Raw genomic sequence first — 114,561 nt, forward strand, 5'->3', positions numbered from 1 at the left:
GCCGCCCGCCGCGCCGACCTGCGCGGCGGACGCCGCGCCGGGCACCGCCCCCGCGGCCCGCGCATCCTGGTCCGCGCGGTCCGCCCTGGCGATCACGACGGCCGGGTCGCCGGCGCCGCCGGGGAAGTGCTCGCTCAGCGCCCGCTGCGCCTGCACCGAGGGCGCGTCGTTGACGAACGTCTCGTCCATCGGCAGGCCCTCGGCCCGCAGCGTCGGCATGAACGCGGCGAGCACCACCAGGGGAAGCAGGCTCAGCAGCCAGATGCGGCGCGGGTGCCGGTCCACCGCCGCGGCGACCTTCTGCCACACGGCGTGCCCCTCGGCCTTCTGCCGCGGCTTGGCGGGCCAGTAGGCGACGCGGCCGAAGACCACCAGCAGCGCGGGCAGGAAGGTGAGCGTGCCCAGCACGGCGCAGGCGATGCCGATGGCGCCGACGGGGCCGAGCGCCCGCGTGTTGGTCAGGTCGCTGAGCAGCAGCGCGAGCAGTCCGAGCGCCACGGTGGCGGCGCTGGCGACGATCGCCCCCGCCGAGCGGCGCAGCGCGGCCCGGATCGCCGCGAACCGGTCGCCCCGGCGGCCCAGCTCCTCCCGGAAGCGCGCGGTGAGCAGCAGGGCGTAGTCGGTCGCCGCGCCGATCACCAGGATCGACAGCATGCCCTGCACCTGGCCGTCCACCGTGACCGCTCCGCGGTCGGCCAGGACGTACACGACCGCGCAGGCCAGCGCGAGCGCGAACACCGCGCTGACGATGATGACGAACGGGAGCAGGACGCTGCGGTAGACCAGCAGCAGGATCAGCAGGACGACGCCGAGCGCCACGCCCAGCAGCAGCCCGTCGATCCCCGCGAAGGCGTCCTTGAGGTCGGCCTGCGTCGCGGCGGGGCCGCCGACGTGGACGCTGGTCCCGGGCACCCCCGCCACGGCCTTGCGCACCTTCTCGACGCTCGGCGCCATCTGCTCGCCGAGGTCGGAGCGCAGCGGCACGACGCCCTGGAGGGCGCGGCCGTCCTTTGAGACGACGGCGGGGGAGACCTGCCCGGCGAGCTCGGGGGCGCCGTTCAGCGCGGCCAGGGCCCTGGTCGCGGCGGCCTGCGTCTGCGGCGTCACCCGGCCGTCCCGGGCCTCCCAGACGACGATCGCGGGCAGCGACCTGGTGTCCTGGAAGGCCCGCTGCGCCTCGATCACCCGGGTCGACTCGGCGCTCTGGGGCAGGAACGACGACGGGTCGTTGACCGCGACCTCGCCGAGCCTGCCCGCGTACGGCCCCAGCGCGCCGCCGATCCCCAGCCAGACGACGATCAGCAGGACCGGGACGGCCCACCGGGCGCCTCGCAGCGTGTTCGCCACCGGCTTCCACCCTCCGGCATCTCAATGACCAAGTATCTTTATCGTTGAGATACCAACCCTAGCCGGAGGTGCGCGCTGGACGGCAACGCCCCCCAGGGCATCGGCCTGCACGACTTCGCGGTCCAGCTGCGGCGCATGAACGCCGAGTTCAACCGCATCACGCAGGAGTTCGCCCGGGCGCAGAACCTGCACGAGACCGACGTCCTGGCCCTCGTCGCGATCCTGGACGGCGACGAGCACGGCGGCCCGATGACGCCGGGCCGCCTGCGGGAGCGCCTCAACCTCACCTCCGGTGCGGTGAGCGCCTGCCTGGACCGCCTGGAGCGCAGCGGGCACATCCGCCGCACCCGCGACGCCGCCGACCGCCGCGTGGTGCACCTGCACTACGCGCCGCACGGCACCGCGGTCGCCCGCAAGTTCTTCCGCCCGCTGGCCGAGGGCACCGGCGCCGCCTGCGCCCGCTTCGACGAGGCCGAACTGAGGACGGTCATGCGGTGGCTGCTCGCGCTGAACGAGGAACTGGCCGCCCTGCGCGGCACGGCGCCCGACCTGTGACCGCGGCCGCCGGCCGGTGCCCTTCCCGCGGCGCCGCGCGCATCGCCGTCCCCGCCGACGCGCGGCGTGCTGCCCGCCCCCGGTGTCAGGCGCCGGCCGCCTGGCCGCAGTTGCGCAGGAGCTCCGCGGCGGCCCACCGGACGGACGGGTTCTCGTCGTCCCGCAGATGCAGCAGGGAGGGGAGGGCCTCCGTGACGGCGTCGTGCGCCTTGCCGGGGCCGTCGGCGATGTCGGCGATGAGGAGCAGCAGCGTGTTGCGCGCCCGGTTCGTCGGGATGAGCATGCGTTCCACCAGGAACGGCACCGCGCGGACGGCCGCGCTCGGCGAGGCGCTGCCCCGGTAGGCGAGCAGTGCGTACAGCCTCTTGACGGCGGCCTGCGCCGTGTCCTCGTCGTCGGACGCCAGCTTGGCGATCCGGCCCGGGACCTCGTGGGCCGGGCCGCGCGCCGCCCACAGCGACCCCCAGTCGACCTCGGCCAGGCGCAGCCGCAGCGACCGGGCGGGCCACAGCCGCTCCAGGTCGAGCCGCAGCTCGGCGGTGCCGTGCGCGGTGGTCACGCGCAGCGCGCCCCGCGGTGTCAGGGCCAGGGCCTCGATGCCGGTGCCGAGCCGCAGGTCGGCGGTCTCACCGGAGGTCAGGTCCCAGACGCGCACCAGACCGTCGGCCCAGGCGGCGGCCAGCGCCGGGCCGGTCTCCAGGGACGCGGAGGCCAGGGCGGTGACGGGCGACCCGCGCTTGGCGAGCGGCACGCGCGGGAGCACGCCCCGCACCGGCCACCACCGGACCACCCCGTGGGCGTCGCCGCCGGCGACCATGCGGGCGCCGTCGGGGGCGGGGTGGCAGGTGACGGCGGTGACCGGGGCGCGGTGCGGCTCCCGGACGTCGAGTTCGGCGCCGTCGGCCGCCCACACGTGCACGCGGCCGGCCGAGTCCCCCGCCACGACCGTCGTCGCGTCCGGGTCGGCGGCCGCCGCCGTACGGTCCGCGAGCCCCCGCAGCGCGGGCACGTCGGGGACGTCGGGAACCCCCGGCGCGGCGGCCGGCGACGCCACGGCCCAGCGCAGCCGGCCGTCGGCGTCCCCCTCGGCGAACGACGCCGGTTCCAGGTCCTCGACGGGGAGGGGCACCTCCTGCGGCGCCGAGACGCCCTCCTCGGCCCACGCGACCCCCAGCGTGTCCAGGGCCTGCACGAGCGCCTCGCGGGTCCGCGCCTGGACCACGACGGCGAAGTCGGCCCCGGGCCCGCGGCCGTGCCGGACGAGCACGTCCGGGCCGCCGTAGGTGAGCGCGTCGGTGCCGGCCTCCCGCCAGGGCAGCAGGCCGATGTCCCGGTACGCGGTGCGCAGCCGCTCGACGATCGCCGGGTCGGCCTCGACCTCGGCGCGGCGCACCCGGAAGGACCAGCCGAAGACCGCCGGCAGCCGCTCCATCGCCAGCTGCAGGAAGAACTCCGACACCGACCGGCTCTGCACCACCCAGCCGCCGGACGAGTCGACCAGCACCTTCGGGTCGGGCAGGTGGGCTTCGGAGGCGAGATACCCCCACTGGTTGACGTACTGGTACTCGGCCATGAACACCCGTATCTCGTCACCGGGCGGGTCGGCGATCGAGTCCGGCCCGGACGGCGGCCACACCGGGTGCGTCCAGTACAGCCGCGGTCGGAACGCGAAGGAGTTGACGGGGGAGTCCACCACTCGACCAGCGCCGCGGGGACGGGGGCGGACTCGTCCGGCTCGTGGCCGGGCGCCTCGCCCTCCCTGGTCACGAGGGGCTCGCCGCCCGGGTCCTCATAGCCCCACTCGCGCTGCACCTCGTCGAGCAGCCGCAGCAGCGGCCGGTCCGCGGCGAGTCGTTCCGCGAACCGGCCGTAGTCGATGATCGCCTCCGTCATGCACCGATCCCAGGGGCACCGTGACCGACCGAAACCCCTGTTCCGGTCGTCCCAGAGTCGCGGTCGACGGCGCCGCCGGTGCGCTCACCCGGGGCGGTGCTCCCAGCCGCGGCGCGGAGCCCGGGTGCCGAGCCGCGCGTCGCGGCTGCGGTAGACGATGTAGGGCCGGGTGAGGTAGCCGATGGGCGCGGTCAGCATGTGCACCAGGCGGGTGAACGGCCAGACGCAGAACAGCAGCAGCGCGCTGAGGGCGTGCAGCTTGAACAGGATCGGGACGTCCACCATCAGGTCCGCGTCCGGCTGCAGGTAGAAGACCGACCGGAACCAGGGGGAGACCGTCTCGCGGTAGTTGTAGCCGCCGCCGGCGATGTTGGCGACGACGGTCGCCGACAGCCCCAGCACGATCACCAGGGTGAGCACCGCGTACATCAGCTTGTCGTTGCGGGTGGTGGCGGAGAAGACCGGGCCGACGGTCCGGCGCCGGTAGATCAGGATCGCCAGCCCCGCCAGCGTGCAGACCCCCGCGAAGGTGCCCAGGGACACGGCCACCACGTGGTAGGCGTGCTCGCTGATCCCGACCGCCTCGGTCCACCGGTCGGGGATGACGAGCCCGCCGACGTGGCCCATCAGCACCAGCAGGATGCCGAAGTGGAACAGCGGGCTGCCGATGCGCAGCAGGCGGCTCTCGTACAGCTGGGACGAGCGGGTCGTCCAGCCGAACTTGTCGTAGCGGTACCGCCAGATGTGGCCCAGTACGAACACCGCGATGGTGACGTACGGCAGGACCACCCACAGCAGGACGTCGACGACCCCCGCCGACGTGTCCGCGGAAGGCGCGACGGTGGACAGGACCGTGCCGCCGGTCATCGGTGGGCTCCTTGCACATGAGGTGGGGACGGTGGGCGAAGCTGCGGATCCGGGAGGAAGACCGGGCCGCCGGAAGCGGGGCCGTAGGGGGCGAGACCGACCTCCTCTTCCGGCGGCCCTTGCTCGGCCAGACGCTGGACGGCCTCCCGGAGGTCGCCGTCCAGCCGGGGCAGTGTGGCCGAGACGGTGTCGAGCACCGCAGCCCACGGCGAACCGGACTCCTGCAGCGCCAGCCGCAGCAGCTCCAGGCCGGCGCGGTGCTCGTTGAGCAGGCGGGCGCCGGCGGCGGGCTCGGCGGCGGCGAACTCCAGCACGACGGCCAGGTGGTCGGGCAGCTCGTCGTCGCCGAGGGCGAGCCCCGCGCTCTGGTAGACCTGCTTGAACCGCAGGAGGGCCATGCCGCGCTTGCGCGTGTTGCCGCAGGTGTAGTACGTCAGGTACAGGCAGCAGCGTTTGCGGTGGTCGAACGTCGCGACGTAGTCGGCGGCCAGCTCCTGCAGCGGCGTCGCGTCGACGTGGTCGAGGAAGCGCCCCAGCGGCCCGGCCAGCTCCGCGGGCAGCGCGGCGGCGGCCCGGCGGAGCAGGGGGCGGCGGCCGAGCAGACGCTCGTCGGGGTAGTCGAGCAGGAGCGAGGTTGCCTGCCAGGCCGCCGCCAGCTGGGTGTCGTCCAGCGCGGGGGTCCGCGTCCTTGTGCTCATCGCTCGGGCTCCCCGGAGGCCGTCGTCGCCGTCCCGTCGGCGGAGTCCTCCGCGTCCGCGGCGGGGCCGGACGCCTCGCGCCGGGGCGGGAAGAGCCCGGCGGGCCTGCCCTTGCCGTCCCAGTTGAGCAGGTTGACGCGGGCGTGCTTGTCGGCCGGGTCGACGGGGCTGTCGGCCGTCTGCCGCTGCTTGAGCATGTGGAAGTTCTCCACCGCGATGGGCGCCGCGCCGCCGGAGGTCTCCCCGAACGGACCCCAGCCGCCCATGCCCGGGCCGCCCTCGTAGTTCAGGCTGCACTCGGTGGCGATCTCCTCCAGCTTGTGCGCCTGCTCGGTGTGCGCGGACGGGATGACGTACCGCTCGTCGTACTTGGCGAGGGCCAGCAGCCGGTACATGTCGTACATCTGCTCGCCGGTCATGTCCACCTTGGCGGGGATGCCCTCGTCCGGTTCGCGGCCCAGGTTGATGTCGCGCATGTAGGAGCGCATCGCCGCCAGGCGGCGCAGGACGGCGTCCACGGGCGCCGGGTCGCCCGCGGTGAACAGCTGGGCCAGGTAGTCGACCGGGATGCGCAGCGCCTCGATGGCGGCGAACAGGTTGCCGGAGTCCTCCGCGTCGTGGCCGGTGTCGCGGACGACGTCCACCACGGGCGACAGCGGCGGGATGTACCAGACCATCGGCATCGTGCGGTACTCGGGATGCAGCGGCAGCGCCACCCGGTAGGTGTTGATCAGCGCGTAGACGGGGGAGCGCTGGGCCGCCTCGATCCAGTCGCGGGGGATGCCCGCCTGCCCGGCGGCCGCGATGACCTCCGGGTCGAACGGGTCCAGGAACACCTGCCGCTGCGCCTCGTACAGGTCCTTCTCGTCGGGCGTGGACGCGGCTTCGAGCACCTTGTCGGCGTCGTACAGCATCAGGCCGATGTAGCGCAGCCGCCCCACGCACGTCTCCGCGCAGACGGTGGGGATGCCGACCTCCACGCGCGGGAAGCAGAAGGTGCACTTCTCGGCCTTGCCGGTGCGGTGGTTGAAGTAGACCTTCTTGTACGGGCAGCCGGTGACGCACATCCGCCAGCCCCGGCAGCGGTCCTGGTCGACCAGCACGATGCCGTCCTCGGCGCGCTTGTAGATCGCGCCGGACGGGCAGGACGCCGCGCACGACGGGTTGAGGCAGTGCTCGCAGATGCGCGGCAGGTAGAACATGAAGGTCTTCTCGAACTCCAGTTTCACCTTGTCCGACACCTGCCCGAGCACCACGTCCCGGTCCTCCAGGCCGGGGGAGCCGCCCAGGTCGTCGTCCCAGTTCGCCGACCAGGAGATCTTCATGTCCTCGCCGGAGATCAGCGACTTGGGGCGCGCGACCGGGGTGTGCTCCTGCAGCGGCGCGTTGGTGAGCGTGTCGTAGTCGTAGGTCCAGGGCTCGTAGTAGTCGTCGATGGACGGCAGCTTCGGATTGGCGAAGATCGTCATCAGCTTGTGCAGCCGCCCGCCGGCCTTCAGCTCCAGCCGCCCCCGCCGGTTCAGCTTCCAGCCGCCGCGCCACTTGTCCTGGTCCTCGTAGCGGCGCGGGTACCCCTGCCCGGGACGGGTCTCGACGTTGTTGAACCAGACGTACTCGACGCCGCTGCGGTTCGTCCACGCCTGCTTGCAGGTCACCGAGCAGGTGTGGCAGCCGATGCACTTGTCCAGGTTCATGACCATGGCCATCTGGGCCATCACGCGCATCAGTACGTCACCTCCTGGGAGCGGCGGCGGATCACGGTGATCTCGTCGCGCTGGTTGCCGGTGGGGCCCAGGTAGTTGAAGGCGAACGACAGCTGGGCGTAACCGCCGATCAGATGGCTCGGTTTGATCAGCAGCCGGGTCAGCGAGTTGTGGATGCCGCCGCGCCGCCCGGTGGTCTCGCTGCGCGGCACGTCGATCAGCCGGTCCTGGGCGTGGTGCATGTACACCGTGCCCTCCGGCATGCGGTGCGAGACGATCGCCCGGGCGACGACCACGCCGTTGCGGTTGACCGCCTCCACCCAGTCGTTGTCGGCCACGCCGATCTTGGCGGCGTCCCGGTCGCTGATCCAGATGGTGGGGCCGCCGCGCGACAGCGACAGCATGAACAGGTTGTCCTGGTACTCGGAGTGGATCGACCACTTGTTGTGCGGCGTCAGGTACCGCACCGTCAGGCCCAGCGCGCCCTGCTCGCCCACCCGCGGCTCGTCGAACAGCGCGTGCATGTTCAGCGGCGGGCGGTAGACGGGCAGCTGCTCGCCGAGCTCGGCCATCCAGTCGTGGTCGAGGTAGAAGTGCTGGCGCCCGGTGAGGGTGTGCCACGGCTTGAGCCGCTCGACGTTGATGGTGAACGGCGAGTAGCGGCGCCCCCCGCTCTCCGAGCCCGACCACTCCGGCGAAGTGATCACCGGGACCGGCCGGGACTGCGTGTCGGCGAAGGTGATCTGCTTGCCCTCGCTCTCGGCGGCCAGGTCGGCCAGGGGCGTCCCGGTGCGCCTCTCCAGGGCGTGGAACCCCTGGACGGCCAGCTGCCCGTTGGTGGTGCCCGACAGCGCCAGGATCGTCTCGCAGGCGTGCACGTCGCGCACCAGCGACGGGCGTCCGTCGGCCGGGCCGCCGCGGATCGTGCCGTTGCGGTGCCGCAGGTAGTCGACCTGGGCGGCCAGGTCGAACGTGATGCCCTTGACGGGGGCGCCGAGCGACTCGGCCAGCGGGCCGAGGGCGCGCATCCGGTCGACGATCGCCCCGTAGTCGCGCTCGACGACCACCAGCTTCGGCATCGTCACGCCCGGCACCGGCTCGCACTCCCCGGCCTTCCAGTCGCGGACGCGCCCGTGCGGGGTGGCCAGCTCGTCGGGGGTGTCGTGCATCAGCGGCGCCGCCACCACGTCCTTGCGGACGCCCAGGTGCTTCGCGGCCAGGCGGCTGAACGCGGCGGCGATCGTCAGAAAGGCGTCCCAGTCGGTGCGGGTCTGCCACGGCGGCGCGATCGCCGGGTTGAACGAGTGCACGAACGGATGCATGTCCGTGGTGTTCAGGTCGTGCTTCTCGTACCAGGTCGCCGCCGGCAGCACGATGTCGGAGTAGACCGTCGTGCTGGTCATCCGGAAGTCCAGCGACAGCAGCAGGTCGAGCTTGCCGGTGGGGGCCTCCTCGCGCCACACGACGTCCTTCGGCCGCGCCCCCGGCGGCGCCTCCTCCGCGCGCAGCTGCGAGTCGGCGCCCAGCAGGTACTTGAGGAAGTACTCGTTGCCCTTGGCCGAGGACCCCAGCAGGTTCGCCCGCCACACCGTCAGGATCCGCGGGTGGTTCTCCGGCGCGTCGGGGTCCTCGCACGCGAACCGCAGCCGCCCCTCCTTCAGCTGGGACACCACGTACTCGCCGACCGGCATCCCCGCCGCCTCGGCCTCGTCGGCCAGGTCCAGGGGGTTGCGGTCGAACGTCGGGTACGACGGCATCCAGCCCAGCCGGGCCGCCTGCGCGATGACGTCCGCGGTGGTCTTGCCGGCCAGCAGCCCGCCCGCCCGCGCGGAGGCGAGGGTGTCGGCGCCGAAGCGGTCGTAGCGGAACTGGTCGGTGTGCAGGTACCAGAACGCCGTGCCGATCATCTGCCGGGGCGGCCGCGACCAGTCCAGCCCGAACGCCAGCTGCGCCCAGCCGGTGAACGGGCGGCACTTCTCCTGGCCCACGTAGTGCGCCCAGCCGCCGCCGTTGACGCCCTGGCAGCCGGTCAGCGTGGTCAGCGCCAGGAACGACCGGTAGATGGTGTCGGAGTGGAACCAGTGGTTCGTCCCCGCCCCCATGATGATCATGGAGCGGCCGCGGGTCTGCTCGGCGTTGGCGGCGAACTCCCGGCCGATCCGCGCCGCGGCCGCCGCCGGGACACCGGTGATCTCCTCCTGCCAGGCGGGCGTGCACGGCTCCGACGCGTCGTCGTACCCCGACGGCCACGTCCCCGGCAGGCCCGCGCGCCGCACCCCGTACTGGGCGAGCAGCAGGTCGAACACGGTCGTGACCAGATGGCCGCCGACCCGCCGCACCGGCACGCCCCGGCGCAGCACCCCCGGCGCCCCGTCCGCGGTGTCGAACCGCGGCAGCTCCACCGCCACCGGCGGCTCGGCGTCCGGGTCCTCCTGCAGCGTCAGCAGCGGGTCGGCGTCCCCCAGGTCCAGGTTCCAGCGGCCCGCGCCCTGCTCCCCGTACCGGAAGCCCAGCGACCCGCCCGGCACCAGCGGACGGCCGGTGGCGCCGTCCAGCAGGACGGTCTTGAACTCGGCGTTCTCGCTGTGCGCCTCCGTGCCCGGCAGGTCGGCGGCGGTGAGGAACTTGCCCGGCACGTACGCGTCGCCGGTGGCGTTCGGCTCCAGCCGCACCAGGAACGGCAGGTCGGTGTACCGCTTGGCGTAACCGGTGAAGTAGTCCACCCGGCGGTCGACGAAGAACTCCTTGAGGATGACGTGCCCCATCGCCAGCGCCAGCGCCCCGTCCGTGCCCGGCCGGGCGGCCAGCCACTCGTCGGCGAACTTGACGTTGTCGGCGTAGTCGGGGGAGACCGCCACCACCTTCTGCCCCCGGTAGCGGGCCTCGGCCATCCAGTGCGCGTCCGGGGTCCGCGTCACCGGCAGGTTCGAGCCCCACATGATCAGGTACCCGGCGTCCCACCAGTCCCCGGACTCCGGCACGTCGGTCTGGTCGCCGAACACCTGCGGGGACGCCACCGGCAGGTCGGCGTACCAGTCGTAGAACGACAGCATCGTCCCGCCCAGCAGCGACACGAACCGGGCGCCCGAGGCGTGCGACACCATCGACATCGCCGGGATCGGGGAGAAGCCCGCCACCCGGTCCGGCCCGTAGGTCTTCACCGTGTGCACGTGCGCGGCGGCGATCATCTCGACCGCCTCGTCCCAGCTCGCCCGGACCAGGCCGCCCCGGCCGCGCGCCGACTTGTACCGCCGCGCCCGCTCGGGATCCGACACGATCTCCGCCCACGCCGCCACCGGGTCCCCGGTGCGGGCCCGGGCCTCCCGGTACATCTCCAGCAGCACCCCGCGCACGTAGGGGTACCGCACCCGCGTCGGCGAGTAGGTGTACCAGGAGAACGACGCGCCCCGCGGGCAGCCCCTCGGCTCGTAGTCCGGCCGGTCCGGCCCCGCCGACGGGTAGTCGGTCTGCTGGGTCTCCCAGGTGATGATGCCGTCTTTGACGTACACCTTCCACGAGCACGAGCCCGTGCAGTTCACCCCGTGCGTGGACCGCACCACCTTGTCGTGCGCCCACCGGTCGCGGTAGAACCCGTCCGCCTGCCGCCCGCCGACCCGGTGCAGCGTCCGCAGGTCGTCCGACACCTCCGCGCGGGTGAAGAACCGTCGCGTCCCCACCAGCGCGTCCATCACCGGACTGTCCAGACCCGCCCGGCCCGGTGGCCGCTTCCCGTTCTCACCCAACGTCGCGTCCTTCGGGTTCGATGTCATCTCGGTCACTACCTCAAGCGGTCCGCGCCACACGTCCGCCGACGCCGCCTCCGCGCACCGTCCGCTGGACGGCGATGATCGTGAAGGCCGCGGACGCGGCGGCGACCATCGCCAGCAGCGCCAGGCCCAGCGCGTAGGAGCCGCTGCTTCCGTAGATCGCCCCCATGACCAGCGGGGGCACGAAGCCGCCCACGCCGCCGGCGGCGCCGACGACACCGGTGACCGCGCCGACCCGGTTCGCCGGCGCCAGCAGCGCCACCAGTGCGAACGTGGCGCCGCTGCCCGCGCCCAGCGCCGCCGCCATGGACAGGCACGCGATCGTCCCCACCGGCGCCAGCGGCGGCGTGAACGCCTGCACGGTCGCGCCCGCGGTCACCACGACCAGCGTCGCGGCCAGCACCCGCGCCGCTCCCAGCCGGTCGGACAACCAGCCCCCGACGGGCCGCATCGCGACGGCCAGGACGACGAATCCGGCCATGCGGTTCGCCGCGTCCGCCTGCTCCAGTCCGTAGCCGGTCCGCAGGTAGGTCGGCAGATACACGGAGAACGCCACGTACCCGCCGAACGCCACCGCGTACAGGGCCGAGGCCTGCCAGGTGACCTTCAGCCGCGCCGTCGCCGCCAGCCGCCGCCCCAGCGACTCCGCGGGCACCGTGCGCTCAGGGGCCTCCCGCAGCACCGCCAGCGCCACCACGGCGTACACCGCCAGCAGCGCGGCGGTCACCAGGTACGGCGTGCTCATGCCGCCGGCGTCCACCAGCTTGACCGTGGTCAGGGCGCTGATCGCGGTGCCGCCCATGCCCATGCCGAACACCCCGATCGCCAGGCCCCTGCGCTCCGGCGGGTACCAGGCGTTGACGAACGGCACCCCGACGGCGAAGGCCGTGCCGCCGATGCCCAGGAAGAACCCGCCGACCAGCAGCGCCGTCAGCGACGACTCCCCGGCCCACCCCAGATACAGCACCGGGACGATCGTGGCGGCCGACACCAGCGGGAACATCACCCGTCCGCCGAACCGGTCGGTCAGCGCCCCCACCGGGATCCGCCCGAGCGATCCGACCAGCACCGGCACCGCCACCAGCAGCGCCTGCTGGAACGCCGTCAGGTTCAGCGACTCCTTCAGACGGGGCGCCAGCGGGCTCAGCAACGCCCACGCCCAGAAATTCAACGCGAACCCCGCGGTGGCCATCGCGAGCATCACCGCCGGACGATTCGCGGGTTCGTCCCGCACCGGTCCTGCCGCCGCACGGCGGCCGCGCGCACGCCGCTGCTCACTCATCTTTCAGCACCATCGCCTCGCCCCATCCGGGCTGATCGCAGATCGTCTCGTCCAGGCGGGCACGGGAGGCCGCACCCGCCGAGCAGAACCAGCATGTCCCTCGGCGGGATGGGCAGAGGCGGTTCGTCCGACCCTTCCCAAGGAGAGATCAGCCCCAAGATCTAGGACTTAGGTCCCTTGCGCCGCCGCCGCAGGACGGAGCCGCCCTGCTCACGGACGCTCGCCGGGCCGGTCGTGCGATCGAGAGGCGTTCGCCGCGCTCCGGGCGGGGAAGGCGGGCAGCGGTCGGGCTCGTCCGATGTGCGGCGCCGGTATCAGTGCGTCCAGGGCATCGCTGACGCGTCGTCCGACGCGGTGCCACGGGACGCGCGGGCATGCGCATTCCGCGGGGCCGTCCGGCGCATCGCCGCAGGCCGCGTCATCCGCGCGGTGATCGGTGCCGTGCCGCCGGGCGCATGGGACGTGCGCTTTCCTGCGGGCTGCAGGGCCTGGGCTGCGGTGCGCCGCCGGCGGTGGCCTTCCCCTCCGAGGGCGGCCGCGGCGGCTATCGGTCTGCTGGAGATCCCGCCGACCGGTGCTCCCCGGGGACGTCGACGTAGCGCCCACCGCACTGGGGGCAGCCCCACCGCTCGGAGGCGAGCTCGCATCCGCCCAACACGATCTCGCCGGCGTCGAGGGCTCGCTCGAGCTCCTCGGAGAAGTCGGGGAGGCCGTACCTGATCGGCGCGAGGCGGCCGCCGCAGTGCGGGCACGGCGGGCGCTCTTCCTCGGCCCTCTTGCCGTCCATCGTTCCTCCTCACGTCCGAAGATCTCGGCTCTCCCTCTGAAGAGAGGGCCGAAAGGGCGCACTTGTTCGCCTCCGGGACGCCCGAATCAAGAAAGCGGAATGCGCGTCCCCCTTCGGGGCTCGGTTCCGCTGCAGTTGATCTTGAGTGGGGGACGTGGCCTATCAAATAGACAAGGCCGTTTGTACCATCGTCGGGTGGCGGAGGAGACGCGGCCGGGGCGGGTGATCGGTGGTCGCTACCGGTTGACCGGCGAACTGGCGGCGGGCGGCTTCGGGCGCGTCTGGCGGGCGTGGGACACGGTGCTCGACGTCGAGGTGGCGGTCAAGGAGGTGTGGCTGCACCCGGGGATCAGCGGCCCCGCGCGGGAGGAGATGCTCCGGCGTGCCACGCGCGAGGCGCGGAACGCGGCCCGGCTGCGCAACCACCCGAACATCGTCACGGTGCACGACGTGGTGATCGAAGACGGTGCCCCCTGGACGGTGATGCAGCTCGTTTCCGGTCGCTCCCTGCACGAACACGTCAGCGAACAGGGGCCGCTCGAGCCGGAGACCGCGCAGAAGGCGGCCCGGGCACTGCTGAGCGCCCTGGCGAAGGCGCACGAGGCGGGCATCGTGCACCGCGACGTCAAGCCCGCGAACGTCATGCTGGCCGCGGACGGCGACGTCCTGCTCACCGACTTCGGCATCGCGGTGCAGCAGGGCGAGACACGTCTCACGGCGCCCGGAACGTTCATCGGAACGGCCGACTACCTCGCGCCGGAGCGGATCCGCGGGCGGGACGAGCGGCCCGCGAGCGACCTGTTCTCGCTCGGGGCGACCCTGTACTTCGCCGTCGAGGGCGTTCCTCCCTTCCACCGCGGCACACCGGACGAGACGTACGGCGCGATCCTCATGGAGGACCCGCCCTGGCCGCAGCGGGCGGGCGGCCTCGCGCCGCTGATCGAGCGTCTGCTGCGGAAGGACCCCGACCGGCGGCCGACGGCGGCCCGGGCGCTGGAACTGCTCGACCTGCCGCCGACGAAGGCCGTCACGGCACCCGGCCGGCGGGAGCCGAAGAAGGCAGAGGCGGACAAGCCGAAGAAGGCAGAGGCGGACAAGCCGAAGAAATCGGGAGCGGACCGACCGAAGCAGGGCAAGTCTTCGAACGCTCCCAAGGGGCAGCACAAACCCGAGTCGAAGTACCCGCCGAAGCCTCAGTCGAAGAAGCCCCAGCCCGCGACCGCCTCGTCGGCGGCGAAGAGCACCCGGCCGGCGCGGTCGCAGACCCGGGCGAAGCAGCAGCCGGAGAGTTCCGACCACACGTGGTTGTGGGTGGTCGGCATCGCCGCCGCCGTCAGCGGTCTGCTGTACGCCGAGCACCCCGGCTTCGCCGAGGCCGTCACCGACTCGGGGTTCGCCTGGAAGGTGGGGCTCTCGGGGGAACTGGGGTCCGCGGCCGAAGGCGACTGCCTGCACCGGGAGGAGAACGAGGTGTGGGTCAGGGTGCCGTGCTGGTCGGCTGTGGCCGACCGCACCGTGACCAGGACGTATTCCCTGTCCGAATATTCCACTGCCATCCGCGGCGGTTCCGGAAGGATCACCGGTGGCTCGCCATGCCGGTCGTACGGCGGAAGGGAATACCAGCTCCAGGAGCGCAGTACCGGCCGGACTCTGTGCACCCGGCCGAAGGAATGACGGCCGGGCAGGGGCGGTGATCCGGCGGCCGTGCGCTACCGTCCTGCGCCGCCTTGCGCCTCCTCGGAGGCCAGGCCGAACAGTTCTGCCGCATTGTCGTGGCATACGGCCCGCAGCCACTCCCGTCCGAGCCCCAGCGCCTCCAGGGCCTGGAGCTGCTGCACATACGGATAGGGAATGTTGGGGAAGTCGGAGCCGAGCAGGACGCGGTCGCCGAGCCCGGCGAGCCGGGGCAGGGCCCGGCGGGGGAACGGCATCAGCTGCTCGGTGAAGCCGGTGAACGCCATCGTCGTGTCCAGCCGCACCTGCTCGTACCGCTCGGCGAGGTCGAGGAACTCCTCGTACTCGGGCATCCCCAGGTGCGCGATGATCAGCCGCAGCCGGGGATGGCGCGCCAGCACCCGGGCGATCGGCTCGGGGCCGGTGTGCTTGCCGGGCACGGGCCCGGAGCCGCAGTGGATCACCACGGGGATCCGCGCCTCGGCCAGCATCCCCCATACCCGCTGGAGCAGCTCGTCGGTCGGGTCGTACGCCCCCACCTGCACGTGCGCCTTGAACACGCGCGCGCCCGCTTCGACGGCCTCGCGGACGTAGGCCGCGACGTCCGGCTCGGGGTAGAAGGTGGCGGTGTGCAGGCAGTCGGGGGTGCGGCGGGCGAAGTCGGCCGCCCATCCGTTCAGCCAGCGGGCCATGCCGGGCTTGTGCGGGTAGAGCATCGCGGTGAAGGCCCGGACGCCGAACCCCCGGAGCAGGGCCGTCCGTTCCGCCTCTTGCTTCCGGTAGGTGATCGGCCAATCGAGCCCGCCGATCAGCTCGCCGTTGCTGTCGAAGTAGTGCCACACCTTGTGCAGGACACGCTCGGGCATGAAGTGCGTGTGCACGTCGACCAGCCCGGGAAGACCGAGCCGCTCCCAGAAACGGCGGACCTCGCCGGCCTCCTCGGCCGAGGCCGCGTCGCTCGCGGCCTGTCGCGGCGGGGCGGAAGGGGGCATGCACTGATCACTCATGTTGCCAACGATCGGCCCTGACGAGGGGAAGAGTCCACCCCCTCCCCGCGGGACGCGTGACGAATCCGCCGCCTCGACCGCGGTCACCGTCGGCCGCCGCCCTGAGACGGCCGGTGCGGGTCGGCGCGCACATGCACGCGCATCCCCTCCAGACCGAACAGGATGAGGAGCTCGACCGCGCCGCCGTCGGCGCTGCCCAGCCAGTGCGGCAGGGACGTGTCGAACTCGGCGGCCTCGCCGGGCGGCAGCGTCAGGTCGCGGTCGCCGAGCACCAGGCGCAGACGTCCGCTGAGCACGTACAGCCACTCGTAGCCGGCATGGGTCTGCGGGGTCGGTCCGAGCGGCTCCGGCCGGGCGTGGATGAGCAACTTGAACGCGTGCACCCCGCCCGGCCGCCGGGACAGCGGCACGAAGGTCATCCCGAACCGCCGGATCGGCTTGAGGTGGACCCGGGGGTCGCCGGTGCGCGGGGCGCCGACGAGATCGTCCAGCGGAACGTCGTAGGCGCGGGCCAGCGGCAGCAGCAGCTCCAGCGTCGCCCGGCGCCGCCCGCTCTCCAGCCGGGACAGGGTGCTCTGCGACACGCCGGTCCTCGCCGCGACGTCGGCCAGGGTGAGGCCGCGGTCGCGGCGCAGCGCACGCAGCCGCGGCCCGACCGCGTTGAGGACGTCCTCCGTCGTGCGGTCCACGGGGGCATCTTGCCGGAACGGCAAGATGCCGTGCCAGACGGCGGGGGGATCTGGCGGCGGGAGATCGACCCCGGCGGGGTCTTCGGCCTCGCCCTCCCGTTGAACCGGGCCGACGGGGCCTACAGGGCCATGGGCGAACGCCGCGCCGTCAAGGTGCTTCTGACGCGCTGACCGGGGCGCCCGCCTGGAGTCCCTGGGGCGTCTGCGAGCGCGGCGGCGTCGTCGCGAGGCGCCCCCGAAAGAAGCCGGCGCTCTCGCGGACACCGCCGGCGCGGGTGCGCCGCGGCTTCGGAATTGGTGCGGGGACGGGTGGGGAAGTCACCCTCGTCGAGAAGGCCATCCCGTCGGGCGGTAGGGCTGCATCGCGACCATTGACAGCGTTCATGTGATGCGTTACTCTCTCCCCGAATTAACGATCGGCTTTGAATATATAGTCATCACCCCGCGGCGGCTTTCGCCGCCGACCCGGTGGCGGGCGCCGCGGAAAACCCCACCCCCATTCCTTCTGCCTTCGTGTCGAAATCTTTCCCTGCCGGCCTGCGGATGGTCGGCAGAAACATCCGCAACGCCTGCGGATGATGTTCCGTTGCGCCGATTCGGCGCATCGAGAAGGGATGTATGACGTATGAGGAAAGCCGTGGCATCGCCGGGCGCGCCGCTGGTCAAGGCGGCGGCGTCGGCCCTGGTGGCAGCCGTCGCCGGCAGCCTGCTGGCCGCCTCTCCGGCGGCGGGGGAGGCGGCCGGCACGGCCGGGCACTCCCCGGGCGTCCGGTCGGACGGGCAGCGCAAGCCGCGCGTCATCCTGATGCACGACCCCGAACTGGACGACCAGAACACGCTCATCCGCTACCTGCTCTACAGCAACCAGTTCGAGACCGAAGGGCTGGTGTACGCCAGCAGCGGCGTGCACTGGGCCGGTGACGGAAAAGGTACGAAATGGTATGTGGAGGGACGGGAGTACACCAGGTTCGGGCTGAATCTCTGCCCGTGTGAGTCCTGGCGCTGGAAGCCCGGAGAACGGTTCATCCACGAGGCCGTCGATATCTACGAGAAGGTGTATCCGAACCTGCGGGTGCACGCCCAGGGATATCCGCGGCCGCAGGAGCTGAGGTCGCGGATCCTCAACGGCAACATCGAGTTCGACGGGGACATCTCCACGGACTCGCCCGGATCCGATCTGATCAAGAAGGCGCTGCTGGACGACCGGCCCGGCCCGGTCTACCTGCTCACCGGCGCGGGCCAGAGCACGATCGCCCGGGCGCTCAAGTCCATCAAGGACCGGTACGAGGGCACGCCGCAGTGGCCCGCCATCTACCGGAAGGTGTCCCGGAAGGCCGTCATCCAGTCGTTCGGCGACCAGGACGACACCTACGCCAAGTACATCAAGCCGAACTGGCCGGACATCGAGTTCCGCGAGATGGCCACCACCATCTGGGGGTACGGGGCGCGCAACGCCGTGCTCCCCGAGGACGCCGTGTACCTGTCCGCCGAATGGACGAAGGCCAATGTGTCGGACGTCGGCCCGCTCGGCGCGTTCTACCGGGTCTGGGGCGACGGAAGGCAGATGGTCCCCGGCGACATCTTCGACTACTTCCACCATTCCGGTCTGACGGCCGAGCAGCTCAGGGCCATGGGCTACATCGTGTGGACCCCGCCGCAGGAGAAGGGATCGTGGATCTCCGAAGGGGACACCTCGATCTTCATGAACCTCGTCGACAACGGCCTGCGCGGGAACGTCGACGCGAGCTACGGCGGCTGGGGCGGCCGGAACGGAACCGACATCGACCCCAGCGGGCAGCCGTCGGCGAACTACGCCTCGTCCCGCTGGTTCGGCGCCGCCCAGCGCGACTTCGCCGCCCGGCTGAAGTGGACGGTCACCTCGCGCTACTCCGCCGCCGACCACCCGCCCGCCGTCGAGGTGAACGGGCAGCCGGACCGCAGTGTCCGCCGGGGCCAGACGGTGACGCTCACCGGCCGGGTGACCGACCCCGATCGCGACAAGACGGCCGGCCGGTGGTGGCGGTACGCCGACGCGGACACCTACCAGGGCGACCTGTCCATCGCCCAGAAGGCGCTGGGCGGCAACGTGGTGCAGGTACGGTTCCGGGTACCCGGTGACGCCAAGCCCGGCCAGACCATCCACCTGATCCTCCAGGGCACCGAAGACGGATCGCAGGGCCTCACCGCGTACCAGCGCGTGGTGCTGACCGTCCGAGGCTGAACCGCCGCCCGGTCCGGCCGGGCGGGCCGGGGGCCTGTCGCCCCAGGTCAGCCCGCCGGGCCGGGCTCGTCGCAGATAGTCCAAAAGAGAACCTTGACGTCGATTCGGTCCTCCCCTTAGCGTGCTTGCATGTCTGATCGAGAGCGCATAAAAATTCACGGCGCGGACGGGCCCGTCTTCGGGGCGGGCATCTGGCACTTCGCCACCTACGTCGACCGGTACGCCACCGACGGCTACGGCGAACCGCGCACGGTGCTGGACGCCATCGAGCTGGCCGGCCAGGTCGAGGACCTGTCGGTCGTCGACCTCAACTGGCCCTTCCCGCCCGGCGGCATCAGCACCGCGGAGGTGAAGGACGCGCTCGCGGCGCGGAACCTGCGCGCCATCGCGGTCACGCCGGAGTTCTACACCGGCAGGTTCGCCAAGGGCGGCTTCACCAACCCCGACCCCGAGGTGCGGCGCGCGGCCATCGACCTGGTCGCCGCCTCGGCCGAGGTCGGCCGCGAGCTCGGCGTCGACTACGTCAAGCTCTGGCCGGGCCAGGACGGCTACGACTACCCCTTCCAGGCCGACTACGCCGACCTGTGGGACAGGTCGGTCGACGCCGTCCGGGAGCTGGCCCAGGCGTTTCCCGACCTGAAGTTCGCGATCGAGTACAAGCCGCGTGAGCCGCGCAACCGGATGGTGTTCTCCTCGGTCGCGCGCACGCTGCTGGCGATCCAGGACATGGGCGTCGACAACGTGGGCGTGCTGCTGGACTTCGGCCACTCGCTGTACGGCGGGGAGACGCCGGCGGAGGCGGCGCGGATGGCGATCGCGCGCGGCAAGCTGTTCGCGATCGACGTCAACGACAACTTCCGCGGCTGGGACGACGACATGGTCGTCGGCTCGGTGCACCTGCTGGAGACCTTCGAGTTCTTCTTCGCGCTCCACGACGCGGGCTGGGACGGCGTATGGCAGCTCGACCAGTTCCCCTTCCGCGAGAACCCCGTCGAGGCGGCGCGCACCGGGATCGGCACCATGAAGGCGTTCCACCGGGCGCTCGGCTACCTCGACCGCAAGGAGCTCGCCGAGGCGCAGGCGGCGCAGGACGCCCTGGCCGCCCAGCGCATCGCCAAGCGCGCCCTGTTCCGGGCGCTCGCCGAAAGCGAGGCGCGGTGACGGCAGTGCAGACCCCGCTGCGGGTGGACGAGGCGGCGGCCGCCGCCTACCTCGAGCAGAGCGCGCGGCTGCGGGCGGCGACGCCCGAGCAGGCCGCGCCGGAACTGGCGAGGATCGCCACCGGCATCCGCCGGGACGTCCTCACCACCATCCAGGCGGCGCGGATGGGGCATGTCGGCGGCGACCTGTCGGTCACCGACCTGCTGGTGACCGCGATGTGGGCCACGCTGCGGCTCGACCCGCGCGACCCGTCCGACCCGCAGCGCGACCGCTTCGTGCTGAGCAAGGGACACTGCGCCGCGGCCCTGTACGCGACGCTGGCGTCCTGCGGCTTCTTCCCCCGCGAGCGGCTCACCGACTTCATGGCGCCGCTGTCACCGCTCAACGGCCACCCCAACCGGGTGAAAGTGCCCGGGGTGGAGACCAACACCGGCCCCCTCGGCCACGGCTTCCCCGTCGCCACCGGCTGCGCGCTGGGCGCCAAGCTGCGCGGGGAGGACTGGCGCACGATCGTCGTGCTCGGCGACGGCGAGATGCAGGAGGGCAGCAACTGGGAGGCGGCGATGACCGCCGCCCACCACGAGCTGGGCAACCTCACGGCCGTGGTCGACCGCAACCGGCTGCAGCAGGGCGCCCGCACCGAGGACACCAAGGCGCTGGAGCCGCTGGACGCCAAGTGGGCGAGCTTCGGCTGGGAGACGCGGGTCATCGACGGCCACGACCACGCGGCGATCAAGCAGGCGCTGGAACCGTCGACGACGGGCCGCCCGGTCGCCGTCGTGGCCAACACGATCAAGGGCAAGGGAGTGTCGTTCATGGAAGACCGGGTCGAATGGCACCACAAGGTGCCCACCGACGAGCAGTTCCGGCTGGCCCTGGCGGAGCTGGCCGGATGACCGCCGTCGCCGAACAGGCCCCCACGTTCGACTGCCGCGCCGACTTCGCCGACGAGCTGGCGGCCCTGGCCCGGGCCGACGAACGCGTGGTGGCGGTGTGCAACGACTCGGTCGGGTCCAGCAATCTGGTGAAGTTCCGCGAGGAGTTCCCCGACCGGCTCATCAACGTCGGCATCGCCGAGCAGGACATGGTCGGCGTGGCGGCCGGGCTGGCCAACGCCGGATTCATCCCGTTCGCGTCGGCCGCCGCGCCCTTCCTCACCGGCCGCGCCCTGGAGCAGATCAAGGCCGACGTCGCCTACAGCGAACGGCACGTCGTCCTGTGCGGGCAGAGCCCGGGGATGGCCTACGGCGAGCTCGGCCCGACCCACCACTCCATCGAGGACATCTCGTGGATGCGGGCCGTCCCGGGCCTGCGGATCGTCGTGCCCGCCGACCCCCGGCAGACCCGCGACGCCGTCCGCTGGGCCGCCGAGTGCGGGCGCCCCTCCTACATCCGCATCCCGCGGTTCAAGGTGCCCGAGGTGACGCCCGCCGACGCGCCGTTCCGCGAGGGCCGGGCCGTCCGGCTCCGCGACGGCGGCGACGTCACCCTGATCGCGATCGGCACGATGGTCTCCCGCGCCCTGGAGGCCGCCGAGCTGCTGGCCGCGGGCGGGGTGGCCGCCCGCGTGGTGAACATGACCTTCGTCGAGCCGCTGGACGTCGCCGAGGTGGTGGCCGCCGCCGAGGAGACCGGCACCATCGTCACGGCGGAGGAGGGCCTGGTCTCCGGCGGGCTGGGCGCCGCGGTCGCCAAGGTCGTCGCCGAGCACCGCCCCGTGCCGGTGCGGATGCTGGGGGTCCCCGCGTTCGCGCCGACGGGCGGCACCGCGTTCCTGCTCGACCACTTCGGTCTCAACGCGACCGGGATCGCCGCGGCCGCGCGCGAGGCGCTGGGACGGGCCTGATGGGACCGTTCGTGCTGGCGATCGACCAGGGCACCAGCTCCACCAAGGCGCTGCTGGTGGACTCGGCCGGGAACATCGCCGCGCAGGCGAGCGCCCCGGTGTCGGTGCGCCATCCGGGCCCGGGGCTGGTGGAGCAGGACGCCGCGCAAGTGCTGGCCAGTGTCCGCGCCGCCGTCGCCGCCTGCACGGACGGGGTCGATCCGGCAGCGGTCGCCGGGATCGGGCTGAGCACGCAGCGCGAGTCGGTGGTGCTGTGGGAGGCCGCGACCGGACGGCCGGTCGCCCCGCTGGTCAGCTGGCAGGACCGGCGGGGCGCCCCCCGGGCGGCCGAACTGGCCCGCGCCGGGCACGCCGACCTCGTCCGGCGGCGGACCGGGCTGCCCCTCGACCCGATGTTCTCGGCGCTGAAGATGGCGGCGCTGCTCGACGAGCACGACCCCGGACGGGACCGTTCCCGGCGGGGCGAGCTGCGGCTCGGCACCGTGGACGCGTGGCTGCTGACCTCGCTGACCGGCGCCTTCGTCACCGAGATCGGCAACGCCTCCCGCACCCAGCTGCTGGACCTGCGCGGCGGGGACTGGGACGCCGAGCTGCTGGAGCTGTTCGACGTGCCGCGGGCGGCGCTGCCGGACGTCGTCTCCTCCACCGGCCCGTTCGGGGCGGCCCGCGACCTGTCCCCGCTGCCCGCGGGCGTGCCGGTGCTGGCCGTGCTGGGCGACTCCCACGCCGCGCTGTTCGCGCACGCCGGCTGGCGGCGCGGCGTCGTCAAGGTCACCTACGGCACCGGCTCGTCCGTCATGACCGCAGCCGACGCCCCCGGGGCGGACGGGGCGGTGTGCGACACCATCGCCTGGTCGGTCAAGGAGGTGACGTTCGCGCACGAGGCCAACATCCGCTCCAGCGGACGCACCCTGACCTGGCTGGCCGAACTGCTCGACGTCCCCGCCGACCGGGTCGTGGAGATGGCGGCGGAGGCCGACGCGGGCGGCGTCACGCTCGTCCCCGCGTTCGGCGGGCTCGGCGCGCCCTGGTGGGACCCCCGGGCCGTGCCGGTGCTGGCCGGATTCGACTTCGGCACCGGCCGCGCGCAGCTCGCCCGCGCCGCGCTGGAATCGGTCGCCCACCAGGTCGACGACGTGCTCGCCGCGATGCCGAGGGTGCGCCGCGTCGTCGCCGACGGCGGCCTGGCCCGCAGCACCGCCCTCATGCGGCTGCAGGCCGACCTCGCCGGCGTCGAGGTCGCCCGCAGCCGCCACCACCAGCTGTCCGCGGGCGGCGCGGCCGACCTCGCCGGACTGGTCCTGAACTGGTGGACCATGCCGGACCTGGAACGCCGCGCCGACACCGGCCTGGAGGTCTTCACCCCCTCCTGGAGCGAGGAGCAACGCGGCCGCGCCGTGGCCCTGTGGCGGCGGCGTCTCGCGGCCGCCCGAGAACTCGGCGCACGCCCACCGGAGAGAACGTCATGACAACAATCGGACAAGCACGGCGGGCCGGCGGGAGCGCCGCGCGCCGCCACGGCCCGTTCACGCTCGGCCGCATCTGCCTGGTCGCGCTGATCGTGCTGATCGGTGCGATCCTGCTGGACACGACCTACCGTTCGGACGACGCCGAGCCCGCGGGCCGGGCCCAGAAGTTCGACGCGGCCGAGTTCGGCGCGGAGAACTACGAGTCCAAGGTCGTGCCCGCGATCCAGCAGAAGGCCGTCGACATCGTCACCCTGCACAAGGCCATCGCCGCCGACTCCGACGCGGCGGGCCAGAAGTACGGCAACCGGGAGGGCACCGGCCCCTACAGCTACGCCGTCTCCCTCACCGGAACCGCCAAGGAGGCCGAGAACGGACTCCTGCGGGTCGACGTGCCCGACCTGGACGACGCCCGGGTCTCGGTCCAGATCGGCCCGGCCGTCAACGGCACCGCCCTGCGCGACGCCGTCGGGTTCATCAAGTTCGGCCAGTTCACCAACCAGGTGGAGTACGCCGACGCCGGCACCGCCCTCAACAACCAGGTCAAGGCCAAGGTGCTGGCCTCGCTCGACGTCGAGGCCCTCAAGGACAAGAAGGTCACCGTGGTGGGCGCGATGACCCCGCTCACCCCGGACGTCCTCACCGTCACCCCGGTCTCCATCAAGGCGGCGTCATGACCACCGCACCCGAACGGCCCGCGGCCGCCGCCACCGCACCGGCCCCGCCCGTGCTGCGCGCCGTGGACGTCACCAAGGTCTACGGCGGGACGCAGGCGCTCAAGGGCGTCTCCCTCGACATCGCCCCCGGACGCGTCACCGTGCTGTTCGGGGAGAACGGCGCCGGCAAGTCGACCCTGATGAAGATCCTCAGCGGGGTCGAGCAGCCCACCACCGGGCGGGTCGAGCTCGACGGCCGGCCGGTCGTCTTCGGCAGCGCCCGGGAGGCGGCCGACCAGGGCGTCTCGATCATCCATCAGGAACTGAGCCTCTGCCCGAACCTGAACATCCAGGACAACCTGTTCCTGGGCCGGGAGCGCACCCGCGGCGGCGTCCTGCTCGACGGGTCCGCCGAGCGGTCGCTGGCCGCCGCCGTGCTGCGCCGCCTGGACGGCACCCTCGCCCCCGGCCGGCCGGTCGGCGACCTGCGGCTGGGGCAGCAGCAGCTGGTCGAGATCGCCCGCGCGCTGCTCCAGGACGCCCGCATCCTGATCATGGACGAGCCGACCTCGGCGCTGAGCGCCCCCGAGGTCGAGGTGCTCTTCCAGGTCATCCGCGAGCTGACCGCCGAGGGCGTGGCGGTCATCTACATCTCCCACCACCTGGAGGAGGCGCTCGACATCGCCGACGACGTCGCCGTCCTGCGCGACGGCTCCCTGGTCGCCACCGCGACCGCCGCCGACGTGGACCTGGCGTGGGTCGTGCGCACCATGGTCGGACGCGAACAGGACGACCTGTTCCCCGAGCGGGACCCGCACCCGGGCCCGGTCGCCCTGGAGGTCGACGGCCTGTCGGTGGCCGACCCCGGCAACCCCGACCGGCTCGCCGTCGACGACGTGTCGTTCACCATCCGCGCGGGGGAGACCGTCGGCATCTACGGGCTGATGGGCAGCGGCCGCACCGAACTGCTGGAATGCCTGGCCGGGCGGCTGCCCGCCGCCGCCGGGCAGGTGCGCCTGCACGGCGAGCCGGTCACCGGGTCGATCCGGCAGCGCATCGGCGCGGGGCTGGTGCTGGTCCCCGAGGACCGCCAGCGCGACGGCCTCGTCCAGACGATGAGCGTCGGCCAGAACCTGTCCCTGGCGGCGCTGACCCGGTTCCTGCGCGGGCTGCTGGTGAACCGCGGCGCCGAACGCGCCGCCGTCACCTCGATGATCGGCGACGTCACCGTCAAGGCCGCCGGGCCGGACGCGCCGATCGGCTCGCTCAGCGGCGGCAACCAGCAGAAGGTCGTCATCGGCCGGGCCCTGATGACCGACCCCCGCGTGCTGCTGCTGGACGAACCGTCCCGCGGCGTGGACGTGGCCGCCAAGGCCGACGTCTTCGAGCTGATGGCCCGCCAGGCCGAACGCGGCCTGGCCGTCCTGTTCACCACATCCGAGACCGAAGAGGCGCTGAACATCCCCGACCGCCTGCTCGTCCTGGTCCGCGGCCGCCTGGTCGCCGACCTGCGCGCGGGCGAGATCACCCGCGACCGGCTGATGAGCCTGGCCGACGGCGCCGACCTCCAGCAGGGGGCGTGACATGACCGACACCCTGACCCACGACCACGCGACCGCCGCCCGGCGGCACCGCCGGGCCGCCGCCGAGGCCCGCCGGCTCAAGACGCTGAACGCGGTCTTCGAACTCCGGGCGTTCATCGCGCTCGGCGTGCTGATCGTCGTGTTCAGCCTGCTGTCCGACTCCTTCCTCACCGTCGACAACCTCATCACGATGACCAAGCACGTGGCCATCAACGCCGTGCTGGCGCTGGGCATGCTGCTGGTCATCCTCAAGGGCGGCATCGACCTGTCCGTCGGCTCGATCGTCGGCCTGTCGGGCGTCGTGGCCGGCGAACTGCTGCAGGGCGTGCACCTGGGGTTCTTCGGCGTCATCGCCTACCCGCCGGTGTGGGCCGTGGTGGTGCTGTGCATCGCCGTCGGCACGCTCGTCGGCACGGTCAACGGCATCCTGGTGACCCGGTTCAACGTGGCGCCGTTCATCGCGACGCTCGGCATGCTGTACGTGGCCCGCGGCGCCGCCCTGCTCATCTCCAACGGCACCACCTACCCCGACCTGGCCGGGGACCCCGCCACCGGCAACACCGGCTTCGGCTGGATCGGCAGCGGACGCCCCCTCGGGCTGCCGGTGGCCATCTGGATCATGGTCATCCTGGCGGCCGCCGTCGCGCTCCTGCTGCGCTCCACCCCGTTCGGCCGCTGGCTGTACGCCACCGGAGGCAACGAGCGGGCCACCGAGCTGACCGGCGTGCCCGTCCGCAGGGTCAAGACCGTCGTCTACATGGTCTCCGGCGCCTGCGCCGCCATGGCCGGCGTCATCATCGCCTCCGAGCTGACCTCCGCCGCCCCGCAGGCCGGGGACAGCTACGAACTCAACGCCATCGCGGCCGTCGTCATCGGCGGCGCCGCCCTGTCCGGCGGCCGCGGCAACGTCCGCGGCACCCTCGTCGGCGCGTTCGTCATCGGCTTCCTCGCCGACGGCCTGGTCATCCTCGGCGTCTCCACCTTCTGGCAGATCTTCATCAAGGGCACCGTGATCGTCGTCGCGGTCATCCTCGACCAGAGCCAGCAGCGCTTCCAGCGCCGCCGCGCCACCGTCTCGGCCGTCGCCGTCGCCACGACGGACGACGACGCCGCGGCGGGCAAGCCCGCCGCGGCCGAGGCGGACGACCCCGCCGACGCCGCGGCGAAGACCACCTGAGTCCCGCTTCACCCGCCCCGTGCGGGAAACCCACCCCAACGGCCCAGCGGCCATGTGATTAGGAGCAGCAATGTCCCACCCCAACCGTCGCCTGGTGATCCGGGCCGCCGCGGTCCTCGCCGCCGGCGCCCTGAGCCTGACCGCCTGCGGGTCGTCCGACGACTCCGGATCGGCCGAGGCGTCCGGCGGCAAGTCCGGCGGCAACCTCATCGCGATCATCACGCCGTCGCACGACAACCCCTTCTTCAAGGCCGAGGCCGAAGCGGCGAAGAAGAAGGCCGAGAGCCTCGGCTACCAGACCTCGGTCGCCTCGCACGACGACGACCCGAACAAGCAGAGCGAGCTGATCGACGCCGCCATCTCCCGCAAGGCCGCCGCGATCATCCTCGACAACGCCGGCGCCGACGCCTCGATCGGCCCCGTGCAGAAGGCCACCGACGCCGGCGTCCCGGTCTTCCTGATCGACCGTGAGATCAACAAGACCGGCATCGCCAAGGCCCAGATCGTCTCCAACAACGCCCAGGGCGCCCAGCTCGCCGCGCAGGCGTTCGTCAAGGCGATGAAGGGCAAGGGCAACTACGTCGAGCTGACCGGCAAGGAGTCCGACACCAACGCCGGCGTCCGCTCCAAGGGCTTCAACGACGTCATCTCCCAGTACCCCGACATGAAGCGCGTCGCCCAGCAGACCGCCAACTGGGACCAGCAGGAGGCCTTCTCCAAGATGGAGACCATCCTGCAGCGCAACCCCGACATCCAGGGCGTGATCGCCGGCAATGACACCATGGCCGTGGGCGCGGTCGCCGCGCTGAAGGCCGCGAAGAAGACCGACGTGGTCGTGGTCGGCTTCGACGGCAGCCCCGACGCCATCGCGCAGATCAAGGCGGGGGCCATGTACGCCACCGCGCTGCAGCCCGCCGCGCTCGGCGCCCAGCGGGCCGTCGAGCAGGCCGACAGGTTCATCAAGACCGGCTCGACCGGGCAGCCGGAGAAGCAGTCGATCGACTGCGAACTCGTCGACAGGTCCAACGCCGATCAGTTCGGCGTCTTTGCCAGACTCTGACGCGAAAACCGGCCGGGGGCGGGCGCGCCCGCCGGGCCCTCGCCCCCGGCCGTCCCAGTGTCTACCATGCCAACTGAGCGCCCCCCGGCGCCCGCGTGAGGAGCTGCCAACCCGTGGTGACCGCATCGACGCCCAGCCCCGACCACCTTCGGCTGCTGGTCAAGGTGGCGCGCATGTACCACGAGCGAGGGCTCCGGCAACCCGAGATCGCCGAGCGGCTCAACATGTCGCAGGCGCGGGTGTCCCGCCTGCTGAAGGAGGCGGCCGACCGCTCCGTCGTCCGCACGGTCGTGGTGTCGCCCGAGGGCGTGCACGCCGAGCTGGAAGAGGCCCTCGTCAAGGAGTACGGGCTGCGCGACGCGGTCGTCGCCGACGCCGGCGGCGCCGGAACCGACGTCATCCCCGCGCTCGCGGCCGCCACCGCCACCTATCTCGACGCCACCCTCAAGGGCGGCGACGTCATCGGGATCTCCTCCTGGAGCGCCACCCTCCTGGAGGCGGTCAACGTCATGCCCGCCAAGACCAACTCCGTCGCCCACGAGGTCGTCCAGATCGTCGGCGGATCGGGCAGCCCCGAGGTGCAGCTGCACGCCACCCGGCTGACCAGCCGGCTCGCCGAGCTCACCGGGGCCCGGCCGGTCTTCGCCCCCTGCGCCGCGCTCGTGCACAGCCGCGAGCTGCGCGACCTGCTGTCGAAGGAGCCGGACGTCGCCGAGGTCATGCAGTCGTGGGGGCGGCTCACCCTCGCCCTCGTCGGCATCGGCACCCTGGAGCCGTCGCCGCTGCTGCGCCGGTCGGGCAACGCGATAACGCCGGAGGACAAGCGCCAGCTCGAGGAGCTCGGCGCCGTCGGGGACGTCTGCACCCGCTACTTCGACGCCGAGGGCCGTCCCGTCAACGCCGACTTCGACGACCGCATCATCGGCATCGAACCCGACCAGCTGCGCGCGGTGGACCGCCGGATCGGCGTCGCCGGAGGCGAGGCCAAGGTCGCCGCCATCCGCGGGGCGGCCCGCGGCGCCTGGATCAACATCCTCATCACCGACGCCGACACCGCCAAGGCGCTCCTGAAGAACCCGTGACGCTGAAGAACCCGTGACGCTGAAGAACCCGTGACGCTGAAGAACCCGTGACGCCCCGCCCAGGGCGGTCCCGGTTCAGCGCTGGGCGGTCATCATCCCTTCGAGCATCAAATGCAGATGGGCCCGGAAATCGCGCACCACCTTCGGATGGTCGGTGCGCAGCATTCCGCTGCGCCGGGCGAGCACGCCGGACCCGAGGAAGCCGTGCACGGTCCACACCATCATGCCCAGCATCCAATAGACGTTGACGCCGTCGGGGACCGCGTCCCGGGTCCGCTTCGCCACCAGCCGGAACAGCGGCCGGGGATAGCGGTCCTCCAGGTCCACGATGTCGGCGGCGTCGGCCACCCAGCGGTGCGCCCACAGCGCCCGGACGTAGGGATGGGCGACGTGGAAGTCGAGATAGGCGTCGGCGATGTGGTGCACGCAGCGGCGGTCCGACGGGCAGGTGTCCACCGCCGCCTTCAGGGTCGCCCACTCGGCCTCGAAGGCGCGCCGCATCACCGTCAGATACAGTTGCCGCTTGGTCCCGGCCGCCGCGGTGACCGCCGAGACCGGGACGCCCAGCGCGTCGGCGACCATTCCGAGTGACGTGCCGTCATACCCCATTTCCGCGAACAACTTCGTCGCCATATCGACGATCCGCTCTATTTCAACGTTATTTTCCACCCTTTCATCCTAGATAGCGCCGGGTATGGGGTCATTATGGGCTTGTCAAGAGATGATCTACCTTTCATGTGATTCAACGAACAATCAGGCGCCGTGTCCCGCGCGGCCGGGGCGGTCCGGCGCGGCCGCCGCCGCGCCGGTCAGCCGCGCCGGTCAGCCGCGCCGGTCAGCCGTGCCGGTCAGCCGCGCCGGTCAGAAATAGTGGCGGTAGACGGTGCGGGCGACGCAGGCGGGCTTGTCCGAGCCCTCGATCTCGACGGTGAAGTCGCACAGCATCTGCACCCCGTTGCCGGGCACGCCCTCGACGGAGGCGACCTTGGCGCCCAGCCGGATCCGTGACCCGACGCGCACCGGGGCGGGGAAGCGGACCTTCTCCAGGCCGTAGTTGATGCTCATCGCCGTGCCCCGGATGTCGAGCAGGGCGCCGAACAGGGGGATGACGAGCGAGAGGGTCAGGTAGCCGTGGGCGATGGTGCCGCCGAACGGCCCCTGCGCGGCCTTCTCGGCGTCCACGTGGATCCACTGGTGGTCGTCGGTGGCGTCGGCGAAGGTGTCCACCCGCTCCTGGGTGATCTCCAGCCAGTCGCTGTGCCCGAGGTCCTTGCCCGCCAGGGCCTTGATCTCGTCGAGTCCGTTGACGGTGAGCATGGGGTCTCCTTCAGTGCGTGGTCAGGCCGAGCAGCCGGGCGGCGTTGTCCTTGAGGATCTTTGGGCGGACCTCGGGCTTGATGTCGAGCTTGTCGAAGTCGGCCAGCCAGCGGTCGGGGGTGATGACGGGGTAGTCCGAGCCGAACAGCACCTTGTCCTTGAGCAGGCTGTTGGCGTACCGCACCAGCTGCGGCGGGAAGTACTTGGGCGACCAGCCCGACAGGTCGATGTGGACGGTGGGCTTGTGGACGGCGACCGCCAGCGCCTCGTCCTGCCAGGGGAACGACGGGTGCGCCAGGATGATCCGCAGTCCGGGGAAGTCGGCGGCGACGTCGTCGACGAGCATCGGGTCGGAGTACTTGAGCCGGATGCCGCCGCCCCCCGGCACCCCGGCGCCGATGCCGGTCTGCCCGGTGTGGAACAGCGCGATCGCGCCCAGCTCCTCGATGGCCTCGTACAGGGGATAGGCCATCGGGTCGTTGGGGGAGAAGCCCTGGATGCTGGGGTGGAACTTGAACCCCCGCACCCCGTACCGCTCGACCAGCCGGCGGGCCTCCTGCACGCCCGCCTTTCCCTTCCAGGGGTCGATGCCGGCGAACGGGATCAGCACGTCGGGATGCTCGGCGCAGCTCTCGGCGACCTCCTCGTTGGAGATCCGCGGCCACCCGGTGGCGTGCTCGGCGTCCACGGTGAACACCACCGCCGCCATCTTCCGCTCGCGGTAGTAGGCGGCCATCTCCGCGATGGTGGGCTGGCGGTGCCCCTGCGCCTTGAAGTACTCGGCGGAGGCGCCGAACAGCTCCGGGCTCAGCGACCGGTGGCCGTCCCCGGAGATCTCGGCGTGGGTGTGCACGTCGATGGCGACCAGCGCGTCGACGTCGATCGCGGACCCGCTCACTTCGCGGCCTCCGGGACGTCGGGGGCGGGGATGCCGTAGGTCTCCGGCTCGGCGCCCACGCCCGTGTGCCACTGCGCGGCGATCGCCTCGGCGCTCCAGCCGCCGTCGGCGAACGCCACCGCCTTCTCCTTCGGGTGCGCCCACAGCGCCAGCCGGTCCCCGCCGATGCCGATCGCCTGCCCGGTCACGTCCTTGGCGGCGTCGGAGGCCAGGAACGTGATCAGCCCGGCGACGTCCTCGACCGTGCCCAGGCCCTCGTCCCTGCGCAGCCACTTCGGCAGCGGCGCGCCGGTGCGCTCGGACTCGGCGATGAACGGGGCGAACGCCGGGATGGTCTTGGTCATCTCGGTGGCCGCGACCGGCACCACGGCGTTGACGGTGATGCCCGACCTGGCCAGCTCCAGCGCCCACGTGCGGGCCATCGCGGCGATGCCGGCCTTGGCCGCCGCGTAGTTGGTCTGGCCGAAGTTGCCGCGCTGCCCGGCGGGGGAGCCGATGAGGATGATCCGCCCGCCCTCGCCCTGCTCGCGCATCCGCACCGCCGCCGCCCGGGCGCAGGTGAACGTGCCGCGCAGGTGCACCTTGACGACCGCGTCGAAGTCCTCGTCGGTCATCTTCCACAGCACCCGGTCGCGCAGGATGCCGGCGTTGGTGACCAGCACGTCCAGCCGTCCGAACGCGCGCACCGCCGTCGCGACCAGCTCCTCGGCCGCCGCCGTCTCGCCGACCGCGGCCACCGCGCCGGCCGCCCGGCCGCCCGCCGCGGTGATCTGCTCCACCGCGGCGTCCACCGCCTGCGCGTCCACGTCGTTGACCACCACCGCCGCGCCCGCGGCGGCCAGCGCCCGCGCGTAGGCCAGGCCGAGGCCGCGCCCGCTCCCGGTGACGATCGCGACCTTGCCGTTCAGCTCCATGTCTCCGTCCTTCTCCCGATGAAAAATCGACAGGAATCCTGCCGATTGACAGTGTTGTGTCCGACAGGTTTCCTGTCAATCGTCGATTCGTGGTCGGTGGCAGGATCCTGATAGCGGCAGCACCGCGCACCGACCGGCGCGACCAGGGAGCACACCGAAGATGACCACCACCCCGGCAGACCAGCACCGCACGTCCGGCGCCGAGGCGCACCAGACGCCCGTCAAGGCGCCGCCCTCGCTGCTCTACATGGTCAAACGGCTGGAACTGGCGGTCCGCTCGGGCCTGGAGGAGCTGGTGCGGCCCGCGGGCGTCACCGCGCTGCAGTACACCGCGCTGACCGTGCTGGACCGGCACGACGGCCTGTCGGCGGCCCAGCTCGCCCGCGACTCGTTCGTCACCGCCCAGTCCATGGCCGACATGGTGCGCGCGCTGGAGGGCCGCGGCCTGATCCGCCGCGAGCGCAACCCCGCCAACCGCCGGGAACTGCTCATCCACCTCACCGACGCCGGACGGGACCTGCTGGCCGACCTCGCCGAGCCGGTCCGCCGCCTGGAGGAGCGCATGCTCGGCGACCTCACCCCCCGGCAGGTGGAGCAGTTCCGGCAGGCCCTGTCCAACGCCTGGCACGCCCTGTCCTGAGCGTCACCCGCCGGCCGCGGCGAGGCGCAGCGGCACCGACCTCGGGCCGAACTCCAGCCAGTTGAACATCGTCACCTCGCCGTCGAGGGCGAAGCCGGTCGTGCCGCCCAGCAGGGCCCGCAGCGCGGCGGCCATCTCCAGCCTGGCCATGGCCGCGCCGGGGCAGCGGTGGGCGCCCCGGCCGAACGCCAGGTGGCGGTTGGGCCGCCGGTCCAGGTCGAGCCGGTCGGGGTCGGCGAAGACGGCCTCGTCCCGGTTGGCCGAGGGGAACAGCATGGTGACCGGCTCGCCGGCGCGGATCGTCCGGCCGCCGAGCTCGACGTCGCGGGTGGCGGTGCGGGCGAACACCCGGTACGGGGCGTACAGCCGCAGCAGCTCCTCGACGGCGCCCGGCAGCAGGTCGGGCCGCTCCCGCAGCCGCCGCTGCAGGTCCGGGTCGCGGGCCAGGTGCACGGCGGCGCTGCCGAGCACGGCGTGCGGGGCGCCGATGCCCGCGACGATGGTCTGCCGGACCGTCCCGACCACGAGGTCGTCGGGGATCGGGCGGTCCGGGTCGCGGGCGGCCTCCAGCAGGCTGGTGACCATGTCGGTGTCCGGGTCGCCGGGGTCGCGGCGGCGCTCGTCGACGATCCGGCGGGCGATGCCGTACAGCTCGTCGCTGGCCGCCCTGATGCGGGGCCGGTCCATGTCCTGGATGGCGAAGCTGTACTCCACCCCGATGCGGCGGATCTCCAGCACCCGCTCGACCGGCAGGCCCAGGAACAGCGCGAAGCAGTGGGCGGCGAACGGCAGCGCGAACTCGGCGGAGTAGTCGCCGCCGCCGCGCTCCAGCATCGGACGCAGCAGCTCGCGCGCCGCCTCGGCGAAGGCGGGCGCCAGGCGGCGCACCGCGGCCCGCCGCATCACCCGGTCCAGCGGGGCCCGGTAGACCCCGTGCTCGGGCGGGTCGAAGTGCAGCGGGGGCCGGCGGGCGCTGCGCGGCACGTGCGGGACGACGTTCTGCACGGCGGTGCTGAACGTGCCGCTGTCGCGGGCGACCCGCACGACGTCGTCGTAGCGGGTCACCGCCCAGAAGCCGCCGAAGGCGTCGCTCCACGGCACCGGGCAGCGCCGCCGCAGGTCGGCGTAGACCTCGTGGGAGCTGTCGAAGGTCTCCGGGAGGCGGGGATCCCAGTCGGACGGGCGTTCGGCGCGCATCGCTTCCTTCCTCGGGCTTCCTTCTTGCGGCGGGGGTCACAGCAGGTGGCGGCGGGCGAGGCGGGCGAGCGCCTCGATGCCGTAGACGACGACGGCGATCGCGATGACGATGGCGCAGGTGACGTCGTAGCGCAGGGTGGCGATGGACTCCTGCATCAGGTAGCCGACGCCGCCCGCGCCGACGATGCCCAGCACGATCGACTCGCGCAGCGCCAGATCGGCGACGAACAGGCCGTTGCCGGTGAACGACGGCACGAACTGCGGCCAGATCCCGGCGGTGAACGCCTGCGGCCGACTGGCGCCGACCGAGGTCAGCGCCTCGTGCGGGACCGGGTCGAGCCGCTCCAGGGCGTCGGTGAAGAACTTGGCGGCCAGCGCGGTGCAGGAGATCCACAGGGCCAGGAACCCGGCGAACGGGCCGAGCCCCAGCGCCGCCACGAACAGCAGCGCGTACACCAGGTCGGGGATGCCCCGCATGACCACCACCAGGGCGCGGACCACCGCCGCCAGCGGGCGCCAGGGGGCGACGCCGGTCGCGGTGAGCAGGGCCGCCGCCAGCCCGCCCACCGCGCCGACGGACGCGGCGCCCAGCGCCATGAGCAGGCTCTCCAGCACCCCCATGAGGATCTCGCCGGAGAACGCCGGCGGCCACATCCCGGTGAGCATCGCGCGCACGTTCGGCCAGGCGCCGGCCAGCCGGTCCAGGCTGAGGTCCAGCGACCACAGCGAGGCCAGGAAGACCGCCGCGGCGGTGCCCGACCCGGCGAACCGCAGCACCCGGTCGCGGTCCCAGCCGACGTCGTGGGCGCGCCGCCCGGCGGGCAGCGCCGCGGACCCGGCCGGCCGGTCCTGCCCGCCGCGCCGGCGGATCGCCACCGACAGCAGCTCCAGCAGCAGGATCAGCACGATGATCACGCAGATGACGCCCGCCGCGCGCCGGTAGGCCAGGCTGCCCAGCGCGGTCTGCAGCGCCACCCCGATGCCGCCGGCGCCGACCACGCCGAGCACCGCCGACGCCCGGATGTTGATGTCGAGCCGGTACAGGACGACGGCGACGAGTGCGGGCAGCACGCGCGGCAGCACGTTGGACAGGGCCACCTGCGACTCGCGGGCCCCGCAGGCGCGGACCGCCTCGGCCGGGACCGGGTCGGCCTCCTCGATCGCGTCGGCCAGCAGCTTGGCGATCATGCCGACCGAGTGCACCGCGACCGCCAGCGCCCCGGCCAGCGGCCCCAGACCGAACGCCCGGACGAACAGGATCGCGAACACCAGCGTCGGCACCGCCCGGGTCAGCACGATGACCAGCCGGGCGATCCGCCGGGCCGCGCCGCGGCCGGGCCGGGTGTGCGCGGCGGCGAAGGCCAGCGGCACCGAGGCCAGCGCCGCCAGCCCGGTGCCCGCCACCGCGATCAGCAGGGTCTCGACGACCAGCGAGACGATGTCGCCGGCGGCCGGGAACTCCGGCGGCAGCATCCGCTCCAGCAGCCGCCGCGTGTCGCCGAGCCCGGCGGCCAGCGTCAGCGGCGACAGGCCGATCCACCAGAACGTCACGCAGGTGACGGCCGCGGCGGCGGCGAGCAGCCCGGCCGCGACGACGGTGCGGGCGCCCAGCGGCGGGCGCAGCGGCCCCGGCCCCGCGGCCTTCCGCTCGGCCCGCACGGCCTGTCCGGTGCTAGTCGGCACGGGCGCCCGCCTTCCGGTAGACGGCCCGCAGCCGCTCCTCCGACAGGGCGGCGGCGGGCTCGTCCAGCACGATCCGCCCCGACCGCAGCGCCACCACCCGGTCGGCCGTGGACAGCGCCAGGTCGATCTGGTGGAGGCTGCACACGACGGAGATGCCGTCCTCGGCGCTGATCCGCTTGAGGGTGTCGAGCACCAGCACGCTGGCGGCCGGATCCAGCGAGGCGACCGGCTCGTCGGCCAGGATCAGCTCCGGGCTCTGCAGCAGCGTCCGGGCCACGGCGACCCGCTGCTGCTGCCCGCCCGACAGCGTGTCGCAGCGCTGGAAGCGCTTGTCGGCCAGGCCGACCCGGTCCAGCTGCTCCACCGCGCGTTCCCGCAGGGCGCGCGGGTAGGTCATCACGCCGTAGCGGGGCCAGCGCAGCGTGGCCAGCGCCCCCATGAGCACGTTCTCCAGCGCCGACAGCCGGCCGACCAGGCCGAACTGCTGGAAGACGAACCCCACCCGGGCGCGCAGCGCCCGCAGTTCGCGGCGCGAGCAGCCGGCGGGGTCGGCGCCGAGCGTGCGGACGGTGCCGCGGTCGGGCAGGTGCATCCCGTTGACCAGCCGCAGCAGGGTCGACTTGCCGGCGCCCGACGGGCCGACCAGCGCGACGAACTGGCCCCGCGGAACGGTCAGGTCGATGCCGTCGAGCACGGCGCCGCCGCCGAAGCCTTTGACGATCCCGGCGAGGTCGAGCACCGCCCCGCCACCGGTGTTGGTCATGTCGGCCTCCTCAGTCGCCGGAAGTGCAGACGTCGGCCTTGGTGACCTCGCAGATCCGGGCGATCGGCCGGTAGGTGCCGTCGTCGGCCGCGACGAAGGTCCAGGCGTTGGACGAACCGAGCGGGCAGGCCGTGGCGCCGGCCTGGTCGCCCCAGGACGCCGGGCCCTTGATCTCCTTGCCCTTGCACAGTCCGGCGGAGGCCGCGCCGGTGGCGGTCAGCCCGGTCACCGTCTTGGCGATCTTGTCGCGCATGTCCTGCGGCAGCCAGGTGCCGACCACGACGGGCGGCCCCGGGATGAGCGGCGAGGTCCACACCTTGCGGACCTGGCCGGGCTTGAGCTGGCCGCGGGCCGGCAGCAGGGTGTCGATGAACACGTCGCCGACGAACGCGATGTCGCAGTCGCCGGCCAGCAGCGAGGCGACCGCGGTGTCATGGCCCTTGGTGAACACGGTCCTGGCGTCCTTGGTCGCGTCCACCCCGGCCTCCTTCATCGAGGCCAGCGGCTGGAGGTAGCCGGTGGTGGAGCCGGGGTCGGTGAAGCAGACGTCCTTGCCCTTGACGTCCGCGAGCGACGTGATCGAGGTGTCGTCGCCGCGGGTCACGCCGTAGGCGTAGGCGCCGGGTGCGCCCTTGGGCGCCTGGAGGGGCACGGCAACCGGCCGCACGTCGGCGCGGCTGCGGGCCAGGTAGTAGCTGAAGGCCCCGTAGACGGCGACGTCCACGCGCTTGGCGACCTGCGCCTCGACCACGGCGGCGTTGCTGGCCACGGCCTGGAACTCGACCGGGACGCCCAGGTTCTTCTGCAGGGCGGTGACGATCGGGGCGAAGGCCGCCTGCAGGTTGTCGGTCTGCTCGGAGGGGATGGCGGCGAACACCAGCTGGTCGGGGCGGCCATTGCCCGCGGCGCCGCGCGCCCCGGGGCCGGTGCCGCAGGCGGAGACGAGGCCGGCCGCGGCGGTGACCGCGATCACGCTCATGGCTGTCTTCCGGAACATCGGCGACTCCCTCGCTACGGGGTGGTCGGCTCAAAGTAAGCAGGTGAAGAGGCATTGTCAACAGTTATGTGACGGCCGTAGGATTCCTGCCGAACATCACGTGCTGCTCTTAACGGACGATCGTCCGATCAGCGTCTCCTTAAACCCCCTGGGAGCCGGACATGCCCACCCCCTTCCGGAGAGCCGCCGGAGCCGCCGCCGCAGCCGCCGCGCTCGCCCTCGTCCCCGCCCCGCCCGCCGCCGCGAAGGACGGCCCGATCGGCCTCCGCGGCGTCCACCCCACCGGCGCGACCTACGCCATCGAGGTCCCCGCCGACTGGAACGGCACCGTCCTGTCGTTCAGCCCCGGCTACGGCCAGGGCGCCGGGCCGCAGCAGCGGCCCGCCGAGCTCGGCGGCAACCCCGCCGCGCGGGAATGGCTGCTGGAGCACGGCTACGCCCTGGCCGGCACACGTCCGTACGGCGACGGCTGGGCCGTCGAGGAGACCCTGCGGGACTCCGCCTCCACGCTGGCCGTCCTCGCCGAGGCCGTCGGAACGCCGGAGACCACGCTGGCGTGGGGCTCGTCGATGGGCGGCAACATCGCCGCCGGCCTGGCCGAACGCCGACCCGACCTGGTCGACGGCGCGCTGCCCTACTGCGCCTCGGTCGCCGGCCCGGTCGCCATGCTCAACCAGGCGCTCGACGCGGCGTTCGCGTTCAAGACCCTGCTGGCGCCCGGCGACACCGGCCTCAAGCTGACCCGGCTGGCGTCGGCCGAGGAGGAGACGCGCAGCACCGCAGCCGCCCGCGCCGTCCTCGACGCCGCCCAGCAGACCCCGGCGGGCCGGGCGCGCATCGCCCTGGCCGCCGCCTTCGCCCAGATCTCGCCCTGGTCGGTGCCCGGGACGCCCGAACCCGCCGCCGACGACTGGGCCGGCCGGCAGGCCCAGCAGTACGCCGCGTTCATGCCGACCGTGTTCTCCCCGCGCTACCCGCTGGAGCAGCGCGCGGGAGGCAGCATGTCCTGGAACACCGGCGTCGACTACCGCAAGCTGCTCAAGGCATCCGGCCGTACCGAACAGGTGAGGGCCCTCTACAGGCAGGCCGGGCTCGACCTGGACGCCGACCTGGCCCGCCTCGACCGGGCCCCGCGCGTCTCCGCCGACCCGCAGGCGGTCGCCTACATGGAACGCAACTTCACCCCCAGCGGCGAACTGGACGTTCCCGTCCTGACCCTGCACGAGCGCGGCGACAACTACCCCACCGTCACGCAGGCCCGCGCCTACTCCGACGCCGTCAGGCGCGCCGGAGACGGGCGGATGCTCCGGCAGGCGTTCATCGACAGGCCGGGGCACTGCCAGTACACCGGAGCCGAACTCGTCGCCACCGCGCTGACACTGGAACGCCGCGTCAAGACCGGCCGGTGGAGCGACGACGCCGACGCCCGCGAACTGGGCCGCCTCGCCGAACGCCTCGCCGCCGAGGACCCGGACCTGGGCACCGCCCAGTTCATCCGCTACACCCCCGACCGCTTCCTGCGCCCGCACGTCCCCGGAGGCATCCGATGAGGCTCCGCGCGACCACCGCCGCCCTCGCCGCGGTCACCGCCCTGCTGGCGCCGGGCACCGCCGTCGCGGGCACCGCGACGCCGCGGGAACTGACCGGCGAGCACGCCGACGGCACCGCCTACGTCATCACCGTCCCGCCCAAGTGGGACGGCACCCTGCTGCTGCTCGCCAACCGGGGGCGCCTCGACGAGCCGTTCCAGCAGTGGGTGACCCGCCAGGGGTTCGCGGTCGCCGGAACCGACTCGCGGCCCGGCTGGCAGCTCAGCACCGACCTGCGCAACATCGCCGCGACCCGTGCGGTGTTCGCCGACAAGGTGGGCGCGCCGGCCCGCACCGTGGCGCTGGGCGACTCCCAGGGCGGGCTGCTGACCCGCGGCTTCGTCCAGTACTACGGCCACCTCGTGGACGGCGCGATGCCCGCGTGCGGCGGCGGCGCCGGCACCGTGGGCATGTGGAACGCCAAGCTCGACGCCGCGTGGGCGCTCAAGACGCTCGTCGACCCCGGCGCGCCGCTGTCGCTGGTGCGCATCGCCGACCCCGCCGCCGAGCAGGCCGCCCTGACCGACCTGATCGGCCGCGCCGGGGCCACCCCGCAGGGCCGGGCCCGGCTCGCGCTGGCCGCCGCGTTCGCGCAGGTGCCCGCGTGGAACGACGCGGCGTCGCCCGAACCCGGCCCGGGCGACCTGGACGCGCTGATCGACGGGTGGAGCGCCGGGCTGCCGTTCGCCGTCGGCGCCCACGTCCGCGCCCCCTACGAGCAGTTCCTCGGCGGCAACCCCTCGTGGAACACCGGCGTGGACTACCGGCGGCAGCTGCGCGCCTCCGGCCGGGAGAAGACGATCAAGGCCGTCTACCGGCGGGCCGGGGCCGACCTGGACGCCGACCTCGACCGGCTCGCCCGCGCCCCCCAGATCGCCGCCGACCCCCGCGCCCTGGCCCGCGCCGAACGGTTCATCACCTACGACGGGAGGCTGCGCGACCCGGTGCTCACCCTGCACACCGTCGGCGACCCGGCCGGGCCGGTATCCGACGAACGCGCCTACCGGGAGACGGCGACGCGGGCCGGGTCCGGGGCGCTGCTGCGGCAGGCGTTCGTGAACCGGGCCGGGCACTGCACGTTCAGCACCGCCGAACGCGCCACCGCGCTGTCGGTGCTGCTGGAGCGCATCGACACCGGCCGCTGGCCCGCGGTGACGCCGCAGGCCCTGCGCCGCCGGGCCGAACAGGCCCCGGACCCGGCGCCCGGCGACGTACTGTTCACCCGAGTCGCTTCACCGGCGCCCGCCCGGACATGGGACGCCGGAGACTGGGGCACCTACACCGACTGAGGGGACCGACGATGAGGGGCGCCGGGTGACCGCGCCGACGACGACCGGCTCCCTGCCTCGGGGCAGGCAGGGAGCCGAGCCGCAGCGCCTGCTGACGACGCTGCTGGGCGACTACTGGTTCTGGCGGCAGGAGCACATCCCGTCGGCGGCGCTGGTCCGGCTGCTCGCCGAGTTCGACATCACCGAGGCCGGCGCCCGCGCGGCCCTGCGCCGGGTCGCCTCGCGGGGGCTGCTGACCAGCTCCCGCGTCGGCCGCACCACCGCCTACGGGCTGCCGCCCCGCGCCCACGACGTGATCGTGGCGCACATGCTGCGGCTGCTGACGTTCGGCGCGGCCACGCCGTCGTGGGACGGCCGGTGGACCGTGGTGATGTTCTCGGTGCCCGAGGACCGGCGCGACACCCGGCGGGCCCTGCGCGACGGGCTGCGCCTGATGCACTTCGGCGTGCTCTTCGACGCCGTCTGGGTCAGCCCCCACGACCGGACCGCCGACGTCGCCGCGCTCGTCCGCAGGCTCGGGGTGCGCGGGGTCACCGTGTTCCGGGCCGACGAGGTCGCCGACGAGGGCTTCGACCGGGTGCTGGAGCGCGCCTTCGACGTCAGCGCCCTGCGGGACCGGTACCTGCGGTTCATCCGCAGATACCGCAAGGAGGCCGAACGCGTCACCCGGCCCGGCATCTCGCCCGCCGACGCCCTGCGGCTGCGCACCGCGGTCATGACGGACTGGCGCGCGTTCCCCACCCTCGACCCCGACCTGCCCGCCGAACTGCTGCCGCCCGACTGGCCGCGCGCCGAGGCCCGGCGGCTGTGCGTGACCATCTACGACTCGCTCGGCGAGCTCGCCGAGCAGCGGTTCCGGGAGATCCTGGCCGGTCACGCCCCCGAGCTGGCGGACCTGGCCTCCCACCACACCTTCGCCCAGGCGTCCACCCTGCGCGCCGGCCACGAGCGGCGCTGGACCGAGTTCGACGAGACCACCGACCGGGACCGCTTGAGCATGCTCACCCATCCCCCCGACACGCCGGCCTGAACGCCCCTCCTCCGGCCGCGGTTCGCGCGCCGGGGCCGCACCGGCGGAGCCGTCGCCTCAGATCGTCCCGGCGGCGGCCAGGGCCTCGATCTCCTCATCGGTCAGGCCGAGCGCCCCGTAGACCTCGGCGTTGTGCTGCCCGAGGGACGGGCCGACCGAGCGCACCGCGCCGGGGGTGTCGGACAGCTTGGGGAAGACGCCCTGCATCGGGAAGTCGCCGAAGTCCGGATGCGCCATCCTGATGATCGCCTCGCGGGCCTTGAAGTGCGGGTCGGCGAGCATGTCCCGGGCCCGGTAGGTCAGGCCCGCCGGGATGCCGTTGTCGTGGAGCAGCTCCAGCAGCGCGGACGACTCCTGCTCGGCCGTCCAGGCGGCGATGAGGCCGTCCAGCTCGGCGGCGTTGGCGCCGCGGGCGCCGTGCGTGGCGAAGCGCTCGTCGTCGGCGAGTTCCGGACGGCCCATGAGGGCGGCCAGCCGCCGCCAGACCGTGTCGCGGTTCGCGGCGATGAGGACGGGGCCGTCCTTGGTCGGGTACACGTTGCTGGGCGCGACGTTCGGCAGCACCGAGCCGGTGCGCTCCCGCTGGTAGCCGGCGATCTCCCACTCCGGGATCAGCGACTCCATCATCGCCAGCACCGCCTCGTACAGCGCCGAGTCGACGATCTGCCCGCGTCCGGTCCGCTGCCGGGCGTGCAGGGCGACGAGCGTGCCGAGCGCGGCGAACGTCCCGGCGAGCTCGTCGCCCAGGGAGATCCCGGCGCGCGACGGCGGCCGGTCCGGGTCGCCGGTGACGTACCGGATGCCGCCCATCGCCTCGCCGATCGAGCCGAACCCGGCCCGGGGCGCGTAGGGGCCGTCCTGCCCGTACCCGGTGACCCGCGTGATGATCAGCCGCGGGTTGTCGGCGTGCAGGACCTCGGGCGCCAGGCCCCAGCGCTCCAGGGTGCCGGGGCGGAAGTTCTCCACCAGGACGTCGGCGCCCGCGATGAGGCGCCGCGCCAGCGCCTGCCCCTCGGGGGTGCGCAGGTCGAGCGTGACCGACTTCTTGTTGCGGGCGAGGATCGGCCACCACAGCGACAGCCCGTGCGGCTTCTCCCGGCCCCACTCGCGCATCGGGTCGCCGGTGCCCGGCGGCTCCACCTTGACGACCTCGGCGCCGAAGTCGCCGAGCAGCTGCCCGCAGAACGGCCCGGCCAGCAGCTGCCCCATCTCCACGACCCGCAGGTCGCCGAGGGGGCCGGGGGCCGCGCCGCCGGGTCCGGAGGGCGCCTCGCCGGGGCGGGGGGATGCGTCGTCGCTCAAGTCTCCTCGCTCTCGTCCGCGGTGAGCTCGGCCGCCGCCGCGCGGATGTGCGACCGCATCACCGACTCGGCCCACGCGGGGTCGCCCGCGGCGACGGCGGCGACCAGCTCCCGGTGGTGGTTCATGCTCCGGGCCAGCGCGTCCGCGCCGTACCGGCGGAACGTGCCGAGGATCAGCGGCGCGTGCATCACCGAGGTCAGCATCGCCGGCAGCCGCCGGTTCCCGGACGCCTCGATCAGCGCGGCGTGGAAGCGGGAGTTGAGCCGCGCGACCTCGGCCAGGTCGCCGTCCGCCGCCGCCCGCTCCATCTGCGCGCACAGGCGGTGCAGGTCGGCCAGGACGGCCTCGCCGGGCCGGCGGCGGGCGGCGCGCGCCGCCGCGTACGGCTCCAGCAGGGCGCGCAGCTCGAAGATCTCCTCCAGGTCCGCGCGGCTCCACCGGACCACGCGGGCGCCGCGGTGGGGGAGGACCTCCACCAGGCCGTCCGACCCGAGCCGCTGCAGCGCCTCCCGCACGGGGGTGCGCGACAGGCCCAGCGACTCGGCCAGCTCGGCCTCGCCGAGCCGGCTGCCGGCCGCGGCCTCCCCCGAGAGGATCATCTGGCGGACCGCCTCGTAGGCGGTGTCGGCGGCGCGGGGCATGAACCCTCCTTGCGGTATTGCATGCAATATAGTCGCGATTACGCGCACAGCTCCGGCTTGGGGGGCAGATTGCATACAACAGTCCTGGAAGTGGGCCCGCGCGACGGCCTCCAGAACGAACCGCGCACCCTCTCCCCCGAGGACAGGATCGCGTTCATCACCCGCTGCGTGGACGCCGGAACCCGCCGGATCGAGGCCGTCTCCTTCGTGAACCCGCGGCGCGTCCCGCAGATGGCGGGCGCGGAGGAGGTCATGGCGGGGGTCCCGCGCCGCGACGGCGTCCGCTACAGCGGGCTCGTCCTCAACCGGCGCGGCCTCGACCGGGCCCTCGCCGCCGGGGTGGACGAGGTCAACGTGGTCGTCGTCGCGTCGGACACCTTCTCGGTCCGCAACCAGGGCCGCACGACCGCGCGGATGCTGGACGCCTGGGACGAGATCGCCGCGGCCGCCGCCGACGCGGGCGTCCCGGCCGCAATGACGATCGCGACCGCGTTCGGCTGCCCCTTCGAGGGCGAGACGCCGCCCGAGCGCGTCGCGGAGATCGCCCGCCGCGCGCACGCCGCCGGGGCCTTCGAGATCGCGCTCGCCGACACGATCGGGGTCGGCGTCCCCGCGCAGGTCCGCGACCTGGCCCGCCGGACGCGGGAGGCGGCCCCCGGCACCCCGCTGCGCTTCCACTTCCACAACACCCGCAACACCGGCTACGCCAACGCGCTCACCGCGCTCGACGAGGGTGCCGCGACCCTGGACGCCAGCACCGGCGGCTTCGGCGGCTGCCCGTTCGCCCCGGCCGCCACCGGCAACCTCGCCACCGAGGACCTCCTCTACGCCCTGCACCGCAGCGGCGTCGAGACCGGCATCGACATGGCGGCGGTGGCCGCGACCGGCGCCTGGCTCGGCGGGCTGCTCGGCGCGCGGCCGCCCGCGCTGCTCGGCCGCGCGGGCCCGTTCCCGCGCTAGCGGGTGTTCAGGTAGGCGGGGTTGGCGACCAGCAGCTTGTCCCGCACGGACGCGCGGACCGCCGCGACCACCTCGTCCCGGCGCCCGTCCAGAGTGCCGTCGCGGATGGCCGCGGCCAGGGCGGCGTCGTCGGCGCAGCCCAGGGCGCGGAGCCGGGCGCGGTGCGCTTCCCGGTGCCCGTCCGCCAGCAGCAGCTCGCGGCGGGCGATGCGCAGCGCGCCCGCCGCCACGCGCGCGTGGAAGCGCAGCCGGTCGTCCGGCTGCTCGGCCGACAGCAGGAACCCGGTCACGGCGTCGATCAGCGCGTGCGCCGACGGCCGGTCGTGCGGTGCGGGCGCCTCCGCCGCCGCGCCGGACGCGTCCAGCGGATCGGCGGCCTTCTCCGGCTCGGTCAGCCCCAGCGCCAGCAGCAGGTCGTGCTCCTGCTCGCAGACCTTCCGGCCGAGCACCGCGTACTCGACCGACGGATCGGACCCGCTCAGGAAGCGCTCGGCCTGGTGCCGGCACAGCACCGCCCAGCGGAGCGTGCCGTACACCTCCCACCAGCGCAGCTCCTGCGGCGTGGGCGGGACGCCGCCCGCCGCCGCGTAGCCGTCCAGCAGGTCCTCGCGGGTGCCGAAGCCGCCGGCCGGCAGCGGCGAGCCGAACCGCCACGCCTTCACGCACAGCCAGCCGAGGTCCTCGGCGGGGTCGCCGGCGTGGGCGAGCTCCCAGTCCAGGACGCCGCGCACCCCCGACTCGTCGATCATCAGGTTGCCGTTGCGGAAGTCGCCGTGCACCAGCGCGCGGCGCCCGGACGACGGCGGACGGTGCTCCTCCAGCCAGCGCAGGGCCAGCTCGACGGCGGGCCGCGGCTCCCCGAACCCCCGGTGGTGCGCGGCGAGCTCGGCGAGCGGGTCGCCGGACGGCGGACCGGGGATCCGCTCCGGCGGGATCGTGTGGATCCGGGCGAGGACGCCGCCGAGCTCCCGGGCGAGGCGCGGCCTGACCCCGGCGAACCGGTCGTCGCGCAGCAGGCGGCGCGGGATGGTCTCGCCGTCCAGCCGCTCCATGACCAGATACGGGGTGCCGAGCAGCGCGTCGCCGTGCGCCACCAGGCGGGGGACCGGCACGCCGGCCTCCGCGGCGGCGGCGAGCAGGGCGGCCTCGCGCGCCATGCCGCCGGGGGGCGGGGCGGACGGGCCGGGGGAGGACGGGGGCTCGCGGCGCAGGATGAGGGCGCGGCCGTCCGCCTCGAACGACCACGTCTCGCGGCTCGCCCCGCCCGACAGGCGGCGCAGGCCCGTCACCTCGGCGGACAGCACCCCGGCGAGCGCCTCGCCCAGGCCGTTCGCGTCCGCGCCGCTCATGCCGGGGCCGCCCGTCGCGCGTCCGCGTGCTTTGCGGCGGGGCCGGTGCCGTCCGGAATCTGGTCCCCCGCGGTGATGCAACGGTCGGTGAGTGCCAAGGGGGCTCCTTCGGGGGTGCGGGCCCTCAGGCCGGGAGGCCGAGGGCGCGGATGCTGAGGGCGTCCAGGGTGTCCAGGAGGCGCTCGGTGTCGGGGGTGTCGTCGCCCTGGACGAACCAGAGGTACAGGGAGTGGTCCACCATTGCGGCCAGGGCGCGGGCGGCCATCTCGGCGTCGAGGTCGGCGCCGACCAGCCCGGCGCGCTGCCACCGCCGGATCACCTCCGCCAGCCGTCCGATCGCCCCGGCGCGGTGCTTGCGCCGCATCTCCTGGAACTCGACGTTGAACGTCGCGACCTGCTCGATGATCGCCATCATCCGCGCGTTGCGCCGGTACGCCTCGTAGTAGGCCCGGTTGGCGCGGCGGACGCAGGCGGCCGGCGACGGGCCCTCGGACGGGACGAGGGCGTGCTCGGTCATGTCCTGGAAGAGCCGGTCGGCGACCTCCAGGAACACCGCCTCCTTGGACGGGAAGTAGGTGTAGAAGGACCCGTAGGCGACGGCGGCGCGGCGGGTGATGTGGGCGACCCGCGTGTCGAGGAACCCGCGCTCCTCGAACACCTCGCGGGCGGCGCGCAGGATGCGCTCGCGCGTCCGGGCGCCCCGCTCGGTCAGCGGTGCCTGCCCGGCCGCCTCCTCGCCCGGCCCGGCCTTGCTGCGCATGCCCCGTGCCCCTCCTCAGCGGCGCCCGTGCGGGGGTTGACAACCGATGTGCCCAGGATCAGGATCCCGAGCATCGGGCAGAGCTGACATGACTGTCAAGTCAACTCCGAGGAGGAGCCCGTGCCGCGGCGGCCGTGCCGGTCGGCGGCATCGGCGGCGGGCGCCTCCTTGCCGCCGCACGCGCCAGGTACAGGGAGGTCTCATGACGGGCCCGAAGAACACCGAATTCGAACTGGGCGGCATCAACCACCTCGCGCTCGTGTCGTCCGACATGAAGCGCACCGTCGACTTCTACAGCGGCGTGCTGGGCATGCCGCTGATCAAGACCATCGAACTGCCGGCCGGCATGGGCCAGCACTTCTTCTTCGACTGCGGCGGCGGCGACTGCGTCGCGTTCTTCTGGTTCCCCGACGCCCCGGACGGCGTGCCCGGCCTGTCCGCGCCCGCCAACCGCCCCGAGCAGGGCGACCTGGTCAGCGCGGTCGGGTCGATGAACCACGTCGCCTTCCACGTCCCGCCGGACAAGTTCGAGGAGTACTGGCGGCGGCTGCAGGACAAGGGCGTCACCGTCAGCCCGATCATCAACCACGACGACAGCCCGCTGGGCATCGCACGCGAGTTCGACGAGGGCGTGTTCGTCCGCTCCTTCTACTTCCAGGACCCGGACGGCATCCTGCTGGAGTTCGCCTGCTGGACGCGCACGTTCACCGACGCCGACGTCTCCCACGAACCGAAGACCGCCGCCGACCGCACCGCCCCCAAGGCCGTCCCCGTGCCCGCGGCCGCGGTGAACGAGAAGGAGCAGCATGCCCCGACTGCGTGAGGTCCCCCGCGCCGAGGTCACCGACGAGCGCATCCGCTTCTTCTACGACCGCCTCTTCGGCCCCGACCGCGACCCCGCCGTCGACCACGGCACCGCCACCGGCTCCCCGGGCGACTGGTGGACGGTCTTCGCCCAGTCGCCCGACGTGTTCCGGCACGCCGTCCGCGGCTTCGCGCTCTACCGCAACGCCAGCCTCGACCCGGTGCTGCGCGAGCTCGGCCAGTGCCGGGCCGGCTGGGCGCGCGGCAGCCAGTTCGTGTTCTCCCAGCACTGCAAGCAGATGCGGGCGCTCGGCGTGCCGGAGGAGAAGATCAAGGCGATCCCGCACTGGCAGACCGCCGACTGCTACACGCGGCTGGAACGCGCCGTCCTCGCCTACACCGACGGGCTCGTGCTGGACGGCGGCCGCGTCCCCGACGAGGTGTTCGACGTCCTCAAAGAGCACCTGCCCGACAGGGAGATCCTCCAACTCACCTACATCACCTGCATGTACGACATGCACGCGACGATGGCGAAGGCGCTGCGCGTGGAGTTCGACGACCGGCCCGAGCCGGTGGTGGAGGTCCCCGCGCCGGACGGCTACGGCAGCCGCGACATCGCCGCCGACCTGACCGGGGAGGCGTGATGCTGTTCCCCGTGCCGGACCGCGTCCGGGACGTCCGCGACGCCCTCCACGCCTTCATGACCCAGCGCGTCGAGCCCGCCGAGCCGGTGCTGAACGCGGGCGGCCGGCAGTCCCGCGACCTGCTGGCCGACCTGCAGCGGCAGGCGAAGAAGGAGGGCCTGTGGGCGCTCGGGCACCCCGAGGAGCTGGGCGGCGGCGGCATGCCGTTCCTCGACTACGTCTACGTCAACGAGGTGCAGGGCCGCAGCGAATGGGGCCAGCTCGCGCTCGGCACGTTCACGCTCCAGGACTCGCTGATGCTGCACAAGTACGCCGGCCCGCGCTGGCGTGAGCGCTACCTCGCCCCGCTGGTGGCGGGGGAGGTGTCGCCGAGCTTCGCGATGACCGAGCCGTCCGTCGCCGGATCCGACCCGACCGGCATCCAGACCACCGCCGAACTCGACGGCGACGAATGGGTCATCCGCGGACGCAAGTGGTTCACCACGGGAGCCGCCGACGCCGCGTACACCACCGTCATGTGCCGCACCGAGAAGGACCCGCCGAGCCCGCACCGCGCCTTCAGCATGATCATCGTGCCGACGGACACGCCGGGGTACCGCATCGTCCGCGAGACACCGGTCCTCGGCCTGCACGGCGGCCACTACGAGGTGGCGTACGAGGACGTCCGCGTCCCGGCCGACAACCTCCTCGGCCCGCGCGGCCACGGCTTCGTCATCGCCCAGGACCGGCTCGGCCCCGGCCGCGTCTTCCACTGCATGCGCTGGCTCGGCCAGGCGCAGCGCGCGTTCGAGCTGATGTGCGACCGCCTCGGCGTCCGCACCGCGTTCGGGGAGCCGCTGTCGGACAAGCAGCTGATGCAAAAGCACGTGTTCGACTCCTACACCGAGATCCAGGCGGCCCGGCTGCTCACCCTCCAGGCCGCCGAGCGGATCGACGCCGGGGACCAGGCGCGCATCGAGATCGGCGCCATCAAGGTCGTCGGCGCCCGGATGCTGCACAATGTCATCGACCGCGCCATCCAGGTGTACGGCGCGGCCGGCCTGACCGACGACCTCCCCCTGTCGCGGATGTACCGGCACGCCCGCGAGGGCCGCATCTACGACGGCCCGGACGAGGTCCACATCCAGAGCACCGCCCGCCGCATCCTCAAGGCGGCGGCCCGCTGACCGGCGGTGCGCCGCCCTCCTCGCCGCGCCGGCGGAGGGCGGCGCACCGCGGCACCGACGCGCGGCCCGCAGGTCGCCGGAACCTGCGGACGACGGCGCGCGCGTGACCGGATGCGGCCGTCGCGGGGCGGGGCGGTCCGGAATGGGCGGCCCGCATCCGTTAACGCGTGTTCATGACGGGATTGAGCGGAAGCATCGAGAAAGTGTCGCGCCGCGTACGACTTGCCGCTGCGGTCGCCGAATCCCCGGGGCGTCACACGATGCGATTAACCGATTGCGCAATCACGTCATTCCGGTGGGAAAATCGCTATGATCGCCTAGATATCGACCTATCCCGGGAGCGGTCACAGTGCAACCCCCACAACCACCGCATGGCGGCTATCCGCCCGGCTACGGGCCCCCGGCCGGCCCGCCTGCGCCGCCCGGATCACCGGGATGGGGGCCGCCCGGCCCGCAGCCGCCCAACAACAACCCGGCCATCGTCATCATCGTGGTCTTCGCGGCCTTCGTGCTCCTGGTCGGAGGCGGGGCCGTGCTGTGGCTGCTGGTCGGTTCCGACGATTCGTCCAGCACGCCGACGGCCGCGAGGTCCACGCTGCGGATCCCGACCTACAGTCCACCGACGTACAGTCCTCCCACGTACAGCACGCCCACCTACGACCCGCCGACCTACACCCCCAGGGCGGCGCCGTCCACGGAGAGCACGTACGCCCCGCCGCGGCTGTACTACGGGGCCATCGCCGTGGCGCCCAACGGCGCCGTCGGTAAGTCCTGGGACTACAGTTCCGCGGCCGCCGCGAGGCGGCGGGCGCTGAACGAGTGCCCCGCCTCCGGCTGCAAGGTGCTCACGACCTTCGTCAACGGCTGCGGCGCGGTCGCCTACAACCCCAAGACCAACAAGTACTGGGGCGGCAGCGGCAAGACGCGGAGCGCAGCCCAGAAGGACGCGATCTCCAACGCGGGCGGCGGCCGCTGGATCACCTGGGTGTGCACCACGCGGTACTGAGCGGCCCAGGGCCCCGACCGCCAGAGGCCGTTCTGCTGCACCGGTAGGCGGGACGCCTCGCCCGCATCGGCGGAGTCGGCTGAGACGGCGGCGGACGGCGCGTGCGGTCACCGAGCGAGTCCGCCCCGTCCAGAACGGCGGCGATGAGCCATGCGTACAGTGCGTTCCGTGGGTGTCGGGCTGAGCGCCCCGGACACCCTTTCGCGTTCCGCGGCCGCCCGTCGCATCGTGGCCGGACGGGTGCGAGCGCCGCGTAGAGAGGACTGTCGGCCAGTGAAGACGTTCACCCTGCCCGGGACGGACATCTCCGCCCCGAATGTCGTGCTCGGTCTCATGCGCATCGCGGACAAGAGCGACGAGGAGATCCGCGCGCTCGTGCGCACCGCCCGGGAAGCCGGCATCGACTTCTTCGACCACGCCGACATCTACGGCCGGACGACGCACGAGTGCGAGCGGCGCTTCGCCGAGGCGATGCGGTTCACCCCCTCCGAACGCGACGCCGTCACCATCCAGACGAAGGTCGGCATCGTCCGGGAGGGCCCCTACTACGACCACTCCTACGAGCACATCGTCGCAACGGTCGAGGAGTCGCTGCGCGCCCTGGACACCGACCGCATCGACATCCTGCTGCTGCACCGGCCCGACGCGCTCGTCGAACCCGAGGAGGTCGCCCGCGCCTTCGACGAGCTGGAGGCGGCCGGGAAGGTGCGGGCGTTCGGGGTGTCCAACCACACCCCGGGTCAGATCGAGCTGCTGCGCCGCCATGTGCGCCAGTCCATCGTCGTCAACCAGCTCCAGCTGTCGATCACCCACGCCCCGATCATCGCCCAGGGCCTGACGGCCAACATGATGGGCGAACCGGAGGCGGCGACCCGGGACGGCGGCGGGATCGTCGACTACTGCCGACTCCACGACATCACCGTCCAGGCCTGGTCGCCGTTCCAGTCCGGACTCGTCGACGGCGTCTTCCTCGGCGCCCCCGAGCACGCCGAGCTCAACGCGGTCATCGACCGGCTCGCCGCGAAGTACGGGGTGCCGCCCATCGCGATCGCCACCGCGTGGATCACCCGGCATCCCGCCCGCATGCAGGTCGTCCTCGGCACCACCACCCCCGACCGCGTGGCCGGGGCGGCCCAGGGGTCCGACCTCCCCCTCACCCGCGCCGAGTGGTACGAGCTCTACCGGGCCGCCGGTCACCGCATTCCGTGACCGTTCGCCGTCCGCCGGCCGGGCGGCGGGCCCGACCGGCAGGGCAGGTCATTCGCCGGGGTAGACCACGCCCAGTTCGCGGCGGATCTCGTCGAGGACGCGCATGATCCGCAACGTCTCGTCGAGCGGGAGCAGGCCCGACTCCAGGCGCCCGGCGGCGACGCACCGCGCCGCCTCGGCGGCCTCGTAGCACAGCCCGCCGTCACGCTGGGCCGGGGCGAACGTGTCCAGCAACTCGCCCTCGCGGCCGACCAGCCGGACCGCCGCCGGCGCGTAGAACGGCCCCTCGATCTCCAGGCGCGCCAGCGTTCCCGACACCGACGCCGTCGTCGGCGTGCGGGTGAACAGCGTTGTGTTCAGCACACCGTGCGCCCCGGCCGCATTGGTCACCACGATCGACGCCTGCCCGTCGACCCCGGTGAACGCCTTGGTGCCGACGGCGGTGATCGACGTGAAGGGGCCCAGCACCATCGACGCGAACGACACCGGGTAGACCCCGAGGTCCAGCAGGGCCCCGCCCGCCAGTTCCGGCGCGAACAGGCGGGACGTCGCGTCGGGCTTCATGTACTGGCCGTGGTCGGCGACGACGGTCCGCACCTCGCCGAGCATCCCGGATTCGAGCACCTGCCGGACCACGTCGATGTGGGGCAGGAACCGCGTCCACATCGCCTCCATCAGGAACACGCCCCGCCGGCGGGCGGCCTCGATGAGCCGCTCGGCCTCGCGGGCGTTGCGGGTGAACGCCTTCTCCACCAGCACATGCCGGCCGGCCTGGATCGCCTGCATGGCATGGGCGAAGTGCTCCGAATGCGGCGACGCCACGTACACGATGTCCACGCGATCGTCAGCGAGAAGCTCGGCGTAGCCGCCGTACGACGCCGCTATGCCGAACCGGTCGGCGAACGCCCGGGCCCGGCCCGCGTCACGCGAACCCACCGCCACCACGCGCTGCTCGGTGTAGGTGTGCAGAGCGCGGGTGAAAGTCGCCGCGATCCCTCCGGGGGCGATCACCCCCCACTTCAGGGCCGGTGCCTCACGCGGAGACGGCGTGCGCGGCGCGGGCAGCACACCCGCGGGTGAGGCTTCACGCTCGTGCCCGTCAGCCGGAAGGGTCTGCGACATGTAACTCCCATCAGCCAATCGCGTGTCGTCGCGGGTCAGGGCGCCGCCCGGCTCTCGTCGTCGGGGCGGCCGCGGGGCGCTGGCATCCAATCAGGCGACGGGGCGGCGACACAACCGGCATTTCACACTCGCGACGCCGACGGCGCGCCATCGAGCGGCGCGGACATATCCGCGCCCGCCCCCTTCTTCAAATAGTCATCAATCAGTGATTGACTCAAGGTGCGCCGCGCGGCCCGCGCACCGCCGGACCCGTCCCGAGGAGACCCCCGCATGGACCCCACGGACAGCAGCGACACCGTCCCCGACGTGTTCGGACCGGCCCGGCTCGGTCCGCTCACCCTGCGCAACCGCGTCATCAAGGCCGCGACGTTCGAGCACAGGAGCAGGGGCGCGCTGGTCACCGACGACCTGATCGAGTTCCACCGGCGGCACGCCGCGGGCGGGGTCGGCATGACGACCGTCGCCTACTGCGCGGTGTCCCCGGAGGGCCGCACCGAGCGCGACCAGATCTGGATGCGGCCCGAGATCCTGCCCGGCCTGCGCCGGCTGGCCGACGCGGTGCACGCCGAGGGGGCCGCCGTCTCGGCGCAGATCGGGCATGCCGGCCCGGTCGCCAACGCCGCGTCCACCGGCCTGCCCGCCCTGGCCCCGTCCGGCGCGATCAGCCCGCTCAGCCTGCGCCGGACCCGCGCGGCCACCGCCGCCGACATCGAACGGATCACCCGCGCGCACGCCGCCGCCGCGCTGCTGGCCGCCGAGGCGGGCTTCGACGCGGTGGAGATCCACATGGGGCACAACTACTTCACCAGCGCGTTCCTCAGCCCGCGGCTCAACCGGCGCCGGGACGGCCACGGCGGGTCGCTGGCCAACCGCGCCAAGGTCGCCCGCGGCATCGCCCGCGCCGTCCGCGACGCGGTCGGCGACCGCATCGCCGTCCTGGCCAAGCTCAACATGGACGACGGCGTCCCCGGCGGATTCCGGCTCGACGAAAGCCTGCAGGTCGCCCGGTGGCTGGAACAGGACGGCAACCTGGACGCCCTCGAACTGACCGCCGGAAGCTCACTGCTCAACCCGATGTACCTGTTCCGCGGGGACGCGCCGGTGCGCGAGTTCGCCGCGGCCCTCCCGCAGCCGCAGCGGCTGGCCGTCCGGCTGGTGGGCGGCAGGTTCCTCCGCGCCTACCCCTATCGGGAGGCGTTCCTGCTGGACGGCGCCCGCCGGTTCCGGGCCGCCCTGACGATGCCGCTCGTCCTGCTGGGCGGCATCACCCGGCGCGCCACGATGGACCGGGCGATGGCCGAGGGGTTCCAGTTCGTCGCCATGGCCCGCGCCCTGCTGCGCGAACCCGACCTGGTCGACCGCATCCGGACAGAGCCCGCCACCCGGTCGCTGTGCATCCACTGCAACAAGTGCATGCCGACGATCTTCAGCGGAACCCGCTGCGTCCTCGCCTGACGGCGGCCACCCGCCCGCCGCGGCCGGCGGCGCGGGCCACACGGAGGAGGAAGGGAATGAACGGACGGCTGGCCGGGCGTGTGGCGCTCATCAGCGGAGCCGCATCGGGCATGGGCGCCGCGCACGCCCGCGCGTTCGTCGAGCACGGCGCGCGGGTCGTGCTGGGCGACATCGCCGACGAGGCGGGCCGCGGGCTGGCGGAGGAACTCGGCGACGCCGCGGCCTACGTGCACCTGGACGTCACCCGGGCGCGCGACTGGGAGGCGGCCGTCGCCGCGACCGTGCAGCGGTTCGGCCGCCTCAACGTGCTGGTCAACAACGCCGGCATCCTGGACGGCGGCCCGCTCGGCACCTACACCGAACAGCAGTGGCGGCGGATCCTGGACGTCAACCTCACCGGCCCCTTCCTGGGCCTGACGGCCGCCCGCGACGCGCTGGCGGCGGCCCGCCCCTCCTCGGTCATCAACATCTCCTCGGCCGCCGGCCTGCGGGGCGTGGCCGGCATGCACGGCTACACCGCCTCCAAGTTCGGGCTGCGCGGCCTCACCAAGTCCGCCGCCCTGGAACTGGCCGCCGACGGCGTGCGGGTGAACTCCGTCCACCCCGGTGCCGTGCTGACCCCGATGATCGCCGGTTCGGCCGCCGAGGACGCGGCGCGCGAGGTGGACCGCACCCAGAGCACGCTGACCCGCCTGGCGCTGCCCGAGGAGGTCACCGCACTCGTGGTGTACCTGGCCAGTGAGGAGTCCGGCTTCTGCACCGGCGCCGAATTCCTCGTCGACGGAGGCATCACCGCGGGCATCGGCAACACCTGACGTCCCGGCGCGGATGCCGGCCAACCCCTGGTCAGATGCCCTGTCCGGCCGAGGTGACTAGGCTTGCGGCCATGCCGGACACACAGTACGAAGACCTGCTCCGCCATGTGCTCGACACCGGCGTCCGCAAGAAGGACCGGACCGGCACGGGCACCCGGTCGGTCTTCGGCCACCAGCTGCGCTACCGGCTGTCCGACGGCTTCCCGCTGATCACGACGAAGAAGGTGCACTTCCGCTCGATCGCCTACGAGCTGCTGTGGTTCCTGCGCGGCGACTCCAACGTCGCATGGCTGCGCGAGAACGGCGTCACGATCTGGGACGAGTGGGCCGCGCCGGACGGCGACCTCGGCCCGGTCTACGGCGTGCAGTGGCGGTCGTGGCCGACCCCGGACGGCGAACACATCGACCAGATCAGCGAGGTGCTGCGCACGCTCCGCGAGGACCCCGACTCCCGGCGGATCATCGTGTCCGCGTGGAACGTCGCCGACATCCCGCGCATGGCGCTGCCGCCCTGCCACGCGCTCTTCCAGTTCTACGTCGCCGACGGCGAACTGTCCTGCCAGCTCTACCAGCGCAGCGCGGACCTGTTCCTCGGCGTGCCGTTCAACATCGCCGGCTACGCGCTGCTCACGCACATGATCGCCCAGCAGGTCGGCCTCGGCGTCGGCGACTTCATCTGGACCGGCGGCGACTGCCACATCTACGACAACCATGAAGAGCAGGTCCGTACGCAGCTCGCACGGGACGCGCGGCCCTTCCCCACGCTGCGCCTGAAGCCGGCGGACGGCCTGTTCGACTACACCTACGAGCATTTCGCGCTCGAGGGCTACGACCCGCACCCCGCCATCAAGGCCCCGGTGGCGGTGTGATCGGTCTCGTCTGGGCGCAGTCGGCCAACGGCGTCATCGGCCGCGACGGCGCGCTGCCGTGGCACCTGCCGGAAGACCTCAAGCACTTCCGCGCCCTGACCGCGGGCGCCGCGGTGCTCATGGGCCGCCGCACATGGCAGTCGCTGCCGCCGCGGTACCGGCCGCTGCCGGGCAGACGCAACCTCGTCCTCTCCCGCACGCCGCAGGAGGGGGTGGAGACGTTCCCCAGCCTGCGGCAGGCGCTCGACGCGGTGTCCGGAGACGTGTGGGTGATCGGCGGCGCGGCCGTGTACAAGGCGGCGCTGCCGCTGGCCGACCGGATCGTGGTGACCGAGATCCGGGAGCTGTTCGAAGGCGACACCTACGCGCCGACCGTGGGGCGCCCGCCGGACTCGGTGGGGCCCTGGCAGGAGTCCTCGACCGGCCTGCACTACCGCTTCCTGACCTGGGGCTGACCCCGCCACCGCCGCTCCACCCTGCCACCTCCATCTGCCCGCGCCCCCTCGCCGCAGGAAGCGTCCGTGGGCAGGCGGCAAGTCGAGCGCCTGGTAGACCCTGCCCAGCGCCTTATGTCCTGCTCGGCTGTCACGCCCAGAGGTTTCGGGCTGATGGCCGTACACCTCTAAGGCGCGTCCGGTGGATCATGGTGGACCCGCAGCGACGCCAAAGGCTGGGGTGCTCCGGCTCGATGGCGACGGGCAAGCCCGGCCTGACGGGGGGCGATGCTGTGCCTCAGTTCGGGTCGATCGGTGCGGTGTTCGACCACGTTGCGGTGTTCGACCACGTTGCGGTGTTCGACCACGTTGCGGTGTCGGCAGGGCGGCTGCATCGGAGACGGGCGCGCAGCCGCCAAGATCCGCCGGACACAACCAGGGTGTGTCCGGCGGTCCATAGCGGACCCGCAGGGACAAGGCTGATCACGGCCTCTGCGGCGGGCCTGCTCGGCCCGGCGAAGCCACGGGCCGCAACACACAGGGACGACCCGGCTGCTGCCCGCAGACTCACGGTCAATCACCGTAGCCGTATCCGCTGTATCCCGGCGTTCCACTGTCGTCAGTGCGAGTTCGGCGGCAGCCGGGTCGTCCGCCTGCCGCGAGTCCGCGGTGCCCCTGCCATCTGCGAACGCGCCGGTCAGCAGACGGGACGGGCCTTGCCGCGGACCAGAGAAGCCGCCCGCCCGTTCCGCGATGCGGCTTCCCTAGTTCGTATCTATTGGATCCTGGCGGCCCTGCTCGCCTCCGATGCAGCCGCCCCGGCCGACACCGCAGAATGGTCGAACACCGCACCAACCGCCTCGAAGTGACGAGCGACCTCGCCACGTCACGCCAGGCCCGGCCTGTCACCACCGCGCCGGAGCGCTCCGGCCACCGCACTGCTTGCGGACCCGCCATGATCCACCGGACACGCCCTGGCGGCGCCGTCACGTGGTCGGATGCCGCGTCGACCGGTTCCGGTGGCGGCGGGGTGTCGCTCCCGCCATGCCAGGCTCGCCTACTACGACCGGCCCTCATCACTGCGCTGCTGCTGCGCTGCCGCAATCTGCGAGCATGTCCGGCGGGTTCACCGTGGGCCGGGGCGGTGGCCGCTCATCTCCGATGCGCTGCCTTGACGGCGCAGCATCATGGTCGGACGCGGCATCGACCGGGTTCAGCGACGGCGCGGTACCGCCACCCGCTTTGACAGGCTCACCGCTGGTACCGGGACGGGATCGTCCCGGCCATCGCACTGCTGCGGACTCGCCATGATCCACCGGACACGTCCTGGCGGTGCCCCGCCTCGCCGCCGCAGCAAGTGAATGCCGTACGTTTCGGCGGTCTGCGGGCCGGGACTCGGGGCCGCCCGTTGCGGCCGGCCCCGAGTCCCGGCATTCGCACCGTCGTCTAGACGGTCGTGGGGTACTACGGTCTGCGCCTTCGGTGATCTGCACGTCGATTTCCGGCGTGCTGACACCGAGCCGCAGGGCGTTGCGTCAGCGCTGGAGCGTCAGCAGACCCGGACGGTAGGGCAGAAGGCCGTAGTCGCCGCCGGAGTTGGGGCTGCGCCCCTGGTAGAGCAGCTGGAGATTGCACGGGTCGACGGTGAAGGTCTGATCCGGGCTGGTGCGGATCAGTTCGCCGTGGCTGATGTCGTTGGTCCAGGTGGCGCCGCTGTTGGCCTTGCCGGCGAACGGGTTGCTCTCGGTCGCGGCCTGCGGCGTCCACGTCCCGTTCAGGCTGGTGGCCGTGAACGAGCGGAAGTAGCGTCCCTGCGAGCCGATCGCCTCGACGATCATCAGGTAGCGGTTCTGCCCCTGCAGCCGGTAGACCTGGACGGCCTCGAACAGGTTGTTCGTCGTATCGCTCATGATCACTGCCGAGTTCGTGCCGAAGCTCCCCGGGAAGTTGCCGATCGGCATGCTGGCCCGGTAGATCTTGCCGTTGTCGCCCGCGAAGAACAGGTACATGTTCGTGCTGTCCGCGATGAGCGTCTGGTCGATGGGCCCTGTTGCGGATCCGGTGATGCTTCCGGAGAAGAGCTCCTGCTCAGCGGACCAGCCGTTCGGGTTGGTGGGGTCGGTCGACGTCCGGTAGGAGAACGCGGTCCTGCCCCATTGGTAGGCGAGCACCCAGATGTTCTTCGGCGCGAAGTAGAAGAGCGTGGGCGCGACGGCGGCGTTCGACATCGCGTTCTGGCTGGCCGAGGCCATCTCCGACCAGTTGGTGAACAGGCCGAAGTTCATCGAGCCCCACCTGGTCCCCGTGTCGTGCGTGGTCGCGTAGACGAGATGCTGGCCGTTGTAGGGGGCGACGGTGAAGTCCTTGAGCGAGACCCACCCCGACTTGGGCTGCGCCAGCGGGCCCGTTGACGTCCAGCGGTATGTCGACGGCAGATCGCACGGCGCACCGGGATCACTGCCGACCGGGATCAGCTGCCACTGCTGGTTGGCACCGCCCCAGTCGTCGTACTGGACGATGTTCGCGTTGTCGGCGGTAGAGCCGCCTTGCACCTCAAGGGCCTTGTTGCTGTGTCGCGCGACGAACCTGACGTAGCCATCCGGGCTGTCGACCAGCCGCCACTGCTGGTTGGTGCCGTTCAGGTCCGTCCACTGGACGATCGGGCCGCCGTTGGCGGTGGAGTAGTTGTAGACGTCCAGCACCTTTCCGGAGTGGCGGGACTTGATGCGGTAGTAACCGCCGCCGGAGTCGACGAACTGCCACTGCTGCTGATACTGATCATTTCTCGTCCACTGGGTGATGCGGGCGCCGTCGTTGGTCGCCAGGTTGTAGACGTCCAGGGCCTTGCCGCTGTTGCGGTTGACCAGGACGTACCACTTGTTCACATCCACTGTCGCGGCCTGCGCGGGCTGTGGGTTCGTCACGCACAGGAGCGCCGACAGCAGCAGCGATGCCAGCACCGCACCGATCCTCAACATGACCTCTTCCTTTCGGTCGGCGTCAGTGTTAGCGCTAACATTCCGTGTCGAAGGGGACTGGGTGATCAGGGGGGTAGCGGTAGCCGGAGTACATACGAGGCGCAGCAGCACGTCAAGGGTCCCGGACCTTCGAAAATCTTTCGGGCGCAAGCCCGCTGCTAGAGCGCGCACGCACACCTGATCGACTGGATGCCCCCTGAAATATTCCGTAGCTGCGAAAGACCCACACTGAGTTCGTGGACGCCTTGCTGGTATGTGCGTGCCCGCGGTTGAAGCGCGGCGCCTGCTGCACGCGCTGTGCCCCGTACTGGCGAGCGGCAGGCCGGGCGGCTGTCCGTGAGCACTCGGCGGACGAGGCTCTCGATGTCGCGAAGAAAGAGACACGGCGACGCTCTCCGTGCGCAGGCGGCAAGACCCCAGTGAAGGCCATGAGCCGCAGGACATCGAGGACTGCTCGGACGGCGACCTCGAAGCGGCCCGCCGGACCTCACGGGACTTCCGGCGCGGGCACGGCCGTCCGTGCCGTCGACGACGTCAGGACCTTGACGTCGCCGTGTGCCGAACCCAGACGTTCGGCTCGACGTAGACGGCGTGGTCGTGCGCGGTGTCGCAGTGCACCGGCACCAGCGCGCCGGGGACCTCCACCTCGCCCTTTCGATCGAACGGAAGGCCGGTCCACTGCCGCCATTCGGCCGGCGATCCGCTGATGGTCATCGAAGCCGGGGCGACCTTCTCGATGACGCCGCCGGCCTTGACGTGCACGTCCAGCCATGGGTCGGCCGGCAGGCCGTCGTCCCGCCGCCGACGGATGTAGTCGTCCATGGGCACGCGGGGTTCTCGATGCTTCGCCGTGGGGCGGACCGGGGCGAGCAGCGTGCCGCACCCCTGCCGGCCGGCCGCGTCGCGCAGTGCGGCGAGCATGTGGTGAGACAGCCCGCGGCCGAGGTGGTCGGCGTCGATGGTGATGTCCAGGGCGCTCGCCGCGGTTGTGGGACGACGGTGGCGGTGGTCGTCGAACGCCCGCACCGGCACCGCGTCCCAGCCCCGGTCCGGTGCTTCCTCACGGCCGGGCGACTCGGCGTCGAAGGGCACGCTCTGACCACGGGCCACGACACGGCCGCCGTCGGTCGCCATGACGCAGTATTGCGGGAATTCCTCGGGGACCCGCCCGAGCAGGGCTTCGCCGATCGGATCGTGCGTCATGAAGGCAGGCCAGGTCTCGTGCATCTCGTAGAGGCGCGGAACGAGCTCGGACGTTCGGCGCACGTCGTGATGGTGATGCCCGCGATCTCGTCCATGGCTCCGCAGCCTGCCAGGAGCCTGAATCGGGCTCAATCGTATTAAGGGGCCTGCTGCCGACGGACGATGTGGAGCCGATAGCGGCGTTTGAATCGGCAGGTCCCGGCGCCCTCGCCCTGTTGCATCCATAGTCCGGATACGCCCGGCCTCCCGGCTGGAAGCAACGGGTGAGAGGCAAAAGCAACGGGTGAGAGGCAATATGTCAAAGCTGACCAAGCGCGGGCTTTGAGCACGGATGTCCGACGCCGTGACCGTGACCTCCAGCTCCCGGACCGTGCCGCAGCGCGGGGAGCGACACCGCGGCGCGACAGCGCACGCCGCGCCCTACTAGGCCGTGGTCGGCGGATCATGAGGATCCGCGGCTGTGGGATGACCAGGGTGATCCCGGACTGGCAAGTGTGGTGTGGCGGGTGGTGCCCCAGCGTCGTCGCTTGAGCCGCTTGACACGTGGCGGCGTCGGCAGGGGGCCGCGTCGGCCGCGGACCGCCTGCCTTGCCCGCTTATCGGCGCGTTCGCCAATGACGGTGGCGAATCCACAGGCTCGCAGCAGGCGACGGACGGCCCGGCTGCCCCCAACTCACACCTCGAGATCAATCACGGCGGAACGCCGAGATCTGCAGCGGTGCGGTGGCAGGATGCTTCCGTTTTTGGTGCCTGCCTGCAGGTTTGCGGGCGACTGTGTCTTGGTGGCGCTGTTGACCGTCTGCAGAGGTTTGGGTGATCAAGTGGGGGATCGCAATGCATGCGTCCTGAGGGGCGCGCGAATGGCATGTCCCGGTCTTATTGGAGTAAAGGCAGGGCAAAGAGAGTATGGGGGACGTGGTCTGCGCGGTAGCTTGTGCGGCGAGTTTTGAAAAAATCGCCGATTTCGGGGTCTTTCGTATGTCGGATGACTTTGCGCTGTGCAGCCTCCTGAGAAATCCTGCGATTTCGCGGCTGTTCGCGGCGCGGGTGATGGGGAATGCCGGCGATGGTTTCGGCATGCTGGCGTTGTCCTTCGGGGCTCTTCACATGGGGTATGGGGCTGCCGGGTTGTCGGTGGTCGTGGCGGCGAAGGCGGCTCCGGCGTTGCTGGTGCCGGCCGGTGGGATCGTGGGGGATCGGTTTCGTCGTCACCGGGTCATGGCCGGTGCCGAGGTGCTGGCGGCGGGGGCGTGGTGTGGGCTTGCGGTGTGCTTCTTTGCCGGGGGCGCGCCGCTGGTGGTGGTGTGCGGTCTTGCGGTGCTGGCGGGGCTGGTCCGTGCGCTGCTGATCCCTGCCGAGCGCGGTATCGCCGCTGATCTGGTGGAGGGGCGGGCGCGGCAGGTGGCCAATGCGCTGCTCGGGCAGTCGGTGGCGGTGGGGCTGCTGGTCGGGCTTGCGGTGTCGGGGGTGCTCGTGGCGGCGGTCGGTGCGTGGGCGGCGGCCGCGGTGAAGGCGGGGACGTCCGTGGCGGGGGCGGCGCTGCTGGTGCGGGTGCGCACCCCTGCAAGGCGTCGGGAGGGCTCGGGCGTGTTCGCCGAGCTGCGCGGTGGTTGGCGGGAGTTCACCTCCGTGCAGTGGACGTGGGCGCTCACCGGGCAGTTCACCGCCGTGGCGGTCGCGGTCAGTGCGTTCTCCTCTGTTGTCGGGCCCTTGTACATGGCGCAGGGGCACGGCGGCCCGGGCGGCTGGGGGATGGTGGCGGCGATGGAGGCGGGTGGAGCGTGGGCGGGGGCTGTGGTGGCGGCGCGGTGGCGTCCGGTCCGGCCGGTGCTGGTGGCGGCGTTGCTGCCGGTGACGGCTGCGGGGCCGATGCTGCTCGCCGGGGCGGGGGCGGACTGGTGGCTGCTCGCTGCGGCCATGGTGGCGCCGGGCGCGAGCCAGACGGTCTACGGGGTGCTGTGGTCGACCACGGTGCAGGCGACGTTCCCGCCGGACGTGCTGGCCCGGGTCAACAGCTGGAACCTGCTGGGCGGGTTCGCGCTGACCCCCGTGGCGGTGCTGGTGGCAGGTCCGCTCACCAGCAGGTACGGCGTCTCTGTCGTGGCGACGGGAGCGGCAGTGCTGATCGTCGCGGCGACATTGACGGTGCTTCTTGCCGCGCAGGTCCGTCGGTTCGGCGTCCAGGCCGAGCACGCTGAGCTGGTCCGGACCGGCTGACGGCGCGACGAACGCCGCCGGTGAGATCGAGCACGCCTACCGGCAGCCGCAGCGGGGCGTGTGCGCGGCCCTCGTCGCGTGCGACGGGTGCCGTTCGGTCGGTGGGCGGTGGTTGGATGCAGCCATGATCGTTCGTGAGGTACGTCCCGGAGAGATGGGCGCGGTCGGTGAGCTGCGCGTAGAGGCTTACCAGGCCCAGGATCTCCTGGCGGTGAAGCCGGACTATGCGGACACTTTGCGTGTTCTCGGTGCCGATGGTCCCGGCAAGGTCCTGGTCGCCGTTGAGGACGGCCGGACGGCTCCGATACTGGGGACGGTCATGCTGGAGCGCTGGCATGCCGACAGCGAGGTCGCCCGAGGTGAGGACGAAGCCGAGATCCGAGCGCTCGCCGTGGCACCGCAGGCGCAGGGCCGCGGAGTCGGGCGCGCTTTGGTGCGAGCGGCCATCGACCAGGCGGCCGCGTGGGGGATACGGCAGCTGTTGCTGTCGACTCAACCGGCGATGACGGCCGCCCAGCGGCTCTATCGCGCCGAAGGCTTCGTCCGACTTCCTGACCGCGATTGGATGCCCGGCCCCGGGCTCACGCTTATGGTGTTCGGGCGCCTGCTCGCTGATTAGCCCGGCCGGACGGACGCGATCACACCTGCCCGGTTTGTTGACGAGTGGACGGTCGCACCTGTTGGTCATGAGCCTGTACGCCTGCCCCCTGCATGCGGCTCGACCGTCTCAACAAGGGCTCCGTTCGTGGCCGGCTGCGCGATCGCGGGGCGGCACCACCATCGGGACAGCGCGGAGTCTCGTTGCGTCCACCCGAAGTGATCGGCCTCTCAGCCCGGGCGGTTACCGCCCGGGCTGAATGATTCATCGGCTTTACACGGGCATGACGGCTCTGAAGACGCGCGGTTCCCCGGCCGCTGTCCGCGGGTTACGACCGAAGGCCGCGCAGCAGGACGTCCAGGTAGCGGTCTATCGCGGTGCCGTCCTCGTCGCCGCTGCGGATCGCATGCTGCAGCCCGCAGGTCAGGCGGCGCACGTCGTCCGGGACGATATCCGCGCGGATGACCCCCGCCTTGCGGGCGCGGTCCAGCACGCGCATCGTCAGCGCGCCCAGTTCGCGGCTCAAGGCCAGGGTCTCGTCGCACTGGCACTCGGGCGTCGACAGGACCGCGGCGAGCGCGGGATCGGCGAGCTGGCGGCGCAGCGCGGCGCGCAGCAGGTTGCGCAGACCGTCAGCGATGTCCGGGTTGTCGGCGGCGGCCGCGGCCTCTGCGATCAGCTCCCGGTAGCTGTCCGCCGCCAGCGACTCCAGCAGCGCCTGCCGACCGGCGAAATGCCGGTACACCGTGCCGACGCCGACGCCGGCGTCCTTGGCGATGGCGTTGAGCGGCAGTTCCATGTCACCGGCCGCGAGGCGCGCCCGCGCGGCGGCCAGCATCCGTGCTCGCACACGGGCGGAGTCGGCACGCAATGTCACACGGAGAGGATAAATCATCCGCTGCCGTGGTAGCGTGGCCCCGAACGGATAAATTATCCCCTCGCGGAGGCGGAGGACGCGGACATGGCACTGGCATGGTCCTACGACGACATCCCCGACCAGACCGGCCGGACGGCACTGATCACCGGTGCGAGCAGCGGGCTCGGCCTCGTGGTCGCCGACCGGCTCGCCCGCCGCGGCGCGGGCGTCATCATGGCCGTACGCGACACCGACAAGGGCGAACGCGTCCGGGCCGAGCTGCAGGGCGACCTCGAGGTCCGCCAGGTCGACCTGTCGGACCTCGACTCGGTGCGGCGCTTCGCCGACCGCATGCACGCCGACGGGCGTCGCATCGACGTGCTCGTCAACAACGCGGGAACCGGCCCGCGGGCACGTGCCCTGACACCGCAGGGGTACGAGCGGATCTTCGCCACCAACCACCTGGGCCCCTTCGCGCTCACCGGCCTGCTGCTGGAGCTGTTCCGCCCGGACCGCGACCCGCGGGTGGTCACCGTCGGCTCCAATTTCTACCGACGCACCCGCCCCCGCACCGACTTCGAGGACCTCGCCGCCGAGCGTTCGTTCGCACCCGGTGCCGCCTACGTGAAATCCAAGACCGCGAACCTCCTCTTCGGTGCTGAACTGGACCGCAGGCTGCGGCGGGCGGGCAGTCCCGTGCGCAGCTTCCTGGTCCACCCGGGCATGGCATCCACACCGATGCTTGACAGCGCCCGGGGGTTCACGCAGAGGGCCCTGCTCGCGGTCGGCAAGGCGCTGCTCAGCCGTCCGATGGAGCAGGGCGCGCTGCCGTTGGCGTTCGCCGCCACGAGCCCGGCGGCGGAGACCGGGTACCTGCTCGGCTTCTCCCCTCGCCGCAAGGACGTCCGCATTCATTTCGACGAACTCGTGCGACCCGCCGACGACCTCGCCCTGGCCGAGCGCCTCTGGCGGCTGTCCCAGGACGCGACCGGTGTCCGCTACCTGGACGGTGACCGCGCCGAGCGCACCTGACGACCGCGACCACGCTGACGGCATCGGTCCGCAAGGAGAACCTCGCCCGGTGGTAGAGACTCCGGCTGCACAACAATGCTTCTGCGGCAATAGCAGCGTGCAGCGCTTCATTCGGCCCGAGTGTTCGAGGGTGTCGAACGCGACCGACACTGCACGCTCCAGTTGGTCGCGCTTCTCGTCTCCGTGCCGGGCGGCCTTCGCTCGAACGTCAACATCCACATGTCATGACGGGCCTGCGAAGCGGGATCCGATGCTGTTGGTCGAACAGGACTGCATCTGATGCGCACTCGGAGCCGTTGGACGTTGCCTCCGTTACGGTGAACTCGGCGTCCACGTGCCTGACGTGGCGTGGCCGGTAGTACTGCGCGGGCCCTGGACCGTGCCCGGTGGACCATGGTGGATCCGCATCGGCGGTGGCCATGATGTTCCGGACCGGTGGTGGCAGGCACCTGGCGCGGCGGGTGGCGATGCCGTGCCGTCGCCTGAGCCGGTTGAGGCAGCATTCGACCGCGTTGCGGCGTCGGAGATACGGCGGGGCCGAGGGGCGGCGGGCCCGTCCGGCCTGTAGATCAACGCGTTCAGGATGCGTCTGTGCCTCTATGGCTTGTGTTCGAGGGGCTCCTACTGTGCCGAGCAGGGGTCCTTTCTGCCGAGGGCCCCTGCTCGGCGTTCGGTCTGGGGGCTTACGGCAAGGTGAGAGGTTCGTTCTGGTAGGCGCGGTGGAGCAGCTCCAGGAAGGAGGGCGCCTCGGGCAGCGGCACATCGCCGATCTGGTGGACCGCCACACCCGGTGTCCAGGAGTTCATGACCACGGCGCCCGCCAAGGCCGGGAGGTCGCCGAGGGTGATCTCTTGGACGCGTTGGGGGACGCCGAGGCGCTCCAGCTGGCGACGCAGGATGCTCATCGTGATCCCGGTGAGCATCTCGGCCTGCGGCCACACCACCGCGGTCCCGTCCCAGAACGCCAGGTTCCAGATCGTCGCCTCGCTGAGGCGGCCCCGGCGGTCGAGGAACGCGGCGTCGTCGAAACCCTGTGCCACGGCTTGGCGCAGGAAGTAGGTCTTGGCCACTTCCCCGACGTGCTTGACGGCCGGCAACACGCGTTCGTACTCGACCGTCGCCAGGGTCAGCGGGCCCTGCGGGCCGGACGCGGCCGGGCCGGTGCGGATCAGCACCTCCGGCTCCCCGTCGGTTCCGGACGCGGTGAATTCACCGGCGGGGGAGTAGACCGTGGCCGTCAACGACAGGTCTGCCGGGCCGGTGTCCAGCGCCGTGCGCAGGTAGCCGCGGATCCGTTCGTCGGGAAGGGCCTGACCGAACAGCTCCTTGGAGGCCGAATGCAACCGCTCCAGATGCAGGTCGAGGCCCCGGATCCGGCCCCCGCGCACCTGCATGGCGGTGAAGTGGGCGAAGCCCGCGAAGGCGAGCGGCGCCAGTTCCTCGGCCGTCGCCTCCCGGCCGTTGCGTTGGACGACGAAAGAACGGGCATCAGCGCTCATCGAAATCTCTCCCTCAGCAGTGGTCAGCAGACTGCTCCTGGATGGAGCTTGGCCCGCTGGAGCCTGGTTGCCCAGAGCCCTGCTCTGCGTACGACCGGTGGTCCTACTACTGGCAGGGTCAGGCTGACGGCGCCGGCGCGGCCGAGACTGGATGATCGGGCTGGGGCGAAGAAGACAGCGGATCCCGGCGGGAGGTCTTCGAGCCGAGGGCCCCACCTCAACAGCACGACTCATGCGAGCGCGGCTGCGGCAGCCCCAGGGCCCCGATGCTGCCCGTTCCGCCGTTTGCGGCGACGGCACAGTTGTCCGCCGCATCGGCCGAAGCCGACCCAGCGCCAAAATCGGGCTTCATCAGGATGGCCAGGCGCCCCCGGATGGACACGGTGCGGTCCCATCCGGGCGGCAGCGCTCGCCATGTGTTCCAGACCCAGCGCGGCAGCCCTCCCATGTGCGGTGGCGTGCCGCATCTGCCGGCGTGCCACCGTGGACCTCGGCCGCCTCGCTCAGGTGGGTGCAGTCGTTGATGGCATCGGTGGTGACCAGGAATGTTGGCAGCGGGCTGCGGCTGTCGCGGGCCAGTGGGCCTTGCTGGCTTGGCCTCCGTGGGACTGCCCGAGCGCCTGCCGTGTCGGTGCCGGTTTCGTCCCCCCGTCATTCTTGGTCGGCATCCGCTGGTTGTTCCAGCGCGGACGTCGCGCTGTCTGGGCGGCTTCAGCATGGCCCGCTCGGCATCGGATGGTTCGTGACGACGCGGGATGCGGTCGTCACGCGCGAATCCGTTTCGGCGACGCTGCCCGGCAGAACCTCCACGCGATTCGGTTGGCCCAGTGTGGGGGGAGGCCGTGTCGATGCGCTGCCCGCTGGTCGGGCACCGGGCCGTGAGGGAGCGGCTAACGGTTCGGGCGGCGCCGGTAGCGCGGTGAGGGGACGAGACGTCGGTTCTCGCGGTCGGCCTGGTCTGCGCATGCGGCGAGGGCCGCCGCGTTCCGGGACGAAGGCGGCTCAGTGGGGGCGTGGCTCGGGGTGGTAGCCGAGTTTGGCGGACAGTTCGCGGGCGACGGCCAGGGTGCGGCGGCCGGCCTCGTCCAGGTGGCCGCCGAGCCGGCCCTTGGGGGCGGAGACGTTGATCGCCGCGATGACGGCGCCGCGGAAGTCGCGGACGGGGGCCGAGACGCCGACGAGTCCCGGTTCGAACTCCTCATCGACGGCGGCGACCTGGAGGCGCGCACCCGGATGCTGCTCGCCTCGCACATGGCCGGCATCGGCATGGGCACCACCGGCCTGGGCATCTGCCACGGCATCGGACACCCGCTGGGCGGGCGCTTCGACATCGCGCACGGCGTCGCCCTGACCATGCTGCTGCCGCACGTCCTGCGCTTCAACCTGCCGGTCCGGCTCGACCGCACCGCCCAGGCGGCCTTCGCCCTCGGTGTCGGCGACACCGGCAAGAGCACCGAGTGGAACGCCGACGCCGCGATCGACGCGGTTCATCGCCTGGCCGCCGAGGTCGGGCTCACCGGCAGGCTCGGCGACCACGGGGTGAGCGAGGACGACTTCGACCAGCTCGCCGAGGACGCCCTCGACGACGAGGTCATGGCGAACACGCCGCGCCGGCCCACCGCAGACCAGATCCGCACCATCCTCGCCGCGGCGAGCTGACCTCACCGGACACCAGATGGACACGCAACCGCAGACGCACGGCCTGTTCATCGGCGGGACATGGCACCGCCCGGGCCCGACCTTCGAGGTATCCGATCCGGCCACCGGCCGCACCGTCGCCGCGGTCGCCGACGCCGGACCCGGCGACGCCCTCGCCGCACTGGACGCCGCCGCGCAGGCGCAGCCGGGCTGGGCCGCCGCACCGCCGCGCGAACGCGCCGAGATCCTGCGCCGCGCCCACGATCTGCTGGTGGCGCGGACGGAGGAGTTCGCCGAGCTGGCCACCCTGGAGATGGGTCGTCCGCTCGCCGAATCGCGGGCCGAGGTCGCCTACGCGGCCGACTTCCTGCGCTGGTTCGCCGAAGAGGCGGTCCGCATCGCGGGGGAGCACCGCACCGCCCCGGGCGGCGACTTCCGCATCGTCACCGCCCGCCGGCCGGTCGGCCCCTGCTACCTGATCACCCCGTGGAACTTCCCGCTGGCGATGATCACCCGGAAGGTCGGCCCCGCGCTGGCGGCCGGCTGCACGGTCATCGTCAAACCCGCCGAGGCGACCCCGCTGTGCGCGCTCGCCCTGGCCTCCCTGCTCGCCGAGGCCGGGGTGCCCGCCGGCGTGGTCAACGTGCTGCCGACCCTGGACCCCGGACCGGTCACCACCGCGCTGCTGGCCGACGAGCGGCTCCGCAAACTGTCCTTCACCGGCTCCACCGAGGTCGGCCGGATGCTCCTGGCGCAGAGCGCGCCGGGCGTCCTGCGCACCTCGATGGAGCTGGGCGGCAACGCCCCGTTCCTGGTCTTCGACGACGCCGACATCGACGCCGCGGCCGACGGGGCGCTGGTGGCCAAGATGCGCAACGCCGGGCAGTCCTGCGTCGCCGCCAACCGCTTCATCGTGCACCGGGCCGTCGCCGCGGACTTCGCCGAGGCGCTCCGCGCCCGCATGGCGCCGCTGCGGTTCGGCCCCGGCAGCGACCCCGCCTCGCAGGTCGGGCCGCTGATCGACGAGGCGGCCCGCACCAGGGTCCACGGCCTGGTCGCCGACGCGGTGGACAAGGGCGCCAAGGTCCTGCTCGGCGGCGAGATCCCCGCGGGCCCCGGCTCGTTCTACCCGCCCACGCTCCTGGTGGACGTGCCCCCGGACGCCGCCCTCCTGCACCGGGAGATCTTCGGACCGGTCGCCGCGATCACCGTGCAGCCCGACGAGGAGGCCATGGTCAAGGCGGCCAACGCCACCCCGGCCGGGCTGGTCGCCTTCGCCTACACCCGGGACCTGCAGCGGGCCTTCCGCCTCGGAGATCGCCTGGAGGCCGGCATGGTCGGCCTGAACCGCGGCCTGGTCTCCAACGCCGCCGCACCGTTCGGCGGCGTCAGGCAGTCCGGCCTCGGCCGCGAGGGCGGCTTCGAGGGGATCGACGAATACCTGGAGGTGAAATACCTGGCGATTCAGGCCTGACCGGCCGGCAAGGCCGCCGCGAGACGCTCCGACAAGCCTGCCCCGACCGCCCTCTCAGCGCCGTCACGTCACAACCCGGCCTGCCTCGTTCCGGGAACGGAACGAGCCCCGAGCCGGGAAGCCGATGGCCATACGGGCGTTCGGGGCAGGCTTCAGCGTTTTCCGGGCCGCCGGCCGGTGCCGGAGCGGCGGCTCGGAGCCTGTCGCAGCGGCAGGCCGGCGACCAGGCACATTGCGCAGGCAGGCGGCTTGTCGCGCGGTGCCATGTCGACGCCGGCAGCCGCTTGCGGCGCGTCTCCCGGACGGCGCGTTGTCCACAGGGGCGCAGACTGCGGCCGCGCCCCGCCGACGGTAGAAGAGCGCACTGCCCGCGAAGCGTTGAGCGATAACCCGTCCGGCCCCGCGGCACCCGGGCGACCTCCGGGGGCTGGTGCCCGGCGTTGTCCTTTGCGGCGGTGCGGCGTCCCGTCGCAGGCGCGGCCCAGTGCGGCCAGGCGGCGTGGAGTGCGGCCGATGGCGCCGTGGGGCACTCGCATCGTTCGTCGGGCTCGACTGCCCGGTGCGGCGTCGAGTGATCCGGCTGTTGGACATCGACATCCTGTGCGCCTCCACCGTGGGCGATACTCGACGGGATTTGCTACGAACTCTTGACGCTGCTGTAGAAGATTGTAGAGTGTCGCCATCTTCGACGACATGGGAGGACCTCCCTGATGACCAGCTTGGCCAGCGAACCCACCACCCGGGCGGACGGCGGTGCGCCGGGGACTCTCGCCCGGCAGGAGCGAGTCGAGTTCCGGACCGAGCCGTCCCGCTACCGCCACTGGCGGCTCACGTTCGACGGTTCCATTGCGACGATCACCATGGACGTGGACGAACATGGAGGGCTGGTTCCGGGCTACGAACTGAAGCTGAACTCCTACGATCTCGGCGTCGACATCGAGCTCTACGACGCGGTGCAGCGGCTGCGCTTCGAGCACCCCGAGGTCCGCGCCGTGGTGATCACCGGCGGCAAGGAGAAGGTGTTCTGCGCGGGCGCCAACATCCGGATGCTGGCGGCCTCGCCGCACTGGTGGAAGGTGAACTTCTGCAAGTTCACCAACGAGACCCGCAACGGCATCGAGGACGCCTCCGCCAACTCCGGGCAGACCTACCTGGCCGCGCTCAACGGCACCGCCTCCGGCGGCGGCTACGAGCTGGCGCTGGCCTGCGAGCACATCATGCTGGTCGACGACCGCTCCTCGATGGTGTCCCTGCCCGAGCTGCCGCTGCTGGGCGTCCTGCCGGGCACCGGAGGGCTCACGCGCGTCGTCGACAAGCGGCATGTGCGGCGCGACCTGGCCGACTACTTCGCCACCAAGGCCGAGGGCGTCGGCGGCAGGAAGGCCGTGGCGTGGCGGCTGGTCGACGAGGCCGTGCCGCGCACCGCCTGGGCGGAGACCGTCGCCGCGCGGGCCGCGGAGCTCGCCGCCCGCTCCGACCGCCCGGCCGACGCGCGCGGGATCGAGCTGACCCCGCTGGCCAAGACCCGCACCGACGACCACATCGGCTACCGCTACGTCAGCGCCGACCTGGACCGCGGCCGCGGCGTCGTGGAGATCACCCTGCTCGGCCCGGACGGCGACGCCCCGGCCGACCTCGCCGGACTGCACGCCCAGGGCGCCGACTTCTGGACCCTCGCGCTGACCCGCGAGCTGGACGACCTGATCCTGGACCTGCGCACCAACGAGATCGAGCTGGGCACCTGGATCATCCGCACCCGCGGCGACGCCGCCCGCGTGCTCGGCCACGACGCGCTGCTGCTGGAGAACTCCGGCGACTGGCTGGCCCGCGAGATCGTCCTGTACCTCAAGCGGACCCTGAAGCGGCTGGACGTGACGAGCCGCAGCATCATCGCCCTCATCGAGCCCGGCAGCTGCTTCGCCGGCTCGCTGCTGGAGACGGCGCTGGCCGCCGACCGCTCCTTCCACCTGGCGGGCGTGTTCGAGGAGATCGATCCCGACGCCGACCCGGCCGCGATCGTCCTCGGCCCGATGAACTTCGGCCCCCTGCCGATGGGCAACGACCTGACCCGCCTGGCCACCCGCTTCCACGGCGACCCCGAGGGGCTGGCCGCGGTGCGGGACGCGCAGGGCCGTCCGCTGCAGGCCGAGGAGGCCGAGCGGCTCGGCCTGGTCACCTTCGCGCCCGACGACATCGACTGGGACGAGGAGGTGCGCATCGCCGTCGAGGAGCGGGCCAGCTTCAGCCCGGACGCCCTGACCGGCATGGAGGCGAACTACCGCTTCGCCGGGCCCGAGACCATCGAAACCAAGATCTTCGGCCGGCTGTCCGCCTGGCAGAACTGGATCTTCAACCGTCCCAACGCCTCCGGGCCCGACGGCGCGCTGCGCAAGTTCGGGACCGGGCAGCGCGCCGCCTTCGACAGCAAGCGAGTGTGACCCATGGCCATCGCCGCCGACTACACCGAGAAGATCCCCAACAACGTCGACCTGCACGAGGACCGGCGCCTGCAGCGGGCCCTGGAGTCCTGGCAGCCGAACTTCCTGTCCTGGTGGGACTCCATGGGCCCCGCCCTGCCGACCCGCGACGTCTACCTGCGCACCGCCGTCAACGTGGGACGCGAGGGCTGGGCGCACTTCGGCTACGTCGCGATGCGCGACTACCGCTGGGGCATCTTCCTCGCGGACCGCAAACCGGACCGGCGCATCGCCTTCGGCCGCCACAAGGGCGAGCCGGTGTGGCAGCAGGTTCCCGGCGAGTACCGCGCCGACCTGCAGCGCCTCATCGTCATCCAGGGCGACACCGAGCCCGCCTCCGTCGAGCAGCAGCGCCATCTCGGCGCGACCGCGCCCAGCCTGTACGACCTGCGCAACCTGTTCCAGGTGAACGTGGAGGAGGGCCGCCACCTGTGGGCGATGGTCTACCTCCTGCACGCCTACTTCGGGCGCGAGGGCCGCGAAGAGGCGGAACTGCTGCTGCACCGCAACTCCGGCAGCGAGGAGTCGCCGCGCATCCTCGGCGCCTTCAACGAGGAGACGCCCGACTGGCTCTCCTTCTTCATGTTCACCTACTTCACCGACCGCGACGGCAAGTACCAGCTGGGGACGCTGAAGGAGTCGGCGTTCGACCCGCTCAGCCGCACCTGCGAGTTCATGCTGAAGGAGGAGTCGCACCACATGTTCGTCGGCACCACCGGCATCGACCGGGTGGTGCAGCGGACCGTCCAGCTGATGCTCGAACACGACACCGACGACGTCGTCGCGCACGGCGGCATCCCGCTGGACATCATCCAGAAGTACCTGAACTTCCACTTCTCGGTGTCGCTGGACCTGTTCGGCTCGGAGACCTCGACGAACGTCGCCAACTACTTCACCGCGGGGCTCAAGGGCCGCTGGGCGGAGGAGCGCCGCCGGGACGACCACGTGCTCACCGACGACTCGATCATGGTCGACGCGATCGTCGACGGGAAGCCGGGGCAGACCGAGGTCGCGGCCCTGGTGGGGCTCAACACCGACCTGCGCCGCGAGTACATCGGCGACTGCCAGAACGGCGTCAACCGGTGGAACCGCATCCTGGAGGAGGCGGGCATCGACCGGCGGCTCAGACTGCCGCACGTGGCGTTCAACCGCAAGGTCGGCGCGTTCGCCGGCATCGAGGCGACCCCGGACGGCGAGGTGCTCTCCGCGGACGAGTGGGAGCGGCGCAAGGGCGAGTGGCTGCCCACCGAGGTGGACCGCACCCACGTCCGGTCGCTGATGCAGCCGGTCTACGAGCGCGGGAAGGTCGCCGCCTGGCTCGCTCCGCCCCGCCAGGGCATCAACGGCAAGCCCACCGACTACGAATACGTCCACCTCGCCTGAAACCGGACGGCACAGTAGATGAGCGAACCCTTCAACGCCTGCCACTACCTGCTCGACCGCCGCATCGAGCAGGGCGACGGCGGCCGCCTGGCGCTGACCGGCCCCGGCGGTGACCTCACCTACGCGCAGCTGCACGAGCGCGTCCGCCGCACCGCGGCCGGGCTGCGCGGGATCGGCCTGCTGCCCGAGCAGCGGCTGGTGATGTACATGGCCGACTCGCCGGACTTCGTCACGGTGTTCCTGGCCGCGCTGCGGATCGGCGCCGTCCCGGTCCCGGTCTCCACGATGCTGCGCGCCGACGGCCTCGCCGAGCTGCTGCGCGACTCGCGGGCCGCGCTGCTCGCGGTGACGCGGGAGTTCGCCGCCGCCGGCGCCGAGGCCGCCGCGGCGGCGCCGGAGCTGGCCGGAGTGCTGGTCGGCGGCGGTTGCTCCATCGGCACGGCCCTGCCGGTGCACGCGCTGGACGACCTGGCCGCCGCCGAACCGGACGGCGGCCCGTACGCCACCACGGCCGACTCCCCGGCGTTCTGGCTCTACACCTCCGGGACCACCGGCACGCCGAAGGCCGCGATGCACCGGCACGGCTCCATCGAGGTGGTGTGCCGGACCTACGGCAGGCACGTGCTGGGCATCCGGCCGGACGACCGGTGCCTGTCGGCGGCCAAGGCGTTCTTCGCCTACGGCCTGGGGAACTCGGTGCTGTTCCCGCTGTCGGTCGGCGCGGCGACGATCCTGGAGCCCGCGCCGTCCCGGCCGGAGCCGCTGGCCGAACGGGCCCGGACCTTCGGCGCGACCCTGTTCTTCGCCGGGCCGACCTTCTTCGCCAACATGCTGCACGCCGGCCTTCCGCGCGGGGCGCTCGGCGGGGTGCGGCTGGCGACCTCGGCGGGCGAGGTGCTGCCCGCGTCCCTCTACCACCGCTGGACCGAGCACTTCGGCGTCGACATCCTCGACGGCATCGGCATGACCGAGATGCTGCACATCTTCATGTCCAACAGGCAGGGCGCGGTGCGGCCCGGCACCACCGGTGTGGCGGTGCCCGGATACGACCTGCGGATCCTGGACGAGCACGGCAACGCGGTCCCACCGGGCACCCCCGGCACCCTGTACGTGCGGGGCGAGTCCACGGCGACGGGCTACTGGTCGCGCTACCACGCGTCACGCGAGGTGTTCCAGGGCGAATGGCTGTGCACCGGCGACACCTACGTGCAGGACGCCGACGGCTACTACACCTGCCTCGGGCGCACCGGCGACATGCTGAAGGCCAGCGGCATCTGGGTGTCGCCGACCGAGGTGGAGGCCCGGCTGCTGGAGCACGAGGCGGTCGCCGAGGCCGCGGTGGTCGCCGCCCTGGACGAGGACGGGCTGGAGAAACCCGTCGCCTACGTGGTGGCCGAGACCGGGGCGGCCGTCACCGAGGAGGAACTGATCGCGTTCTGCCGGCAGGGGCTGCCCGCGGTGAAGCGACCCCGGCGGGTGGTGTTCATCGACAGCCTGCCGACCACCGCCACCGGCAAGGTCCGCCGGGCCGAGCTGCGCGTCCGCGCCGCCGGCGTGCTGGGCGGCCCGCACCGGGAGGCCGCCCTGTCATGAGCGACCCTGTGACCACCGGCCCTCACACGACCGGCCCTCACACGACCGGCCCGGACACCACCGGTTCGGTGATGGCCGGTTCCCGGACGACCGACTCCGCCATGGCCGACATCGAACGCGACCTGCTGATCGTCGGCGCCGGCCCGGTCGGCCTGTACGCCGCCTACTACGCCGGGTTCCGGGGGCTGTCGGCCGCCGTGGTCGACTCGCTGCCGGAGATCGGCGGGCAGGTCACCGCGATGTACCCGGAGAAACCGATCTACGACGTCGCCGGGTTCCCCGCGGTCAAGGGCCGCGACCTGGTGGCCGGCCTGCTGGAGCAGGCCAGGCGGTTCGCACCGGCGTTCGTGCTCGGCCAGCGCGCCCAGACACTGGAGAAGGACGCCGCCGGGGTGTTCACGGTGACCACCGACGCCGGCACCCGCATCCGCTGCCGGGCCGTGGTGATCAGCGGCGGCATCGGCACCTTCACCCCGCGGCCCCTCCCGGCGGGCGAGGGCTGGCTGGGGCGCGGCCTGTCCTACTTCGTGCCCTCGCTGGAGGCGCACGCCGGGCAGGACGTGGTCGTCGTGGGCGGCGGCGACAGCGCCTGCGACTGGGCGCTGAGCCTGGAGCCGATCGCCCGCTCGGTCACGCTGGTGCACCGCCGCGCCGCGTTCCGGGCGCACGAGCACAGCGTGGCCCGGCTCCGCGCCTCGGCGGTCGAGATGATCACCGAGGCGCAGGTCACCGCCGTCCACGGCGACCGCACCGTCGAAAGCGTGGAGATCACCGGCCCCGGCGGGCGGATGACGCGTCCCGCGCAGGCGGTCATCGCGGCGCTCGGCTTCACCGCCAACCTGGGCCCGATCCGGCAGTGGGGGCTGGAGGTGGTCGGCAACCGCTACCTGGCGGTGGACACCACCATGGCCACCAGCGTCCCCGGCGTGTTCGCGGCCGGGGACATCACCGACTACCGCGGCAAGGTGCGGCTGATCTCGGTCGGCTTCGGCGAGGCGGCCACCGCCGTCAACAACGCCGCCGTCCTGATCAACCCGGAGGAGCAGCTGTTCCCCGGCCACTCCACCGACAGCGTCCCCGCGGTGGCCTGACGCGCGTTCCGGCCGGCCGCGGCCGCACCCGACCGACCCGAGGAGGAAACGCCATGCCGTACGTCATCGCTGCGGCCTGCATCGACGTGATGGACCGCTCCTGCATGGAGGAGTGCCCGGTCGACTGCATCTACGAGGGGGAGCGCAAGCTGTACATCAACCCCGCCGAGTGCATCGACTGCGGCGCCTGCGAGCCGGTCTGCCCGGTCACGGCGATCAGCCAGGACCGGCGGGTGCCGGCCGACCAGCACGACTTCGTCGCCGACAACGCCCGCTTCTTCGCCGAACCGCTGCCCGGCCGCGACGAGCCGCTCGGCATGCCCGGCGGCGCCTCGGTCACCGGCCCGCTCGGCGTCGACACCGAACTGGTCGCCTCCTACAAGGTCGCGGTCGGGGACGGCTGATGCCATGCCGCACAGCGGCGCCGGTGGGGCGTGGCGGCGCGGACGTCCCGGCCGGGCACGTTGCCGTGGGCGTCCCCGCCCGCGCCCGGGGCGGGCGAGTGGAGCGCCGAGGCGGCGGAGCTGTACCGCGGCGTGGCCGGACGCCACCGGACCGGTCTGCGCCGCAGGGGTTGAGGGGAACCTGAGAGGAGACATGAAGGAAACCGTCGCCGTGGTGGGCACGGGCACGATGGGCGCGGGCATCGCGCAGGTCGCCGCGCTGGCGGGCCACCGGGTGCTGCTGCTGGACGCCGCCCCCGGCGCCGCCGACCGGGCGGTGGCCGGCATCCGCGAGCAGGTCGGCAGGCTGGTGGCGCGCGGCAGGCTCGACGCCGACCCCGACGCGCTGGCCCTGACGCCCGTCGACGGCGTCGGCGCGCTGGCGGACGCCGGGATCGTCATCGAGGCGATCGTGGAGGACCTCGCCGCCAAACGCCGCCTGATCGCCGAACTGGAACCGGTGGTGGCCCCCGACTGCCTGCTGGCCAGCAACACCTCGTCGCTGTCGCCGACCGCGCTGGCGGCCGGCGCCGAGCGGCCCGAGCGGATCCTCGGCCTGCACTTCTTCAACCCGGTGCCGCGCATGCGCCTGGTCGAGGTGGTCGCGGGCGCCGACACCCGCGCCGAGGCCCTCGACCGGGCCGCCGACCTGGTCACCGCCTGGGGGAAGACGCCGGTCCGCTCCGCCCCGACGCCCGGGTTCATCGTCAACCGGATCGCCAGGCCGTACTACGCCGAGGCGTGGCGGCTGTACGAGGAGCGGGCCGCCGCCCCGGAGGTCGTCGACGCCGTCCTGACCGGCGCAGGAGGCTTCCCCATGGGGCCGTTCGCGCTGATGGACCTGATCGGCCACGACGTCAACGAGGCCGTCACGCGGTCGGTGTGGACGGCGTTCGCGCACGACCGGCGCTACGAACCCGCCCAGGCGCAGCGCGCCCTGGTGGAGGCCGGAAGGCTCGGCCGCAAGAGCGGCCGGGGCGTGTACCGCTACGGCCCCGGCGCGTCCCTCCCGCAGGCGTGCGGCGCGCCACCGGAACCGGCGCCGCTGGAGGTGACCGATCACGACGCGGTCGCCCTGAGCACCCTGCTGTCCCGGGCGGCCGTCCCCGTCCTGGGCGGCGAGCGCGGCGACGGCACCGTCGAACTGCCCGGCGGAGCACTGCTGGTGCGCGGCACCGGTGTCACGGCCACCGCCTTGGCCGCCGAGCACGGCGCCCCGGTGATCGTCGTGGACCGGACGCTGGACGACGCCACCGCCACCGCGATCGCCATCGCACCGAGCGACCGCTGCCCCGCCGACGCTCTGGCGGCCGCGGTCGGCCTGCTGCAGGCCGCCGGGCTGGCGGTGCACGTCATCGACGACACGCCCGGTCTCATCGTCACCCGCACCGTCGCGATGCTGGTGAACCTGGCCGTCGACGCGCTGCAGCACGGCGTCGCCACCGCCGCCGACATCGACGCCGCCATGCGGCTGGGCGCCGGCCACCCGCTCGGCCCGCTCGCGTGGGGCGACCGCTGGGGAGCGGGCACCGTCCACTCCGTCCTGACCGCCTTGCAGGACGCCTACGGCGACCCCCGCTACCGCCCGAGCCCGCTGCTGCGCCGCCGCGCCCTGAGCAGGCGGGCGCTGGCATGACCGCAGGCCCCGACACGCCCCTGGAGGACACCCGATGACCGTGGTCCGGGTCGACCGCGAGGACCACCTGCTGTGGGTCGGCCTCGACCGTCCGGCCAAGCACAACGCACTCGACCAGGCGATGGTCGCCGAACTGGAGGCGGTGCTGGAGGCCGCCCGCCGCGGCGACCCGTGCGTCCTGATCGTGCACTCCACCACCCCCGGCATGTTCGCCGCGGGCGCCGACATCGCCGAACTGCGCGACCGCGACGCCGACGCGGCGCTGCTGGCCATCAACGCCGGCCTGTTCGACCGCCTGGAGGCGCACCGCTGGCCGACCATCGCGCTCGTCGACGGTCCCGCCTTCGGCGGCGGCTGCGAGCTGGCGCTGGCCTGCGACTTTCGGATCGGCTCGGGCAACGCCCGGTTCGCCCAGCCGGAGCCGTCGCTGGGCATCATCGCCGGCGCGGGCGCGAACTGGCGGCTGCCGCAGCTGGCCGGGCTGGCCACGGCCCGCCGCATGCTGTACGCCGGGGCGCGCCTGGACGCCGCGCAGGCCCTGCGGGCCGGCCTGCTCGACGAGGTCGTCGACGACCGCGCCCGGCTGGTCGAGCGGGGCCGGGAACTGGCCGCGGCCATCGCCGAACGCTCCTGGCGCGCCCTGGAGCTCACCAAGCTCGCGCTGCGCAGCCGGCGGCCCGCGACCACGGCCTTCGACGTGGCCGCGCAGGCCCTGCTGTTCGACAGCGCGGACAAGCACACCCGGATGACGGCCTTCCTGGAGCGGAGGAACCGATGACGCCCGTACTGCGCAGCTACAGCCACGACACCTGGCAGGAGGGCGGCGGCCCCGCCAGGCCCCTGCGGGACGCCGCCACCGGCGAGGTCGTGGCGCGGCTCCCCGCCACCGGTCCCGATCCGGCCGCGATGCTCGACCACGCGCGCCGGGTCGGCGGCCCCGCGCTGCGCGCCCTCACCTTCACCCAGCGCGCCGCCATCCTCAAGGCGCTGGCCCGGCACCTCAGCGACCACGCCGCCGAGTTCGCCGAGCTGAGCACCAGGACCGGTGCGACCCGCCGGGACACCGCCGTCGACGTGCAGGGCGGCATCGGCACGCTCGCCGTCTACGCGAGCAAGGCCGCCGCGGAGCTGCCGGACGCGGTCGTGCTGGCGGACGGCCCGGTCGAACCGCTGGGCCGCGGCGGCACGTTCGCGGGACGGCACGTGCTGGCGCCCCGGCTCGGCGCCGCGGTGCAGATCAACGCCTTCAACTTCCCCGTCTGGGGGATGCTGGAGAAGTTCGCACCGGCCTTCCTCGCCGGGATGCCGTCGGTGGTCAAGCCCGCCGGGCCGACCGCCTACCTCACCGAGCTCGTGGTACGCCGGATGACCGAGTCCGGGATGCTGCCCGAGGGGACGCTGTCGCTGCTGTGCGCGGGGCCCGCCGGGCTGCTGGAGGGCCTCACCGCGCAGGACACCCTCAGCTTCACCGGGTCGGCGGCGACCGCGCTGAAACTGCGCACCCACCCCGCCGTCGCGGGCCGCGCCGTGCCGTTCAACGCCGAGGCCGACTCCCTCAACTGCTCGGTCCTCGGCCCCGACGTGACCGCGGACGACCCGGAGTTCACGCTGTTCGTCGACCAGATCGTCACCGAGATGACCGTCAAGGCGGGGCAGAAGTGCACCGCGATCCGCCGCGCGTTCATCCCGGCCGCGCTGGCCGACGCCGTCACCGAGGCGCTCGCCGAGCGGCTGCGCCGGGTCGTCGTCGGCCACCCGGGGCGGCCGGACACCGACATGGGGCCGCTGGCCGGCCTTGAGCAGCGGGAGGAGGTGCGCGCCGCCGTCGCCGGGCTGGCCGCCGAAGCGAAGACCGTCTTCGGTGATCCGCTCCGGGTCGACGCCGCCGGCGCCGATCCCGAACGCGGCGCCTTCGTGTCCCCGATCCTGCTGCGCTGCGACGACCCGTCGGCCGCCGCGCCGCACGAGATCGAGGCGTTCGGCCCCGTCAGCACGCTGCTGCCCTACACCGGACTGGACGAGGTCGCCGCGGCCGCCGCACGGGGCGGGGGAAGCCTCGCGGGCTCGATCGTCACCGCCGACGCCCAGGTCGCGCGGACCCTGGTGGACGGACTGGCCCCCTGGCACGGACGGCTCCTGGTGCTGAACCGCGACGACGCCGCCGAGTCGACCGGGCACGGGGTGGCGATGCCGCAGCTCGTGCACGGCGGGCCCGGCCGGGCCGGCGGCGGCGAGGAGCTCGGCGGGCTCCGCGCCCTGCACCACTACATGCGCCGCACCGCCGTGCAGGGGCACCCCGGCTTCCTGGCCGGCCTCGCCTGAGCCTCAGCCCCCGGCGGCCAGCTCCGCCCAGCGCTGCTGGGCGGCGTCATGCCAGGTCCGGTGCAGGTCCTCGAACACGTTGGCGGCGCGCAACCCGATCCAGTGCGGCGGCAGCAGCTCCAGCGGCAGCTGCGGGTCCAGGCCGGGGAAGCGGCGCCAGGCGTTCACCAGCCGGATCTGGGCCAGCAGCACCGGGTCGCCGGGGTCGGGGCGCAGCCCGGCGAACTCGCGGACGAAGTCCTCGTAGGCGGCGGCCAGGTCGTCCAGGTGCCAGGCCTGCTCGACCATGGCGCGTTCGGAGCCGATGCCGGCGAACGCCCCGCAGAACGAGAAGATCGCCACGTCCAGGCCCAGGTCGTCCACCACCTGCTTGGCCTCGGCCTCGCGCGCGGTGTGCGGGCTGATCCACACGCCCGGCGCCGGGCTGCCCAGGCCGACCCAGCTCAGCTTGGTGCGCAGCCGGTGGCGCAGGTCGCGTTTGGACTCCGGGACGCTGACGAGCAGCACCAGCCAACGCCCGTCCCAGGACCGGCGTTCGCGGCTGAAGGAGTAGATGCGTTCGGCGCCCTCGCGCAGCAGCACCCGGCCGTGGTCGGTCAGCGCCCAGCGGACCCGGCGCCCGGACCGCCGGGAGGTGATCCAGCCGTCGGCCGCCATCCGGTTCAGCGCCTGCCGGGCGGACCGCTCCTCGATCCCCAGACCGGTCGTGACCCGCAGCAGATCGGATGTCCACACCGGTTCGCCGTGCGGCAGGACGAACTCCCCGAACACGGTCAGCAGCAGGGAGCGGGCGCTGGTCGCGGCGGCCTGCTGCCGGCGGGTGTAGGACGGCACGGCCCCGCTCGCCGCCGCGCCCCGGTCACCCGTCATGGCCGGCGGATCCCTCCTCGGACGCGGTTCGCCGCATGATCGTTGCCATGCGTACATGCTACATCACAACAACGCCCTTTAATGTCTGTGTAGAACGATGTGTGGGGGTTCACACAAGAGGCGCCTTTGCGGCAAGGCCGGCAATTGAGCCGCGATTCATTCGCGGCCTTCGTGAAATCGTCATCGAAATGGTCGGACGGTGGCCGGTCGACGCGCCTGGCCTGACCGGCCACCGCCCGGGTCATCCGACGCCGAGGAGCGCGTGGGCGCGTTCGCGGTCCTGGCGGAACTCGGCGGTGGTGCTTCGGTGGACGATGCGTCCCTTCTGCATCACGGCCACCTCGTCGGCGAGGCGGAAGGCCAGCCGGAGATCCTGCTCCACGAGGACCGTCGCGATCCCCTCCTCGCGCAGGCGCTCCAGCACCACCGCGATCTGGTCGATGACCGCCGGAGCGAGACCGTCCGACGGCTCGTCCAGCAGCAGCAGCCGCGGGTTGCGCAGCAGTGCCCGGCCGATGGCGAGCATCTGCTGCTCGCCGCCGGACAACTGGTCGCCGTGGTTGCCGCGGCGCTCGGCCAGTCTGGGCATCAGCTCGTACACCCGCGACACCGTCCAGTGCCCGCGGTTGCTGCCCCGCTGTGCGATCCGCAGGTTCTCCTCGACGGTGAGGGGCGCGAACACGCGGCGGCCCTGGGGGACGATCGCCACACCGTGGCGGGCGACGATGTGCGCGGCCGCTCCGGCCAGTTCGCGTCCGCCGACGCGGATGCTGCCCGAGTAGGGGCTCAGCATGCCCATCACCGTGTGGACGAACGTGGTCTTGCCGACTCCGTTGCGGCCGAGCAGCGTCACCACCGCGCCGGCGGGAACGCTGAAGTCCACACCGTCCAGCACCGTGGTGCCCGCGTACCCGGCGCGCAGGCCGGACACGGTGAGCAGTTCGGTCATCGGGCCCCTCCGGCGTCGGTGAACAGGTCCTCGGTCCTGGCCGCGCCGAGGTAGGCGCGCTGCACCTTCTCGTCGGCGCGGATCGCCTCCGGCGCGCCGGACGCCAGGACCCTGCCCAGGTGCAGCACGGTGACGCGGTCGGCGAGACGGAACACCACGTCCAGGTCGTGCTCGACGATGAGCACGGTCAGGGACTCGGGAAGCCGTTCCAGCAGCGCCGTGAACCGCTCGGTCTCGGCGGCCGACATCCCCGCGGTGGGCTCGTCGAACATGACCAGGGACGGTCCGGTGGCCAGCACCATCGCCACTTCGAGTTGCCGCCGCTCACCGTGGGACAGCGAGGCCGCCTTCTCGCCGGCCCGCCCGGCCAGCCCCACCGACTCCAGGTGGCGGTGCGCCTCCGCCTCCAATGCGCGGAACCGCCGCGCCGGCCGGTGGAAGCGGTGCGCCACCCGGTGGACGCGCTGGACGGCCAGTGCGACGTTGTCCAGGACCGTGCAGTCGAGGAACAGACTGGAGTGCTGGTAGGTGCGCACCATGCCGCGCCGGGCCCGTTCGGGTTCCGGCAGGGCCGTCACGTCCTGCCCCGCAAGCAGGATCCTTCCGCCGGTGGCCCGCAGCGTTCCGGCGACCGTGGCGAACAACGTCGACTTGCCCGCCCCGTTGGGGCCGATCAGTGCGTGCCGTTCACCCTTGCGGATGGACAGATCGACCTTGTCGACGGCGGTGACCGAGCCGTACGACCGGGTGAGTCCTTCCAGTTCGAGCAGCGGAGTCACGTCCGCCCCTCCTTTCCGCGGCGGAACGAGACGCGCGCCAGTCCGCGCGGCATGACGAAGACGACCGCGATGAACAGCACACCGAGCAGCAAGGGGCCGTGGCCGCCGACATAGGCGGACAGGTTGTCGCGGACGAGCAGTACCAGTGCCGCGCCCAGGCACGGCCCCCACAGGCTGCCCGAGCCGCCGATGACCACGCTGAGCAGTGCCAGTGCGGCGACCTCGAACCCCAGGTCACCGGGGGAGACGAACCGGGTCTGCGCGACCCAGAGCGCCCCGCCCACTCCCGCGACGCCTCCGGCCAGGCAGAAGACGCCGTATCCGGCCAGCGCCGGCCGGTAACCCAGCGCCCTCATGCGGGGTTCGTTGTCCCGGATACCGCGTAGGGTCCGCCCGTAGGGTGAGCGGGCGACGAGCGAGACCGCGGCGAACACGGCGAGCGCCACGGCCAGGATCCACCAGTAGACGATCCCCGCGACCGGGATCGGGGCGCCGAACAGGCTGATCGGCGGCATCCCGGCCAGACCGTTGCCGGCCCCGACCGCGGACCATGTGTCGGCGACCTGGTGCACCGACTCCCCGATCGCGAGGGTCAGCATCAGGAACACGATCCCGCGGGCGCGCACGGCGACCCAGCCGGTGACGGCCGCAGCCGCCGAACCCGCCGCCAGCGCCGCCACCACCTGCACCACCGCGTCCGCGGTCACATGGATGCCCACCAGCGCCGCCGTGTAGGCGCCGACACCGAAATAGGCCGCCTGGCCCAGCGTGGGCAGCCCGGTGACACCGGTCAGCAGGTCGACGCTCAGCACCAGCACCGCGAAGGCCAGCATCCGCGTCATGGTGGTCACCTGGTAGACGCCGAGCACCAGCGGCGCCGCCGCCAGCAGCGCCACCACCGCCACCGCTATCACGGCCGTCCGGCGCGTCCGGTGCGTCCCGGCCGAGCCGGGACCGGCGGGCGGTGCCGCTTGAGCGGTCTGCACCGGTGCAATGTTCTGGACGGCCTTCATGCGCGCACCGCCGTCGGAGCGGGAAGCAGGCCGGCGGGCCGCACCAGAAGCACCAGTGCCATGGCGCCGAACAGCAGGAACGACGCGTACTCCGGCAGCAGGGACGTTCCCAGCGCCTGCACCTGCCCGATCAGGAGCGCGCCGAGCAGCGCGCCCCGTACCGAGCCGAGACCGCCGACCACCACGACGACCAGCGCCAGCAGCAGCACCTTCTCGTCCAGGCCGGGCTGGGCGCCCAGGATCGGCCCGGCCAGCACCCCGCCGACGGCGGCCAGCGCCGCTCCGGCGGCGAACACCCCGACCAGCACCCGGCCGGTGTTGATGCCCAGTGCGGACACCATGCCTCGGTCCGCGACGGTGGCCCGGATGACCGAGCCCAGCGCGCTGCGCTCCACCAGCAGGTAGACGGCCACCGCCAGCACCGCCCCGAACCCGATCACCAGCAGCCGGTAGAGGGGGTAGGTCTCACCGAGCACCTGGACCCCGCCCGCGACCGGGGCGGGGGCCGACAGGGAGTGGACGTCGTCACCGAAACCCAGCGAAAGCAGTTCCGTGATGACCAGGGAGACGCCGAGCGTCAGCAGCGCCTGGTCGAGATGATGGGAGGTGGTCTGCGACAGCCTGGCCAGTACGCCGCCGAGGACGGCCCCGGCCGCCGCGGCGGCCAGCACCGCCAGCACGAACGCCGCCAGGCCCGCGTCCGGTCCGCTGACGGCGACCGCGACGTAGGCGCCCACCAGGTAGACGGCCCCGTGGGCCAGGTTGAGCACGTCCATCATCCCGAACACCAGGGACAGGCCCAGCGCGATCGCGAAGAGCAGCGAGCCCATCGCCAGCCCGTTGAGGACACTCACCAGATAGGTGTTCATCCGCGATCCGTTCAGCTCAGTTCGCCGATGACCGCGTTGACGACCGTGCCGCCCTCGGAGCGGACCTCGCGCAGGTAGTACTTCTGCCGGGCATCGTGATCGGCGTCGAACGTCCACGGGCCGCGCGGGCTGTCGATCGTCCCGATGCCGCCGAGCGCCTCGGCCAGCTCCGCACCGCTCGAACCGGTGGCCTTGGCCAGCGCCTTGTCGAGTGCCGCCGCGGCGTCGTAGGTCTGGACGGCGTAGACGGTCGGCGCCTCCTTGTAGGCCTTGCGGTAGGCGTCCACGAATTCTCGGTTGCGAGGCGTGTCGAGCTCGGTCGAGTAGTGCAGCGAGGTCTTCACGCCGACGGCGGCCTCGCCCTGGGCGTCCAGCACCCCGCCCTCGGTCAGGAATCCCGTGCCGTACAGCGGTACCTTGCCGGCGAGCCCGAACTGCTTGTATTGCTTGACGAAGTTCACCGCCTCAGCACCGGCATAGAAGCTGTACACGGCGTCGGCGCCCGAGCTGCGGATCGCCGACAGGTAGGGCTGGTAGTCCTGGGTCTTGCCGAACGGCGTGTACTTCTCGCCGGCGATCTTGCCGCCGGCCGCCTCGAACGTCTTGCGGAACCCGGCCGCCATCTCCCGCCCGGCCGCGTAGTCGGCGGTGATCAGGTAGACGCTGCCCTCGGTCGCCTTGGCGACGGCGGGACCGAGCGCGGCACCGACCTTGCCGTTGGCGAAGCTGGTGCGCCAGACGTACGGCGACTTGCGGGCGCCGGTGATGTCGTCGGCGCCGGCGTTGGCGACCAGCAGCGGCCGCTTGGACTCGTGGAAGAAGTCGCGCAGGCCCAGCGCGGTCGCGGAGTTGACCACTCCCACCACGGAGGTGACCTGGTCCTGCGTCACCAGCTTCTGCGCCGCGGGCACGCCGGTCTGCGGGCTCTCGCCCTCGTCGGCCGTGACGACCTTGACGGTGCGTCCGCCGAGCTTGCCGTCGTGCTGGTCGAGGTACAGCTGGAAGCCGTTGCGCATGTCCGCGCCGAGCGGCGCGTAGACGCCGGACAGCGGCACCAGCAACCCGATCTTGACATCGCCACCGGACTGCCCGCCGCCCGACCGGCTCAGGCTCGACTCTCCGCAACCCGACAGCGTCAGGGCGCCTAGCGCGAGCGCGGTGATCGCGGTGACGGGGCGCAACAGGGTGGAGGGAACGCCCATGGCGGCTCCTCGGAGATGGGAACGCCGGCTCTGCTCGCCGGCGAGACTGGCCACAGAATTTACATCTACCTGGAGCAACGTCAAGACTCTGTATCAAATCGGCGGTGGTGACCTGGCTGGTGCCTCGTCACGAAGGGTTCAGGCGGTGGCGTCCCGCGGCCTCCGACGCGAGACAAAAAGATCAAGTATCGGAAGTCGAGCGTTGACAGATGGGTCGGGCATTGCGAGACTGATCGCCTCTTCCGGGTCGGCGAGATGCCCTTGCGGAGCCCCTGCCATGTGTCACCGTGCTGATCGATCGCCCCTGTCGGCCACGAGTGCGACCGCCCGGGCGCCACTCCCCCCGGGGCGCCGCCGCCCGCCCGGCCGGGCCGGATCACATGGGCTCACATACTCGGCAACGAACTAGGTCGAAGTCCCCACGTCACTTTGCGTCGGATCCCCCTGATCGGCCGCGGGAGCCGTCTGCCACGCTGTGGAGCCGGCCGAGCAGCACAGGACCTTGGGGGAATCCATGAGAGCCCGGATCGCGGGAGTGGCCGCGTACCTGCCCGAGCACACGCTCACCAGCACCGAAGTGGAGGCCCGCGTCGCCGCAGAGAGCGACGGCTTCCGGCCCCACCCGACGATCGTCGAACGGGTGACCGGCATCCGGCGGCGCCATGTGATGCGCGCCGACCAGCAGGCGTCCGACCTGGCCGCGGCCGCCGCCCGCGCCCTGCTCGCCGAGCACGGCCTGACCGCCGACCGGCTGGACCTGCTGATCTTCGCGTCGGCGTCGCAGGACCTGATCGAACCCGCCACCGCGCACATCGTCGCCGCCAAGCTCGGCGCGAACTGCCCGGTGTTCGATGTCAAGAACGCCTGCAACAGCTTCCTCAACGGCCTGCAGGTCGCCGACGCGCTGATCCGCACCGGGCAGCACGAGCGGGTACTGGTGTGCTGCGGGGAGAGCCCGTCGCGCGCCGTCCGCTGGCGGGTGCGCGACCGCGCCCAGTTCGCGGACGCCTTCGCGGGCTACACCCTGTCGGACGCGGGCGCCGCGATGCTGGTGGAGGCCGCGCCCGACGGCGGGATCTTCTACCGCGACTTCGCGGCCCGGTCGAGCGCGTGGCACATCGGCACGCTGCCGGGCGGCGGCTCCCTGCACCCGCGCGACCCCGAGCACACCTACTTCAGCGGCGACGGGCGCCGGCTGAAGGACGCGTTCCTGGCGGGCGGACCGGAGATCTTCTTCACCGCACTGGAGAAGACCGGTCTGACCTGGGACGATTTCGCCGTCATCGCCGTGCACCAGGTGACCGTGCCGTACCTGGAGACCCTGCGGTCGGTGCTGGGCATCCCCGCCGGGCGGCTCGTGGTGACACTGCCCGAGCACGGCAACGTCGCCTCCGCCACCCTGCCGCTGCAACTGGCCACCGCGATCGGCCAGGGCCGGTGCGGACCGGGCGACCGGGTGGCGTTCATCGGGCTGGCGGGCGGTGTCAGCCTCGGCGTGCTGTTCGCGGCGCTGTGAGCGGGGGCACCGGCATGCGGCTGTGGGTGGTCGTCCCCGCCTACAACGAGGAGCGGTCGATCGGCGCCACGCTGCGGCGGCTGGCCGGGCAGAGCGACCCGGACTTCACGCTCGCCGTGGTCGACAACGCCAGCACCGACCGCACCGCCGAGGTGGTGCGCGCGTTCGCCGCCGACCGGCCCCGACCGGAGATCCGCATCGTCACCGAACCGCAGAAGGGCACCGGCGCCGCCGCCGACACCGGCATCCGGCACGCCATCGCCGCCGGGGCCACGCACATCGCCCGCACCGACGCCGACTGCCTGCCGCACCGCGACTGGATCGCCGCGGTGAAACGGGGGTTCGGCGACGGCCTGGAGATGGTGAGCGGCCCGCTGCGTCCGCGCACCGACGAGTTCGAGCTCAAGCTGTGGGAGCGGCGGCTGCTGCCGACCGTGGTGGGGCTCGCCGCGCTGTTCGGACGCATCCGCCCCGGCAACCGGGACCCGCGCTACCTCGGCCCGTACGTGATGATGCCCGGCTGCAACGTCGCCGTCACCGCCGACCTTTACGAGCGCGCGGGCGGCTTCCCCCGGACCCGCATCGAAGACGTCCACGAGGACCGCGCCCTGGTCAACCGCGTGCGGATGCTGACCCGCGCCTACGGGCTGCGCAAGGACATGGTGGTGTACGGCTCGGTGCGGCGCCTGCGCGCCTACGGCCTCCTCGGCACGCTCGCCTGGTACGCCGACCACCGCTACCGGCCCGAACAGGTGGACATCCGATGAACCCCATGGTCTGGGAGCGCCGCCTCTACATGGCCGCGCACCCGTTCGCCTACCCGCTGCTGCGCGCGCTTGCGCGACGCGGCCCCGTGGTGCGGGTCCCCGGGGTGGGCGTGGTCGTCAACGACGCGCGGCTCGCCCGGGACGTCCTGATGGACGGCGAGACGTTCCGCAAGGACGGTCCGGGCTCGCCCGGCGACCTGTGGACGCCCGTGCTCGGCCCGTCCGTCCTGCTCAACATGGAGGGGGAGGCGCACCGGCTGCTGCGGCGGCGCCTCACCGGCCTGTTCACGCCCGGCTACACCGCGGCGCTGTGCGACCGGGTGCTCGCCGCCCCCCTGGACCGGCTGTCGGAGCGGCTCGCCCGCGGGGCCGCCGTCGACCTGGTCGACGCCATGCGGACGCTGGCGGGCGCGGTCATCGCCGAGGTGATCGGCCTGGACGGCGGCGAGGCCGACTACCGGCGGCTGTTCGCCCGGGGCGAGGAGATCGTCGCCATGGTCTCGCTGCGCACCCGCCGCCTGTCGCCGCGCCAGGTGGCGCGGGCCCGCGCCGTCCTCGCCCCGCTCGGCGACATCGCCGCCGCGGCGTACGCGGCCGGGGACGAGCGCAGCGTCATGGGCCGGATGCGCGCGGCCGGGCTGTCGGAGCGGGAGGCGCGCGGCGCGGCGGCGGCGTTCTTCCTCACCGGCACCGAGACGGTCGCGACCCTGGTGCCCCGGCTGATCGCGCTGCTGCACGACGCGGGCCGCCTGGACCCCGGCGTCGCCCTCGACGCGGCGATCGACGAGGCCATGCGCGTCACCACGCCGACGCCGGTCATGCTGCGCGGGGTCCGCCGCCCCGCCGCGGTCGGCGGCGTCGCGGTGCGCCCCGGCGACCGGGTCGTGATCGCGACGCACAACTGCTGCCGCGCCTACGGGCCGTTCGACCCGGACCGTCCGCAGCCGCCCGAACTGCGGCGCCTGTGGTTCGGCGCCGGCCCGCACTTCTGCATCGGCTACCCCCTCGCCACCGCCGAGACCCGCGCCGTGGCCCGCGCCGTCCTCGCCCGCGCGCCGCTGACGATCGTCCACCGGGAGGCGGCGCGCGGTGTGCTCATCCCCGCCTACCGCCGCCTGATCGTCCGCAGCAGGGCCGCATGACCGGAGAGGCCGCATGACACTCGTCCGACGCCTGCTCGACCAGGCCGAACGCACCCCCGACGCCGTCGCCCTCACCACCGGCCGCGAGCTGACCTACGCCGAGCTCCGCCGCGGAGTCCTCGCCGTGCGGCACGGCCTGCTGGCCGCCGGAATGCAGCCGGGCGACGGGATGCTGTTCTCCGTCCGCCCCTCGCCCCGGGCCCTGATCCTGGCCCTGGGCGTGGTCGCCGCGGGCGGCGTGGTGGTCTTCGCCGACCCGGGCGCGGGCCCGGAGATGTTCGCCGCCCGCCTGCGCCTGGCCCGCCCGTCGTGGGCGGCCGCCGAATCCGTCCTGTACGCCGGCAGCCGCCTGCGCCCCGTCCGCCGGTACGCCCGCCGCCGCGGCCTGCTGCTGCCCGACCTCGCCGCCCTCGGCGACCTGCGCCACATCCACGTGGGGCGGCGGCTGCCCGGCGTGCCGCGCGGCGCGCTGCCGTTCGACGCGATGGCGCAGGGACCCGCCCCCGAACCGGCCACGCTCGGCGACCCCGACGCCCCCGCCGTGGTCATCTTCACCTCCGGGACGACCGCCGCCCCCCGCGCGGTCGTCCACACCCAGTCGTCCCTGGCCGCCGCGCTCGACCTGTTCCGCCGGCACGTCCCGCTGAACCCCGGCGACGTCGTGCACACCGACCAGCTCATGCTCGGCCTGCCCACCCTCATCGCCGGCGCGCGCTGGTCGCTGCCGCCGCTGGGCTGCCCGCCGTCCCGGTTCGCCGCCCAGCTCCGCGACCGCCGCGCCACGCACACGTTCTGCGTCCCCGTCCATCTGGCCGAGGTCCTGGACGCCTCCCCGCGCCTTCCGCGGACCCTGCGGCACATCCTGCTGGGAGCGGCCCCCGCACCCCCGCCGCTGCTGCGCCGCGCCATCGCCGCCGCACCGCACGCGTCCGTCCTGTCGGTGTACGCGATGACCGAGATGCTGCCCGTGGCGATCGCGTCGGCCCGGGACAAGCTCGCGCACACCGAATCCGGCGCCGCCGGCGACCTGCTCGGCGAACCCCTCGTCGCGGCCCGCATCGCGGCCGACGGCGAACTGCACCTGTCCGGCCCCAACCTGTGCCGCGGCTACCTGGGCGAGCCCCCGCTCGCCGAACTGCCCACCGGCGACCTGGCCCGGCTCGACGGCACCGGCCGCCTCGTGCTCGTCGGCCGCAAGAAGGACATGCTGATCCGCGGCGACTTCAACCTCTACCCGAGCCTGTACGAACCGGCGATCGCCGCCCTGCCCGGCGTGACCGACGCCGCCATCGTCGGCCTGCCCGACCCCGCCACCGGCGACGAGGAGGTCGTCCTGGCCGTCGTCGGCGACCCCGCCGACCTGCCCCGCCGCCTCCCCGAAGTGATCGACCACGACGCGCTGCCCGACCGCATCGTCGCCCTCCCCGAACTGCCCCGCTCCGGCCGGTCCCGCAAACTCGACCGCGACCGCCTGCGCGAACTCGTCCGGGAGCGGCCGTGAGAGTCGCCGTCACCGGAGCATCCGGCTTCGTCGGCGGAGCCGTCTGCCGCGCCCTGATCGACCACGGCGTCCGCACCTACGCCTACGGCCGCCGCCCGCACGAGATCCCCGGCGCCGCCTACCGGCGCTGGGATATGACCCTCGGGCCGCTGCCCGACGCCCCCGCCGTCGACGCCGTCGTCCACTGCGCCGGCAGCGTCACCGACTGGGGCCCCGCCGCCGACCTGTTCACCGTCAACCTGGTCGGCACGCGCAACGTCCTGGCCTCCTTCCCCGGGGCCCGGTTCGTGCACGTCAGCACCGCGAGCGTGTACGACCCGTTCCGCCCCACCGTCATGGCCGCCGAGGACGAGGCGCCCGTCGCGCGCTACCTCAACGCCTACGGCGCCGCCAAGGCCGCGGCCGAACGCGCCGTCCTGGCCGCCGCCCGCGACGCGGTCGTCCTGCGCCCGCACGCCGTCTACGGACCGGGCGACACCACGCTGCTGCCGCGCGTGCTGTCCGCCGTGCGCGGCCCGGTCCTGCCCGCCGCCGGCGACGGCCGCCACAAGATCAGCCTGACCTCCGTCGCCAACCTGGTGTCGGCCTGCGTGCTGGCCGCCCGCGGCGACGCCACCGGCGTCTTCAACATCACCGACGCCGAACCCGTCGTCCTCGACGACGCGCTGCGCTGGATCCTCGCCGAACGCGGCATCCGCGCCCGCCCCCTGTACCTGCCGGCCCGCCTCGCCGCCGCCGTGGCCGCCGCGGCCGAGGGCGCGCACCTGTTGGCCCGTTCGCCGAAGCCGCCCCGCCTCACCCGCTACGCCATCAGCCACCTGGCCGTGGAACGCACCCTGGACATCACCGCCGCCCGCCGCGTCCTCGGCTACACCCCCGGCCCCACCGACTTCACCGGCGCCGCCTCATGGTGACCTCGTCCGCACCTTCGCACCGCGCCCGGTCTCCGGAAGCGACCCGGCCGCGCCCGCCGGCTTCGCTCCTCAGCCCTTGCGGACGACGGTCAGGATCTCCTTGGCGAAGGAGACGGCGGTGCTCCGGAGCGCTTCGCCGTTCGTGTCGCCGTCGTACCGGGGCGAGTACTCGACCTTCACCCGGAGGTTGCTGAGCCTGAACCGGACGTCGGCGCTCCTGTCCGCGACCGCGACGAACCCTTCGTCGCCCAGTCCGGGCACGACGGTCCCCTCGCGGTCGAGGTTCCTGCGCGCCATGCCCGTCGAGGACTCGGGGAAGTCGGCATCGTCCACGTAGACGAAGACATCGAGGCTCGCGAGCGAGTCCGCACTCCTCCAGCGGCAGAGCCTGTTCTGCTTTCGCTCGCCCGTGGCGGACTCCTCAAGGACGGAGATCTCGCCCGGCAGGCCGGTCGGCCTCACGCGGTCGCACCGCGGAGCGCGGTCGAACTCGCCGTCGTGGACGGCGGCGCGGACCTGCAGGATCCCGGCGATGACCGAGGCGGCGGCGACGGTCCCGGCGGCCGCGGCGACCAGGCGGCGGGCGTACCTCGGGCGGCGGCGGTCAGGCGCGGGAGGCCGGGCGGCCGCCCGGTCGAGCCGCACGGTCGCCTCGGCGGGCCGGACCGCCCGCCACGCCGACCGGCCCCGCAGGACGGCGACGACCGGCCCGACGTCCGGCGGCCGGTCGGCGGGGTTCTTGGCGAGCAGGGCGGCGACCAGGCCGTCGAGGTCCTCGGGGATCTCGGGGCGCAGCTCGCGGACGCGCGGCGGCGGGTCCAGGACGATCTTCTTGACCAGCGCCCCGACCGTGTCGGCCGCGAACGGCGGGCGGCCGGTGAGCATGACGAACAGGACGGCGCCGAGCGCGTACAGGTCGGTGCGGGCGTCCGGCCGCGCGCCCTGCTCGAACTGCTCGGGCGCCATGAACGCGGGCGTGCCGACGACGGCGCTGCCGGTCAGCTCGGAAGTGCGGTCCGCGTACCGGGCGATGCCGAAGTCGAGGATCTTCACCCGGTCCCCGGGCAGGACCATGATGTTGGCGGGCTTGACGTCGCGGTGGACGACGCCCCGCTCGTGCGCCGCGCCCAACGCCTCGGCGACCTGGGCGCCCAGGTCCCGGACCGTCGGCAGCGGCAGCCCGTGCGGATGCTCGCGCATCACGGCCCCGAGGTCCCGCCCGTCCAGCAGCTCCATGACCAGGTAGGGCCGCCCGTCGTCCCACCCGGCGTCGTAGTGGACCGCGATCCCCTCGTGCTGCAGCCCCGCCGCGATCTTGGCCTCGCGCCGGAACCGCGCCGCCGCACGGTCGCCGCCGCCTGCGCCGTGCGGCTCCCGGACGAGCAGCTTGATCGCCACGGCGCGGTTCAGTCGCAGGTCGACGGCCCGCCAGACCTCGCCCATCCCGCCGCGTCCGAGCCGCTCGACCAGCCGGTAGCGCCCGGCGATCTCCGTTCCCGCCGGCGCTCCGGTCATCGCGCGGTCATCCGGCTCGCGATGCTGCGGGCCGCCTCCTCCAGGAACGCCCCGGCGTCATCCACCCCGGCTCCCACCTCGCGTTTCCCGTCGACCGTCATGGACGTCTGCGCGTAGTTCACAAAGACGAGGACGTTGCTGATCCGAAAGTGCAGGGCTCCGGAGTCCTGCGTGCTGTTCACGCACGCCTCGTCGCCGATGCCGTGGACCGGCGTCTTCCCGGCGCAGCCCAGGTGGCGGCGCCCCCGCTCCGGCCCCGACTGCATCCCGTGGCGCTCGAAGATCGTCATGGTGACGGTGAGGCTCTGATGCGAGATCTGCGGGGGATCGGTACGCCCCACCCAATAGCAGGTCGCCCCGGTGGCGTACGCCCTGGTGGACCTGGGGCCGGTCATGTGCGCGGGCAGGTTGGCCGGCTTCACCTCGGAGCACTGGGGAACGCCGGTGAACCGTCCGTCCTCGATGGGGAAGCCGCCGGGACTCAACAGGACGAGGAAATAGGCGAGTATGGCCGCCGCGGGAAGGACGCTCAGCCACATCCACCGCTTGCGCGGACGGGGACCGGCGGCGGCCCCGACGCCTCCGGGGAAACGGTACGCGTCAGGGACGGCGGCGCCCTGCGGCGGGTCGGGGACCGTCGCCGCACCGCGCAGGACGTCGGCGACCGCGCGGGCCCGCGCGGGACGGTCGGCGGGGTCCTTGGCCAGGAGCGCCGCGACCAGCTCGTCGAGATCGAACGGGACCTCGGGCCGCACGCTCCGCACGCGCGGCGGCTCGGTGAGCAGGACCTCCTTGATCAGGGCGGGGGCGGAGTCCGCCGCGAAGGGCCTGCGCCCGGTCAGCATGAGGAACAGCACCGCTCCGAGCGCGTAGAGGTCGGTGCGCGCGTCGGGCGCCGCGCCGCCCTCGAACTGCTCGGGCGCCATGTACGCCGGCGTGCCGATGGCGGCGTCGCCGGTCAGGTCCGAGGTCCGGTCGGCGTACCTGGCGATCCCGAAGTCGAGGATCTTGACCTTCCAGTCGGGGAGCACCATCACGTTCGCCGGCTTGATGTCGCGGTGGACGATGCCCCGCTCGTGCGCGGCGTCCAACGCGTCGGCGATCTGCGCGGCCAGGCCGCGCGCCAGGCCCGGCGGCATCCCCTGCGGGTACGCCGTCATCAATGTCGCCAGGTCGCTGCCGCGCAGCAGCTCCATCACCAGGAACAGCCGGCCGTCGTCGGCGTCGATGTCGAACAGGACCGTGATCCCGGGGTGCCGGAGGCCGCCGGCGATCTCCGCCTCGCGCCGGAACCGCGCCACGGCGCGCTCGTCCGCCTCCGCCCCCGAGTCGAGGATCTTGACCGCGACGCGGCGCCCCAACCGCAGGTCCGTCGCGCTCCAGACCTCGCCCATCCCGCCGCGGCCCAGCCGCGACTCCAGCCGGTACCGTCCGGCCAGCACCAGTCCACCGCGCATCCCGGCCCCCAGTATCCGATCGATCTTCCGGGACCCGGCTCGTAATGATCTCTGCGTCGGCACCGTGGTGCAACGGCCGCCGCGCCCCGTCGGCCGGGCGGTTCCGGCGGTGCGCGGGTGCGGTGATCCTCTAGACTTCCTGTGATCAACGGTGCTTTTGGGGACGGGCGGATGACACGACGAGAACGGCCGCCGGCGGTCATCGACACGACGAAGGCGAGCATCGCGCGCGTCTACGACGTCTTTCTCGGCGGCAAGGACAACTACGCGGTGGACCGCGAGGTCGCCGGGCAGGTCATCGAGCAGATCCCGCAGACGCTGCGGTTCGCCCAGGAGCACCGGGCGTGGTTGATCCGCGTGGTGCGCTTCCTGGTCAAGGCCGGCATCGACCAGTTCCTCGACTGCGGCTCCGGCCTGCCCACCGCCGAGAACACCCACCAGGTCGCGCAGCGCGGCAACCGCGACGCCCGCGTCGTGTACGTCGACATCGACCCGATCGTCGCCGCGCACGGCAGGGCGCTGCTGGAGGAGAACGCCAACACCCGCCTGGTGGTCGGCGACCTGACCCGCCCCCGGGAGCTGTTCGCCGACCCGGCCGTCAACGGCTTCCTGGACCTCTCCCGGCCGGTGGCGCTGATCCAGTGCGCGACCATCCACCACGTCCCGGACGAGCAGCGCCCGCACGACATCATGAGGGACTACATCGACCTGCTCCCGTCCGGCTCGTACCTGGCGCTCACCCATTGGCACGATCCAGCGGACGGCAGCGAGGGCAGCCGGATCGCCCGCTACATCTCCGATGTGTTCAACAACAGCTCGATGGGGTCGGGCAGCTTCCGCAGCCGCGAGGAGATCCAGGCGTTCTTCGACGGCCTGGAGATGGTCGAGCCGGGTCTGACGCTGCTGCGCGACTGGTGGCCGGACGGCCCGAACCTCACCCCCGCCGACGGGGTGGACCACATCGTCCTCGCCGGGGTCGGCCGCAAGCCCTGATCCCTCCCGCCCGCCGGACGACCGCCCCGGCCGTATCCGCGGACCGGCGGAGCGGGCGGCGGCACCGCGCCGTCCACCGGTCAGGTTGACGCGACGTCCGAGCACGCTGCGGTGCCGTCAGGGCGGCCGCGTCGAAGACGGACGGCCGCCACCCGGGCCCGCCGATCGGCGCGTTCGCAGCCGGCGGCGGCGATGCTGCGGGCCCGCGCGACAGGTGGCAGGCGACCCGGCCGCCGCCCGACCCCCGCCGGACGGCCGTGTCCGCGGAAGGCGGCGGCCGGAAACACGCACCGGCGGCCGCCACCCGCCTGAGGTCCGGCGCCCGCAGGCCGCCGCACGAGCCGGCGGCGCCGTGGCGGCCGTCGTGTCGGTGCGCACGCTCAAGAACAACCGCCCCGAGTACCAAGACCCCCGGATACCTGAAGGCGGCCGCCGGTGGTCTCGCGGTGCCGGTCCGGCCCTGGTCGCGGCCGGTGAGATCCGTCCCTGCCGCGCGTTCCGGGCTTCGCCATAAGTGGCATGAATGAGCGGCGGCGAAGCGGGATAACTCTGGCCTCAGGCTGCAATGGATTCCGTGAGGTCACAATCTGAGAAATGGTGTATGCATCGTGAGATCGTCATGATGGGGTGGTTGCAGGGGATTTCTCGTGCGCGATACCTAGGGGGCCAGGCGTGGCGCAAGATGATCCGCAGGCGCGTCCGCCCGGAATGGGGCAGCTCGCCAGGAGGCTGCGAACACTGGCGTCGGAGCCGTCTCTCGCATTGCGGCGGGCCGAACTGCAGCGGCTGGCGGGCGACCTGGAGCAGGGGCGCCGGCTGGAGCGGTGGGCCGAGATCGATCTGGTGAGCGCGTTCGCGCGGCCGGAGAGCCTGACGGTTCCGCCGCCGGCGGCGCCCTCGGGGCCGTGGTGGAAGCGAATGGTCCAGCGTCCCGGCCGCGAGCGCACGCTGGAAGTCCTGCTGGGTGCGATCATTTTCGTCCCGCTGCTGGTGACCTGGTACGGACTTTGGCAGGCCATTCGCGCCTACGGCGAACTGTCCAGGGAGAATCCGCAGCAGGCGACGCGTCCGTTCCTGCAGCTGTGGCAATCGGGCTTCGGCGGACGCCTGACGGGAATCGCGCGGTTCGAGCACGTCGCCCTGACCGCGGTTGTGATCATTTCCGCGCTGGTGCTGCTGTCGGTCCTGCATGCGCTCGCGCGGGCGCAGGCCGAGCGCGCCGACGCCGAGGCGGACGCCGAGACGCGCGCCCGGCATGCCGGGCTGCTCGGCGAACTGGCCTCCGTCCTCACCAGCGTGCAACTGGAGCTGGTGCCGCACCGCGACGTGTCCCCGGACCGCTTCACCGGCGTGCTGAACCAGGCCGCCGAACGGCTGGACGCCGTCATCAAGCAGGCCCATGACCAGCAGCGGCAGCTGACCGCGGCCGCGCAGCTCACCGGCAAGTCGGCGGAGGAGCTTGGCAAGGCGACGGTTCGGATGAAGCGCGCGGCGCAGACCCTCGGCGACGGCGTCCCGCAGCTCACCCGGGCCGCGGACCGGATCGAGCAGGCCGTCCGGGCGGCGGAGGCGGCGGCGGCACAGGCCGGCACGGACACCGCCGGCGCGGCGCGCGGCATCGCCGACACCCTCCGGCAGGCGAGCGACACGCTGCGGGCCGCCCTGCACGACCTCGCCGCGACGCAGAAAGCGCTGGCGGACAAGTCGCAATCCGTCGTGGACGCCACCGACCGGGCCGCCAAGGCGCTGGTGAGCAGCGGCGGCAGCACCGACCGCGCGGTGACCGGCATGCTGGCGGCCACCGACCGGTGGGACGCCGCCGCGGCGCACTGGCAGGACGCCGCGGCCAGGCTCGACACCGGCGTGCGGGCGCTGCTGGACAGGCTGTCGGCACTCGACACCGCCGTCAACGGCGCCAAGGTCGCGGGCGGCGCGCCGCAGCCCGCCCGGTCAGGGCAGGTGACGCCGGGCGAGGACAAGGAGACGGGAGAGTGAGACGGGCAGGCGGACGCCTGAGCGCGGTGGGGATCGCCGCCCTGGCGGGATGGCTGTTCGCCGACATGCTGCTGGTGCTGGCGGTGGTGACGATGGCCGACCGGCCCGACCCGCTCGCCGCGGCGAGCCCCGGGCCGTCCGGGGGCGGTGCGTCGGCCGGTCCGTCCCCGACGCCGACCGGGCCCCGCTCGCTGGTGAAGAAGGCCGAGAAGTTCGAGGTCGCCGGGACCGACGAGGACGACCTCGTCCGGCAGATCCGAAGGAAGACCGAGCGGTGGGCCGGGCGCGAGGCGGCGCTGGTGCTGACCTTCGGCGGCAGCAGCGGCGGCAACCGCTACGCCCACCGCGTGAACTCGCTGCTCGGCAAGGCCCGCCCGAAGATGTTCACCCGCGACACCGCGACGGAGGACTACCACGCGCTCGACGCACCGGCCGACACGGCCTCGCTCACCGTGTACTTCTACACCTCGCCGAGCTGAACGGACGACGCGATGGCACCGTGGCGGCCCGGACGTCCCCCCACCGGCGATCTTCCTCTTCCGGTCCTGCCGCGCTTCGTCGGCGTCGACGGCTACCCCACCCTCGACGCGACGCTGAGAAAGCTGGGGTTCCGGCATGCCGCGGACATGCTCAGCCCCGCCTTGCTCCCGGGCTCCGAATCCGGCCTCCGGGTGGAGTTCCGCGTCCTGGACGGCCTGTGGTTCCCGGCGCGGCGGGGCCTGCACTGGCGAAGGGCGGACCAGACCTACCTCGACGAGCTCCGGGCGGAGTGGGCGGCATCCGGTGACCCGCGCGCCCCGGCGGTGACGGAGGCGCTCGCGGCACTGGCCGATGCGCTGCGGGACGATCCCATGGCGCTGCGCCGCCTGGTGCTGTGGCAGCTCGCCTGCCTGCTCAAGGACGGCGGGCCCGGTGCGGCCGCCGCCGAGGGGCTGGGCGTCCACCCGGACGAGGCCGGGCCGCTGGCGGCGGCGGTGGCGGCGGCCTTCCCCGGCGAAGGCGCCGTCCGCCGGGCCGGTGAGCGGATCGCCGCAGCGGCGCGGCGCCGGCTGCTGCGCGAGGCGGTGCGGCTCGCCGCCGACATACCGGACGCCTCCGCCGATCCCGCTCTGGCCGACCTGGTCGCCGCGATCCAGGACGACACGGCGGCGGCGGACCGGCTGATGGGCGACGCCGTCCGCCTCCACGAGCGCGGCGACGCGGACGCGGCGGCACGGGCATGGCTGCGGGCGCACCGGCTGGTCGTGGACGACCCGCGCGCCTACGCCGGGCTGCTGGGCGCCGCGGCGTCCCTCGCGGACGCGCCGGACCGGCCCGGCGAGGCCACCGTGCGAGCGATGATCGACGGCCGCACGGTCCGGTTGAGCTGGCGCGCGCCCGCGGCGCCGGACGTGTCGGTGCGGGTCGTGCGGTTCCCGGAGGACGCCCCGCACGAGGCCGTCGAGGTGGAGACCCCGGACGACGACGTGCCCGCGGGCGTGCGGCTGCGCTACGCCGTCGTCCCGATGCGCGGCGACCGGACCGCCGGGGTGCCGCGCGCGACCGGGCCGCTGCTGCTGCCTCCCGAGGTGACGGACGCCAAAGCCTCGTCGGTGCCGGACGGGGTCCGCCTGGAGTGGCAGCCGCATCCCCGGGCCGGCGCGGTGAAGGTGATGCGCTCGGCGGATGCGGACGGCGCGCAGCCGGTCGCCGTACCGTGCGGCACCGGCGGGCTGGTGGACCGGCCGTTGGAACCGGGCTCCTACCGCTACGTCATCGCGTGCCGCTACGCGGGCCTCGACGGACGCGACCACTGGTCCCCGGGGTGCCAGGTGTCGGTACAGGTGCAGCGGTGGCCCGCCCCCGTGGAGGAGGCCGCCGTGCGTCCCGTCGACGGCGTCGGACGCGTCGACATCACGTGGCGGCCCCCGGCGCGCGGCAAGGAGTACCTGGTGCCGTGGCCGTTCCGCATGGTGCGGCCGGGCGAGGACGTCTCGGAGCTGTTCGGCCGGCTCCCCGGCGAGGAGCGGCACGCCTACGCGCCCCAGGGGCCCGCGCCGTCCGTCGCGCTGACCGTGCCTCCCCGGCAGACGCTGCGGCTCGCCCTGGTGAGCGTGCTCGGCGACCTTGCGGTGTCCGGCCCGACCGTGGTGATCGAGAACCCCGGCGGGGTCGCCGACCTGGCGGTGCGACGCCTGGGGCCCGACCGCGCCGAGGTGTCGTTCACCTGGCCGGACCCGGCGGTGCTGGTGCTGCTGCGCTGGCAGCGCGGCGGCCGCACCGAGGAGATCCGCATCCCGCGCAGCCGCTTCCTGCCCGACGGACGCGTCGTCATCCCGGTCTCCTGGCAGCGGGGCCAGGTCACCGTCGCGCCGCTGCCCCGGCCGGACGCGGTCGTCGCGGCGTGCGAGCCCGCCACGGCCGTCCTCGAACCCGCCCCCGAACCGGTCCCCGGACCGGCGGCCGTCCTCGGACCGGCCGGCGCCCGGCGAGCCGCCGCGGTGGAACACGCCGCGCTCCGGCCGGAACCGTGGCCACCGCCGGAACCGTGGACACGGCCGGGGCCGTGGCCGCCGCCGACTCCGGCCCCTGCCCCGCCGCTCCACCCGGCCGGCGAGGCGCGGACCGGGACGGAGCAGCCGTCGGGCGGCGTGTGGGGCGGGCTGCGCCGATGGCTGCGACGCCGCAACCCGCTGTCGCGGCGATGACCCGCGTCAGTCGTAGAAGACCGCCTCCGCGCCGCCGCCGAGCTCCAGCAGCAGCCCCGGTTTCAGGCCCACCGTCCGACCGGGCGGCACCGCCTGCGCGGACCCGTCCGGCCGCCGCATCGTCCACGCCCGGTCGGTGCGGTTGGTGAGGCCGAACCGGCCGCGCTGCCGCGCGTGCTCGGTGACCTCGCCGACCACCGCGGTGAAGTCGTGCCGGTCGGGATCGTCCACGAGATGGTGGGCGTACACCCGCGCCTGCGGGGCGAGGGTGATGTCGCGGGTGGTGCTGAAGCCGCCCCGGCGGACCGTGATCCGCAACCGGACCGGCAGCTCGACCCGGCGGCCGCAGCTCCAGCAGTCGGGCGGCGGGCCGCCCGGCTCGGCCAGGTTCTGCTTGCCGCACCCGCCGCACACGGTGACGGCGTCCAGCACCTTGCTCAGCGCGTCGCGCCACTGCGTCTCGCGGACCCGGCGGGACGGCTCCCGCAGGCCGACGGTGAACGTCTTGATGAACAGGCTGCGCAGGATCTGCGGCAGGACGTTCCACGTCTCGACGACGGTCGTCTGCTCGCCGGGGTCGGGACGGTTGCTGGTGTCGTCCGGATCGTAGATGAACACCGGATCCGTCCCGAAGAGGCGGCGTTTGGCGGCCTCGTCCATGCAGCGGATCCGCAGCGCCCGCGCCCCCTCGAACGGGTGGTGGTTCATCAGCAGCAGGAACAGCAGGACGGCGAGGGAGTGCAGGTCGGTCTGGATCCCCGGACGGGCGCCGCGGTCGCCGCGCACCAGCTCCGGCGCCATGAAGTCCATGGTCCCGGCGACGGTCGTGGTCTCGCCTTCCACCACCGCGTTGTCGTTGTCGCACACCAGCACGTCACCGGTCGCGGGGTCGAAGAAGATGTTGCCCCAGTTGATGTCGCGGTAGGCGATGCCCTTGGAGTGCAGGGTGCGGTAGGCCTCCACGATGTGCAGGGCGACGGTGACCAGGGTCCGCAGGGTGGTCGCGGACACCGCCTTGTCGCGGCGGAACAGCGCGGGCAGATCGTGGAACCGGGAGGGCCGCACGTCCATCAGGTAGCCGAACCCCGGCTGCTTGGAGTGCGGGTCCGTGACGATGGCCTGCGGCCACAGGAACCGGTCGTCGCTCCAGCGGCGGTCGATGAGGCTTTCCAGGATGCGCCGCTGCAGGGTCTCGGCGAGCTGCGGGTAGTACCACTTCAGCGCCCGGGGGCCGTGCGGGGTGCGCACCCGGTAGACCTCGCCCTGCCCGCCCGAGCCGTAGAGCCGCTCCACAGTGATCTTCTCGCCGGTTTCGGTCGCCAGGGTCCGCCCGGCGTCGAGCATGCCGTTCACGCGGTCAGTCCTCCCATGTCACCGGTGATATGGGTGTGTCGTGGCGGGGGCGCGGACGGGACGGGCACCGCGAAGGCCCCCACGAGCGTGGTGTCGTCGCCCGAGTGGCGCGCGGCCTGCGCCAGCCAGTCCGTGAGCCGCGACCGCACGTGCGCGGTGCCCTGCTCGGCGACCATGGCTCCGACCTCCTCGGCGAACTGCAGGAACCCCGACCGCTCCGCGAAGCTCTTGGACAGTCCGTCGGTGGACAGCAGCACTCCGCGCGGCGGCCCGCCTCCGGTGAACGGCAGCCAGTGCGTCCGCACGGCCCGCCACGCTTCCCGCTGGCAGATGGAATCGGTCTCGTCGCCGATGTCGGGGCCGGTGAACAGGGGCGCGTCGGCCTTGCCCGTGCCGTCGAGCAGCACGATGTCGCCGTCCCCGAGCTGCCAGCACGCCAGGAGCCGCGCGGTGACGACCGCCCCGACGAGCGTGCTGCCGTACACGGGGAGCCCCTTTTCGAGCTCCTTCAGGGACCGGGCGGACGTCGCTCCGTCCGACGGGGCGTTGCTCTCGTGCAGCAGTGCCCGTTCACGCCAGCGGTGGACGAACTGCTGCGGGAGGCTCCGGACATGGGCCCGCAGTATGGGCCACTTCGCCACGTCGTCTCCCAACTCGACCGCCTCCTGCGCGAAGCCCTCGGCGCATTGCGCGAACTCCTCCACGGCCCAGCGTGCGCCCAGGTCGCTGCGGAAATGCGCCTTGGCCCCGTGGCCGTCGGCGACGGCGAGGACCAGCGCCCTGCCGTCCGCGGCCGGACGGACGGTGCGGCTGTCCTGGCTGTGCGCCTTGCCGACGCCCGTGACGGAGCCTTCGAGCAGTTCCCACGGCATGCCCGCCGGGTCTTCCCTCACCAGACGTCTTCGTCCTGGACGGTCTGGGACAGCGGGGCCGTGAAGCGCTTGTCGCCCTCGACGGTCGGCGTGGACGCGTTCTTCACCGCCACCGTGGACGCCCAGCGGATCGCCGCGACGAGCTGCTTGGGGTTCTTGGCCAGGATCGGCTCCAGCTCGGGGTTGCCGAGGAACTCCTTGAGCATGCCGCGGTCCGCGTCGTCGCCGATGGCGATGGCGACCCGCACCGCCCGCTTCCCCCACGGGGTGGCGTCGATCTCGCGCAGGCCCGACCGCCAGTCGTCGGTGGGCTGCCCGTCGGACACCAGCGCCAGCACCGGACGCAGCGCCCGCTCCGGCATCGGCGGGGTGCGCAGCTCCGCCGCCGCCAGCCGGAACGCGGCGCCCATGTCCGTGCCGCCGTAGGTGTGGACGTCGTCCCAGGTGAACTGCTCCACGGGGGTGGGCTCGGCGATGTGCCAGTCGGCCCCGCTGGCGAACGTGACGGCGCGGACGACCAGCGACGCGGCCGGGTTGTCGCGGGCCGCCTGCTGCATCTCCGGGATCGCCTCGCGGATCGCGAAGTTCAGCTCGCTGATCTTCCCGTTGACGCTCATCGAGCCCGAGCAGTCGAGCAGCCAGATGAAGTGGAGGGGACGGGAGGCCATGCGGCCGCCGGGAATCTCGCTCACGCTGGTCCTCTCTGGGGGTGGACGCCGCCATGCGGACGGTCGTCATCGGCGGGGTGGGTGGTCTCGGCGGGAAGCGACGCGAGCCAGTCGCGCCAGACGTGCTCCCAACCGGGCTGGTCGAGGCGGAAGGTCTCGTACACCTCCAAGCGCTTTTGGCCGTCCATGCGCCGCCAGGCGGCGGACAGGACGACCGTCAACAGCTCGCCGCACGCCCGGCGCCACGCGTCGGTGGTGCCCGGCGTGGCGAAGCACCAGCTCATGAACAGGTAGGCCGCCTGATGAGGACGCTCGAGGAGGAAGTCGAGTCGCTCCCATTTGGCGGCCAGCTCGGCCCGGCGGTAGTGCTCGGCGAGCGCCGGATCCCGCTCCGTGGCGAGCGGGTGAAGGATCTCCTGGGCCCACAGTGCCCGGGGCGGCGCCTGTGCGAGGCGGTCGGCGAGCGTCCGGAACACGCCGTCGAGCAGCACCCGGGTCGGGTCGGCCCGGCGGCGCGCATCGAACACAGCGGCGACGGCATCGGGCAGGGGCACCGACCGTTCCGCCAGAGCGGACGTGCGCAGCAGCAGTTCTACGGTGGTCCCCTGCCGCGGGGTCAGCAGCACGCGTCTCATTTCCTGCGCGTAGTCGATGAGCGTTCCGTCGAACCGGTCGGGATCGGTGAGCCATTTGCGGAAGTACTGGTCCAACCCCGTGTCGACGATCAGGGAGGGCGGGCACTCGCGCGCCAGCTTCGGGACCTCCTCGTCGGGGGGACGGCCGTCCGGCCACACCAGGTACCACGCCGCCTCCAGGGTCGGTGCATCCGGCACGCGCCCCCCGGGCATCTCCTTGATCAGCGCGGCCAGCAGGTCGGCCCCCTGCACGCGGTGGTGGCGCACCACCGCCTCGGCGAGGCGGAAGGGGAGCGAGGTGTCGTCGTCGACGGCGTCCCGCAACCAGCCGCCCAGCAGCGGACCGATCTTGATCGCGAGGGTCCGTCCCCGCCACATGCGCGTCCGGATCTCAAGCCTGCGCAGCACCGCACGGGGCAGCCGTGGGCCGGGGGAGCGAGTCAGCAGGGCCAGCGCCTCGCGGCGCTCGTCGTCCGCCGGGCCGAGCAGGGCGTCGGTCAGCCGGTCGGCGGCGGCCGCGACGAGAGCGTCGTCCGCCGTGCCCGCGGCGAGGCGGGACTCCAGCTCCGCCGCCCAGGTGCCGACCGGTCCGGCCAGGCGGTGCAGCGGATCCGGCTCGGCGGGCGGCCCGGACGCGCCGTGCGGCTCCGGCCGCGCCCACCCGTCCGGCGGCGCCTGCCCCGCCGGGGATCGGCGGTGCGGTCCGGGAACGCCGCCGACGTGAACCCATTCGCCGGATCCGGTGCCTTCGCGGCCATCACCGGCGCCGTCAAGGACATCGGCGTGCCCGTGCTCGTCGGTGCCCTGGCCGACACCCCCGACGCCGGGGTCCGGCACAGCGGCCGAACCGGAGAACCGGGCGCGTGCCAGTGCCTGTGCCAGCGGGGCGGCGGCCGCGGCGCGCACGCGTTCCAGGCGGCGGTGCAACCGCGTCAGCGCGTCCAGGAGCGGCACGTCGCCGGTGTGGGCGATCTTCGTCAGGACCTCGACCAGCCCGTGCAGCACCTCGTCGCCCAGCGACTCCAAGCGCCACAGCCTCTTCGCCCGCTCCTCGTCCTCCTCGGGCGGCGGCGCGGGGTGCAGCAGACGCGTCGCCAAAGACTCCGGGGCGAGCGGGTCGGCGGCGTCCGCGGGACGCAGGCCCGCCAGCCACGACCGGGCCGCCAGCTCCGCCCACAGGTCCGTTGCCGGCGGGCTGCCCGGCCCGCCGGTGCCGTCGTGCACGCGGTAGAGGTGTGCGACCGTCGCCGGATCGGAGCGATCGAAATCGGCGTCCGGGCCGATCCCCACGATCTGCTGCGGGGCACGGAGCGGATGGGCGGTGCGGGTCGTGAACGTCAGAGAACGGGCGTGGGGCTCGGGCAGGGAGTGGCACGCGAGCGCGATCCAGCACGCCACCGTCTCCGGATCGTTCTCGATCAGGACGATCTGCCGTCCGGCGGGGGAGGCGAACAGACGGCGCACGTCCGCGAGGAACGGCGCGAGGCGGGAGGCGTTCGCCCGGGCGAACCGTGCCAGCGTCTCGGGACCAAGCGGGCTGTCCGGCCGCTCGGGCGGGACGGTGTCAGCGCCGGTCCCCAGCGAGGAGTGCAGGACAGTGATCGGAAGCGGCCCGTGCGTACCGTCCGGTATGTACGCGTGCTCGACACGCGGGTCGGCCCGCCCCTCGACCGGGTGCACCGCGTACAGCAGCGCGCCGCCCATGGGAAGCCGCGTGTGACTGAGCGAGCCCGTCGACGCCGGCGGTCCGGTCACGGACGCCACCAGGTCCAGCCAGTGTCGCCGGTCGTCAGGGAGGGACCCACCCGTGGTGAGCCGTGCGCCCACGTCTCCAACCTCGTCCGGCACCATGCCGCCCCGTATCGCTGCAAAACCCCGTGAGAACCACATTGTGGCAACCGGCGCCCTCTTTCACAGGCACTTAGCGTGGCCGGGTATGGACTCGGCGGCATGTTTCGCCGCGGTCAACCGGCGATATGGGCCGACCGGGCGCCCAGGTCGCGCCCGCCCGCCTGCGCCGCCGACCGAGCGCCGCGCCATGGGCGCAGAGTCCAGCGGCCTTCGTGGCCTTCATCGGCATCGCCGACCCGCCACATGAAACGACGGCTAAAGCGACAAAGGGGACGTCATGGACAGGGGGTAGGGACGGTGGCCTGGACGTAGTTGCGCGATGCCGCGGACGTGAAACTCCTGGGCACGGTCAATGTGTCGATCATCTCGAGTGAGATGCTCTGCCCGGCTGGTGCATTCCCATCGGGGATCGGCCAGACTGCAGGCCATGGATGGCATCACGGAGATCAGGGCCGGCGTCCATCTCGTCCATGGCAGCGACACGAACTGGGTGATCCTGACCGAGGGAGACGCCGTCACGCTCGTGGACACCGGGTATCCGGGCGACCGGGACCGCCTGCTGGCCTCGCTGGCGGCCGTCGGGCGGCGCCCCGAGGACCTGGCCGCGATCCTCATCACGCACGCGCACGCCGACCATCTCGGGTCGGCGCGGTATCTCGGCGAGACGCACGACGTGCCGGTGCTGATGCATCCGCTCGAGGTCCCGCACGCGCGCCGGGAAATGCTCCAGCAGATCAGTCCGGGCACGATCCTGGCCAACAGCTGGCGGCCGGGGGTGCTGCCGTGGGCGCTGCGCGTCCTGCGTGTCGGGGGCCTGAAAGACGTCAGTGTCCCGCAGGCCGCGAAGTTCCCCGAGCCTTTGGACGTTCCGGGCCGCCCCGTCCCCGTGCACACGCCGGGGCATACCGACGGGCACTGCGCCTACCACCTGCCCGAGGCCGGCGTGCTCATCACCGGCGACGCCCTGATATCCGCGCATCCCACCTCCCGGACGCGGGGCCCGCAGCTGCTGCCCCGGATGTTCCATCACGACTGGGCCGGGGCCGTCGCCGCCTTGGACGACCTGGGCGGGCTCGACGCCGACGTCCTGCTGCCCGGCCATGGACCGGCCCACCACGGTTCGGCGGCCGAAGCCGTGGAACGCGCGCGCCCGGCGTGAGCCGCCGGTCGTACGCGGGACGGCCGGTGCTTTCGGGGGGAGCCCGGCGCTCCGGTGGGCGGGCGCTTCTGCTTCTCGGCGACTTTCTCGTGGTCGTCATGGGCATTCGGGTCAACGCCACCGGGCGTCGAAACCTCGGTGAATTGTAGGTTTTGCTTGCTTGTCGGGCCTGCCTGACCTCAAAACGCAAATTGTTGTGCGTGCGGGGCCGGCGAACACACTCGGTGCGGGGGACGGCGCCCTTCAGCGGCGCCTGCGTCAACGCCGTCGCCGGCTTCGCCACCCTGGGCGGTTTCCTCTTCCTGACCACCCTGTACCTGCAGAACGTGCGGTCCCTCAACGCCCTGCACGCCGGACTGTGGCTGCTGCCCATGGCCGTCATGACCTTCCTTTGCGCCCCGCTGTCGGGGCATCTCGCGGCCGCCCGCCCGGCCTGGTGGGTCATCGCCGGATGCGGCGCGGCCGTCCTCGTCGTCGGATGGTTCACCGCCTCCGGCCGCACCCCGCCGCGCTCCGCACCGGACGCCGTCACGTCCGCGGCGCCGGTGGCGCCGGTGTCCTCGTCGTGACCGCCCGCGGGGGAGCGGTCACGCCTGGAGGGTGGCGCCCCCGTCGACGAGCAGGTTCTGCATGGTGATGTGCCGTGCCCGGTCGGAGGCCAGGAAGACGACGGCGTCGGCGATGTCGGCCGGGTCGGCGATGCGGCCGAGGGGGATGCCGACGCGGAACCGCTCCGGATCCCCGGCGATCACCCGTGCGGCGTCGTCGTCGGAGGTCCACAGCAGGCGCTGCATCGGGGTGTCGGTCGAGCCGGGGGACACCACGTTGCAGCGGATGCCGCTGCCGGCCAGTTCCAGCCCCAGGCAGCGGGCCAGCATGGTCGCGGCCGCCTTGGAGGCGGCGTAGGCGGCCATGCCCATGCGGGGCACCGAGGCGGCGTTGGACCCGACGACGACCAGCGCCCCCTCCCGGCGCGGCACCATCCTGCGGGCGATCTCGCGCAGCACGGTGAACACGCCGGTGGCGTTGACCGCGAGGGCGGCGGCCCAGTCCTCGTCGGTCGTGTCGCACACCGACGCGGGCCGCAGGATGCCGGCGGCCGACACCCCGATGCCGATCGGCCCGAGCGAGCGCTCCACGTCGTCGACGACGCGCGCGACGGCCGCGGGGTCGGCGACGTCGGCGGTGAAAGATGTCACACGTCCGGGGAGACCGTCGGCGACCTTCCGCGCTCCCGGCCCGTCGAGATCGACCGCGGCGACCGCCGCCCCCGCGCTGACCAGCGCCTCGACCACCGCCGCGCCGATCCCGCCGCCGGCCCCGGTCACCAGCGCGATCCGGCCCGCGATCCCCGCTTCCCCGCCTCCGGTCGTGGCCATCCGATGCACCCCTCTTCCCTTTGAACTTAGGTGAGGCTAACCTTTCCTATCGAGATCAAGATAGGTTAGCCTCACCTAAGTCACCCCGGAAGTGGTGATGGCGGCCGACGTCGGCGTCCCAGAGGGCGGCACGCCGAAGCGACGGCGGCGATGCGGCCCCGTGCGGCGGTCGCCGAACCTCAGCGAAAGGGGAAACCTCGACGTGTCCTCACCTGTGCTGGACCGGCCGCGGCCCGCGCATCGGGCGGCGGACCTGCTCGCCGCGTACCTGCCGGGCTCGTTCTACTTCTCGTCGCCGCGCGGTTCGCTGCTCGCCGACGGCGTCCACTCCTTCGTCCGGGCCGCCGGGCGCAGATCCCACGCCCGCGCCGCGGCCGAAGCCCTCGACGCGGCGGCGGGCGTGCTGGCGGAGCCCGTGGTGGCGGGCGCCATCGGGTTCCGGCCGGGCGCGGCGAGCAGCCTGGTCGTCCCGGCCGTGGTGCGCCGCGCCGGCGCGCCGGAGGCTCCGCTTCCGGGAGCCGCGCCGACGGCCGCCGGCCCGGCCACGTGGACGGTCACGCCCCGGCCGGCCCCGGACGCCTACGCCGACGGCGTCCGCCGGGCCCTGGAGCTGATCGGCGGCGGCGACCTCGACAAGGTCGTGCTCGCGCGCTGCCTGCGGCTGACGGCGGACGCCCCCGTCCCCGTCCCGGCCCTGCTCGCCGGCCTGGTGCGGGCCGATCCCGCGACCCACGCCTTCGCGGTCGACGTCACCGCCCCGGGCGACCCGGCCACCCGCACGCTGGTCGGCGCGAGCCCGGAACTGCTCGTCGCGCGGCGAGGCGACCGGGTGGTGGCCAACCCGCTCGCCGGGTCCCGGCCGCGCGCCGGCGACCGGGCGGTGGACCGCGAGCGGGTGGCGGAGCTGACGGCCTCGGAGAAGGACCGCGACGAGCACGCCCATGTCGCGGCGCAGGTCGCCGAGGTGCTCGGCCGGTTCTGCGGCGAGCTGCACGTGCCCGCCGAACCGGAGGTGGTCGGCACCCCGACGATGTGGCACCTGTCCAGCCGCATCACCGGGCGCCTGGCGGACCCGGCCGACCCCGGATCGTCGTCGCTGGCGCTGGCCGAGGCGCTGCACCCCACGCCCGCGGTGTGCGGGGTGCCCACCGCGCGGGCGCGCGACACGATCGCCGCCCTGGAACCGGAGGACCGCGGCTACTACGCCGGGCTCGTCGGTTGGACCGGTCTCGGCGGCGACGGGGAGTGGGTCGTCACCATCCGCAGCGCCGAGGTGTGCGACCGGACCGTCCGGCTGTTCGCGGGCGCCGGGATCGTCGCCGGTTCGGACCCGGAGGCGGAGCTGGCCGAGACCACCGCCAAGTTCGCCACCATGCTGCGCGCCCTCGGGGTGCGGGACGCGGCCGCAGCGGAGGGGGCCGCGTGAGCGCGACCGAACACCCCGGCCCCGACCACGTTCCCTGGCCGCCCGAGGCGGCGGCCCGCTACCGCGCGTCCGGCCACTGGCGCGGGCAGACGTTCGGCAGGCTGCTCACCGCGTTGGCGGCGGCCTATGCCGACCGCACCGCGGTGGTGGGCGAGCGGGCCGGGACGACGGTGCGCTGGACCTACGCCGAACTCGACGAGCGGGCCCACCGGATCGCGGCGGGGCTGGCCGGCCTGGGCGTCAAGGCGGGCGACCGGGTGGTGCTGCAGCTGCCGAACATCCCCGAGTTCGTGCCGGTCGTCTTCGGGCTCTGGCGCGCCGGCGCCTGGCCGGTGTTCGCGCTGCCCGCGCACCGCCGCACCGAGCTGCGGCACTTCGCCGCGCACACCGAGGCCGTCGCGATCATCACCGTCGACCGGCACGACCGGCACGACCACGCGGCCACCGCCCGCGCCGTCGCCGCCGACGTGCGCTCGGTCCGGCACGTGCTGACCGTCGGCTCGGCGGAGTTCGGCGACCTGGCCGCGACGCCGCCGCGCGAGCTGCCCGACCCCGACCCGGAGGGCGTGGCGTTCCTGCAGCTGTCCGGCGGGAGCACGGGCGTGCCCAAGCTGATCCCGCGCACCCACGACGACTACATCTACAGCGTCCGGGAGAGCGCCCGGATCTGCGCGCTGCGCCCCGAGAGCGTCTACATGGCCGCGCTTCCGGTGGCGCACAACTTCCCGCTGAGCTCGCCGGGGGTGCTCGGCGCGCTGCACGCGGGCGCGGCGGCCGTCCTGGCGCCGCGCCCCGACGCCGACACCGCGTTCCGGCTGATCGAGACCGAGCGCGTGACGATCACCGGTGTCGTGCCGCCGCTGGCCGCGGCGTGGGTGCAGGCCGCGGCGCGCACCGAACGCGACCTGTCCAGCCTGCAGGTGCTGCTCGTCGGCGGGGCCAAGTGCGGCCGCGAACTGGCCGAGCGGATCGGGCCCGCGCTGGGCTGCCGCCTGCAGCAGGTGTTCGGGATGGCCGAGGGGCTGGTCTGCTACACCCGGCTCGACGACCCCGACGACATCGTGCTCGGCACCCAGGGGCGGCCCATCTCACCCGACGACGAGATCCGCGTCGTCGACCCCGACGACCCCGCGGCCCCCTCCGACGCGGAGGTGGCGCCCGGCCGGGTCGGCGCCCTGCTGACCCGCGGCCCCTACACGATCCGCGGCTACTACCGGGCCGCCGAGCACAACGCGGCGGCGTTCACCCCGGACGGCTTCTACCGGACCGGCGACCTGGTGCGCCGGCACCCCTCCGGGCACCTGGAGGTCGTCGGCCGCGCCAAGGAGCAGATCAACCGGGGCGGCGAGAAGGTGGCCGCGGAGGAGGTCGAGGACCATCTGATGGCCCACCCCGGGGTGCTCGACGCCGCCGTCGTCGCCGTGCCCGACGAGTACCTCGGCGAGCGGACCTGCGCCTACGTCGTCCCCACCGCCGGCGCCCACCCCACCGGGCCCGAACTGCGGCGCTTCGTCCGCGAGCGCGGCGTCGCGGCGTTCAAGGTGCCGGACCTGGTCGTGGTCGTCGAGGAGTTCCCGGTGACCGGGGTCGGCAAGACCAGCAAGCGCGAGCTGCGGGCGGCGCTGGCCGCCCGCACCGAGAAGGGGTGAGGTCCTGGTGTCCCTGCCGAGCATTCAGCCCTACCGGCCGCCCGCCGCGGGCGAGCTCCCGGCCGGCCGGGTGGACTGGCGGCCCGACCCGGCGCGGGCGGCGCTGCTGGTCCACGACATGCAGCGCTACTTCCTCGCCCCGTTCGCGGGCGCCCCGGTGCCCGAGGTGACCGCCAACATCGGCAGGCTGCTCGCGGCGGCCCGCGCGCAGGGGATGCCGGTGTTCTACACCGCCCAGCCGGCGCGCCAGGAACCCGCCGACCGCGGCCTGCTCACCGAGTTCTGGGGCGCCGGCATCGGCGCGGCCATCGACGCCGACCCGCGGGCCGCCGACATCGTTCCCGAGCTGGCCCCCGGGCCGGACGACCGCGTCCTGGTCAAATGGCGCTACAGCGCCTTCCAGCGCAGCCCGCTCGCCGAGGAGCTGGCCGCGCGGGGACGCGACCAGCTGCTGGTCACCGGCGTCTACGCGCACATCGGCTGCCAGGCCACGGCCGTCGAGGCGTTCATGCGCGACATCCGCCCGTTCCTGGTGGCCGACGCGGTCGCCGACTTCTCCCGCCGACGGCACGACCAGGCCTGCGAGTACGTCGCGCAGCGCTGCGGCGCCGTGCTCACCACCGCCGACGCCGTGACCGCGCTCACGGCGTCCGCATCGATCGGAGGTACCCGATGAGCGGCACGCCCGCCCTGTCCGCCGACCGCGTCCGGGCCGACGTCGCCGCCCTGCTCGGCTGCGCCCCGGAGGAGATCGCACCCGACGAGAACCTGTTCGACCGCGGGCTCGACTCCGTCCGGATCATGGCGCTGGTCGAGCGGTGGCGCGCGGCCGGCGCCACCCGCCTGGAGGTGCCCGACCTGGCCGAGCGGCCCGAACTGGCGCACTGGACGGCCCTGCTGGAGGGCGCGTGAGCAGGATCGGTTCCCGGGACCGCCACCTGGAGCGGATCGCCGAGGTCAGGGCCGGAACACGGGCCGAGAAGGTGCCCTATCCGATCCGCATCCGCCGGACCGAGGTGGTGCGCACCGAGATGGTCGGCGCGGGCCTGATCCGGCTGACGCTCGGCGGCCCCGGCACGGAGGGGTTCGAGTCCCACGCCCCCGACGAGCACGTCAAGATCGTCTTCCCCGATCCGGACGGGACGCTGCGCCTGCCCGAACCGGACGGGCTGATGCTGCGGTGGCCGAGGCCGTCCCCCACCACCCGGGAGTACACGGTGCGCCGCTACGACGCGCGGACCGGTGAACTGGCCGTCGACATCGCCCTGCACGACGGGGGCCTGGCCTCGGACTGGGCGCGGTCCGTCCGGCCCGGCGACCCGGTGCACGTCGCGGGCCCGCCCGGCGGGCTGATCGTGCCGCACGCCTACGACCGGTACCTGCTGGCGGGCGACATCACCGCGCTGCCCGCGATCGCCCGGCGCCTGGAGGAGCTGCCCCGCACGGCGGCCGGCTGGGCGTTCGTCGAGGTCGCCGACGCCGCGGAGGAGATCGGGCTGTCGGCGCCCGAGGACGTCCAGGTGCGCTGGCTGCACCGCGGCGACCGGCCGCCCGGCACCGGCGGCCTGCTGGAACGCGCCGTCCGCTCGGTCGAGATCCCGGACGGGCAGCGCGTCTACGTGTGGATCGCCGGCGAGGCCGGAACGCTCAAGCCGCTGCGCCGGTGGGTGCGCGACGAGCTGCGCCTCGACCGGGGCGACTACGACATCACCGGTTACTGGAAGCGCGGCGTCGCCGACTACGACGACGACCACGAGCACTGATCAGATCACAACCCCGAGGAACACATGTTCACTGGTCGAACGGTACGTCGCTGCGCGGCCCTGCTGGTCGCACTCGCCCTGACGGCGACCGGCTGCGGGTCGGGCGGCGACGACGGCACGGCGGCCGCCGACGGCGGCACCCGGGTGTTCAAGGCCGACAACGGAAATATCACCATCCCGGCCAAGCCGCAGCGGGTCGTCGCGACCGGCTACGCCGTCCCGCCCCTGATCGAGGCCGGCGCGCCGCTGGTCGGCATCTCGACCTGGAAGCGCGGCGTGCCGATGATGGACGCCCGGACCAAGGCCGCCTACGACAAGCTGCCCAAGGTCGCCGGGGAGCAGGCCGCCGAGACCAACTACGAGGCGATCGCCAAGGCCAAGCCCGATCTCATCGTCATCGGCGTGCCCGCACCGGTGCTCGGTGACATCGACGTCGACCGCCTGAAGTCCATCGCGCCCGTCGTGGCGATCGGTCCGACCGTCCCGCGCGCCTGGCGCGACCTGTCGCGCCGCCAGGCCGACGCGGCCGGGGTGCTGCAGAAGTACGACGCCGCCAAGGCGCAGTACGAGGCCAAGGCCGCCCAGCTCGCCGCCAAGTACGAGGACGTCCTGCCGAAGCTGAAGTTCGCCCACGTCGGCTCGTACGGCGAGGTCGCCAAGGGAAACTTCCAGCGCGAGTTCGACGGGTCCTGGGGCACCAACGTCGCCAACGACGTCGGCGCCAAGTACTACGGCCAGGTCAAGCAGAAGGGCACCGGCTCGCGCAGCGTGAGCGAGTACCCCTCGATCGAGGAGCTGCCCAGCGCCTTCGCCGAGGCCGACGCCATCACCTACTCGGTCAACCCCGACGGCTCGGTGCCCGAGGGCGTCAAGTACGTGCTCGACCACAAGCTGTGGAAGAACCTGCCCGCGGTCAAGGCGGGCCGCACCTACCCGATCCGCTACACCGAGGCCGCGACCTACCGGCAGGCCATGATGACCCTGGACGCGATCGACGAGTCGTTCGCGCCGCTGCTGAAGCAGTGACGGCCGCGGGCCGTGAGGCCGGAGTGGGGCGAACCGAGCGGACGGGCGCGGCGGCCGGGCAGGCCGCCGCGCTCGCCGCGGGCGTGGCGCTGCTCGCCGCCGTGGCCGTGGTCAGCATCGGCGTCGGCGCCCACCGGGTCGCGCCCGCCGAGGTGGTGCGCGCCCTGTTCGCCTACGACGGCTCCGCCGAGCAGATGATCGTCAGGGACGTGCGCGCGCCCCGGGCGCTGCTGGCCGTCGGCGTGGGCGCCGCGCTGGCCGTGTCGGGCGTGCTCGTCCAGACGCTGTCGCGCAACCCGCTGGCCGAGCCGGGCATCCTCGGCGTCACCGCGGGCGCCGGGTTCGCGATGACCGTGGGGTCGGCGCTCGGGGCGGCCGCCGCCCCCGCCGGCCGACTCGCGGTCGCCACGGCCGGGGCCGTGCTGGCCGCCGCCCTGGTGTACGCGGTCGGCCGGTCCTCGCCGCTGCGCCTGGTGCTCACCGGGGTGGCGCTGAGCGCGGTGCTGTCGGGCGTGTCCCTCGGCATGCGGCTGATGCTTCCCGACGTGTTCGACCAGTACCGGTTCTGGTCGGTCGGGTCGCTCGCGGGCCGGGAACGCGCCCCGCTGGCCCTGCCGCTGGCGGCGATCGGGATCGCCGTCGTCGGCGCGCTGCTGCTCGGCCGAGCGCTGAACGCCGTCGCGCTCGGCGACAACGTGGCGCACGCGCTCGGCGTGCACGTCGCGCGGGTCCGGTCCACCGCGCTCGTGCTGATCACGGTCCTGGCGGGGGCGGCGACGGCGGTGGCCGGGCCGATC

General features: G+C 73.1%; 99 protein-coding genes (1 of these 99 only partly in view). 58 read left to right on the forward strand and 41 right to left on the reverse strand.

All coding sequences use genetic code 11. The features are described from left to right. Nucleotides 1–1,347, reverse strand: a 1,347-nt coding sequence (locus tag ABD879_RS00005; RefSeq protein ID WP_345016063.1) for an MMPL family transporter, incomplete at its 3' end; no start/stop codon positions are given. A 135-nt stretch (nt 1,348–1,482) separates the two neighbouring features. On the opposite strand from ABD879_RS00005, the gene ABD879_RS00010 reads away from it, so the two are divergent. Further along, complete coding sequence (locus ABD879_RS00010; RefSeq protein ID WP_345016065.1) at nt 1,483–1,902, forward strand: MarR family winged helix-turn-helix transcriptional regulator; 420 nt, start codon at nt 1,483–1,485, stop codon at nt 1,900–1,902. An 85-nt stretch (nt 1,903–1,987) separates the two neighbouring features. Here ABD879_RS00010 and ABD879_RS00015 read toward each other — a convergent pair whose 3' ends face one another. From ABD879_RS00015 to ABD879_RS00045, 7 genes are all read right to left on the reverse strand, one after another. Next, on the reverse strand, nt 1,988–3,598 hold the full coding sequence (locus ABD879_RS00015; RefSeq protein WP_345016067.1) for a hypothetical protein: 1,611 nt from the start codon (nt 3,596–3,598) through the stop codon (nt 1,988–1,990). 281 nt (nt 3,599–3,879) lie between these two features. Continuing rightward, nucleotides 3,880–4,662, reverse strand: a complete 783-nt coding sequence (gene narI, locus ABD879_RS00020) for a respiratory nitrate reductase subunit gamma (protein ID WP_345016069.1) — start codon at nt 4,660–4,662, stop codon at nt 3,880–3,882. Beyond that, nucleotides 4,659–5,360, reverse strand: coding sequence for a nitrate reductase molybdenum cofactor assembly chaperone (gene narJ, locus ABD879_RS00025; RefSeq protein WP_345016071.1), 702 nt, complete (start codon nt 5,358–5,360; stop codon nt 4,659–4,661). The genes narI and narJ overlap by 4 nt, the downstream gene beginning before the upstream one ends. After that, nucleotides 5,357–7,084 carry a nitrate reductase subunit beta gene (gene narH / locus ABD879_RS00030; protein ID WP_345016073.1) on the reverse strand — a complete coding sequence of 576 codons (1,728 nt, stop codon included), beginning with the start codon at nt 7,082–7,084 and terminating at the stop codon, nt 5,357–5,359. The genes narJ and narH overlap by 4 nt, the downstream gene beginning before the upstream one ends. Next, nucleotides 7,084–10,752, reverse strand: coding sequence for a nitrate reductase subunit alpha (locus tag ABD879_RS00035; RefSeq protein ID WP_345016075.1), 3,669 nt, complete (start codon nt 10,750–10,752; stop codon nt 7,084–7,086). The genes narH and ABD879_RS00035 overlap by 1 nt, the downstream gene beginning before the upstream one ends. A gap of 94 nt (nt 10,753–10,846) precedes the next feature. Then, nucleotides 10,847–12,112: an MFS transporter gene (locus ABD879_RS00040; protein WP_345016076.1), complete on the reverse strand. Its 1,266-nt coding sequence runs from the start codon at nt 12,110–12,112 to the stop codon at nt 10,847–10,849. Between the two features lie 544 nt (nt 12,113–12,656). Beyond that, the gene (locus ABD879_RS00045; RefSeq protein ID WP_345016078.1) at nt 12,657–12,899 is read right to left on the reverse strand and encodes a hypothetical protein; all 243 of its coding nucleotides are present in this window, start codon (nt 12,897–12,899) and stop codon (nt 12,657–12,659) included. A 195-nt stretch (nt 12,900–13,094) separates the two neighbouring features. On the opposite strand from ABD879_RS00045, the gene ABD879_RS00050 reads away from it, so the two are divergent. Beyond that, nucleotides 13,095–14,573, forward strand: a complete 1,479-nt coding sequence (locus ABD879_RS00050; protein WP_345016079.1) for a serine/threonine-protein kinase — start codon at nt 13,095–13,097, stop codon at nt 14,571–14,573. A 35-nt stretch (nt 14,574–14,608) separates the two neighbouring features. Here ABD879_RS00050 and ABD879_RS00055 read toward each other — a convergent pair whose 3' ends face one another. Together ABD879_RS00055 and ABD879_RS00060 are read right to left on the reverse strand one after the other, a co-directional pair. Then, nucleotides 14,609–15,580, reverse strand: a complete 972-nt coding sequence (locus ABD879_RS00055; protein ID WP_345016080.1) for an amidohydrolase family protein — start codon at nt 15,578–15,580, stop codon at nt 14,609–14,611. An 83-nt stretch (nt 15,581–15,663) separates the two neighbouring features. Continuing rightward, nucleotides 15,664–16,269, reverse strand: a complete 606-nt coding sequence (locus tag ABD879_RS00060; protein ID WP_345016082.1) for a helix-turn-helix domain-containing protein — start codon at nt 16,267–16,269, stop codon at nt 15,664–15,666. A 30-nt stretch (nt 16,270–16,299) separates the two neighbouring features. Here ABD879_RS00060 and ABD879_RS00065 point away from each other — a divergent pair, with 30 nt between their 5' ends. From ABD879_RS00065 to ABD879_RS00115, 11 genes are all read left to right on the forward strand, one after another. Continuing rightward, entirely contained in the window at nt 16,300–16,440 is a 141-nt protein-coding gene (locus ABD879_RS00065; protein WP_425549606.1) for a hypothetical protein, read from the forward strand. Nucleotides 16,441–16,906: 466 nt separating this feature from the next. Continuing rightward, complete coding sequence (locus tag ABD879_RS00070; RefSeq protein ID WP_345016084.1) at nt 16,907–18,490, forward strand: DUF1593 domain-containing protein; 1,584 nt, start codon at nt 16,907–16,909, stop codon at nt 18,488–18,490. A 129-nt stretch (nt 18,491–18,619) separates the two neighbouring features. Further along, nucleotides 18,620–19,651, forward strand: a complete 1,032-nt coding sequence (locus tag ABD879_RS00075) for a sugar phosphate isomerase/epimerase family protein (RefSeq protein ID WP_345016086.1) — start codon at nt 18,620–18,622, stop codon at nt 19,649–19,651. Next, a complete protein-coding gene (locus tag ABD879_RS00080) occupies nt 19,648–20,547 on the forward strand; it encodes a transketolase (protein WP_345016088.1) in 900 nt (299 codons plus the stop codon). Before ABD879_RS00075 ends, ABD879_RS00080 begins: the two co-directional genes overlap by 4 nt. Then, complete coding sequence (locus ABD879_RS00085) at nt 20,544–21,497, forward strand: transketolase family protein (protein ID WP_345016090.1); 954 nt, start codon at nt 20,544–20,546, stop codon at nt 21,495–21,497. The genes ABD879_RS00080 and ABD879_RS00085 overlap by 4 nt, the downstream gene beginning before the upstream one ends. Continuing rightward, a complete protein-coding gene (locus ABD879_RS00090) occupies nt 21,497–22,966 on the forward strand; it encodes an FGGY-family carbohydrate kinase (RefSeq protein ID WP_345016092.1) in 1,470 nt (489 codons plus the stop codon). The genes ABD879_RS00085 and ABD879_RS00090 overlap by 1 nt, the downstream gene beginning before the upstream one ends. After that, entirely contained in the window at nt 22,963–23,640 is a 678-nt protein-coding gene (locus ABD879_RS00095; RefSeq protein WP_345016094.1) for a DUF2291 family protein, read from the forward strand. The genes ABD879_RS00090 and ABD879_RS00095 overlap by 4 nt, the downstream gene beginning before the upstream one ends. After that, nucleotides 23,637–25,202 carry a sugar ABC transporter ATP-binding protein gene (locus ABD879_RS00100; protein WP_345016096.1) on the forward strand — a complete coding sequence of 522 codons (1,566 nt, stop codon included), beginning with the start codon at nt 23,637–23,639 and terminating at the stop codon, nt 25,200–25,202. The genes ABD879_RS00095 and ABD879_RS00100 overlap by 4 nt, the downstream gene beginning before the upstream one ends. A 1-nt stretch (nt 25,203) precedes the next feature. Further along, a complete protein-coding gene (locus ABD879_RS00105) occupies nt 25,204–26,379 on the forward strand; it encodes an ABC transporter permease (protein WP_345016098.1) in 1,176 nt (391 codons plus the stop codon). Between the two features lie 70 nt (nt 26,380–26,449). Next, on the forward strand, nt 26,450–27,439 hold the full coding sequence (locus ABD879_RS00110) for a D-ribose ABC transporter substrate-binding protein (protein WP_345016100.1): 990 nt from the start codon (nt 26,450–26,452) through the stop codon (nt 27,437–27,439). Nucleotides 27,440–27,552: 113 nt separating this feature from the next. Continuing rightward, a complete protein-coding gene (locus tag ABD879_RS00115) occupies nt 27,553–28,521 on the forward strand; it encodes a sugar-binding transcriptional regulator (protein ID WP_345016102.1) in 969 nt (322 codons plus the stop codon). Nucleotides 28,522–28,596: 75 nt separating this feature from the next. Here ABD879_RS00115 and ABD879_RS00120 read toward each other — a convergent pair whose 3' ends face one another. The 4 genes from ABD879_RS00120 to ABD879_RS00135 all read right to left on the reverse strand — a co-directional run bounded on the left by ABD879_RS00120 (nt 28,597) and on the right by ABD879_RS00135 (nt 31,650). Further along, on the reverse strand, nt 28,597–29,154 hold the full coding sequence (locus tag ABD879_RS00120) for a TetR/AcrR family transcriptional regulator (RefSeq protein WP_345016104.1): 558 nt from the start codon (nt 29,152–29,154) through the stop codon (nt 28,597–28,599). A gap of 228 nt (nt 29,155–29,382) precedes the next feature. Continuing rightward, nucleotides 29,383–29,838 carry a MaoC family dehydratase gene (locus tag ABD879_RS00125; protein ID WP_345016106.1) on the reverse strand — a complete coding sequence of 152 codons (456 nt, stop codon included), beginning with the start codon at nt 29,836–29,838 and terminating at the stop codon, nt 29,383–29,385. 10 nt (nt 29,839–29,848) lie between these two features. Beyond that, nucleotides 29,849–30,736 carry an amidohydrolase family protein gene (locus ABD879_RS00130; RefSeq protein ID WP_345016108.1) on the reverse strand — a complete coding sequence of 296 codons (888 nt, stop codon included), beginning with the start codon at nt 30,734–30,736 and terminating at the stop codon, nt 29,849–29,851. Next, nucleotides 30,733–31,650, reverse strand: coding sequence for an SDR family oxidoreductase (locus tag ABD879_RS00135; protein WP_345016110.1), 918 nt, complete (start codon nt 31,648–31,650; stop codon nt 30,733–30,735). Before ABD879_RS00135 ends, ABD879_RS00130 begins: the two co-directional genes overlap by 4 nt. A gap of 160 nt (nt 31,651–31,810) precedes the next feature. On the opposite strand from ABD879_RS00135, the gene ABD879_RS00140 reads away from it, so the two are divergent. Beyond that, on the forward strand, nt 31,811–32,290 hold the full coding sequence (locus tag ABD879_RS00140) for a MarR family winged helix-turn-helix transcriptional regulator (RefSeq protein ID WP_345016112.1): 480 nt from the start codon (nt 31,811–31,813) through the stop codon (nt 32,288–32,290). 3 nt (nt 32,291–32,293) lie between these two features. Here the strand turns inward: ABD879_RS00140 and ABD879_RS00145 are convergent, their stop codons facing one another. Genes ABD879_RS00145 through ABD879_RS00160 form a run of 4 tightly spaced genes read right to left on the reverse strand, consistent with a single transcriptional unit; the run spans nt 32,294 to nt 36,930 of the window. Beyond that, a complete protein-coding gene (locus ABD879_RS00145) occupies nt 32,294–33,487 on the reverse strand; it encodes a cytochrome P450 (protein ID WP_345016113.1) in 1,194 nt (397 codons plus the stop codon). 36 nt (nt 33,488–33,523) lie between these two features. Further along, nucleotides 33,524–35,170, reverse strand: coding sequence for a phosphonate ABC transporter, permease protein PhnE (phnE, locus tag ABD879_RS00150; RefSeq protein ID WP_345016114.1), 1,647 nt, complete (start codon nt 35,168–35,170; stop codon nt 33,524–33,526). Further along, the gene (gene phnC / locus ABD879_RS00155; protein WP_345016116.1) at nt 35,160–35,933 is read right to left on the reverse strand and encodes a phosphonate ABC transporter ATP-binding protein; all 774 of its coding nucleotides are present in this window, start codon (nt 35,931–35,933) and stop codon (nt 35,160–35,162) included. The genes phnE and phnC overlap by 11 nt, the downstream gene beginning before the upstream one ends. A 10-nt stretch (nt 35,934–35,943) precedes the next feature. After that, entirely contained in the window at nt 35,944–36,930 is a 987-nt protein-coding gene (locus ABD879_RS00160) for a phosphate/phosphite/phosphonate ABC transporter substrate-binding protein (protein ID WP_345016118.1), read from the reverse strand. 161 nt (nt 36,931–37,091) lie between these two features. Between ABD879_RS00160 and ABD879_RS00165 the strand changes: the two genes are divergently transcribed. From ABD879_RS00165 to ABD879_RS00175, 3 genes are read left to right on the forward strand one after another with little or no spacing between them, the layout of a single operon-like run. After that, on the forward strand, nt 37,092–38,480 hold the full coding sequence (locus tag ABD879_RS00165) for an alpha/beta fold hydrolase (protein ID WP_345016120.1): 1,389 nt from the start codon (nt 37,092–37,094) through the stop codon (nt 38,478–38,480). Continuing rightward, entirely contained in the window at nt 38,477–39,808 is a 1,332-nt protein-coding gene (locus ABD879_RS00170) for a hypothetical protein (RefSeq protein WP_345016122.1), read from the forward strand. The genes ABD879_RS00165 and ABD879_RS00170 overlap by 4 nt, the downstream gene beginning before the upstream one ends. Before the next feature lie 25 nt (nt 39,809–39,833). Then, nucleotides 39,834–40,838 (forward strand): PaaX family transcriptional regulator, encoded by a 1,005-nt coding sequence (locus tag ABD879_RS00175; protein ID WP_345016124.1) that lies wholly within the window; start codon nt 39,834–39,836, stop codon nt 40,836–40,838. A 57-nt stretch (nt 40,839–40,895) separates the two neighbouring features. Here ABD879_RS00175 and ABD879_RS00180 read toward each other — a convergent pair whose 3' ends face one another. Both ABD879_RS00180 and ABD879_RS00185 read right to left on the reverse strand, forming a co-directional pair. Further along, the gene (locus tag ABD879_RS00180) at nt 40,896–42,140 is read right to left on the reverse strand and encodes a CaiB/BaiF CoA transferase family protein (RefSeq protein ID WP_345016126.1); all 1,245 of its coding nucleotides are present in this window, start codon (nt 42,138–42,140) and stop codon (nt 40,896–40,898) included. Further along, on the reverse strand, nt 42,137–42,781 hold the full coding sequence (locus ABD879_RS00185; protein ID WP_345016128.1) for a GntR family transcriptional regulator: 645 nt from the start codon (nt 42,779–42,781) through the stop codon (nt 42,137–42,139). Before ABD879_RS00185 ends, ABD879_RS00180 begins: the two co-directional genes overlap by 4 nt. 21 nt (nt 42,782–42,802) lie before the next feature. On the opposite strand from ABD879_RS00185, the gene ABD879_RS00190 reads away from it, so the two are divergent. Continuing rightward, nucleotides 42,803–43,741: a hydroxymethylglutaryl-CoA lyase gene (locus ABD879_RS00190; protein WP_345016316.1), complete on the forward strand. Its 939-nt coding sequence runs from the start codon at nt 42,803–42,805 to the stop codon at nt 43,739–43,741. On the opposite strand, the gene ABD879_RS00195 is transcribed toward ABD879_RS00190, so the two are convergent. Beyond that, nucleotides 43,738–45,090, reverse strand: a complete 1,353-nt coding sequence (locus ABD879_RS00195; RefSeq protein ID WP_345016130.1) for a phosphotransferase family protein — start codon at nt 45,088–45,090, stop codon at nt 43,738–43,740. The two genes, ABD879_RS00190 and ABD879_RS00195, sit on opposite strands and share 4 nt — an antisense overlap. Nucleotides 45,091–45,214: 124 nt before the next feature. Next, the gene (locus ABD879_RS00200; protein ID WP_345016132.1) at nt 45,215–45,850 is read right to left on the reverse strand and encodes a TetR/AcrR family transcriptional regulator; all 636 of its coding nucleotides are present in this window, start codon (nt 45,848–45,850) and stop codon (nt 45,215–45,217) included. 202 nt (nt 45,851–46,052) lie between these two features. Here ABD879_RS00200 and ABD879_RS00205 point away from each other — a divergent pair, with 202 nt between their 5' ends. From ABD879_RS00205 to ABD879_RS00225, 5 genes are all read left to right on the forward strand, one after another. Beyond that, the gene (locus tag ABD879_RS00205) at nt 46,053–46,673 is read left to right on the forward strand and encodes a VOC family protein (protein ID WP_345016134.1); all 621 of its coding nucleotides are present in this window, start codon (nt 46,053–46,055) and stop codon (nt 46,671–46,673) included. Then, nucleotides 46,657–47,298, forward strand: coding sequence for a carboxymuconolactone decarboxylase family protein (locus tag ABD879_RS00210; protein WP_345016135.1), 642 nt, complete (start codon nt 46,657–46,659; stop codon nt 47,296–47,298). The genes ABD879_RS00205 and ABD879_RS00210 overlap by 17 nt, the downstream gene beginning before the upstream one ends. Then, entirely contained in the window at nt 47,298–48,464 is a 1,167-nt protein-coding gene (locus tag ABD879_RS00215; RefSeq protein WP_345016136.1) for an acyl-CoA dehydrogenase family protein, read from the forward strand. The genes ABD879_RS00210 and ABD879_RS00215 overlap by 1 nt, the downstream gene beginning before the upstream one ends. Before the next feature lie 490 nt (nt 48,465–48,954). Then, the gene (locus ABD879_RS00220; protein WP_345016137.1) at nt 48,955–49,470 is read left to right on the forward strand and encodes a DUF4189 domain-containing protein; all 516 of its coding nucleotides are present in this window, start codon (nt 48,955–48,957) and stop codon (nt 49,468–49,470) included. A gap of 273 nt (nt 49,471–49,743) precedes the next feature. Continuing rightward, the gene (locus tag ABD879_RS00225) at nt 49,744–50,679 is read left to right on the forward strand and encodes an aldo/keto reductase (RefSeq protein WP_345016139.1); all 936 of its coding nucleotides are present in this window, start codon (nt 49,744–49,746) and stop codon (nt 50,677–50,679) included. Between the two features lie 48 nt (nt 50,680–50,727). Here the strand turns inward: ABD879_RS00225 and ABD879_RS00230 are convergent, their stop codons facing one another. Further along, on the reverse strand, nt 50,728–51,690 hold the full coding sequence (locus ABD879_RS00230; protein WP_345016141.1) for a Gfo/Idh/MocA family protein: 963 nt from the start codon (nt 51,688–51,690) through the stop codon (nt 50,728–50,730). A 381-nt stretch (nt 51,691–52,071) separates the two neighbouring features. Here ABD879_RS00230 and ABD879_RS00235 point away from each other — a divergent pair, with 381 nt between their 5' ends. From ABD879_RS00235 to ABD879_RS00250, 4 genes are all read left to right on the forward strand, one after another. After that, the gene (locus ABD879_RS00235) at nt 52,072–53,256 is read left to right on the forward strand and encodes an NADH:flavin oxidoreductase (RefSeq protein WP_345016143.1); all 1,185 of its coding nucleotides are present in this window, start codon (nt 52,072–52,074) and stop codon (nt 53,254–53,256) included. Nucleotides 53,257–53,312: 56 nt separating this feature from the next. Next, on the forward strand, nt 53,313–54,071 hold the full coding sequence (locus tag ABD879_RS00240) for an SDR family oxidoreductase (protein ID WP_345016145.1): 759 nt from the start codon (nt 53,313–53,315) through the stop codon (nt 54,069–54,071). A 71-nt stretch (nt 54,072–54,142) separates the two neighbouring features. Further along, the gene (locus ABD879_RS00245) at nt 54,143–54,940 is read left to right on the forward strand and encodes a thymidylate synthase (protein WP_345016147.1); all 798 of its coding nucleotides are present in this window, start codon (nt 54,143–54,145) and stop codon (nt 54,938–54,940) included. Then, nucleotides 54,937–55,395 carry a dihydrofolate reductase gene (locus tag ABD879_RS00250; RefSeq protein ID WP_345016149.1) on the forward strand — a complete coding sequence of 153 codons (459 nt, stop codon included), beginning with the start codon at nt 54,937–54,939 and terminating at the stop codon, nt 55,393–55,395. Before ABD879_RS00245 ends, ABD879_RS00250 begins: the two co-directional genes overlap by 4 nt. A 1,514-nt stretch (nt 55,396–56,909) precedes the next feature. Here the strand turns inward: ABD879_RS00250 and ABD879_RS00255 are convergent. Beyond that, on the reverse strand, nt 56,910–58,352 hold the full coding sequence (locus ABD879_RS00255) for a non-reducing end alpha-L-arabinofuranosidase family hydrolase (RefSeq protein WP_345016151.1): 1,443 nt from the start codon (nt 58,350–58,352) through the stop codon (nt 56,910–56,912). A 534-nt stretch (nt 58,353–58,886) separates the two neighbouring features. Further along, complete coding sequence (locus ABD879_RS00260) at nt 58,887–59,579, reverse strand: N-acetyltransferase (RefSeq protein WP_345016153.1); 693 nt, start codon at nt 59,577–59,579, stop codon at nt 58,887–58,889. A gap of 882 nt (nt 59,580–60,461) precedes the next feature. On the opposite strand from ABD879_RS00260, the gene ABD879_RS00265 reads away from it, so the two are divergent. Together ABD879_RS00265 and ABD879_RS00270 are read left to right on the forward strand one after the other, a co-directional pair. Beyond that, nucleotides 60,462–61,772, forward strand: a complete 1,311-nt coding sequence (locus ABD879_RS00265) for an MFS transporter (RefSeq protein ID WP_345016155.1) — start codon at nt 60,462–60,464, stop codon at nt 61,770–61,772. A gap of 124 nt (nt 61,773–61,896) precedes the next feature. After that, complete coding sequence (locus tag ABD879_RS00270; protein WP_345016157.1) at nt 61,897–62,391, forward strand: GNAT family N-acetyltransferase; 495 nt, start codon at nt 61,897–61,899, stop codon at nt 62,389–62,391. A gap of 307 nt (nt 62,392–62,698) precedes the next feature. Here the strand turns inward: ABD879_RS00270 and ABD879_RS00275 are convergent, their stop codons facing one another. Further along, nucleotides 62,699–63,247, reverse strand: a complete 549-nt coding sequence (locus ABD879_RS00275; protein ID WP_345016159.1) for a TetR/AcrR family transcriptional regulator — start codon at nt 63,245–63,247, stop codon at nt 62,699–62,701. Nucleotides 63,248–63,331: 84 nt separating this feature from the next. Between ABD879_RS00275 and ABD879_RS00280 the strand changes: the two genes are divergently transcribed. Next, nucleotides 63,332–64,258, forward strand: coding sequence for an SDR family NAD(P)-dependent oxidoreductase (locus tag ABD879_RS00280; protein WP_345016160.1), 927 nt, complete (start codon nt 63,332–63,334; stop codon nt 64,256–64,258). A gap of 683 nt (nt 64,259–64,941) precedes the next feature. Here the strand turns inward: ABD879_RS00280 and ABD879_RS00285 are convergent. Both ABD879_RS00285 and ABD879_RS00290 read right to left on the reverse strand, forming a co-directional pair. Continuing rightward, complete coding sequence (locus ABD879_RS00285; protein WP_345016162.1) at nt 64,942–65,757, reverse strand: aminotransferase class IV family protein; 816 nt, start codon at nt 65,755–65,757, stop codon at nt 64,942–64,944. A gap of 1,002 nt (nt 65,758–66,759) precedes the next feature. Further along, a complete protein-coding gene (locus ABD879_RS00290) occupies nt 66,760–67,008 on the reverse strand; it encodes an IclR family transcriptional regulator domain-containing protein (protein ID WP_345016164.1) in 249 nt (82 codons plus the stop codon). Between ABD879_RS00290 and ABD879_RS00295 the strand changes: the two genes are divergently transcribed. The 10 genes from ABD879_RS00295 (at nt 66,991) to paaZ (ending at nt 79,814) form a co-directional block, all read left to right on the forward strand. After that, nucleotides 66,991–67,416 (forward strand): iron-containing alcohol dehydrogenase, encoded by a 426-nt coding sequence (locus ABD879_RS00295; RefSeq protein WP_345016166.1) that lies wholly within the window; start codon nt 66,991–66,993, stop codon nt 67,414–67,416. The two genes, ABD879_RS00290 and ABD879_RS00295, sit on opposite strands and share 18 nt — an antisense overlap. A gap of 16 nt (nt 67,417–67,432) precedes the next feature. Further along, nucleotides 67,433–68,869 (forward strand): NAD-dependent succinate-semialdehyde dehydrogenase, encoded by a 1,437-nt coding sequence (locus tag ABD879_RS00300; protein WP_345016168.1) that lies wholly within the window; start codon nt 67,433–67,435, stop codon nt 68,867–68,869. 710 nt (nt 68,870–69,579) lie between these two features. Further along, nucleotides 69,580–71,307: a 2,3-epoxybenzoyl-CoA dihydrolase gene (boxC, locus tag ABD879_RS00305; RefSeq protein WP_345016170.1), complete on the forward strand. Its 1,728-nt coding sequence runs from the start codon at nt 69,580–69,582 to the stop codon at nt 71,305–71,307. 3 nt (nt 71,308–71,310) lie between these two features. Then, nucleotides 71,311–72,729: a benzoyl-CoA 2,3-epoxidase subunit BoxB gene (gene boxB / locus ABD879_RS00310; protein ID WP_345016172.1), complete on the forward strand. Its 1,419-nt coding sequence runs from the start codon at nt 71,311–71,313 to the stop codon at nt 72,727–72,729. An 18-nt stretch (nt 72,730–72,747) separates the two neighbouring features. Then, nucleotides 72,748–74,322 (forward strand): benzoate-CoA ligase family protein, encoded by a 1,575-nt coding sequence (locus tag ABD879_RS00315; protein ID WP_345016174.1) that lies wholly within the window; start codon nt 72,748–72,750, stop codon nt 74,320–74,322. Next, a complete protein-coding gene (locus ABD879_RS00320) occupies nt 74,319–75,413 on the forward strand; it encodes an NAD(P)/FAD-dependent oxidoreductase (protein WP_345016176.1) in 1,095 nt (364 codons plus the stop codon). Before ABD879_RS00315 ends, ABD879_RS00320 begins: the two co-directional genes overlap by 4 nt. 53 nt (nt 75,414–75,466) lie before the next feature. Beyond that, nucleotides 75,467–75,817 carry a ferredoxin gene (gene fdxA / locus ABD879_RS00325; protein ID WP_345016178.1) on the forward strand — a complete coding sequence of 117 codons (351 nt, stop codon included), beginning with the start codon at nt 75,467–75,469 and terminating at the stop codon, nt 75,815–75,817. Between the two features lie 193 nt (nt 75,818–76,010). After that, nucleotides 76,011–77,492 carry a 3-hydroxyacyl-CoA dehydrogenase gene (locus ABD879_RS00330; RefSeq protein WP_345016180.1) on the forward strand — a complete coding sequence of 494 codons (1,482 nt, stop codon included), beginning with the start codon at nt 76,011–76,013 and terminating at the stop codon, nt 77,490–77,492. Between the two features lie 34 nt (nt 77,493–77,526). Continuing rightward, nucleotides 77,527–78,270 carry an enoyl-CoA hydratase/isomerase family protein gene (locus ABD879_RS00335; RefSeq protein WP_345016181.1) on the forward strand — a complete coding sequence of 248 codons (744 nt, stop codon included), beginning with the start codon at nt 77,527–77,529 and terminating at the stop codon, nt 78,268–78,270. After that, nucleotides 78,267–79,814 (forward strand): phenylacetic acid degradation bifunctional protein PaaZ, encoded by a 1,548-nt coding sequence (gene paaZ / locus ABD879_RS00340; protein WP_345016183.1) that lies wholly within the window; start codon nt 78,267–78,269, stop codon nt 79,812–79,814. Before ABD879_RS00335 ends, paaZ begins: the two co-directional genes overlap by 4 nt. 3 nt (nt 79,815–79,817) lie before the next feature. Here the strand turns inward: paaZ and ABD879_RS00345 are convergent, their stop codons facing one another. From ABD879_RS00345 to ABD879_RS00370, 6 genes are all read right to left on the reverse strand, one after another. After that, nucleotides 79,818–80,684, reverse strand: a complete 867-nt coding sequence (locus tag ABD879_RS00345; protein WP_345016185.1) for a PaaX family transcriptional regulator — start codon at nt 80,682–80,684, stop codon at nt 79,818–79,820. A 241-nt stretch (nt 80,685–80,925) separates the two neighbouring features. Then, nucleotides 80,926–81,633 carry an ABC transporter ATP-binding protein gene (locus ABD879_RS00350; protein ID WP_345016187.1) on the reverse strand — a complete coding sequence of 236 codons (708 nt, stop codon included), beginning with the start codon at nt 81,631–81,633 and terminating at the stop codon, nt 80,926–80,928. Then, nucleotides 81,630–82,412 (reverse strand): ABC transporter ATP-binding protein, encoded by a 783-nt coding sequence (locus tag ABD879_RS00355; protein ID WP_345016189.1) that lies wholly within the window; start codon nt 82,410–82,412, stop codon nt 81,630–81,632. The genes ABD879_RS00350 and ABD879_RS00355 overlap by 4 nt, the downstream gene beginning before the upstream one ends. Next, complete coding sequence (locus ABD879_RS00360) at nt 82,409–83,398, reverse strand: branched-chain amino acid ABC transporter permease (RefSeq protein ID WP_345016191.1); 990 nt, start codon at nt 83,396–83,398, stop codon at nt 82,409–82,411. The genes ABD879_RS00355 and ABD879_RS00360 overlap by 4 nt, the downstream gene beginning before the upstream one ends. 23 nt (nt 83,399–83,421) lie before the next feature. Then, a complete protein-coding gene (locus tag ABD879_RS00365) occupies nt 83,422–84,294 on the reverse strand; it encodes a branched-chain amino acid ABC transporter permease (protein ID WP_345016193.1) in 873 nt (290 codons plus the stop codon). A gap of 11 nt (nt 84,295–84,305) precedes the next feature. Further along, on the reverse strand, nt 84,306–85,496 hold the full coding sequence (locus tag ABD879_RS00370; RefSeq protein ID WP_345016195.1) for an ABC transporter substrate-binding protein: 1,191 nt from the start codon (nt 85,494–85,496) through the stop codon (nt 84,306–84,308). 514 nt (nt 85,497–86,010) lie between these two features. On the opposite strand from ABD879_RS00370, the gene ABD879_RS00375 reads away from it, so the two are divergent. The 5 genes from ABD879_RS00375 to ABD879_RS00395 are packed head-to-tail and all read left to right on the forward strand — an operon-like array spanning nt 86,011 to nt 91,336. Further along, a complete protein-coding gene (locus ABD879_RS00375; RefSeq protein ID WP_345016197.1) occupies nt 86,011–87,012 on the forward strand; it encodes a 3-oxoacyl-ACP synthase III family protein in 1,002 nt (333 codons plus the stop codon). Beyond that, nucleotides 87,009–87,779: a glycosyltransferase family 2 protein gene (locus ABD879_RS00380; RefSeq protein WP_345016199.1), complete on the forward strand. Its 771-nt coding sequence runs from the start codon at nt 87,009–87,011 to the stop codon at nt 87,777–87,779. Before ABD879_RS00375 ends, ABD879_RS00380 begins: the two co-directional genes overlap by 4 nt. Continuing rightward, a complete protein-coding gene (locus ABD879_RS00385) occupies nt 87,776–88,921 on the forward strand; it encodes a cytochrome P450 (protein WP_345016200.1) in 1,146 nt (381 codons plus the stop codon). Before ABD879_RS00380 ends, ABD879_RS00385 begins: the two co-directional genes overlap by 4 nt. Nucleotides 88,922–88,934: 13 nt before the next feature. Then, nucleotides 88,935–90,422 (forward strand): class I adenylate-forming enzyme family protein, encoded by a 1,488-nt coding sequence (locus ABD879_RS00390; protein WP_345016202.1) that lies wholly within the window; start codon nt 88,935–88,937, stop codon nt 90,420–90,422. Further along, nucleotides 90,419–91,336 carry an NAD-dependent epimerase/dehydratase family protein gene (locus tag ABD879_RS00395; protein ID WP_345016204.1) on the forward strand — a complete coding sequence of 306 codons (918 nt, stop codon included), beginning with the start codon at nt 90,419–90,421 and terminating at the stop codon, nt 91,334–91,336. The genes ABD879_RS00390 and ABD879_RS00395 overlap by 4 nt, the downstream gene beginning before the upstream one ends. 69 nt (nt 91,337–91,405) lie before the next feature. Here the strand turns inward: ABD879_RS00395 and ABD879_RS00400 are convergent, their stop codons facing one another. Next, the gene (locus tag ABD879_RS00400; protein WP_345016206.1) at nt 91,406–92,851 is read right to left on the reverse strand and encodes a serine/threonine-protein kinase; all 1,446 of its coding nucleotides are present in this window, start codon (nt 92,849–92,851) and stop codon (nt 91,406–91,408) included. Then, nucleotides 92,848–94,308, reverse strand: a complete 1,461-nt coding sequence (locus ABD879_RS00405) for a serine/threonine-protein kinase (RefSeq protein WP_345016208.1) — start codon at nt 94,306–94,308, stop codon at nt 92,848–92,850. Before ABD879_RS00405 ends, ABD879_RS00400 begins: the two co-directional genes overlap by 4 nt. 171 nt (nt 94,309–94,479) lie before the next feature. Here ABD879_RS00405 and ABD879_RS00410 point away from each other — a divergent pair, with 171 nt between their 5' ends. The 4 genes from ABD879_RS00410 (at nt 94,480) to ABD879_RS00425 (ending at nt 99,983) form a co-directional block, all read left to right on the forward strand. Continuing rightward, complete coding sequence (locus tag ABD879_RS00410) at nt 94,480–95,301, forward strand: SAM-dependent methyltransferase (protein ID WP_345016210.1); 822 nt, start codon at nt 94,480–94,482, stop codon at nt 95,299–95,301. Nucleotides 95,302–95,973: 672 nt separating this feature from the next. Next, nucleotides 95,974–97,296, forward strand: coding sequence for a hypothetical protein (locus ABD879_RS00415; protein WP_345016213.1), 1,323 nt, complete (start codon nt 95,974–95,976; stop codon nt 97,294–97,296). Continuing rightward, nucleotides 97,293–97,775: a hypothetical protein gene (locus ABD879_RS00420; RefSeq protein ID WP_345016215.1), complete on the forward strand. Its 483-nt coding sequence runs from the start codon at nt 97,293–97,295 to the stop codon at nt 97,773–97,775. The genes ABD879_RS00415 and ABD879_RS00420 overlap by 4 nt, the downstream gene beginning before the upstream one ends. Before the next feature lie 12 nt (nt 97,776–97,787). Further along, nucleotides 97,788–99,983, forward strand: a complete 2,196-nt coding sequence (locus ABD879_RS00425; RefSeq protein ID WP_345016217.1) for a fibronectin type III domain-containing protein — start codon at nt 97,788–97,790, stop codon at nt 99,981–99,983. Nucleotides 99,984–99,989: 6 nt separating this feature from the next. On the opposite strand, the gene ABD879_RS00430 is transcribed toward ABD879_RS00425, so the two are convergent. From ABD879_RS00430 to ABD879_RS00445, 4 genes are read right to left on the reverse strand one after another with little or no spacing between them, the layout of a single operon-like run. Further along, the gene (locus ABD879_RS00430) at nt 99,990–101,327 is read right to left on the reverse strand and encodes a protein kinase domain-containing protein (RefSeq protein ID WP_345016318.1); all 1,338 of its coding nucleotides are present in this window, start codon (nt 101,325–101,327) and stop codon (nt 99,990–99,992) included. A 5-nt stretch (nt 101,328–101,332) separates the two neighbouring features. Further along, a complete protein-coding gene (locus tag ABD879_RS00435) occupies nt 101,333–102,229 on the reverse strand; it encodes a protein phosphatase 2C domain-containing protein (RefSeq protein ID WP_345016219.1) in 897 nt (298 codons plus the stop codon). Then, nucleotides 102,226–102,900, reverse strand: coding sequence for a vWA domain-containing protein (locus ABD879_RS00440; protein WP_345016220.1), 675 nt, complete (start codon nt 102,898–102,900; stop codon nt 102,226–102,228). The genes ABD879_RS00435 and ABD879_RS00440 overlap by 4 nt, the downstream gene beginning before the upstream one ends. After that, nucleotides 102,897–105,215 carry a GTPase-associated protein 1-related protein gene (locus ABD879_RS00445; protein WP_345016221.1) on the reverse strand — a complete coding sequence of 773 codons (2,319 nt, stop codon included), beginning with the start codon at nt 105,213–105,215 and terminating at the stop codon, nt 102,897–102,899. The genes ABD879_RS00440 and ABD879_RS00445 overlap by 4 nt, the downstream gene beginning before the upstream one ends. A 574-nt stretch (nt 105,216–105,789) precedes the next feature. Between ABD879_RS00445 and ABD879_RS00450 the strand changes: the two genes are divergently transcribed. After that, nucleotides 105,790–106,521 (forward strand): MBL fold metallo-hydrolase, encoded by a 732-nt coding sequence (locus tag ABD879_RS00450; RefSeq protein ID WP_345016223.1) that lies wholly within the window; start codon nt 105,790–105,792, stop codon nt 106,519–106,521. Between the two features lie 200 nt (nt 106,522–106,721). After that, nucleotides 106,722–107,090: an MFS transporter gene (locus tag ABD879_RS00455; protein ID WP_345016225.1), complete on the forward strand. Its 369-nt coding sequence runs from the start codon at nt 106,722–106,724 to the stop codon at nt 107,088–107,090. A gap of 18 nt (nt 107,091–107,108) precedes the next feature. Here the strand turns inward: ABD879_RS00455 and ABD879_RS00460 are convergent, their stop codons facing one another. Further along, nucleotides 107,109–107,900 (reverse strand): 2,3-dihydro-2,3-dihydroxybenzoate dehydrogenase, encoded by a 792-nt coding sequence (locus ABD879_RS00460; RefSeq protein WP_345016227.1) that lies wholly within the window; start codon nt 107,898–107,900, stop codon nt 107,109–107,111. Between the two features lie 202 nt (nt 107,901–108,102). Here ABD879_RS00460 and ABD879_RS00465 point away from each other — a divergent pair, with 202 nt between their 5' ends. The 7 genes in view from ABD879_RS00465 to ABD879_RS00495 are tightly spaced (at most 24 nt apart) and all read left to right on the forward strand, a layout consistent with a single transcriptional unit that may run on beyond the window. After that, nucleotides 108,103–109,326: an isochorismate synthase gene (locus tag ABD879_RS00465; RefSeq protein ID WP_345016228.1), complete on the forward strand. Its 1,224-nt coding sequence runs from the start codon at nt 108,103–108,105 to the stop codon at nt 109,324–109,326. After that, the gene (locus ABD879_RS00470) at nt 109,323–110,975 is read left to right on the forward strand and encodes a (2,3-dihydroxybenzoyl)adenylate synthase (protein WP_345016229.1); all 1,653 of its coding nucleotides are present in this window, start codon (nt 109,323–109,325) and stop codon (nt 110,973–110,975) included. The genes ABD879_RS00465 and ABD879_RS00470 overlap by 4 nt, the downstream gene beginning before the upstream one ends. Nucleotides 110,976–110,982: 7 nt before the next feature. After that, a complete protein-coding gene (locus ABD879_RS00475) occupies nt 110,983–111,651 on the forward strand; it encodes an isochorismatase family protein (RefSeq protein ID WP_345016230.1) in 669 nt (222 codons plus the stop codon). Further along, nucleotides 111,648–111,887 carry a phosphopantetheine-binding protein gene (locus ABD879_RS00480; RefSeq protein WP_345016232.1) on the forward strand — a complete coding sequence of 80 codons (240 nt, stop codon included), beginning with the start codon at nt 111,648–111,650 and terminating at the stop codon, nt 111,885–111,887. Before ABD879_RS00475 ends, ABD879_RS00480 begins: the two co-directional genes overlap by 4 nt. Then, a complete protein-coding gene (locus ABD879_RS00485; protein WP_345016234.1) occupies nt 111,884–112,738 on the forward strand; it encodes a siderophore-interacting protein in 855 nt (284 codons plus the stop codon). The genes ABD879_RS00480 and ABD879_RS00485 overlap by 4 nt, the downstream gene beginning before the upstream one ends. Nucleotides 112,739–112,762: 24 nt before the next feature. After that, on the forward strand, nt 112,763–113,764 hold the full coding sequence (locus ABD879_RS00490; RefSeq protein WP_345016236.1) for an ABC transporter substrate-binding protein: 1,002 nt from the start codon (nt 112,763–112,765) through the stop codon (nt 113,762–113,764). Nucleotides 113,765–113,787: 23 nt separating this feature from the next. After that, nucleotides 113,788–114,561, forward strand: partial view of a FecCD family ABC transporter permease gene (locus ABD879_RS00495; protein WP_345016239.1) — the 5' portion only. Its footprint extends 231 nt past the window's final position; only the first 774 of its 1,005 coding nucleotides appear in the window; the start codon lies at nt 113,788–113,790; its stop codon lies beyond the right edge, outside the window.

Source organism: Actinomadura keratinilytica (assembly GCF_039539665.1).
GTDB lineage: Bacteria > Actinomycetota > Actinomycetes > Streptosporangiales > Streptosporangiaceae > Spirillospora > Spirillospora keratinilytica.

Bases quoted from the DNA above. Each gene is read 5' to 3' on its own strand.
- phnC (WP_345016116.1), bottom strand. From the start codon at position 35,933: ATGACCAACACCGGTGGCGGGGCGGTGCTCGACCTCGCCGGGATCGTC.
- ABD879_RS00145 (WP_345016113.1), bottom strand. From the start codon at position 33,487: ATGCGCGCCGAACGCCCGTCCGACTGGGATCCCCGCCTCCCGGAGACC.
- ABD879_RS00450 (WP_345016223.1), top strand. From the start codon at position 105,790: ATGGATGGCATCACGGAGATCAGGGCCGGCGTCCATCTCGTCCATGGC.
- ABD879_RS00090 (WP_345016092.1), top strand. From the start codon at position 21,497: ATGGGACCGTTCGTGCTGGCGATCGACCAGGGCACCAGCTCCACCAAG.
- ABD879_RS00095 (WP_345016094.1), top strand. From the start codon at position 22,963: ATGACAACAATCGGACAAGCACGGCGGGCCGGCGGGAGCGCCGCGCGC.
- ABD879_RS00190 (WP_345016316.1), top strand. From the start codon at position 42,803: ATGCAATATAGTCGCGATTACGCGCACAGCTCCGGCTTGGGGGGCAGA.
- ABD879_RS00245 (WP_345016147.1), top strand. From the start codon at position 54,143: ATGCCGGACACACAGTACGAAGACCTGCTCCGCCATGTGCTCGACACC.
- ABD879_RS00195 (WP_345016130.1), bottom strand. From the start codon at position 45,090: ATGAGCGGCGCGGACGCGAACGGCCTGGGCGAGGCGCTCGCCGGGGTG.
- ABD879_RS00490 (WP_345016236.1), top strand. From the start codon at position 112,763: ATGTTCACTGGTCGAACGGTACGTCGCTGCGCGGCCCTGCTGGTCGCA.
- ABD879_RS00045 (WP_345016078.1), bottom strand. From the start codon at position 12,899: ATGGACGGCAAGAGGGCCGAGGAAGAGCGCCCGCCGTGCCCGCACTGC.
- ABD879_RS00370 (WP_345016195.1), bottom strand. From the start codon at position 85,496: ATGGGCGTTCCCTCCACCCTGTTGCGCCCCGTCACCGCGATCACCGCG.
- ABD879_RS00410 (WP_345016210.1), top strand. From the start codon at position 94,480: ATGACACGACGAGAACGGCCGCCGGCGGTCATCGACACGACGAAGGCG.
- ABD879_RS00330 (WP_345016180.1), top strand. From the start codon at position 76,011: ATGAAGGAAACCGTCGCCGTGGTGGGCACGGGCACGATGGGCGCGGGC.
- fdxA (WP_345016178.1), top strand. From the start codon at position 75,467: ATGCCGTACGTCATCGCTGCGGCCTGCATCGACGTGATGGACCGCTCC.
- ABD879_RS00205 (WP_345016134.1), top strand. From the start codon at position 46,053: ATGACGGGCCCGAAGAACACCGAATTCGAACTGGGCGGCATCAACCAC.
- ABD879_RS00055 (WP_345016080.1), bottom strand. From the start codon at position 15,580: ATGAGTGATCAGTGCATGCCCCCTTCCGCCCCGCCGCGACAGGCCGCG.
- ABD879_RS00255 (WP_345016151.1), bottom strand. From the start codon at position 58,352: ATGTTGAGGATCGGTGCGGTGCTGGCATCGCTGCTGCTGTCGGCGCTC.
- ABD879_RS00260 (WP_345016153.1), bottom strand. From the start codon at position 59,579: ATGCACGAGACCTGGCCTGCCTTCATGACGCACGATCCGATCGGCGAA.
- ABD879_RS00140 (WP_345016112.1), top strand. From the start codon at position 31,811: ATGACCACCACCCCGGCAGACCAGCACCGCACGTCCGGCGCCGAGGCG.
- ABD879_RS00135 (WP_345016110.1), bottom strand. From the start codon at position 31,650: ATGGAGCTGAACGGCAAGGTCGCGATCGTCACCGGGAGCGGGCGCGGC.
- ABD879_RS00350 (WP_345016187.1), bottom strand. From the start codon at position 81,633: ATGACCGAACTGCTCACCGTGTCCGGCCTGCGCGCCGGGTACGCGGGC.
- ABD879_RS00210 (WP_345016135.1), top strand. From the start codon at position 46,657: ATGCCCCGACTGCGTGAGGTCCCCCGCGCCGAGGTCACCGACGAGCGC.
- ABD879_RS00285 (WP_345016162.1), bottom strand. From the start codon at position 65,757: ATGAGCGCTGATGCCCGTTCTTTCGTCGTCCAACGCAACGGCCGGGAG.
- ABD879_RS00375 (WP_345016197.1), top strand. From the start codon at position 86,011: ATGAGAGCCCGGATCGCGGGAGTGGCCGCGTACCTGCCCGAGCACACG.
- ABD879_RS00075 (WP_345016086.1), top strand. From the start codon at position 18,620: ATGTCTGATCGAGAGCGCATAAAAATTCACGGCGCGGACGGGCCCGTC.
- ABD879_RS00105 (WP_345016098.1), top strand. From the start codon at position 25,204: ATGACCGACACCCTGACCCACGACCACGCGACCGCCGCCCGGCGGCAC.
- boxB (WP_345016172.1), top strand. From the start codon at position 71,311: ATGGCCATCGCCGCCGACTACACCGAGAAGATCCCCAACAACGTCGAC.
- ABD879_RS00215 (WP_345016136.1), top strand. From the start codon at position 47,298: ATGCTGTTCCCCGTGCCGGACCGCGTCCGGGACGTCCGCGACGCCCTC.
- ABD879_RS00365 (WP_345016193.1), bottom strand. From the start codon at position 84,294: ATGAACACCTATCTGGTGAGTGTCCTCAACGGGCTGGCGATGGGCTCG.
- narI (WP_345016069.1), bottom strand. From the start codon at position 4,662: ATGACCGGCGGCACGGTCCTGTCCACCGTCGCGCCTTCCGCGGACACG.
- narJ (WP_345016071.1), bottom strand. From the start codon at position 5,360: ATGAGCACAAGGACGCGGACCCCCGCGCTGGACGACACCCAGCTGGCG.
- ABD879_RS00035 (WP_345016075.1), bottom strand. From the start codon at position 10,752: ATGGACGCGCTGGTGGGGACGCGACGGTTCTTCACCCGCGCGGAGGTG.
- ABD879_RS00120 (WP_345016104.1), bottom strand. From the start codon at position 29,154: ATGGCGACGAAGTTGTTCGCGGAAATGGGGTATGACGGCACGTCACTC.
- ABD879_RS00160 (WP_345016118.1), bottom strand. From the start codon at position 36,930: ATGTTCCGGAAGACAGCCATGAGCGTGATCGCGGTCACCGCCGCGGCC.
- ABD879_RS00265 (WP_345016155.1), top strand. From the start codon at position 60,462: ATGGGGGACGTGGTCTGCGCGGTAGCTTGTGCGGCGAGTTTTGAAAAA.
- ABD879_RS00320 (WP_345016176.1), top strand. From the start codon at position 74,319: ATGAGCGACCCTGTGACCACCGGCCCTCACACGACCGGCCCTCACACG.
- ABD879_RS00125 (WP_345016106.1), bottom strand. From the start codon at position 29,838: ATGCTCACCGTCAACGGACTCGACGAGATCAAGGCCCTGGCGGGCAAG.
- ABD879_RS00235 (WP_345016143.1), top strand. From the start codon at position 52,072: ATGGACCCCACGGACAGCAGCGACACCGTCCCCGACGTGTTCGGACCG.
- ABD879_RS00345 (WP_345016185.1), bottom strand. From the start codon at position 80,684: ATGACGGGTGACCGGGGCGCGGCGGCGAGCGGGGCCGTGCCGTCCTAC.
- ABD879_RS00185 (WP_345016128.1), bottom strand. From the start codon at position 42,781: ATGCCCCGCGCCGCCGACACCGCCTACGAGGCGGTCCGCCAGATGATC.
- ABD879_RS00430 (WP_345016318.1), bottom strand. From the start codon at position 101,327: ATGCTCGACGCCGGGCGGACCCTGGCGACCGAAACCGGCGAGAAGATC.
- ABD879_RS00240 (WP_345016145.1), top strand. From the start codon at position 53,313: ATGAACGGACGGCTGGCCGGGCGTGTGGCGCTCATCAGCGGAGCCGCA.
- paaZ (WP_345016183.1), top strand. From the start codon at position 78,267: ATGACGCCCGTACTGCGCAGCTACAGCCACGACACCTGGCAGGAGGGC.
- ABD879_RS00085 (WP_345016090.1), top strand. From the start codon at position 20,544: ATGACCGCCGTCGCCGAACAGGCCCCCACGTTCGACTGCCGCGCCGAC.
- ABD879_RS00480 (WP_345016232.1), top strand. From the start codon at position 111,648: ATGAGCGGCACGCCCGCCCTGTCCGCCGACCGCGTCCGGGCCGACGTC.
- ABD879_RS00295 (WP_345016166.1), top strand. From the start codon at position 66,991: ATGCTGCTCGCCTCGCACATGGCCGGCATCGGCATGGGCACCACCGGC.
- ABD879_RS00385 (WP_345016200.1), top strand. From the start codon at position 87,776: ATGAACCCCATGGTCTGGGAGCGCCGCCTCTACATGGCCGCGCACCCG.
- ABD879_RS00200 (WP_345016132.1), bottom strand. From the start codon at position 45,850: ATGCGCAGCAAGGCCGGGCCGGGCGAGGAGGCGGCCGGGCAGGCACCG.
- ABD879_RS00040 (WP_345016076.1), bottom strand. From the start codon at position 12,112: ATGAGTGAGCAGCGGCGTGCGCGCGGCCGCCGTGCGGCGGCAGGACCG.
- narH (WP_345016073.1), bottom strand. From the start codon at position 7,084: ATGCGCGTGATGGCCCAGATGGCCATGGTCATGAACCTGGACAAGTGC.
- boxC (WP_345016170.1), top strand. From the start codon at position 69,580: ATGACCAGCTTGGCCAGCGAACCCACCACCCGGGCGGACGGCGGTGCG.
- ABD879_RS00165 (WP_345016120.1), top strand. From the start codon at position 37,092: ATGCCCACCCCCTTCCGGAGAGCCGCCGGAGCCGCCGCCGCAGCCGCC.
- ABD879_RS00270 (WP_345016157.1), top strand. From the start codon at position 61,897: ATGATCGTTCGTGAGGTACGTCCCGGAGAGATGGGCGCGGTCGGTGAG.
- ABD879_RS00445 (WP_345016221.1), bottom strand. From the start codon at position 105,215: ATGGGCGGCGCGCTGCTGTACGCGGTGCACCCGGTCGAGGGGCGGGCC.
- ABD879_RS00010 (WP_345016065.1), top strand. From the start codon at position 1,483: ATGAACGCCGAGTTCAACCGCATCACGCAGGAGTTCGCCCGGGCGCAG.
- ABD879_RS00390 (WP_345016202.1), top strand. From the start codon at position 88,935: ATGACACTCGTCCGACGCCTGCTCGACCAGGCCGAACGCACCCCCGAC.
- ABD879_RS00280 (WP_345016160.1), top strand. From the start codon at position 63,332: ATGGCACTGGCATGGTCCTACGACGACATCCCCGACCAGACCGGCCGG.
- ABD879_RS00460 (WP_345016227.1), bottom strand. From the start codon at position 107,900: ATGGCCACGACCGGAGGCGGGGAAGCGGGGATCGCGGGCCGGATCGCG.
- ABD879_RS00170 (WP_345016122.1), top strand. From the start codon at position 38,477: ATGAGGCTCCGCGCGACCACCGCCGCCCTCGCCGCGGTCACCGCCCTG.
- ABD879_RS00110 (WP_345016100.1), top strand. From the start codon at position 26,450: ATGTCCCACCCCAACCGTCGCCTGGTGATCCGGGCCGCCGCGGTCCTC.
- ABD879_RS00315 (WP_345016174.1), top strand. From the start codon at position 72,748: ATGAGCGAACCCTTCAACGCCTGCCACTACCTGCTCGACCGCCGCATC.
- ABD879_RS00405 (WP_345016208.1), bottom strand. From the start codon at position 94,308: ATGCGCGGTGGACTGGTGCTGGCCGGACGGTACCGGCTGGAGTCGCGG.
- ABD879_RS00300 (WP_345016168.1), top strand. From the start codon at position 67,433: ATGGACACGCAACCGCAGACGCACGGCCTGTTCATCGGCGGGACATGG.
- ABD879_RS00400 (WP_345016206.1), bottom strand. From the start codon at position 92,851: ATGACCGGAGCGCCGGCGGGAACGGAGATCGCCGGGCGCTACCGGCTG.
- ABD879_RS00335 (WP_345016181.1), top strand. From the start codon at position 77,527: ATGACCGTGGTCCGGGTCGACCGCGAGGACCACCTGCTGTGGGTCGGC.
- ABD879_RS00425 (WP_345016217.1), top strand. From the start codon at position 97,788: ATGGCACCGTGGCGGCCCGGACGTCCCCCCACCGGCGATCTTCCTCTT.
- ABD879_RS00100 (WP_345016096.1), top strand. From the start codon at position 23,637: ATGACCACCGCACCCGAACGGCCCGCGGCCGCCGCCACCGCACCGGCC.